We start from the raw sequence: 115,343 nt of genomic DNA on the forward strand, positions 1-115,343 counted from the left end.
TAGAAATCGAGGCCGATCACGGGAATATTTGCATATTTAAGAGCGTTCTCTAAATTAGTTGCTCGTTGGAGGTTCGCAGAAGTGATAACAATATCTGGTGAAAGCGCCACTATTGTCTCACTATCTGGAGAAGACCAAGTTCCAACAAGTGGTTTTTCGATCAACTCAGGATAGTAGTAATTCTTATCTGGAATATCCGATGAGATGCCTACAACTTTGTTCTCAGCATTCAGAATCTTCACAGCTTCGATTCTGTAGCTTCCCAGAGCAATTAGCTTATTTATAGGCAGCTTTATAGTTACATTTCTGCCAACTGAGTCAACAACTATCAAAAACTTTGCCTCGTCTTTTATGAGTGCGTTTATTTGATCAATATCTTCAAAATCGATTTTACCATCACAATTGGCATCAGATAGCATTGTAGGCTCCATTTTCCCGTCAATTATTCCCTGCACATAGGCAACATCCATTTCATCAATCTTGTCATCCATATTAGCATTCCCAAAGATGCTCAGCAGAGCTGCAGTACTGCCATCCCCAGATGCTACACCAATAAATAGTCCGATGTTCATCAGAATATAACAATAACATAGCCAACAGACGAATTTATTGTGAATATTATTTATTTTAGTCATAATTGATGTTATTATTACTCTAATTTATAAGACTTTTGGCCGATGCGAGGTGGCGGTATACCTGAGAGGTGCTGGTGGGCGCAAAACAATAACTGTAGACGATCATGCGAATCAGCTCCTTTAAAGTAGACCGCGAATTCCTCTCGAAACTATTTAAGCAACGATGCTGATCTGCATCGATCCTGCGCGGAAATACAATCCATATAAATCAATATGCCTGGGAATTTGGGATGACTTTCCGCCTTTTTACTAGGTCTTATCACCCGCGACACCGAGCCCGGCGCCTGCCACCACGCCCATCAGAATCCTGTGGAGCCTCAATCCCCACAATCGTATCCGCAAACCAGGTCGTCTCGAAATATCCTGGGAACGCCCTGGCGAGTATCGCGCTTTAGACCTCAAAAACAGAGAGGTTGGCGGATCCGAGCGTCGCAAAGACACCAGCGACTAACCACTATACATAAGGAGATCGCTGCCATGAACAGCAGCCTCCTCCCCACGAATCTGGCTACTCCTCCTTCAGGGCGATCCTCGATTCCATGCAGTCCATCTGCGCTCAGCTTCTCCCATTACACTTCAGGGTACACGAATATCCTGTCCTCAGGATAGTCCACGCCCAGGAACTGGAGGTACTCCCTGTAAACGCTCTCCGGATCCAGATTCACATCAGGATGCAGGATCTTCGCAAGATATGTCAGGCCGACAACATCATCCAAGCCAAACAGGATCTCCCAGTTGACAATGTAGACCCTGTCATTCTTCACAGCATTTATACTCGCAGCACCAGCTCTACCAAGTATCTCATTCAGAGTGTTCTCTAGTCTTGTAGAGTCGGAAGATGGTGGTTTATCCCATCCCTGTTCTGGAGCACTTGACAATATCTTTATAATGACGTCTGGATTTTGAGAGACAACCCACTCCCATCCCACTTTTGGATATGCTCCCTTTAAATCTTTAGCAATATTATCGCCTTTGGCTATTGATAACAGCTGTGAGGTACCGGACCCAGCTCCGTAGGTCGAGAGTTCTCCTCCCTTTGAGCCAGACTCAACATATACCCTCGGGGCGCTCTTTTCGGCAACAGGACGATTCACGGACTCTTTCCTTGTTTCGTACCATTCTACGTATCTCGTAGCTGCTTCTTCTTTTTCCAAGATCTTTCCGAGAAGCTCAACTTCTCGAGTCATGTTTTCTGGCTTATAAAAATCGAGACCTACGACAGTTATATTCTTAAAAGCCTCTAGCTTTTCAGCAACCTGCAATGCACCATAAGGTCTATCGGGATACGTATAGCTTATCACAATTATGTTGGGAACAATCTCATCACCGCTCCTTGCTATCTCCCCGATCATCTCGCAGTCTGGCTCGTTCCACTTCCCAATACTCTGCTTGTTTTTCAGAGCAGGGAAGTAGTATGCCTTATTCTTCACGCTATCTGATATCCCCACGATCTTATCTGCCGCTCCCAGGACTGTCACAGCCTCTGCAGCATCCGAGTTCAGAACTATGATCCTCTCCACAGGCATCTGTATGGTGACCTCACGTCCTGCTGAGTCGGTGATCGTCATCGGGTATTCAGCACACACGTAAGACACTGTGATAAGTGTTACTAAAAGTATATATACTGTCAATTTAATCGTACTACTGTCCTCCTGTATATATGGTTTATGTTGGTTCTGGATATACAAAGACACCCTGCTGATCTAAGTCATAATCCAGGTGCTGGAATCTTGTAAGGTACTCCTGATGGATATCCTTAGGGTCTATATCTCTAAAGAGGTCGGGATGAAACCATTTAGCCATATATATTATGCTCAAGAAATATCTTCCACCAAAAAATACATCAGATGATAAGATGTAAACATTTTTATTTTTAACTGCTGAAACGTTTGATAATTCAGGCCGGCTTAGGATCTCGTTCTGTTTCTCTTGCTGTGTTGGATAAGTAGCTTTATATTCATATATTCTCTCTTATTCTTTCAAGAATCTTCGTCATAATGTTATACGCTTAAAATTATAGTATAAAATGTGAACATCCTGCGTACTTCGCGAATCATGCCTTCCTTCGAAGTGGCCCTCACAGTCTCGCCAAATATCCTCTTAATTGCTGAGAATACACTTTCAGCCGCCCACCTTCTTCCATATCCATGCACAATTTTCCAACTGTGGTATCCATACTTCATAAACTCAAGAACTGGTTCGGCTCTGGACGAGCCTGCTTTGACGATAGCATTCTTCCTGATCTTGATTCCAGGCATATCTACGCCCTTCTCTTTCATGAAATCGAATACCCCCTCCTTATCATAAGCTCCATCCATCAGTGAATCTTCAAGCTTAACATCTTCCAGCAGCGGTTTTACCATCTCATGATCAGTGACGGTCTCATCGGTTATCTCGAAGGTTACGGGCTTCCTTGTTTCAACATCTACGGCGATATGCACTTTTATCCAGCCTCTGCGTTCAACACCATGACTTTCTCTCATCCAGTCGCCTCTATTCGTAACCTTCATTCCTGTTGAGTCAACTGCGACCACTAAATCGTTATCAGGTATTGGAATATTCAACTCCAAATTCGTAATCCTCTGCCATAATGTCGAATAATCGGCAGCCAACAGCCCAGGAACAAATCCGCTTAGCGCCTGAATAAATCCTTCGAGCTGCCTGTATGGTAAATGAAGAAAGGCGTATGCTAAACCACAAAATTGAATAAATGTCTCAGGATAGCGATAGGGTCTGCCATTCTTGTTCTTATTCATCTTCAGTAGCTCTTCATCCCAATTATTCACAAAGTCAGTGCTAAGGTAAAACCATCCTCGCCTAACCAATTTCTCATTGTATTCGCGCCAATTGCGGTTATCCTCATAGGCCATGAAATATATTATATATTTTCCTAGTTTAAATAGTTATCCAACACAGCAGTTTCTCTTGAAATTTTACGGTCTCGTTCTTATCTAGTGTGTAGCCTCCAATATTGCTAATCTTCCAAATGATAAACTCTGGGTTCCTTTCCACTACAGACTCTGGGTCTATAGTAATAGCCTCTCCAGAAAGATCGTCAAAAATATTCTTCCCACCCGCCATGACAATTACATTATGCGATTGAGACCCTAACCCACCGGTCTGATAGAAATCACTTCGTCCACCTTCATAAACTCTTGGTTTTGCGTCATCTGGAATTTGTTTAACTACGTTATTTATTGTATTTATTTTATCTTCATACCAGCTGGCGAATTCATAAGCCTCTGTAACGCGCCCAACGATATAACCCAGCTTGATAACATCTTCTATATAGGTATCTGGCTTGTAACAATCGAGACCAATTATTGATATTGTTGGATCCGTTTTGTTGAGAGTGTCTCTGATAATCTCGTAATCTGTAGTCCATTGGGTTCCATAATAAATTACTAAATCGGGATCGAGGTTCAAAATTTTCTCGATATCTGGTGTCTTTGCCGATCCAATGCTCTGGTCTTCCCGAAATTCAGGGAAATATGATTTGTCATTTAATGCAGAATCGCTAATTCCTATAATTCTATCTGAGGCTTTGAGTGTTCTTAATGTTTCAGCACCATTTCTATTTATCGCAACAATTCTCTTAATAGGCATTTTAATTGTTGCAACTCTGCCAGCAGAATCAAGTAACGTGAGCTCTTTCTCTTCATTGTGTATGATAGCCTCAATTTGATCGATGTCATTGGAGTCGATCTTTCCATCATAATTGGCATCAGCGAACTCTGTCACTTTATCCTCGTTGTTGAGTATTCCTTGGATATATGCCACATCCTCCTCATTAATTGCATCGTCCATGTTAGCATTACCAAATATCTCCAGCGTGAAGTCATATGCCGATATAGGCGGAACTGATAGAATCATTCCGATAGCTAAGAACGCCAACAAAAAGTATGCTCCTTTCATTTATCTACTTCCTCCATGCAGTGGATAAACAAAAACTCCATGATTCTTCAGGTCGTAATCGAATCCCTGAAGCTCTAGATATTCCTTATGTACAGTTTGTGGATCTAAATCTTCGAATAACTCTGGATAGAACCATTTTGCCATATAGGCAATTGCCACAGGAACTCCAGGGCTCGCTCCAAACTCATAGAGCAGCAGGTAGACGCGCCCTTCTTTTACAGCGGTAATATTGCCCCAGCCAGTTCTGGACAGTATCTCCCTCCTTTTAGCCTCAAATCCAGAAGGATCGTTCGTCGCATAGCCGCATGCGATCTCAGAGGGTTGTGTAAATCTTACAATAACATCCGGATTTTGTACTATCACCCACTCAGACTCCACGTCTGGGTAAAGACCTGTTAGATTAGAAGCGATATTCACACCACCGGCCATGGTACAGACCAAATCAGCCCCTCTCCCCTTGGTATATGTCTTAAGATCAGAGGCACCTTCTAGGTAGACACGTGTTCTTTTATTCTCTGGTATCTCTGAGATCTTCTCATCGACCGTATCTGTAACCCGATTAAACCATTCTAGATAGTTATCTGCCTCAGCCGTTCTATTAACTATATATCCGAGCATTTTCATCTCTGCTGGCAGATCATTGGCTCTGTAGAGATCAAGCGCCACAATGGAAATGCCTGTACCATTGAGCATTGGTTCAAGATACTTCGACGTAGCCGACTTGTAGCTTATAACCAGATCTGGTTCTAGTAAAAGGATCTTCTCGATATCTGGTTCGTTCCACTTTCCGACATTAGGCATCTGACTGAACTCAGGAAGGTAGGCTGTGTTCTCCAGCGTCTCAATCGATACACCCACTACCTTATCTATAGAATGTAAAATCCTAAGAGCCTCTGCAGAGTCATCAGTCAGAGCCACGATCCTGTTAATAGGCATCTCCAGAGTCACAGTTCTGTTAGCAGTATCGATAAGAGTTAAGATCGATTCATCACCTTGTATGATATGTTGTATCTGCTCTATATCCCTGGAATCCACCTTGCCATCGTAATTGGCATCGGCAAATTCGGTGTTTTTCTCTTTTCCGTCAATAATTCCCCGAGTATATGCAATATCGGACTCATCAATTGTGTCATCCATGTTGGCATTGCCAAAGACCTTCAGCGTGTAGCTGGATGCAGCTCCTGGCGTTGCAACAAGGATCATAAATAGTAACAGAACAGTTAGCCTCATTCATCTCCCCTCTACCGGAGGATAGACAAACACACCATGGTGCTCCAGATCAAAGCTTACATTCAGATAATCCTCTAGCAGCTCCTCGGCAGAGACTATCATGTCCCTGTCCAAGTCCCCAGGGGCGGCGCCCCACGCGGAGGTCATTATTGTCATCAAGATCATAAAAGCAGTCGCTGCTCTGATATCCGCCATCACTATCTCTCCTTAATACTACTAATTATAAGAATGTTGTTACAAAGTTCTACTAAATATAGTTATCTATTGAAACATCAAAAAAATATATATAGTATGTAAAAGATGTGGAAGTTAGGTCCCAATCAGCTTTGCCATCTTCTCCTTCCAGGCTGCCACCTCCTCTGCTGTCACCACGTCTATAGCCCCTCCCTGGAACGATCCTCCGACGTCACCCATCTTATCCTCAATCCAGCCCTCGATCTCCAGGTAGAGAGACTTCAGCGCATTAAGAACCTCAGGATCAGCCTTCCATAACCCTCTCTGTTCAGCCTCAAGCAGCCGCCTGCCCATTTCCTCCAATGCCCATGGGTTGTGCTCCTCGAAGAACCTGCGGTTCTCCTCGTCCATGATGAACGTCCGGGCGATTTCATCGAATATCCAGTCGTCGACCTCCTGTGTTGTGGCCTCCCAGCCGTATACACGTCCAACACGTTTGGATATGTCGCCAGCCCCCTTGTAGCCGTGCTGCTTCATGCCCTCTATCCATTTCGGGTTCAGAAGCTTCGTCCTAACCACACGGCGTATCTCGTCTGCCAGATCTCTCACTTCAACATGCTCCGGCTCTCTCGTATCTCCATAGTATGCCTTCACATCCTTACCGGATAAATGCCTAGCAGCAGCGGTCATCCCGCCATGAGTTCCAAAGTAGCAGCAACATCCGAATAGATCGTACTCATCGCTGACCACCTTGTTGTAGGTGATATCAACTGATTTGAGCGCGTTCACAAAGCTCTGATGCGCTTCTCTTCCAGATACGCCCTTGCCATAAGCGTAACCGTTCCAGTAAACGAAAATATCGGAGAGGTCCTTCTCGTCCTTCCATGCACTAGCGTACACCGCGAGGTTGGTACCTGATTGATATGTTCCAGGTTTGCTGGCGAATATGCGAAGCGTCGCCTCACGCCAGTCTCTGGCCGTGCCATTATCCAAACTGGCCAGTGCATGCTTACGAACGAAGTTCATTTCCAACGGCTCATCGAGCGCAGCCACTGCCTGGACGGCCTCGTCAATTATTTCTATGCAGTTGGGGAAATTGTCGCGGGTGATCCCGGACACGCGCACTGTCACATCTATTCTGGGGCGGCCGAGCGTATCCAGGGGTATTAACCTGAACCCCTTCAGTCTCCCATTGGGGAGCCAGACCGGCTCTGTGCCCAGAAGATACAGTATCTGGGACATGTCCTCTCCATCTGCCCACATGATATCGCTGCACATCCAGAAGAAGGCGACGTTCTCAGGATACCGGCCCTCCTCTTCTAGATGTTTGGCGATGACCGCATCCCCCAGTTTCTTGCCAACCCTCCATGCGGTCTTTGTGGGCACCCGATACGGGTCGAGGGAGTAGAAATTACGGCCGGTCGGAAGGACATCGTCTCTGCCGCGTGTGATGAGGCCACTTGGACCTGCCTCGACATATCCGCCATTCATGCCGTTCAGAAGCGCCTCGATCTCCCTAGATGCCTCCATCCTGGCCTGGAGATCCAAAACCCTCTCCCTGATTGTCTCAAGCTCACGCTCGTAACCTGCAACTGAGATGCCAAGCACATCGTCAACCTTTCCATCATGCAGATACATATCGATGAGTTTCCTGCACCGCTCATCGATCATTTCCAGAAGTTGGCCATGTGATTTGCCATAATGCTCGTTGATAGCCCCCTGATCGCTCAGAAGCGTATCTAGATCAAGACCCATCATCGAGGCGATGATCCTCCGTGGTGAAATCCCATTGCCCTCGAATCTCAACACAGCGTTTATGAACTCCACCCGTTTATATCCCTCGGGAATCTGTCCGAATATATGCATGCCAGAGTCGATCTGTGTGTTTCTGACCCGGCTCAGCTCGTTATGCGTGCGTCTCACGATCTCCTCTAGCGGCGTATCCTCGGTCAGTTTTATTCCTTTATCGAGGTTTGCCGCCTTGATCGCCTCTATCAGCAGATCTCTCAGCTCATGAGATCTGGCATGGTCATGCTTTGCGCTCTCGTACTCACCCAGAAGCCTATCGACCTCAAGCAGCTCGTCATAAAGCCCGGACTGTGTCATCACCGTCTGCATGTGGTCGATGAGGACCGCGTAGCTGCGGCGTTTCGCTATGGTCCCCTCAGGCGGGTTGTCAGCATTGTAGATATAAAGATGCGGGATGGTGCCGATGCAGATGTCCGGATAGCAGTCTCTTGAGAGCCCCACCCCCTTGCCGGGCAGAAACTCGAGGTTTCCGTGCGTGCCAACATGAATGATCACATCTGCACCGAAGCTCTCCTCTATATAACGGTATGTCGCCATGTACTGGTGCGTCGGTGGAACATCCGGGTCGTGGAGGATCTTACACACCTGGCCATCGCACCTCGCTCCAGCACATCCCCTCTTCGGTTGGACGCAGATGACAACGTTGCCGTACCGAACGCCGGTGATAACTATCTTCCCCTGATAGAGCATTGCAGCAGGTATGCCGTTCTTCTCCTCCCCAGGTGGGTTACCCCACGCCTCGCACACACGATCACGAACTGTGGGAGAGAGCGTGTTGAACCATCTCTCGTACTCCTCTTTTGTCTGGTACGCTAAAACACCTCCCTTGGCCACGATCTCCTCAATTGTGGTCCAGCGGAACTCGGAGATGGCCTTGCGGTTCATGATATTCTCTATCAACTCTCCACCTGTAGCAGGAACGTTCTCCAGAGAGTATCCTGCCTCAACCATCCTGTTCATGATGCGAGCAACGCTCTCGAGGGTGTCAAGATGTGCACCTCCACCAACTGCAGCCTCCACAGAGGCGCATGGATTGTTGTGCAGTATAAATGCAACACGCCGCTGTGAGACCGGCTTTCTCGCAAGCTCTATCCATCTTCTGACTCGCATCGCCAGCCTCTCACACCGCTCTCTGATGGGTGCGCGCTCAATATATTCGTCATGTCTGCCGCCTGCCCCGATGATTATGGGTTCTATCACTCCCTCGAACTCGGGCATGGCAACACTCCAGCCGATGTCATTGGACAGACCAATGGAACTCTCCCACTCCTCCAGTGTCATGTGGTATGATATGATCGGCTCGAACACAGGCACGTTAAGTCTTTTAAGAAGATCTATGCCTGTTCGGTTGCTCTTTGAATCTCCAACGCTCCTCGCATCCTGACCCAGGAAGAAGGGGATTGTCTTGACCAGAGCATCGATGCGTGGTCTGCCACCATCGAGGAAATAGTCTGATACAACATCAGCCATGCTCCTTGTGCCAAGCTCTTTATCTCTAACAGAATATGTGAATACAGGAATCACATTCAACCCCTGATTCTCCAGAGCTCTGATGAGCTCATCCTCAACAGCAAGAGAACCGTTGGCCCAATAAAACCTGGAGATGAGTACGCCAACAGTCGGGCCATCATCAGGCTCATACCATTCGAGGTAGGCATCAATATCGTCGAAACAATCAGCAGCATCTGGATGGTACAGACCCTCCCAGGGCAGCGGCTTTGGCGGATCGAAGTGCGTATCAACATCGAGCAGTTCTTTCTCCAAGTAAAGAAACATGTTGCAGATGTTCTCCTCTCCCCCGTAGGTCAAATAGGTATTTGCGGTTATCACAACATCTGGGGGTGCGGTCGATAACATCCAGTAAGATGAATCATATCCCAGGCAGACGATGGGAGTACGCTTTCCAATCTCGTTCATCTTCGGCTCGAGCTCATCCCAGAGCGCATCCCCTCCCCTGTGAATGAAGACGAGATCTGACTCAAAAGCCGAATGAATTGCCTCCTCCAGCATCTCTGGACTCTCAGATAGACGCTGGTTTGAGTACAGTCGCAGATTCAATCCCAACCGGCGGTTCGCCTTTGCGATTATGGGTATGTATGAGTTGCCCACAAGACACGTGACCCTCATGATAACCCCCTTAATATACTATATTACCACAAAACCATATAATTGCGGGTAGTTTGTTCTAGTAGATAATACTTTCTATGCTAAAGATCTTATTTTTCGTTTATACTTTCTTAAATAAAGTTTATATATTCATATCTTATCTCAACAACATATGCATCGAGAGCAATCGACCATACAAGATCTATCTCGTGCTCTTGCTCAACAGTTCGATCTAAAGGTGCGCCCTCTCTGCGTTTACGGGTCGCATTTCGCGCCAAAAGAGGGCATTCACGCATCTACTGTCACCAATTGCATTGCATCTGCTATGTTCAGGCTGGCAAAGGGTGCGATTCACGGCCAGCTGTACGTCGCGGATGTTAAGGGTCGACCTGTTTGCAGGTGTGTGGGCGGACGGACCTGGTTCGGTTTCAGCAGCCATTTTGATTCTTCTTTGTGCGAGCAGATGGTAAGTAAAGCGTTAAAGGCAGATATAGCAACAGCGGCAGAGACCTTCAGGAGTGTGGGCAAGATCAGTCCGATCGGAAGGTATGTTGTGATCAGCTGCTGCGAAGATCTCCATGAGGATCCGGGAGTGAGGTGCATTGCGTGCTTTGCAGAAGCGGCGAAGATCAGGGATATGTGTAACTCCGTTCACTTTCATGCCAGGGAGATACTTGGTCATATATCAGTCCCTTGGGGCCCATCATGTGCGACGCTCGTGACATATCCGGCAGGTATGGCTGAGAATGTTCCGCAGGACTGTATCTTTTTAGGACCTGTAGACCCATCTGCGAAGGAGTGGCTGCCAGACGGATATCTGGCGCTGGGTATACCGATAGATATCGCAAGAATGTTAATACTATGAGAATTCTAAAAACACACCGGCTCATCCGGAGGAGATATCTGACTTATAAGATGTGCATGAAGTTTCCCTCCTAAAATTAGGAGGTGACACCATTTACTTTGATCTCTGGCGTTCGATAACATTGATTTTGAATCCCACATTTCGCAGTAAGGCTATGCAAAATTGAAAATTTTTTTGGTTACAAAATACTCAAATTCTAGGATAACAAAATCACATAATGTGCATCAAATTTCGCATATTCTTTTAATAAGAAACATATGTAATAAAATAAAATTATTAATTGTGCAATTTTCTAAATTATAAAATTATAAATAAAAAATTTTGCATTGTCTGTAAGATTTTTAACAAAGCTTGCCGATTTGCATTTATCCTGCATTTCGCATTAACGTTGATTTTCCAAACAATTTCCTGGGATGGGGCGTGTGGCAAACGTTTTAAGCTGCACCAAGGGTTTTGTTCTGAGGAGCAGCTTAGATGGAGACAGACACGCGATCGCTGGATCATTTGGGGATAGTTGCGGCGGTTTTCGACCGGCTTGGCATAGCGGATGTTATAGATTCGCGTATGCCGAAGTTGAGGCAGCACAAGCTGGAACATTCGGTGATTGTTAAGGCGATGGTTCTGAACGGTCTTGGTTTTGTGGGTCAGAGGTTGTACCTGTTTCCGGAGTTCTACGAGAGGCTGCCTGTTGAGAGGCTTCTTGGGGATGGAGTTAACGCATCTGATTTGAACGATGATGCGATAGGCAGGACGCTGGATGCGATTTATGAGCAAGGTGCTACGGATCTTTTCAACGAGATAGCGTTGAAGGTGATGGGAGAGCTCGAGCTTGGAGTCCAGAGGTTGCACGCAGACACCACAAGCTTCAGCGTTCATGGCAGCTATGAGGGTTTCAATGGCGGTAGATCGATTGAGATAACGTTGGGCCATTCGAAGGACAGCCGGATGGATCTGAAACAGTTTGTTCTCAGTCTTGTGACGAACCAGGACGGTATACCGCTTTTTGCAAAAGCGCATTCAGGTAACGCATCCGACAGGAACACGATCATAGAGTCGTTTTTAAAGATCAAATCCGGACTCAACCTTGAAGACTGCGCGTATTACATAGCAGACAGTGCAGTCTACACCGAGCCCAACATCAGGATGCTCGGCAGGGAGATGAAATGGATAACACGTGTCCCGGCCACGATAAAGGAGTGTGAGATGCTTCTTGACAGCGATGTTGAGATGGTTGAGTGTCGCGACGCCAGGTACAGATGCTTCTCGACGACCTCTGATTACGGCGGAGTACAGCAGAAGTGGGTCCTTTACCAGTCAGAACCGATGCGAGATCTCAAGGCAGAGAGGTTCGAGAATCATCTTGAAAAGGACGGGACAAAAGCAAGACGGTCTCTGGCAAAACTGAAACGGCGTGAGTTCGCATGCGAAGCAGACGCACTGAAAGAAACTGAACTGTGGGCCAGAGACCATCCGCTCTACAGGTTCAGCCATATCTCTCTCAAAAAGGTCTGCAAACGAGCAGATAAAAAACGAGGACGACCTAAAAACGGCGAAAAACTCATCGAAATATATTTTATAGACGCGGATATCGAACTCGACCAGGAAAAAGTCGAAAAAACGAAATCCAGGCTCGGAAGGTTTATAATCGCAACTAACGACCTCAATATCGACCCTGATACACTACTCAGCTACTATAAAGGACAGCAAGAGGTAGAACGCGGATTCAGGTTCCTCAAAGACAAAAGCTTCCGAGTCGCAGAGGTCTACCTCAAAAAAGAAGAACGCATCGAAGCTCTCGCCATGATCATGGTCCTCTCACTCATGATCTATTCCGTGGCAGAGTGGCTGATCAGAAAAAGGTTGCAAGAATCAAATCAATCCATACCAAATCAGCTGAAGAAACCCACACAAAAACCAACTCTCAAGTGGATCGCGTTCATGTTCCTCGGTGTCACCGAAGTCAACATATGGCTGTGCGGCGAGAAACACCAGAAAATCGCTAACCTCAACGAGAATACTTTGAAAATAATAAAACTGTTTGGACCAGAATGCGAAAAATACTACGGAATGGAGCGTTAATGCGGAATGTGGGATTTATGTTCTCCTATTACTATTATCAACTGCGACTGAAAGTTATTCCGTTAATGCGGAATGTGGGTTGAATCCTATTGTGGTATCTTTTAAGCTTTGTTCTGGCGCTGCTGTGTTAAATAATATTTGGAAATCCAATAGCAGAGAGCTAATTCATATAACATGAGACTTTAGTAAGAATCGATAGCTATTGGCCACAAGGCATCGAATTATTCAACACAGCATCTGGCGCTATTTATGTCGATTCTCATATCGAGCAGTTGCGCAGGTTACGTTTCCCATTGTCAGATACCGGTTCTACTTGATTTCTACTCTCGTTGATGCCGAGCATTATTTGTGTCGTGCAAGCATTATGCTGAACGCTCTTCTCATTCGGTCGTCAGATCACACAGCCAAACCAATAGAGGGGGCTCCAAGAACCGCACTGTAAAATGAAAGACATAGAGCGGGTAGGGGAGTGGGGGTTATTAAAACAACAAGTATACCCGCTCATCGCTGCTCTCGCGCATTGATTGTATAAATAACTTTTCTCAATGCTGCCTGGATCCGGAATGTTTTCTCCTGGCGATCCTGTTTGCTATCCTGGCTGCAAATGCGCCCGCGACGAAGCCAGCATCTATGTTGACCACCACAAGCACAGAGCAGGACTGGAGCATCGAGAGGAGCGCTGCGATCCCGTTTCCGCCAGCACCGTAGCCCGTGGAGACGGGAAGGCCTATTACAGGAGCGTCTGTCAGTCCAGCAACAACAGCCGGAAGCGTCCCCTCACGGCCGGCAGCGACGACCATTGCATCCACTCCCGCCATCCTTTTCATCGCCGGAAAGAGGCGGTGGATGCCTGCGACGCCGACATCATATTCGGTCAGGACCTCGCAGCCCATCGCCTCTGCCGTGACCCTGGCCTCCTCCGCGACCGGTATGTCCGCGGTCCCGGCGCTGAGTATTCCTACTTTCCCACCCGTCCTCTCGATCTGGCCTGCTTTGAGAAGAACCGCTTTTGCATTCTCATACCACATCAGCTCAGCGTTCTCTGGGAGATCGATCGATCGCAGAGCGCTGAGATGCGCATCGGAGACCCTCGTCACTATGACCTTGCCTGTGGATTCGAGATGCTCCAGCGCAATCCTTGCAAGATCATCTGGCCTTTTTCCCTCTGCAAGAATCGCCTCGGGCACATCTATCCTGTCCTCACGCATGTGATCTATCTTTGCGATCGATCCGACCTCTCTGTAGCTTAGAAGCCTTATCCTGCTCAGCGCCTCCTCTAAATCAATCTCTCTCCTCGAGAACCTCTCGAGAATATCGCGCAGCCCGGTCACGTGTGAATGGTATGGATGAAGGAATAAAGAGGTTTCCGCATCGGAATGGTCTAAACGTTTTCGATCATGCGGCAGAAGATCTGCGGACTCAAAAGCTATTTGAGATCGAATCAAAGTTCAGCCTGCTGCCAGAACTTCAAAATAAAATAGAGGCCGGAAAGATCGGCCTTTTCATCTCACAGTGACCCTGATGGTCTTGTCGAGCTGGCTTCCATCGATCATCGCCGTTATTCTGAAGCTCTTTTCCCCTGGAGCGCCGAATGTCGAGCGCATCCTGTACATGCCTGTGGAGATTCTGGTGAGCGTGCTCCCCTGCTTAGCAGCATCCTGCGGGCTCCAGCTCATCTCCATTGACGTCGGGTCGATGAGCTCGCCATAGTTATTGAAGAACCGCAGAGTCATTGTGTATGCCCTGTTTGCCCTTCTAGAGCTGAAGCTCGCCCTGACATCGCATGGCGGCAGCGCGGCTGTTATCTTCAGAGGTGTAGCGTAGATGCTGTTGTCCTCTAGGTATGATAACCAGTAATGTCCTTTGCCATAAGCGATTGATGGCCAGCTTAGATCACCGCTCAGCACGAGGCTCTTATCGATGCTGCTCCAATCGCGCCTGTACCTCTCTAGCGCAATCCCTTCATCGCTCCTGTACACCAGCATGAACTCACCATTGCTCCACAGCAGGTACGGCTGATCCTCGTCTGTGGATCCTCCCGTCAGCCTTCTCGTATCCAGCATGTTGAGGTTCATGTCGAGCTTCTTGACAATCACATCGAGATTCCCGCGATCCTCTGACACATAAGAGACGTAGATGTAGCCGCTGGCCAGGACGATCGATGGGATGTCCTGGTAGTAGCTGTCGGCTGCGAGCCTTACACTCCTGATTGGATTCCAGGTGGAATCGAAGCGTGTCAGGTAGACATCACCGTTGCTGCTCCTCCCACCTTCCCATGACTGGTACGCCAGGAAGAAATCCTCACCCACCTTAAGCAGAGCAGGAGAGTCCTGATCGCTTGCAGATGTTGTGAGCTGTTTTGTCTCCAGCACGTTCAGGCTCTGGTCGAGCTTCTTCATGAAGATGTCCATGTTTCCCTTCTCGTTGGAGACGTAGACGACATAGTAGTTCTTCCCGTCGTAGATGACCGATGGCCTGTCCTGGTATGCGTCGTCGCTTGTCAGCAGCTTGCTGCTCAGCGGTTTCATCGATGCATCATAGGTCTGTATCTTGATGTCGCCGTTGCTGTTCCTGCCACGCTCCCATGACTGGCAGACAAGCGCAAATCCCCTGTCCGTGGAGATCAGCCTGGGTGAGTCCTTGATCTGATCCCTGACCTGGGCGCCGGTCACGATCTCCAGCCTCGGCTGGAGCAGCCTGTAGACCTGGCCCTTGGCGCTGTCGTAGGAGTTTGGTGTCGCATGCTTCCCGTCCCTAACGTAGACGAAGACTGTGTAATCACCAGCATCTCCAAGATCCGAGCTCCAGGTCCATGTGTTGGAGGTCGACCAGTCTCTAACTATCTGCCATGTGTTCCCGGTCGATGGGCCCTTCAGCCAGAACCTGTAGTAGATCGGATCTCTATCAGGATCTGTGGCCACTGCGGTCCATTTGATTTGGGTTCCACTGGCCTGCGGGCTTGGTTTGTCGGGCGTGAGCGATGTTATCACAGGCGGCAGGTTCGGCTTCACAACGATGCTGAACGCCGCGCTGGCCTGGTCGTCCCAGCCTGTCGGAGGCGCATGGAGGCCGTCTCTGACCTGGACTATCACCTGAGACCTGCCGATATCAATATCCGACGTCCTCCATGTCCACGTGTTCGAGAGCGACCAGTCCTGCACAACCTTCCATGTGTAGCCTGTGGACGGGCCGTTCAGCATGAACCTGTAGTAGACCTGGTAGCCCTCAGGATCGATCGCTGTAGCGCTCCACGTCACAGAGCTCCCTGCGTACTGCGGGCTCGGGAGGCTCGAGCCGAAGCTGGTTATCACAGGCGGCAGGTTCGGGCGCGGTATGTATCCCAGGATCATGTAGCCGCAGATCCTCTTATCATCATAATCCGGGGAGTGCTTTCCATCCTTCACGTATACCATTATCTCGTTGAAACCGATATCGAAGAACGATGTCTTCCATGTCCAGATGTTTCTGGACGTCCAGGAGGTCATCTCCCTCCAGGTGTAACCTGTGGAAGGTCCTCTCAGCAGGAACTTGTACTGCAGCGGATCTCTCTCAGGATCTGATGCGACTGCCCTGAAGCTGACCCAGGCGCCAGCGTACTGCGGGCTCGGCCTGTCGACCATTATCAGCCGCAGATCTGGAGGCCTGTTCGTCTCCTTGAGCGTGAAGCTCTTAGTGACCTGCACATCACCGGTCTCGCTGTGGTAGCTGTCTCTGATCCATACACGGATATCATAAGTGCCAGGCTCCAGTCCTCCTGTGTTCCAGGACCATGTGTTATCTGAGGACCAGCTTCTCTTCTCCTGCCAGAGTCCCGATGTCGACGGCCCCTTGAGCCAGAAGCTGTACTCCAGAGGCACCGTCGATGTTGCGCTTGCAGTCCACACTATCGTCGTGCCGACGTTCTGCGGGCTTGTTTTATCCGATGTCAGCGTCGCGCCCGTTGGCAGGGACTTGTAATTGCCGAAGTCGACGCCTGTCTTTGTCTCGCCTGCGTTGAGCGTTATCGTGTAAGATCCACCGCTCGGCTTCGTGACGCTCCAGCCTGGCTTCAGCGTCTCAGTGACTGTGTATGTTCCTGCATCAAGTCCTGTGAAGTTGTACCATCCGTCGCTGTCTGTGATCGCTGTCCTGGTGTAGGTGCTGTTGCTTATCCTTATCTCCCATCCAGCAAGGCCCTGCTCGCCTGCGTCCCTCACACCGTTGTTGTTCTTATCGTTGAACTTGGTTCCCCAGATAGACGACTTCGTCGAGACGTACCTGTTGCCGAAGTTCTTTCCCGATACGCTTGAGCTGGAGATCTCGACGGTATGTGAACCATCTCCTCCCGGATGTGTCTGGGTCCAGCCAGGTCTGGAGAGCTCGCTGATCTTGTACGTGCCCGGTGCTATATTACCGAAGGTGTACGATCCATCAGAGCCCGTGTACTGCGTCTCCGTTATGTGCACGCCCAGAGTCGTGGTGCCATCCAGGACTATGCCCCATCCCGAGATCCCAGGATCGCCAGCGTCGCTTCCATCCCCGTTAAGATCGTTGAACTTTCTTCCGGAGATGGTGTAAACGCCTGCTATACCGAAGCTCGCATCAAGGACTGTGTTTGTGGTAACTGTCACTGTGATGGTTGATGACGTCACGACCACATAGCCCTCAGGAAGCGGATCGCTGATGGTGTACGTTCCAGGCGCGACGTTATCGAATGTGTATGTGCCGTCCTCAGATGTCTTTGTGCTCCTCACGACCTTCCCGTTCTCTATCAGGTTAACATCGCTCCCCGGAATTCCGGGCTCGCCCTCGTCCCTGACCTTGTTCGCGTTCAGATCGTAGTACTTCATGCCTTTTATAGACAGACTTCCGGCAACACCGATATCGAAGCTCACGTCAGCCGTGCCTATCTGTATTTCCCTGCTCTCCGTCGTCGCCTTCCAGCCATCCTGCGGGATCAGCTCCACCCTGTAGGTGCCCGGGGACAGGCTCTCGAATCTGTATGTGCCATCCGCTCCCGTCTCGGTCATAGAGGTGGCGTTCTCGCCCTGGACAAGGGTTACGCTCCAGCCCCTGACCCCTGTCTCGCCCGCCTCTCTTACACCGTTGGCGTTGATGTCATTGAATACTACTCCTGATATCGATCTCAAACCTGCATATCCGAAATCGATACTGGGCACGCTTGTATCCTTTATCTCCACACTGTGTGATCCGGTCTTCGGCGCGGTCTGGCTCCAGCCGTCCTGCTTCACAGCCTCGATCTTGTAGGTGCCGGGGCTGAGACGATCGAACGAATAGAATCCATCATCAGCGGTGACAGCAGTCCTCTCGCCTCCATCTGGCATTGTCAGCTTCACAGTCCATCCTGAGAGCCCTGGCTCGCCATCGTTGACACCGTTAGCGTCAAGATCGCTGAATACCCTTCCGGATATCGTGAACCCGATCATCCGGGCTCCGAAGTCCACACTGCTCTGATCCGTGTCTGTGATGCTCACATCTTTAGAGGATATGCTCACGTTCCAGCCGGGCTGCAGAACCACTCTGAGCGTGTATACTCCAGGCGTAAGATCCTCGAATCTGTAAGAGCCATCGTCTCCTGTCGTTGCAACACTTTCAGTGGCATCCGGCTTCGTCAGACGTATCTCCCACCCCTTCACGCCCGGCTCGCCGTCATTGGCGCCATTGTTATTCACATCCTCGAACAGCGTGCCGCTTATCGAGTATGTTCTGGCTCTGTTGCCGAAGTTGATTCCTGTCACATCCGAATCGGTCAGGTTCACCTGTTGGCTCTCAGATGTTGTAGAATCCCAGCCAGCTTTCTGCAGCTCCCTAACAGTGTACAGTCCTGGAGCGAGGCCCTCAAACCTGTAGTACCCGTCGAATCCGGTCGTGGTCTGGACCTCTGTCTGGTCTGGCATCGTCAGAACGATAGTCCATCCATCCAGGCCAGCCTCGCCAGAGTCCATGGCGCCATTTCCATTCAGATCATTGAACTTGTATCCAGATATGCTCATCACCGGCAGAACAACATTCTCCTCTGAGATCGGCGGTGTTACATTGATCGGAACTGTCACGTTCACAGGAGCTGTCACGTTCTCTGTGACATTGGTAGGTGCGGTAACATTCTCTGGAGCCGCAGATCTCAGAATCTCATACTCCTCAGTGACTGTGTTGTCAGCTGTTCCATTTGTAGCATGCCTGTTGTCCCTGACGCCAGCCGTTACACTGTGCGATCCGACATCAGCATCTGTTGTCGACCATCTCCATGTATTATCGCCGGACCAGTCTTTCACGACATTCCCATCGAGCAGGAACTGGTACTCGAGCGCATCCCCGTCAGGGTCTGTTGCACTCGCGCTCCAGACGACAGGAGTACCCGCAACCTGAGGCGATTCAGGAGATGCAACCAGGCTCTCGATCACCGGCGGATCGTTCGGTACAACCCTCGCCTCTATGACATACTGAGATGATGCTGAAACAGGCTCGTTCTTTCCATCTCTAACAACAACCGTTACACTGTGCGATCCGACATCAGCATCTGTTGTCGACCATCTCCATGTATTATCGCCGGACCAGTCTTTCACGACATTCCCATCGAGCAGGAACTGGTACTCGAGCGCATCCCCGTCAGGGTCTGTTGCACTCGCGCTCCAGACGACAGGAGTACCCGCAACCTGAGGCGACTCAGGAGATGCAACCAGGCTCTCGATCACCGGCGGATCGTTCGGTACAACCCTCGCCTCTATGACATACTGAGATGATGCTGAAACAGGCTCGTTCTTTCCATCTCTAACAACAACCGTTACACTGTGCGATCCGACATCAGCATCTGTTGTCGACCATCTCCATGTATTATCGCCGGACCAGTCTTTCACGACATTCCCATCGAGCAGGAACTGGTACTCGAGCGCATCCCCGTCAGGGTCTGTTGCACTCGCGCTCCAGACGACAGGAGTACCCGCAACCTGAGGCGACTCAGGAGATGCAACCAGTCCTGTCACCTGAGGTGGACGGTTTGGCATGATGATTGTGTACTGAGATGATGCTGAAACAGGCTCGTTCTTTCCATCTCTAACAACAACCGTTACACTGTGCGATTCGACATCAGCATCTGTTGTCGACCATCTCCATGTATTATCACCGGACCAGTCTTTCACGACATTCCCATCGAGCAGGAACTGGTACTCGAGCGCATCCCCGTCAGGGTCTGTTGCACTCGCGCTCCAGACGACAGGAGTACCCGCAACCTGAGGCGATTCAGGAGATGCAACCAGGCTCTCGATCACCGGCGGATCGTTCGGTACAACCCTCGCCTCTATGACATACTGAGATGATGCTGAAACAGGCTCGTTCTTTCCATCTCTAACAACAACCGTTACACTGTGCGATCCGACATCAGCATCTGTTGTCGACCATCTCCATGTATTATCGCCGGACCAGTCTTTCACGACATTCCCATCGAGCAGGAACTGGTACTCGAGCGCATCCCCGTCAGGGTCTGTTGCACTCGCGCTCCAGACGACAGGAGTACCCGCAACCTGAGGCGACTCAGGAGATGCAACCAGTCCTGTCACCTGAGGTGGACGGTTTGGCATGATGATTGTGTACTGAGATGATGCTGAAACAGGCTCGTTCTTTCCATCTCTAACAACAACCGTTACACTGTGCGATCCGACATCAGCATCTGTTGTCGACCATCTCCATGTATTATCGCCGGACCAGTCTTTCACGACATTCCCATCGAGCAGGAACTGGTACTCGAGCGCATCCCCGTCAGGGTCTGTTGCACTCGCGCTCCAGACGACAGGAGTACCCGCAACCTGAGGCGACTCAGGAGATGCAACCAGGCTCTCGATCACCGGCGGATCGTTCGGTACAACCCTCGCCTCTATGACATACTGAGATGATGCTGAAACAGGCTCGTTCTTTCCATCTCTAACAACAACCGTTACACTGTGCGATCCGACATCAGCATCTGTTGTCGACCATCTCCATGTATTATCGCCGGACCAGTCTTTCACGACATTCCCATCGAGCAGGAACTGGTACTCGAGCGCATCCCCGTCAGGGTCTGTTGCACTCGCGCTCCAGACGACAGGAGTACCCGCAACCTGAGGCGACTCAGGAGATGCAACCAGTCCTGTCACCTGAGGTGGACGGTTTGGCATGATGATTGTGTACTGAGATGATGCTGAAACAGGCTCGTTCTTTCCATCTCTAACAACAACCGTTACACTGTGCGATCCGACATCAGCATCTGTTGTCGACCATCTCCATGTATTATCGCCGGACCAGTCTTTCACGACATTCCCATCGAGCAGGAACTGGTACTCGAGCGCATCCCCGTCAGGGTCTGTTGCACTCGCGCTCCAGACGACAGGAGTACCCGCAACCTGAGGCGACTCAGGAGATGCAACCAGTCCTGTCACCTGAGGTGGACGGTTTGGCATGATGATTGTGTACTGAGATGATGCTGAAACAGGCTCGTTCTTTCCATCTCTAACAACAACCGTTACACTGTGCGATCCGACATCAGCATCTGTTGTCGACCATCTCCATGTATTATCGCCGGACCAGTCTTTCACGACATTCCCATCGAGCAGGAACTGGTACTCGAGCGCATCCCCGTCAGGGTCTGTTGCACTCGCGCTCCAGACGACAGGAGTACCCGCAACCTGAGGCGACTCAGGAGATGCAACCAGTCCTGTCACCTGAGGTGGACGGTTTGGCATGATGATTGTGTACTGAGATGATGCTGAAACAGGCTCGTTCTTTCCATCTCTAACAACAACCGTTACACTGTGCGATCCGACATCAGCATCTGTTGTCGACCATCTCCATGTATTATCACCGGACCAGTCTTTCACGACATTCCCATCGAGCAGGAACTGGTACTCGAGCGCATCCCCGTCAGGGTCTGTTGCACTCGCGCTCCAGACGACAGGAGTACCCGCAACCTGAGGCGACTCAGGAGATGCAACCAGTCCTGTCACCTGAGGTGGACGGTTGGGTGGAACCGGACGATTGATGATGTAGCGTGCAGTCTCCTTCGCATCGTAACCATCATCCAGATCATCGTATCCATCTCTCACACGAACCTCGATCTCGTTGGTGCCGATATCATTATCAGATGTCCTCCACACCCATCTTGTCTCGTTTATCCAGCCGGTCATATCCTTCCAGCTATCTCCTGTCGCCGGACCTTTCAGCAGAAACATGTACTCCAGTACATCCCCATCGGGATCAAATGCGTTAACGGTCCATCTCACAACCACACCCGCATCCTGTGGCCCCTCTGGATCACTTACAAATGACGTTACAACTGGGGGCTGATTCTCACCAAGACCCGGCCCCATGGGGTCCAGTCCGGGTTCCTGCCCGGATGCAGATATGATCAGGAATATGCCAAAAATGACCGAGATTGTGACCATAAGAACTCGATCCGCATTCCTGTAACTGCAAATATTATCATACAACGAAATCATCTCTTTCATAATTCTCCTCCTGGACATCCAATCGATCACTCTCCTGCCCGCTTAGAGGTTTACACCTCAAGCAAGCATGGAGACCGACCAGCTTAAGTAGCTACTTTTCATGTAGGGCTTCCATTACCTGGTTTGGTGATATCTATGAGTGATATGAGTCATTTGTAGATCATATCTAGATCATGGAAGCCAGCATTACCCGCTATGCGGCTCATTTCATACCATCAGAGAAGCTAGGTTGTGTACTCATATCATTGATGTCCGCAGCGCTCAACCCTACCCAGATATATGTAATATCTCCTACGGGACTATCGATTCTAGCATAATCATCCACTGATACGAGCACACGCAATGCTGTCATCACAGAATCATATCATGCAAATGGGTGCTTTGCAGTATCTTTTTTGGACAGGATCTCATCAACCCCTGGCTCAGATCCAACCGCTCTCTTTATCGCCATCTTCGTTGCGAGGTAGTTGTTATCGTAGATCTTCTTCTTGTCTTTTGCATCCCACTCGATGAAGACAGAGACCACTATGAGGATATCCTCAACCCTCTCCCTAGGTATAATCCCTTCCGCGACGCAGTCCATCACCGCTTTTGCGACGGCTGCCTGGGCCGGCCCGAACATCAGAGCCGCCTGTCTTGCGTTCTTGATCGTCACTTTATTCACAATCAGAGTTGAGGGCTTCGCAGGCAGATTCGGTTCCAGAACCGCAAGAAGGGGGTATGACCTTTTCGCGGCGATGCCAGAGATGTTACAAATGCAGCATCAACTGCCCCTCCCTTTGGGCCTATGACTAGATCGATATGCGCTACCTCGGGGCCATCCCCAACCAGCGCTTCTCCGACAAGAGTTCTGCTGAAATCCTTATCCAACCAGACCACTCCCTTGGATCCCTTTACATTGATCTGGTACACTGATAGAATATTAACTTATGCTGCAAGTTCTCTGAAGACCTGATGTTATAACCACCGGGCGCCGATCCGGATGCAGATTCTGAACTGCGTTCCCAGACGTCTCAGTCCAAGATCCCCTTCGGGACCTCTATGCTGGCGATGGCGTGCTTGAAGAGCAGATACGTCCTGGGTCCAGTGTCGAGCACTATTTCGTACGCGTTGAATGAGACAAGCTTGCCGCTCAGCGGCCTGCCATCGTTCATCCTTATCATAACCTGCTGGCCTCGAAGCTTTGGCAGGAACTGCGGCATCTTGGCCTTCGATTCCTCTTGCTCCTGTGCTCCAGCCTGCGTGTTTGTCGTATGAACTCCCTCCTTTATCAGAGTTCTTTCGATGCACAGGCATATATATAGTTGTTCTCGAATAGTGAGTTGAAGCCGATGAAAGATGACATGCTTCTCTGGGATGAGACGCTTTTCAAGGACCCTGAGGTTTTCGAGCTGGATTACGTGCCGGAGCATTTCGATCACAGAGATGCCCAGATGAAGAGCCTGAGGTTCTGCGTGCGTCCAGCCCTTCGCGGAGCCAGGCCTGTGAACGCGCTCTGCCTGGGTCCACCAGGTACCGGCAAAACGACCGCGATAATTAAGCTGTTCGAGGAGATCGAGAAGCACACGAGAAGCGTGATACCTGTGCACATCAACTGCCAGATAGACGGGACACGCTACAGCATATTCTCCAGGATATACAAAAAGATCTTTGGTGTCACACCACCCTCAAGCGGCATCTCATTCAAGCGTCTCTTCGATAAAATAGCAAGCACGCTCGCATCAAGGGAGGCGGTCCTGATCGTTGCTTTGGATGATGTCAGCTACCTCTTCCCGGAGAAGGAGATCGATCACATCCTTTACACGTTTCTCAGATCCCATGAGTCGCTGCCCGGATTCAGAGCAGGCGTGATAGTCGCACACAGTGAGACCTCCCTGAGGTACATCCTGGATCACAGGGTGGAGTCGGTCTTCAGGCCGGAGGAGATCCAGTTCCCTCCGTACAAAAGAGATGAGATATTCGCGATACTATCTCGAAGGGCTCAGCTCGGATTCTATCCAGGCGTTCTGTCCCGGGACGTGCTCGATGTCGTGGTGGATCTCACCGCAGAATCCGGCGATCTCAGGGTGGGGATAGATCTCCTCAAGCGCTCCTGCCTCGAGGCGGAGAGACGGGCATCCAGAAGCATATCAGAGGATGATGTGAAAAAGGCGTTCGAGAGATCCAGGTTCCTACATCTCGAGCACGTGCTCAGATCGCTGAGCAGGGATGAGAGGACGCTGCTGAGGATCGTTGCAGAGCAGCCTGAAGGCAAGGCGCAGTCAGGAGAGCTCTACAGCATCTACCATGAGGTCGCACACTCGGGCTACACCAAGTTCTACGAGATCCTGAAGAGGCTGGAGGCCCTGAGGCTTATAGAGACGAGCTTCACCGGATCCGGCATGCGGGGAAGGAGCAGGATCATACGCCTGAGATATGATCCCACAGAGGTGCTCACCAGAACCGAAGGGTGATCTGCCCATTCGCCTGAAAGCCCCCCTTCGCTCATGCTCTCGCCAGTGTACGGCTCCTGGATACATGGTGTGTGTCTCTCTTACACCAGAGGTCTGGGCTGCTTCTGATCAGGCAGAACAGGGAGGGGCATTGTGTTTATGAGTATGGGCTGCTCCACATCCTTCGCACGCTCGACGAGAAGCTCCTTGCCCCACTGGGTCAGGCCGAAGAGGGGCACCGCGGTCCCGACCTGTACAAGCGGCTTCACGAGCACCCTTATGTGCTTGGATGCACACCCCGTCACTATATCAGCAGCAGAGAGAAGCCGTTCAGCATCATCTCTAGATATGCCGGTCAAATGCACTCCCACAATCAGTATCCTGCAGCCGGTCTCCTTCTCCAGCTCCCTCAGCTTAAAGGCAGTTTCTGCGTCTGTGACTGTGACAGCGAATCTCCTGTACTTCTGGGCTGCGATTCTCGCGCCCTCCAGCTGATCTATCCTCGCATCCCCTGGAGAGAGCACTATACCACCCTTCTTCTTGATGTACTCTATGACCTCTGGTATAGGCTCGGTCTCCAGGAGGCCTGAGATCCAGCCGCCCATCCCCTGGACGAGCGATGGGGAATCGGATATCACAGTCCCAGCACCATCACAGACTGTCACCGCTGCATCGATCAGACCGCGGGATATTCCTGTCATCATCGTCTCAGAGGCCCCGAAGCTCACGAACGTCTTCATCTCGAGCTTCCGCCTGGGGGTGAACATCCCGTGCTCTCTCATGCGAAACTCGGCATTCTTTGCTGCAGCTTCGGGCGTGATTCTTTTTATACCCCTCACTTTGTCAAAGAGAGGGCACCACTCTATGAGCGGCTCTGTGGTCTCAACGACCTTCTCGTCCTGTATCTTCACCCTGCATCTCCCTAGAAGCTCCATTATGTGCATCATCTCACCAGCTCGAAGTAGACCCTTCTGTTGCTCTTCCCCTTGTTCTCCGCCTTAACGAGTCTTATCTCTCCGATCTCTGAGGTGTTCCTGACATGCGTGCCTCCGCATGCCTGTAGATCAACACCCTCGATCTCAATCACCCTCACGCTCTCCCGCTCTGGAACGTTTTTTGCAAGCCTGACGAGATCCGGGATCTCCATCGCCTCGTCTCTGGTCATGAGCCTCACCCTGACAGGATGACCCTCTTTTATGAGATCGTTTGCCATTCTCACGTATGTCTCAATCATGGATCTGTCAAACGACTCGAGGCTGAAGTCGACTCTAGATCGATCAGTGTCGATCTGGTTCCCGGTTATCAGCGCTCCGGTCTCTCTGAATATCACCGCGCTCAGAACGTGGCATGCTGTGTGGCTCCGCATGATCCTGTATCGCCTCTCCCAGTCTATCTCGCCCTTGACCTTGTCTCCTGGAGAGAGTCCGTGGGCGCGGTGGCATATGCCATGCTCAGAAGGTTCCACGCCCTCAACTCTGAAGACCTGATCGCCTCTGATCAGGACCCCCAAATCCGATGGCTGACCTCCTGATCTGGGATAAAACGCAGTCCTGTCAAGATACACTCCTGTGTCATCAACATTGGTGACGACAGCATCAAAGCTGCGCATGTAGCTGTCATTCAGATAAAGAGCCTCAGTCATGAGAGTGAGATATCAGGAGGTTGAAGATATCAATTTCCCCTGGTGTGGTTATTGGTATGGTTATTATGCTGCGATCACAGTTCACTCAACCAAAAGATATCGGCAGTATCGAGATGCAGATGACGACCACGAGATCAGGAGTAAAACGCTCAGATCAGAACTGCATGATACGAGCAGAACCCGCTGAGATAACAACAGCTAAAGCTCACCGCTCCTGATCGCATCCCAGAGCGCGTGAAGATGCTCTCCGTATAGAATATAAATTAATATGAATACCCCGAGAATGACGTAGAGGTTGGAGATGTACACCAGCCACTGCAGCAACCTCATCTTCTTCTCGGGGGTCCCAAACCACTCCTTTGCCTTGCGCTCGGCCCATCCTGTCATGCTCACGTGGCAGAGGCTGCAGCCTCGGCAGCAGCCTTGGCCGCCTTTTCAGCCTCTTCAGCCTTGGCGCGCTTCTGAGCCTTCGCCTTGAGCTTCTTCAGTCTGACTATGTTGTCCCTGTCCATCTCCTCCAGCGCGAAGCCTATGAACCTGATTGTGTCCTTGATATCGGGTATGACCTTGAACTCGAGAGCGTTGACACGCCTCTTGGTCTTCTCGATATCATCTACGAGCTTCATCAGCGATGTCTCTACCTCAGCAGCTGTGATTATCTTGTCCACTAGGCTCTCGTAGGCGTCTGCAGCCTCGTCTATGGCAGCGCTTGTTCCTATAATACCATATCCTCGCTCGTACATCTTCTTGTGCACGGCCTCTGCGGATATCTTGGGAACAACAACGCCCATTATGTTCCTGGACTGCAGATCCACGGCTGGCTCCTGCTGCAGGGCAAAGGCCACGCTCTTTATGGCTATGGTGCCATCTGCAGCCTTCGCCATGTTGAGCCTTTGCTCCGCCCGGAGGTAATCCTGGACGAGCTCTTCCCGTATCGTCTTCGCCCTGTTCAGCACCTCAAAAAATTCGATCATGAGGCCGTCGCGCTTCATCTTGAGGAGCTCGTGACCGGTCTGTGCCACCTTAATCCTTCTTCGAAGGGCGATGAGCACGGCCCTGGTCGGCTTTGTCCCTCTTATTACGGCCATGATCTCACTCTTTCTTTGCGGTGCCTGCGTACTTCGGATGGTACTTCTTGATGAACTTGTCGTCGATCCTGGTGAGCATCGTCTCGGGCAGCATCGAGAGGAGCTCCCATCCGATGGTGAGGGTCTCTATGATGGACCTATCCTCATCCCTGCCCTGATTGACGAACCTGCGCTCGAACTGGTCGGCGAACTCCAGGATGAGCTTGTCGCGCTCGGAGAGCGCCTCCTTGCCGACGATCGCAGCAAGGCCCCTCAGATCGCAGCCCTCTGCGTAGTACGCGTAGAGCTGATCCGATACGGCCCTGTGGTCCTCTCTGGTGTGTCCGGCGCCGATTCCCGAATTCATCAGCCTGCTCAGGGACGGGCGGATGTCGATGGGTGGATAGATGCCCTTCCTGTGGAGCTCACGCGATACGATAAGCTGGCCCTCTGTGATGTATCCTGAGAGGTCTGGAATCGGATGTGTTATGTCGTCGCCTGGCATCGTGAGGATCGGGAACTGTGTAATCGATCCCTTCTTGCCCTTTATGATTCCGGCACGCTCGTAGTTCGTGGCAAGGTCTGTGTACATGTAACCCGGATAGCCGCGACGTCCTGGGACCTCCTCTCGGGCAGCTCCCATCTGTCTCAGAGACTCGCAGTAGTTGGTCATGTCTGTGTAGATGACCAGCACGTGCATGTCCAGATCGAACGCCAGGTACTCAGCTGTGGTCAGCCCCAGCTTTGGAGTCAGGAGCCTCTCGACAGCCGGGTCGTCTGCCAGGTTGAGGAAGATCACGGCCCTCTCGAGAGCACCTGTCCTCTCGAAGTCTGCCATGAAGTGCTGGGCCTCCTCGTTTGTGATGCCCATGGCGCAGAAGACCACCGCGAACTCCTCTGCCTCACCCAGGACCTTTGCCTGACGGGCGATCTGAAGGGCAACATCATTATGCGGGAGACCCGCACCCGAGAAGATGGGCAGCTTCTGCCCCCTCACAAGGGTGTTTGTCCCGTCTATGGTCGATATGCCCGTCTGGATGAAGGCTCTGGGCTTCTCCCTCGAGGCTGGGTTTATGGCAGCCCCGATGATCTCGCGCTCCACCTCTGGAACAATGGGTGGCCCACCATCCCTCGGCCTGCCGGAGCCGGAGAGAACCCTCCCTATGATGCTCGGAGAGAGCGGCATCTTGATGACGTCTCCGGTGAATCTCACGGAGCTATCCTTTGAGAGGCCACCGGTACCCTCGAAGACCTGGACGACGACGATCTCATCCGAGGTGTCCAGGACCTGGCCTCTCTTCACCTCACCGCTGGCCGTCCTGATCTCGACGAGCTCACCGTAGCCTACTGGCTCGGTCTTCTCGACGAACACCAGGGGTCCAGAGATCTCGGTTATAGTCTTGTATTCCTTGGTCATTGGCAACCCCCTTACTTCAGAGCCTCGAACTCGGCCTTCATCTGGTCCATGACCTTCTTGAGGTCGGGCTCGTAGTCCTCAACCATCCTGAGCTTGGCTAGTGCGTCTTTGGAGGGTACGCTCTTGATCTGATCGACCGCTACACCCCTGCGGAGGGCATCGAATGCGTAGTCCCTGTATGTCAGTATCGCCTTCAGGAGATCGTACTGCTTCTTGTACGGGCAGAATGTATCGACCGGATGGAACGCGCTCTGCGCCAGCCAGAAGTTGATGATCATCCTGGCAACCTCGAGTGTGAGCTGCTGATCCTCAGGCAGCGCATCCGAGCCGACCAGCATGACGATCTCCTCAAGCTCGGCGTTCTCCTGCAGTATCGCCATGGCTCTTCTCTTCAGCTGGTTCCAGTCAGGGGCGACATTCTCCGCATACCAGCTCTCCAGATCCTTCTCGTACAGCGAGTAGGAATCGAGCCAGTTGATCGAGGGGAAGTGCCTGCGCTGTGTCAGCCTGGAATCGAGCGCCCAGAAGACCTTGACGATACGGAGCGTGTTCTGAGTCACAGGCTCTGTGAAGTCTCCACCAGGCGGAGATACCGCGCCCACGACAGCCACAGATCCCTCACCGCCGGCTAGAACCTCAGCCCTTCCAGCGCGCTCGTAGAAGTCGGCAAGCCTCGCAGCCAGATACGCAGGATAGCCCTCCTCACCAGGCATCTCCTCAAGCCTCGAGGCGAGCTCTCTCATGGCCTCCGCCCATCTTGATGTCGAGTCCGCGGTCATCAGCACATCGTAGCCCATGTCTCTGTAGTACTCTGCTGTTGTCATCCCCGTGTAGATCGATGCCTCTCGAGCAGCGACCGGCATGTTGGATGTGTTGGCGTAGACGATCGACCTCTCGAGCAGCGGCCTGTTCGTCCTCGGATCCACCAGCTCGGGGAACTCGTGGAGCAGATCTGCCATCTCATTGCCACGCTCACCACATCCGACGTAGATGACTATATCGACGTCAGACCACTTTGAGAGCGTCTGCTGCATGACAGTCTTGCCCGTTCCGAATCCTCCCGGGATGGCTGCTGTCCCGCCCTTTGCCAGCGGGAAGAAACCATCGATGACCCTCTGGCCTGTTCTCAGCGGGATTGTCGGTGGCAGCTTCCTCACGACAGGCCGCGCCTGACGGACGGGCCACTTCTGGAGCATCGTGAGCTCAGAGCCATCCTCGAGCACACAGACTGTCTCCTCAACTGTAAAGTTCCCGCTGTATATCTCCTTGACGACCCCACCCTTGTGCTTCGGTGGGACCATGATCTTGTGTTTGATCAGGAGCTGCTCCTGGACCTCGCCTATGGGCTGCCCGGGCTTTACCGTATCGCCCTTCTTCACCAGGGGCTTGAACTCCCACTTCTTCTTGTGATCTACGCCATCGACGAAGAGGCCTCTGCTGATGAAGTCTCCAGACTTCTCGGCCAGCAAGGGAAGCGGTCTCTGAACGCCATCGTAGATCTGAGTGAGGATGCCGGGACCAAGCTGGGCCACCAGAGGCCCTCCGGTCTCCTTGACCGGCTCACCAGGCTTGATACCCGAGGTATCCTCGTATACCTGGATGATGTGCTTATCTCCGGAAATGCCGATGACCTCACTCATCAGGCCTTCCTCGCCGACCAGAACCAGGTCGTACATCGAAGCCTTCAGACCAACGGCCTGCACGACCGGCCCGGCGACTCTCTTTACTCTTCCTACTTCCATAAATCGACACCTATTGCCCTTTTAATCTTCTCTCTCATCTCTGTGCTTTGCTCGGTTCCGATAGCGATAACAGTAGGCCTAACGGAGTTAGATAAGGTCGACTGCAGCCTCTTGGGAAGCCTGTTGTAGTCATTCTGATGCAGAACCAGAATTCCTACATTCGGATCAGCCATTACCTCATTTATCTTGTTTATCAGCTCCTCTTCCGAGGTGGCCTCGTAGGCTTTCTTGATCCCTGCGAGGCTGAATCCGATAACCGCATCACTATTGCCTATAACTGCAATCTCCATTATGCCACCACCATCTGCTCCTCGATAAGCTCGTTAGGCAGTCCAGCCTCCTTCCCTCTGACGATCTTCCTGATGTTGGCAACCTCTGTCTCCTTTGTGACGATGTAGCCAAGCACAGGCAGGATCGACAGCGGATGGTAGTTGGACAGAGACCAGGCGTATCTTATGAGATATGCCTTCAGCCTTGCTTCTATTCTGCTCACGCTATCGAGGTCCGCGGTCGCCACATCCGAGATTGCGCTCCAGAACGGATAGCCTTCAAGCCCCCTGACGAAATCCGCATAGGGCTGTCCTGCCATCCTGCTCAGCTCCTCGCTGAGCTTGCCGCCAGGTATCAGATTCTCTTGAACGATGCTAGCCTCGATTCCAGCCTTGTTCATCCGGAAGAGGGTTATGAGGTTCCTGATATCGATCTCTCTCTTCACGTATTTGAGAAGGAGACCGCCGCCAACTGATAGCGTCCCGCCCACAGCGCGCTCCATTCTGAAGTAATAGAGCTTGTCAAGGGCGTTCTCCACAGAGGCGAGGGACTTCCCATCGTACTTGGAGAGAGCCTCAGCGAAGTCTGTGCCCTCGAATGCTGTTATGACATCGTTGATCGAGTCCTTCTTGGCAAGCCCTTCCAGAAACTCCTGGTCCAGCTCGCCCGCAGGCACTATGTACTTCATTATCTCCGAGTCGCTGGCGCCATAGAACTTTCCACGGAGGATCGTCTTTATGTTCCAGATGTCCCAGCGCCTCAGGTACTCCAGTATCAGGAACTGGGGCTCGTCTATCGAGACCTCAAGGAGCTTCCTGTAGGTCTTTGCCAGGTTTGCAAAGGTTGCATGCTCGATCAGCTCTGCACCGGAGTAGTCCTTGGCGAGAGCATCGATCTCCTCTTTGTACTGGGTCTCTTCGAGGTATCTTGCGATCTCTGGTATATCCATGTTCAGCATTCTGGCATACATCTCGTTGGGTATGAGCTTCGTTTTCATCGCCCTTACCCTGCCCGTGATGTATGCGTACTTCACCGGTTTTCCGAACTTCGGCAAACGTAGTACTGGCATCGCGCTCACCCGAACAAGAGCTTGGAGACCTCTTTGACCTTGGCGTTAAAGATATCCCGCGCTAGAGTCTCATATGAGTGATCAAACCTCACTGACCCGTCCTTGCTCTCGACCACCACGCCACCGATTATATCCAGCGTGCCTCCGTAGTTTGGGACAAGAGAGGATACGAAGGCCTGATCTCTCTTGCTGGAGTAGACCTTCATATCCTTGAGATCATAGGGCTCCAGGAGCTTCTTTATAAGAGCCTCGTTCTTGTCCTTTGGCAGGTTTGTGACCGCGTCGAGGAACTTAATCCTCACCTGCTCGAGGACCTCTTTATGAACGTTCAGCTCAGCCCTCTTGAGCTCCAGGTTTGCGCTGGACATCTCCCTGCGCACAAGAGCCTCTATGTCGTGCTTTGCCTCTGCCTCTTTCCTGGACTTTATCTCGGCGGCACGTTCTCTGGCCTCGCTAAGTATTCTGGCAACTTCCTGCTCAGTCTCCGCATTTATCTCGGCGACCTTGCTCTTGCTTGTTGCCAGAATATCCTCAACCACTGCATCTAGTGCCATTGCCTCTCACCCTTTTGGATGGGGGGTGCTCAGAGTAACGCGGCGAAGGGTGACCAGGCGAACATCAGGATCAGCGAGACGGCAAGCCCGAAGATGATCAGCGTCTCGGGCAGCAGCATCAGGAACAGGCCCTTGCCCAGGAATCCAGGCTCCTCTGCAACGACGCCGACGACGGCGGCTCCGATGCCCTGCTCACCGACACCCGCACCGATACCGGCAAGCCCAGTCGCAAGACCTGCACCAACTGCCAACAGACCGTACATTACTCCTGCATCCGTTATAGCCATATTCCTCAAACCTCCTTACTATTATTATAACCATCCTGTATTTTTGTTCGTCCCATTATACCTTCAGATACCTCCGGACATGTCCGAAGGGGCTGTACTCAACTCCACCACCATGCTGGCTGTAGAACTTGGTGAACATCTCGACGTAATGCAACCTCAGGGGGTGCATGAACGGAGATAATATACCAAGCAGCAGGTTGATGAAGTGTACCACAAGCAGCACGATGACTCCCACGATGTAAGCGACCATCGTGAGGTGCTCACCGCCGCTGAGCATCGGCATGATGACGCCAAAGGCCAGCTTGTTGGCTGCAAACGCAACACCAACTGACGCGAGGCCAATGGCCAGGAGCCTCAGGTAGGAGATCAGGTTGCTCACGTAGAACGGAAGATGCGTGGCACCCATTACACCCTCCGGGCCCATGACCATCATGACGATAGACACCACAACAAGGAGCCCCATGAGATACACCAGGGGCATGAAGCCCAGAACCAGGCCGAGAAGCAGCAGCGCAAAAGCCACCTGGAATATCAGCACCGGAAGCCGCTCGAAGTATGCGTGCTTCTTCTCACCATAATTGAGCTCTGTCTTGACGCCGAGAATAGAACCGATTCCACAATGGAGAACACCTATGAAGATACTGACACCGATCAACATCAGCACCGCATTAGTGGCCAGCCTGTACAGCGGGAACATCCCCATCGGACCAACCCTGCCAAGCGGACCGAAGACACCCTCGCCGAAGAACCTTCCGGATTCCTCCAGCGCAAGGATCTCCTCATGTGGCAGCTGCCCGAAGACCTTCCCCCACAGGCCCATTGGCCCGAAGATCTCGCCGAAGATCAGGCCGAATATTATGGACCAGACGCTTGCAATCATCACAATGTTGATCAGCTGTGTCCACCCTTCAGTTCTGAACTTCTTCTTCAGCATCACGAGTACGAGTAGTATCATGATGCCATATGCAACGTCTCCGAGGATCATCCCGAACATTATCGGGAAGAACACGAATATCAGAAGCGTTGGATCAAACTCTTTGTACTCAGGTATCGCGAAAAGCCTGGTTATGAGCTCGTAAGGCTTCACAATCCCGGGGTTCTCGATCTTTGTGGGTATGTCCTCGCCCTTCTTCTCGACCAGCTCCTCCATCTCATTCTCAGGGAGTTTCTCAACGTGTATTCTGCCGCCGGTTGTGCTCTCAAGCGCACTCTTGAGCTTATCATAGTCCGCTGATGGAACGTAGCCATCTATGACAAACGCGTTCTCGCTTGTTGCAAACCTGAGAGGCGCATCGGTCTTCTGGGTCTGGATGCTCAGATACTCATCTGCAGCAAGTATTATGTCCTCATACTGCTTCTTGAGATCCTTGAGCTTCTTCTGCAGTGGCTCCTTCTCCGACTCCAGCCGCTTGATCTCCGCCTCCAGCGTGGATATGGCCACATCTGGAGCTCCGGTAAGCTTTGGAACCGAGATCTCCGCAAACCCATGCTCGGCAAGAACCGCCTGAACCTCAGAGGCCTTCTCAACGGGCACGAACACCGCGACTACCGTGGTGTTCTTGAAGCTCCCTGTGAAGACCTCGCTCTTGGGAGCGACCTTTGCGACATCGGCATCAACTGCAGACTCAACCGTCCCTACGAAAACCGCCAGGGTCTCATAGCCCGAGTACAGCTCTATGGGCAGGTCAATCGCCGCCAGTGGCCGAAGCGCATTGATCTGATCCTGCTTTGATTTGACCTCGGCCTCGATTGCAGTTATGCGCTCGTAGGTGGAGGTCACCTCCTCCGCAAGCCTTCCCAGCAGATCGTCCATCTGGGATACTATCTGGGACTCCGCAAACCTGACATCGGGAGCCTTCGGCTTTATATCCAGATATCTCTCAATCGATCTGAGCTTTATGAGGTTCTCGGAGAACTCCTTGCCTTTGCCCATCGTCTTACCCTGCTCAAAATCGCCTTCCCCACCTGTGTAGTTGACGATGTGCATGAGGTTGAGCTCATGGAGCTTCTCCACCACAGACTCCATCACATTCTTCGACCCGGCGACGACTACACGACTCATCTCAACGGGTCTAAGCATGCAACAACCCCATAAACTCCTTTAGCAAGTATTCAACCGCTTTGTCCAGTTTTGCGTTTGCACTAGACCTCAAGGCATCTACCTTTCGCATGCCCTCGCTAATAACCGATTGCTTCTTGGCCTTAACTTCGCCCTCCGCCTTGGCGAGTTCCTTCTCGTAGAAGGCCTGTGCTTCGGATTCGGCTGTACGCACTATGTTCGCTGCTTCAGTAGTGGCATCGGCGATGCGTTTTTCCTTCTCCTGCAAGGCCTGCTGGACACTGGCCTTGGCATCCGCCTCTGCCTGCTTGATTCTCATCAAGATGTCATGTCTCGCCATCTGATCCCTCACTACATCCATGCTGTTTTTCAAACAGCGCGCGTCGCTTGACTCGTGACAGACTGTCAAACCATCCCCATCTACGAATATAAAACCTTCGGTTTCAGTCTCCCGAGATGAGCTCAAACACCCCATCGCTCAAGCGCACGTTTTAGCTCTTTATGCCTCTCTGCATACTCCATCACCGGTATGCCGCTCAGCCACGCCTCGACTGCCTGCACCATCGCCCTTGCCCCTGCAGTCGTCCCATCTGGATGCCCATGTACGCCACCGCCTGCCTGCACTATGCAGTCTATACCGTATCCATCCAGGTTGCCTGCGACCTTCCCGGGGTGTATGCCGCCTGAAGCCACCGGGAAAACTCTTTTCAGGCCATACCAATCCTCGCGCAAAGCATCTCTGCACTGGTCATTCTCCTCGATATCGCTGGCCATCTTGCCGACATAGCTGCCTGTGTGCAGGTTCGTGCCACCCGCCATTCTGACGAGCTTCGCTATGACGAGCATCGATATTCCATGCGCTCTGTCTCTCGTCATGGCTCCGTGCATTGTTCTATGCACATGTATCGGCAGATCCACCCCTCTTGCAAGCGCTTCGAGCGCGGAGAAACCAGCTGTCAGGACATCGACCATGAGCATGTTCGCGCCCCGGTCGATCGCCCTCTCCGCCCTTTCCAGGATCGTGTCGGCGCCAGTTGTGACGTTGACTGCGTAGAACGCCTTCTTCCCGGTCTCGCTCTCGACCCTGTCAAACTCCGCCATGACCTCCTCGACCCTTCTCTCCATCGGGCAGAACTTCTGATCTGTGAGCGTCTCATCGTCCTTGACGAGATCGAGGCCGCCTCTCACAGCAGCCCCTGCGACCTCAGCGGTCTGACTCGGGTTCAGCCCGACCTTGGGCTTGACTATCGTGCCAACAAGAGGACGATTGTATGCATCGATGATCCTCCTTGCCTCCTCTATCCCGAACTTCGGGCCGCTATGAGCTCTGACCAGTGACTCCGGAAAATCGACATCCACCAGTCGAACCTTCTTCAGAGCCTCCAGACCGAAGAGGTTCCCTGCGATAACAGACAGATACTGCGGTATGTTCCCAGGCTCGAAGAGCTCCACAGGGAACTCTATCTCCACGGTATTGCCATCTATCGAGAGGACACTCGCCGCGAGATCGCTCTCAGCTCCTCTCACCTCAGTCCATGTCCCGGTCGACTGCTCAGCAGCTATCGCCTCAGCAGCCTTTCTCATGGGAAGATCAGTCTCGACGCGGTAGCGCGCCACAACATCCCTCTGCATCATCTTCCACCCTTTTTGATGGTAATGAGATGCGTCGCAGGGAGATCCTCCTTCGAGCGTCCTCGACGTTCTCCCTAAGCTCCATAAAATCCTCAAAGCACCCCATACCCAGCTGTATTGTGATACGGATGCTCTTATAGTTGCCGATGAGGTCGACCAGTGATCAGATGAAAAATAAATAAGAACATTCACCAGTCCAAAGGAGCCAGGTAGTCGAAGACGCAGCATGACACGGCCACGGCTCTCATTTCGTCGCCGCTGCCGGTGGCATGATGGTAAAGTTCATGGAGAAGCGTGAGGGCGTCGGCACTTCCTGTATGACCATTGCAAGATACTCTGCCTATGCACACAGCAATCCAGTTGCAGTCGGGATGACCAGGCGAGTGGTAGGTCCTCCCATAAACACAATCACAGAGGGCGTGCCTCTCTGGCGGAAGCGTGCCCGCCCGGTACCCTCTCGGAAGTGTGTACGGCTTGATATATATCAAGACATTCTCCATGGCGCTTAGAATATCATCCGCCAGACTGCCAGTCCCAACACGGCCGCTCAGATAATCCATATCATCAAACTCGGGGAGCATGTAGTCTCTGGCACTCTCAGAAAGCTCCCCTCGCCCAATCCTCTCCTCTATCGTTCTGTTCCAATCATCGACAAACTCCGGCAGATCCTCAAGGGCATTCGATCTCAGGCGGGCATCGATATCCTCCAGAAAACCCCTGATGGTGTCCAGTTCGTCCGTATGTATTGTGCCACCAGCCGGACATCTGGCATTGTGGTAGCCCACTCTGGTTGTGTAATAGATGGTCTCATGCTCGTACACCTCACCATCTGCATTGCGCGCATGTAATGTCTGGATAATGGTAGGTCCTGCAGTGTAGATGTACGAGTTGCTGGAGGGCGTGACATGGCAGGAGCACTCCCACCCCCCTGCATCTGTAAATGTTCCAGGCTCCAGAACCTCTGCGCCTGGATAGAAGATGTAATCATGCATCTCATCAGCACCTCTGATCTCCCAGCTCAGCTCGACCTCCCCTGTGTTTTTCGGCACCGATGTCCTTGGCTTCACAGCGCTCATTGTGATCACAGGCGGACTGTTGCCCTTTCTGGCCCGCTGTTCCTGCTCTGTGGTTTCCATGCAGTGCAGCTCAGGAACAAAGATCGGGGACCGTGTCTCCACAACCATATTGGCAATCAATACCTTCTTTTTGCTCTTCGGGTCCCTGCTCCAAAGCCGGATCGCAGCTGTATGCCTACCACTGAGAGCTATGGGCCATCCGATATCCATTTTTCCGAATCTGTATGGGATTCTTGCATAGCCATTTGCTTTGATTCTGAGAGTTCTGTACTTCTCAGGTACGGATAATGCTTTACTGCCCGCCAGCTCGAGGACCACAGTGACATCTTTTTTGCCGGTGTTTTTTAAAAGCAATGCGTTCAAGCTCTTCGTGATTGCGAGAGCCTTCTCATGGGACGCTACTTCCACCATAAATTAACATTTACTTAAAAGCATAAGTACTTTTGGAATGTTGTCCGGGACCTGTCTGAATAAGGGCCGTGTGTTTGAATCGTGAGCCTTGAAGATATGCTCATCAAATAGACTCCCTTTTTATCCGGACACGTCCGTTGTCCGGGATGTATCTGAATAAGAGCTGAATTCAGAAACATATGGCTGACTGCTTTTGGATGGAGGAGATGCTCAAGCCTTATTTGGACAGGTCCGCTCACCCAACAGATAATCTTATGTAGCAGGAGCGTATCTTCGCATTGGATTTGCGTAAATCGCCCCACCGCACAGCCGGTGAGTGGGCGGCGCCGGATTCTGATCCGGGGCTGCTCCAGATCGGGCTCCTGGAGCCCAGGCGTTCTGGAGGAGTAATTGGAGATGGAGACGAAGGAGACTGAGAGCTCTGTTGAGCTGAGACATATAGTGCGCATTTACAACACCGATCTTGACGGGAAGAAGCAGGTTCAGATGGCTCTTACTGGCATCAAAGGCGTTGGCAGAAGGCTGGCCAGGGTGTTCGCAGTGAAGGCAGGCGTGGATCCCTGCGCGACTCTGGGGAAGCTGCCTGAGGAGCAGATAGAGGCTCTGAAGAATGTTATAGAGAGTGTCAGAGATAACATTCCAGCCTGGATGATGAACCGGAGGAAGGACATAATAACAGGCGTGGACAAACACGTCATGGGCGCCGAAGTCCTCACGACCCTCCGCGAGGATCTTGACATCATGAAGAAGACCAGAAGCTACAAGGGCATAAGGCATGAGCTCGGGTTGAGAGTGAGAGGGCAGAGGACCAGATCCACAGGCAGGAGCGGCGCGACCGTTGGTGTCACCAGGAAGAAGACGCAGGCGAAGAAATGATGTGCAGGTGATTATATGGGATATCCTGGCAAGAGCCACAAGACATATGATCGGCCTCGAAAGCCATGGGAAGCAGACAGGATGGCCAATGAGGTCGAGCTCATAAAGACCTACGGGCTGAGGAACAAGCGCGAGCTCTGGAAGGCTGAGAGCATTCTAAGAAAGTACAGGCGCGTTGGGAGGATGCTTCTCGCATCCAAGGCTCGTGGCGAGGCCAGAGCCGATATAGAGGCTGCTGCGGTTATCAATAGACTGTCACGCTTCGGCATCCTGAAGGATGGTGCAGATCTCGATGCCATACTCTCACTGAAGATCACAGATATCCTGGAGAGGCGGCTGCAGACACAGGTCTACAGACAGGGTCTCGCAAACACGATACGACAGGCGAGACAGTTCATAACCCACGGGCACATCCAGGTGGCAGGTCAGAGGGTGACCGTCCCGAGCTACCTGGTGAAGAGAGGGGACGAGATGACCATCGATTACTATGCAGGATCCCCGCTCGCCAGAGAGGGGCATCCGGAGAGGTCATCTAAGATCGTCGCCAGGACTGGAGGGTCGGCATGACAGAGGGCAAATGGGCCATAGCACACATATACTCATCATTCAACAACACACTGATAACGATAACAGATCTCACGGGCGCTGAGACGATAGCCAAGATCTCAGGTGGTATGGTTGTGAAGGCCGCCAGGGACGAGAGCTCCCCGTACACCGCGATGCAGATGGCGATGCAGGTCGCCGAGCAGGCCAAGGCCAAGGGGATAGTCGGGGTGCATGTAAAGGTGAGAGCACCAGGAGGGAACAAGCAGAGGTCCCCTGGGCCTGGAGCACAGGCTGCGATAAGGGCGCTGGCGCGCGCGGGTCTGAGGATTGGAAGGATTGAGGACGTCACCCCGATCCCACATGATGGCACAAAGCCGAAGGGCGGGAAGAGGGGCAGAAGGGTCTGACGGTGCATAAGCCTTGAATGTGGAGCTTATCGAACTGAGGGACGACCGGGTGAGGTTCCTCCTCACCGGTGTGACTCCTGCGTTCGCAAACGCTATCAGGCGGTCGTGCATAGCTGAAGTTCCGAAGCTTGCGATCGATGAGATCTCGATATACGAGAACACATCCGTGCTCTTCGATGAGCAGATCGCTCTCAGGCTCGGCCTTGTTCCGATAAGAGCTGATGATCTGAGCGTCTATTCGACCCCAGATGAGTGCCAGTGCGGTGGTATTGGCTGTCCGGGCTGCAGGATTGATTTTATGTTGACTGCAGAGGGTCCGGCGACCGTGCACTCACGGGATATAAAATTCAGCGACCCTAGCGTGAGAGCTGCATTCGATAACATACCTCTTGTGGTGCTCGGAGAGGGTGAGAAGCTCGTGATCGAGGGCTTCGCCACGCTCCGCACAGGCAAGGAGCACGCCAAATGGCAGGCTGGCACGCTCTGCGGCTACAAGAATCTTCCATCCATAGAGATCAGCGGATGCAACAACTGCGGAAGATGCGTAAAGGTATGTCCACGCGGCGTGCTGGTGCTCGATGAGAACGATAGCATCAAGGTGAGGGATATCACAGAGTGCTCGCTATGCAGGCTCTGCGTTGAGGAGTGCGACCAGCGAGCCATCTCAGTCGTGCCACTTGAGGACGCCTTCATTATGAGCATAGAGAGCGATGGGTCTATAAATGCGAAGGATCTGGTAAGGATGGCCGCGGAGGAGCTTAAGAAGAAGGCTCTGGCGCTCCAGGATACGCTCGCCTCAATCTCCTGAGGCGAGAGGTTTATATCCAATGTGGTATTCTCTGCCAGAAGCATGCGGGGGTTGCCAAGCATGGTCAAAGGCGCAGGATTGAGGGTCCTGTCACGTAGGTGTTCGCGGGTTCGAATCCCGTCCCCCGCACTCTTTTAGCCGTGGGCTGGAATGGCTGAGCATTCCTGTAAGAACAAATTCCGCATGCGAGGTGTCCCATAAGCCCTGTGGATTGTGCGCTGCGGGTTTGCCATGAAAGCACAACACAGAGGGAATTATCCTCCTGCATCGACACGTTTTGAAAGAGACAAACTATCATCACAGATGTTTTCATCCATCTGACACGCCTTTTTATTGCATGCAGCGTTTCAGTGAATCAAGTACACTACGGTTGTGTGCTTGGATCACTAAACGATTCCGCTCGAACCGACAGCCACAGACGACATAAATCTGTAGAATCTGTAGAGGGTTGAACGCTGAAGCGTTTAATGATCTCATGGCTTGTGCCAGCTCACCTGCGAGCTGGAATCGGACGACCGGAATCTATATTTGATCTCCGCTGCATGGATCGCAGCATGAGAAAACTGACAGTGTTACTCATGCTTCTCATGCTCTCTGATTTATCCATGGCTCAGAGCACGCCCCAGGATCTGGTTGAAGATGCAAAGGCTCTTTTTGATGCGAATGATTATAACCAGGCCCTGAATCTGACGGAGACAGCGCTCAGAATGGACAGCAGCCTCGAACAGGCCTGGCTTCTCAGGGGGAAGATACTCTACGCGATGGGTATGCTGAGAGATGCATACCAGAGCTTCGATAGGGCCACGCAACTCGATCCATCTGATGCAGAGGCATGGAACTACAAGGGAATCGTGCTGGCGGCGATGCAAAGATACAATAATTCGTTGCAGTGCTTCGAATCTGCGATCCAGGCAGACCCCATGAACTACGAGGCCTGGAGCAACAAGGGCAACACTCTCGTGAGCCTTGGGAGACTCGATGACGCCATCTCAGCATTCGATAGATCTATTATCCTCAATCAGACATACGTAGGCGCCTGGATCGGCAAGGGTCTGGCCTTCTACTACCAGAAGAGGTACCATGAGGCCCTGGCGATGTATGAGAGGGCTCTCCAGCTGGATCCTAACAACTCAATCGCCCTCTACAACAAGGGTCTAGCGCTGCAAAAGCTCGGCATGAACAAAGAGGCTGAGGAGGCGTTCAGAGCTGCAGAGCAGAACCAGAAGAGATGATATGGGGTGCTCCAGATGATCATTTACAACAGGCACATCCCTGTCATTCGGCGGATCGATAACCTTTCACAAAGAGGCAAAGTCGATTGTCGCTTGGTTACTGTCAGAGCGCGCCTCTCCGATGGTTCAACAACATGAGCCTTAAAATAATACAAATCATGTCCAACGATCTCAGACCAAGCGAGCAGGTCTACAGAGGTTTAAAAAGAGCTGGCATAGACCTCGTAGCATCCGTTCCCTGTGTGAACCTTCAGGAGCTTCTGTGCCTTCTCTCCTCAGATCCTGATATCATACACATACCTGTCACAAGAGAGGAGGAGGGCATCGGGGTGTGCGCTGGTGCATACATGGGCGGCATGAGCCCGGCGATCGCGATGCAGAACTCCGGACTCGGTAACAGCATAAACGCTCTGGCATCCCTGGATATGCTCTATGGAATACCGCTTCTGATGGTGATTAGCCATCGCGGGACTCAGGGGGAGCGGCTCGTGGGCCAGATTCCCATGGGGAGGCTGACAGAGCCTCTGCTGAAGACGATGGGAATCCCGTTCTTCCGGCCGCGACCGCATGAAGCCGAGAAGGCTGTAGAGGGTGCGTGGAGCCTTGCGCTGAATGAAATGCGGCCTGTCGCGGTTCTGCTGGATATAAAGTTCTGGGGGAGGTAAGCTACCAGTCCCCTAGAAAGGGAGGGGCCGCTTTTGGTGATTCGATATGAGAAGAATAGACGCAATAGCGATCATAGCAGAGGCTGCTGAGGCATTGAATGCTCTCATCGTCTGCAACCTGGGCTACCCCAGCAGGGAGCTTTTCTTCATCAGAGACAGGCCGGAGAACTTCTACATGCTCGGATCGATGGGCATGGCATCCTCCATAGCGTTGGGCCTATCGCTGGCGCTTCCGGAGAGAAGGGTGATCGCGATCGATGGTGATGGTTCTGTGCTGATGAACCTCGGCACGCTTGCGACAATTGCGAGCTTTGCGTCGTCCAATTACCTTCTCGTCATCCTCGATAACCGCGTGTACGGTTCCACAGGATGCCAGCCGACATGCACCTCGCGATGCACGGATCTCGCTGCCGTCGCCAGGGGGGCCGGTGTCAGGGACGTGAGGGTTGTTTCCGGTGAAGAGGAGCTCAGGAGGAGGCTCTCGGGGAGCGGCGTGGTTGTGGCCATTGTGGAGCCAGGAAATGCGGACGTCCCTGTGATCCCCCTCACACCTGAGAAGATCCTGAGCAGGTTCATGGAGAGAGCCTCTTCACGCATGCGGAGATCCTGAAGCTCCCATCGAGTATTCTCTCTTTGAGAATCTCCGCGAGCCTGATGGCGCGGAGACGGTCTGACTGTCTCAACGTTACTGGAACATGAATACCATCTGGAGATCTTACCGAGCCCAGGCGCGCGCGGAAGACCTCAGGGCAGAGCACTGAGCAGAGCCCGCAGTTGAAGCAAAGCCCTCTATCTATGCGCACGGGTCTTTTAATCGCGCCCATCGGACAGCTGATCTCTGCGATGCAATTTGTGCAGTCCTTGCATGAATCCGGTCGCACACGAACCGCGAGATCCACATCTCGCCAGACCTGTGCGTAATCCGCAGCCCATAAAGAGGATCTCGTGCCGACATCCATTACGGGCAGCGGGATCGCCCGCTCAGGGCGTGAAACCGCATTGAAAACCGACTGGCTCAGAACGGGAACCGGCACAGCCCATGAGGTAATGCACTCAGGGCCTGCAGACGTCACGAATCCGCCCATGAACTCAGGCATCATTTGGTGCATGTCAGCGAATCCGGACAGATTCGGCCTCTCCGGAGTGCTTCTTGTTCCCGTCCCGATCACGAAGCCCTCGGCACCGTTTATGAGAACGCGCGTTCCGACGCCTATCGTCTCCAGGAGCGGATCGTTCTCGAGAGGGTTCAGAATGCCGCATCCTGAGAACGACGCCCCGCTCATGCTTACAGGGAATGGAATCGCATGGAATATTGTGCTCATAGCCACTCCCCCTGTGTTCACGAACGCGGAGTAGTTCATGAATGCATTTCTTGTGCCGAAGATCCTGGCATGAGGTATCTCATCCAGGGTGAGCTCTCTCGATATGCAGCGCCCGTCTGATGTCTCCACATCCACACAAACGCTTCTCCTCGCAACCAGGTCTCTGAAGAGATGACCGCCGCCGTACCTTTCGTCCCTGTGCGCCGTCCCGAAGACGATGAGATCTATGTGCCCCAGCCGCTCATTGGGGCATGGCCCCACATGCGCCAGCACGCCGTTGATCCGCGCGCTAACAGAGCGGGCGAACGACCCCTTCTCCGCGAGTCCGAACGAGAGCACGGCATACGTCCCGCTCATCACAGCCCTCGTGGCTGTTGTGACAACATCGACATCCTGGAGCTCGCTGACCGCGCCCTGCTCCACGAGATCCCTCACCTCCTCAGCGGTGAGCACCGTCGCCTCACCCCTGCGTATCCGCTCGTTTATCTCTTCAATCGATTTCCTCATAGCACCCCTCATCAAGGTCGAGCCACATCTTTATGTGCTCTCTCGTGAAACAGGTTGCATTTAATATGTGCAGAAAAGCGCTCATGTCGCAAGGCCACCCCGTGTGGACGAAAATGGTCTGCAATCAACGCCATCTTTGTACCACATCCTGGAGCAGTCGATCTGAAAAATGATGGTTCTCCGCCCTTGACAGAGCGGAGCATTGCAGTATCCCAAGGGTCAGAGCTATCGGATCTCGAAGGTCGTGACCTCCTGGGTATCCCCCACCGTATTCAGAACTCCTGTGTACGTCTTCACGTCCCCTCCGGCCACCGTGCGCACAGTCCACCTTACCGCTCCGACGCCGCCGCAATCGCTGTAGTAGTTCACACTGACTTTATACACGCCGGGCGGCGCGCTGCCTGTCGGCCAGAAGATGTTCTCAGGCTTGCCCATCTCGAAGTTGGAACACATGTTGTCGCGATCCAGCTGCCCGCCCGACGGAACCTGGGGATTGCCATAGTAGACCAAATCCCCATTTGGATCCTCCACATAGAGGTCGATGTCCGCGTTCGCATACCACGTCAGGGTGACCTGTACATCGCCTGTGTGGACCGATGTTTTCGTTCCGGTCCTCGCAGTAGTAGCGAGAACCGACCTGCATGGATACCCACCCAGGAAGCACGGGGACCCCTGGAGTGAAGATTCATCAAGATGATCGAACCGCATAACATCTCCGGGGTTTATCTGGTAAACCTTCGTCTGCTTGGACTTTGCATGACGGCATGGGGAATACATGGGGTCTCCAGGATTCACCTCCGATACGAAGAGAAACTCGGTCAGAGTGTATGTGCCTGCAGGCACCCAGAAGCGCTCTCTGGTCTCGCTTCTTGTGCTTTCAGCCGGCACGTCAAATGCCAGTATCATCCAGTTGTTCGGGGGAGTCCAGAGGCCCGCCACGGATGCATCTCTGAAAACCGCATTCTGTATGCATATACCGTGCTCTGTGTGTGTCGGAAGAATACTGCAGCGATCCTCACCATTGCATGGGAGATAGGAAATGGTGTTGTAGCGGTGTTTGTTGACCACCTCGATCCAGCCGCCGTTTCTCCTCATCCATTCATCGGCTCCCCTGACCAGGGCGTATGGTGAGAAGTGATCCGTGAATATCGTGACAGTCCTCTCATCTGGATCGACTGTGCCTGGTATCAGCTCCCATCTCCCAGATGTGGCGTTGAAGGTCGTCACTCCCACGATTGTGTTCGGATCCACCCCCTCAGGTATCCTCAGTGTGATCTGCACCGGTCTCTCAAATACTGTGCCCTCAGGACCGAGCTGGTAGACCTCGCCAACAAGAGACAGACCCTCAGCCAGCTCTGGCCTCATATTCGTCTTCTCTATGCTGATGACCATTGTTCCTGGAGTTCCATCCTCGTTGGGCGGAATGGATCCTGAGGGTATATCAACAGCAGCACCACCAAGCGATACAGAGCCGGACTGGGTACCTGAAACGGTGGCGGATCTGCTTCCCTCCAAGGGCTCCTCTGGTGGGCGCTCCTCTATCACGCTGGGGCCGGGTGAAGGCGATGCAAGCGGGTATCTGTCAATGCAATCACCGCCTGGAATGCCATACGGAGAGTCGCAGATCCCGTCGCGGTTCGAGTCTGTGCAGAGGTTATCGCTGTAATAGTTGCCTTTCGATCCGTCATCCCATCTGTTGACGTCGCCGGTCCCAAGCTCTGTGGCGTTGTAATCATCGTATGCATCATCACCGATGTTATCTGCAATAATGTTGCTGAATATCATGTTCCGATTAGACTCGTAAACATGTATCCCATCGCCGCCGTTCCTCGATATCCTGTTGCCCCTTATCGTGTTCTCATCACATCCGCTCAGGAGGTATATCCCATTGTCATCGTTGTCCTCTATGATATTCGCCTCGATCAGGTTGCTGTCTGCCTCGTACAGCTCGATCCCCTTATCGCATAGCGTTATACTGTTGTTTCTTATGATATTGCTGCTGGAGTAGACCATTATTCCGGAGTATCCGAGAAATCCACCCCTCGCATTGATCACGCTCAGCCCCTCAAGAGCGACTCCATCCGCAGATATCGTGATGCCATCGCCGCGCCTGTCAGCATTTATTACAGGCGTACCGATGCCGCGTATCGTGAGTTTCCTGTCGACAAAGATGTTCTCCCTGTACGTGCCAGAATAGACCTCGATCGTGTCTCCGTCAGTGGAGGCATTGATGGCGTCCTGGATCCGCGAGTACTGCTTCCCTGTACCAACCGTCAGGATGTTTCTGCTTTCCGGTATCTGACCCTCTGATGCGCCCATGATGGACCATATCTTCAGGTAATCGAATGCGACGTGTGCTTGCGATGCATCCTGCGTCTCTCCTAAAATATCTATGACCCCAGAGCGTATGCTCCCGTCCTTGCAGCTTCCAACCCACCGGTCGTTTATGCAGATCGTGAAGTCCTCTCCGGATGCCACCACCTTTATTTTGTTCGCATCCAGCGCCACTGCATCTGACCTTGACCAGGGTATGAGATCCGCCCACTCTCCATTTTTATATTTAAAGAATGCGAACTTGTGATTGGTGTTCAGCACAAGCCTGTAAAAATCGTCATTCTCCACATCTTTTCTGAGATTCAGCCCGAACTCCCCATACTCCGGCACGTCCACCACATATACCATCGTCTCGAGCACGAAATCGCTGAAATCCATTCCTGCAGGCACTTTGGTATTTTTCACGGTGTGAGAGGTGTTGACAGAGATGTGGTACATCCCATTCATGTAGTCCCTCGTGTAGCTCTCTGTCGTCACCCGTGGCCATCCACTCGCTGGATTGGAGAAGTCGTCCGAATAGAGCAGGTCTCCTGTCAGCGAGTCCATGTAAGAGAGCTGAGCCGATGATTGTGTACAAAAGGCACACATCATCAGCAGATGAAGCACCAATAATGATTTCATATTCATCATACCATGTTTACATAGCATCTCATAGAGCTTTCAACCCTAACAAATTACTCAAATTGTATATTGAATATTATTCAATTAGTTAACCAGAAATAACTCTCAAAATCCTCCTGAATTTTTATAATCATTGATCTGAAGCTATATAGTCGTTTTGGCGGTGGGGATGGACGTGTCCGGATGAGAGCTGAAGCCAGAAATTCGGGTCTTACTGCTTTTGGATGTCTGAGACAGCAACCCTTATTCGAACAGGTCCGTGGGGATCGGATGGCGAGATGAATCTTCTGTGAGCCATGCACTAGTGGAATCCGCAGCACTCAATCTGTCACCGATACCTATCTGATAAAAGAGACACTCTCCTCCTATGCGTTCGTAGCGAATGAGTGCTTTCACCAACCACAGGTCGTGGCTAGCATCACCGAACAATCTGCCATGAAATCGATGTTCATCGACACAATACCTCACAACTCCTTGAAGCTATATACTAGCGTCTCAATGATACGAGTACACGACCTTGCACGACTTTGTTATAAAATCTGGATAGGAGCAGGCCGCTCCGGGGCAGCAGACAGAGAGTGCCTCGTTCGATGGAACGTGTCTCCCTTTCCTGAGGAGTTCGCGCCCTGCGACTCTCTGTTACGGATCTATGATCGTCGTGACAAACTCATGCCTTCCATCACGTCTGCCGTCATGTCGATCGTGTATTCCATCATGCCATGTGTGCCCTGTCGACCTCCACTCCCATGTGTACTTGTAGGTCCATCGTATCGGCTCATACACTACGGGCCTGTAGTAGTACCTGACCGGAAGCGTGTGGTAGTATGTTGTGAACGTGTAGCCTCCGTACCACCATGGCCAGTCCTCGCGGACGTAGTACCAGACGTAGTTGCTCCTGTAAACCCCATCAATCACATACCATACCTTGTAGACGCCGGGGAACGGCCCGTAGAACCACGTCCAGTATCTGTGGTACGGGAGGACACGGCCCAGATGCTGTGTGACTATCTGACCTGTCGGATACTCGTAGTATACGACAAGGTCGCCATCTACAGACGGCACAATCTCCTGGTTCGCCCAGCTCTTTGGCGGCACGTTCAGGCTGACTGTGTGCACATAGTTCACTCCATCAACTATCCACAGCCCGTTTCCCTCAGGCACGCTGCTCAGGACAGATGGATCATCCACCGCGCCCTGATCAACCAGGCTCCCGGCATCTGCCGGCTCCTCATTTGTGAAATACGCACTCTCAGGCGGAGGCTGGTAATAGTCCACCGGCTGATCCGGGTACTCTGTCGGGTAGAGGGCATCATAATCCTCTGGATTCATCGCGGCAGAGAGGCCTGCGACGATAACCAATCCGATGATCAATTTGAGCATCATATATTCCGAGAGGGGGAGCCGAGAATAAAAGGTTGGTTTTTATATGTGACTCAGATAAGATCTAGAAGCGACCTCCAGATGATCTAGGTGACGAGCAGCATTCGTGCATGTGAAGAGCAGGGGCGTGTCGAAATTGCTGTAAATTTACCTCATGCTGGTGCGATGCATACCGATCACTTTTGAATTTACAGCGAACTCGATACACTGCCAGAGCAGGCTATCGAATTCGTTGCGAGACTATTTGAGCAACGATGCTGATCTGCATCGATTCTGCGCGGAAATACAATCCACATAAATCAATATGCTTGGGAATTTTGAGGCGACTTCATCAGCATGCCCACTGTACGCAGATCTGTGGGACCAGGATCTCCTGAGGAGATGCACCCGCTCGATCTGCTCGCCATCACTCCAGAGCGTGATCTCCTGCTTGGATGTGTTTCTTATCTCCCAAGAGCTGAGGTTCACCGATCAGATCAAACATATCGAGAGTGAAATGGTGGCAGCTCAGAGTGTGTCACTTATTGAACTTCCGGTAGTGCTGTCAGCGCCAACGTGATCATCCCCATTGTTATACAGAACCATGAGAAGCTGACATTCCTCGAGAATCTCATCAGCACATCCATCGTCGCATACCCTGTGATGAACGACGATGCGAGCATCACTGCTCCAGGCAGCGATCGAATCGACAGTGGAGATCCGGCGAGACAGTCGAGCGCAATCGCGCCGAGCACAGCAGGCACGCTTATTATGAATGATACCATCAGAGCATCATCCTGTTTCACTCCCCGCATCAGCAGGACTGTAAGGGTGGTACCGGATCTCGAGACACCAGGAAGTATCGAGAACCCCTGCGCCAGTCCAAGGAGAACCATATCCTTTGTGCTGATTTCCTCCATGTCTTTGGTGGATGAGCTGCGCAGCCTGAGCATCAGTCCTGTGGCTATAAGGAGAGAGCCTATGAGCAGCGTCGCCTGCTCGCCGCCGGTGAATCTATCCCTGAAGAGCATGTAAAGAGGGACGCCTGTTATACCTGTGAAGAGCGTGGCGACGATTACGGTTCTCATGAGCTTTGATTCCGTGTTCAGCATTCCCAGGAGCCGACTTCTGAACCTCACAAGCACTGCCAGCATGGTCCCTGTGTGCAGGAATATCGAGCATGAGAGGGCGTCAGTCGGTCTCATTCCCAGCCAGCTGATCATCGCCAGCATTGTCTGGCCCTCGCTGCTCACGGGCAGCCATTCGGTTATCCCCTGGAGCGCGCCCAGAACTAGTGCCTGAAGTGCATCCATCCCAGCACCGCTCTGCTGCAGGGTATATCACATTTTTGGGGGAATGTTTTTAATCAATCCCTCTCTCTCACCACTGGTGATGCTCTGATCTCCGATCTGCTCCTCGCAGCGTTTGCAGTTGCCCTCACCATCACGTGCGGCCTGCCTTTCCTGCGTAGCTGCAAAGCGCGCTCTCTGACTGTGTTCTCGCTGTCATTCGCACTGGGATGCGCGCTTCTCACCATTTCAGGAATCGCAGGGAGCTATCTCGGAGTCGATCCCTTGATTCCACAAGCGGCTCTGGCAATCGTATGCGTCAGCGTGTCTGCCTACTGGTCTGCACATCGTACCATTGGCATCGGAGAGCTCGATCGAGACGATCGCATCGTAATTGGTCTTGCGTCTCTATATCTGATCATCGGCTTGCTTTTCTTCAATCGCATCGTGATGTGGATGAGCGGGGATGCGGTGGCACATGCTGAGCTGATTCGAACGCTGCTCGATGGAGGAAGGCTTCCGGTTGGTCTCCCGCGGGTCGGTAGCTACTTTGAGTACTATCCGAAGGGGTTTCACCACTACGCCTATCCCTTTGCCAGGATCTTTCCACTCCTGGATGTGATGCAGGTGCTTCCAGTGGTCATCACATCTATCACGCCGCTTCTGCTCTACTCTATTGTCAGAGAGATGAGAGCTGAGGTATCGACGTATGCAGCAGCGCTCGCGACGTTCATCTTTCCTGCGCACTACAGCCACCTCATCTGGAGTGGTTATCCTACAGCGACCGCGGAGATGTTCCTCGTCGCGTCCGTTCTCTCGTGCATCATTGATATTCGAGCTCTACCTGTCATGCTTCTTGGCACATTCCTCGCACACGCGCGGATGCTCGCGATCGCGATTGCAGTTCTGTCATCGTGGGTTGCTGCAGCAGGCCTTCGGCGGTTCAGGGTGTTGCATCAACAGCTCCTGATCGCCACTGCGGTGGCAGCAGTGGCTCTTTACCTCATACTGCACCCCCCGGATTACCTGATATCCATCTTCAGCGATAGAATCCAGGCGAGCGATTTCGTCGCCCGCTGGTACCCCTCGATCATCGCGCTGTTCGGAGGCGTCATTGCATTCATGAGGGATGATCGTCTGGATCGAATGATGCTCGCGTGGTCTGGGGCTGTTATCGGAATGGTTCTGCTTGCGGATTCCGGCCTGCTCAGCTTCGTTGGCACCCCCGACAGGCTTCTCCTGGAGCTCTACCTGCCGCTGAGCGTTCTGGGCGCGCTGGCTCTTGCGAGGATGGATGGCGGCGATCTCAGGCTCAGGCGTGCATTTGTTCTTGTTCTTCTCCTGGTCGGGGTGGTCTCAATGGTTGTGGTACTGGAGAGCTATGCAGGATCCTGGGGGATGCCGCGCGAGGATTACGATGCGATCATGTGGATAAAGGCGCAGAACCTGAGCGATGCTGTTTGTGTGAACCTGGATGAGACAGGGGCATGGATATATCCCCTCACAGGAATTCGGGTCGCGAGGGGGAGGTTCACAGGTAGTCTCAACTACGCTCTGCCGGGAATGGTGATAAGGGATCCGAATGATCCTGCAGTTATAGAATCTCTTGAAAGGCTCGGACGCAGGAACGTCCTCGTGTACGTCTCGAGCGTTTCCATCCGCAGGCCCGGGCATGTGCCACCCTTTGCGGAGCATCACGGAGCGTATCCGAGAGTGAACATGAGCTTCTCGCCGGAGCACTACGAACTTGTCTATGACATGGGCGCCAGGATCTACAGGTTTCGCTGAAGCCCGGATCGGATGTGGCATCTCAATCAATGGGGCGAGTGCACAACCACCTTCGTCGGACCTGTTTGTCATGCGGAATGAAGTTTGGAGCCAGAAATACGCGTCTTACGGCTCTTGTTTGTCATAAACACCCTGACTCAGAAAACTTCTGTTTGTGGATCTGTTCGAATAAGAGCCGAATTCAGAAATCAGCGGCTTCTTTTGGATGGCGGAGATTCTCAATCCTTATCCAGACAGGCCCTGTCTGTCCATCGCAAGACTGATAAATTAATAAATGCAATTTATTTATGGTGATTCGATGGCTGTTATTACACCAGAGGACATAAGATGGTTTCAGAAGAGAATAAACCGTATGCTTGAGGAGATGGGTATCGATTCGAAGGAGATGCGGAGGTTCCAGGAGCGTCTGACCGGCCTGATGGAGGAGATGGGCGAGGTCCCGCCGGTCGACATCGAGGAGAGGGATGATGATTTTGTGATAACCGTCGACCTTCCTGGCGTTGACAAGAATGATGTGGAAGTCACGATCACAGAGGATGGTCTGAGGCTGAAGGCCAGAAGGGAGCTGAAGGAGGGCAGCTACTTCCTAAGAGAGAGACGAGGGAGCTTTGAGAGGATCGTAACACTGCCGGTCGAGGTCAGAGTTGAGGAGGCGAAGGCAAAGCTCAAGGACGGTGTTCTGGAGATTGTGGTACCAAAGATCGTATCAGCGAAGAAGAGGATCGCAATAGAGTGAAGGTATCTCCTGTGTAAGGAGAACAGCGGTGATGAGGGGGTTGGGTGGAGTGCCTCTCCCCTGTGGCCCCCTATCTGGGATCAGAGAGATGAAGCATGTGATGCAGCTACGACAGTGTAAACGATAGAATAATACCAGTATACCAGTGGCTATCTGGGATCGGAGAGATGAAGCATGTGATGCAGCTTGTCCCGCTTCGTCTCGAGGTAATGCCTGTTGATCTCATTCGGCTCGATCTCGAGGGGAACTCTCTCCACTATCTCCAGCCCGTATCCCTGCAGGCCCACTATCTTTCTGGGGTTGTTTGTCAGTAGCCGTATCTTCCTTATACCGAGATCCAGGAGTATCTGGGCGCCTATCCCGTAGTCCCTCAGATCCGCAGGATATCCAAGCTTGTGGTTCGCCTCGACCGTATCGCTGCCGTCGTCCTGGAGCTCGTAGGCTCTCAGCTTGTTCGCAAGCCCTATCCCGCGCCCCTCCTGGTTCATGTACACCAGAACGCCGTTACCGTTCCTGCTGATCATCTGCAGCGCCCTGCTGAGCTGCTCGCCGCAGTCGCATCTCTTCGACCTGAATGTATCTCCTGTGAGACACTGCGAGTGCACCCTGACAAGAGCATCATCTGCTGCTGGGTCACCTGCCACAAGTGCAACGTGACACTGGCCATCCAGCATGCTCTCGTATCCTATTGCCTTGAAATCACCGTATTCTGTGGGCATCTCGACCTCCGCGATTCTTCTCACGAGCCGTTCCCTTCTGATCCTGTATCTTATGAGATCCTCGATTGTCAACATCCTGATCCCATGCTTCTCTGCGAACCTCTCGAGCTCGGGGAGCCGTGCCATTGTGCCATCCTCAGCCATGATCTCGCATATCACACCAGCTGGATACAGTCCTGCGAGGCGCGCCAAGTCCACTGCGGCCTCTGTATGCCCAGCGCGCCTCAGAACCCCGCCGTCGAGGGCCTGGAGGGGAAATGTGTGTCCGGGGGTTACGAGATCTGCACGTGTTGTGGATGGATCTATCAACGTCCGGATCGTCGTCGCGCGATCGAATGCTGAAATCCCTGTGGTGATGCCGTGCCTGGCATCCACCGATACTGTGAACGCGGTGCCCATGCTCTCTGTGTTCTGCTGTGTCATCATCGGGAGCTCGAGCTGGCGGATTCTCTCAGCTGTGAGAGGAACGCAGATCAGGCCACGTGCATGTTTCGCCATGAAGTTGATAGCCTCTGGTGTGACCTTCTCAGCGGCAATCACCAGATCTCCCTCATTCTCCCTGGATTCATCATCCAGTACTATCACGAACTTCCCATCGCGAATGTCCTTTATCGCCTCATCCACTGTAGAGAAAGGCATGATACTGCCGAGGTGGTGAAATATACTTAAACTCTTGGATTCGCTGCCGAGATGTGTCCGAATAATGATCAACTGTTTATGACGTGCAGAAGCGGTAAGGTCTGAATTTCTGGCTACAGCTCTTAGCCGGACAGGCCTCATGAATTATCCCAAAAGTAGAAATACGCAGCGATCTTATCCTATGTTATGTCTCACGCCGACAGGATCATCAGGGCTGCATTCCAGTCGGACGAGGCTCTGAGAGATGCGATACGATCGGTCATTTCAGAGATGGGAATGAGCGCGAGGGAGTTCAGCAGAATCTCATCCATACCACAGAGCACTCTTTACAAAATACTCTCAGGGCACCGGGAGCCGAACATAACGACGCTCCGGCAGATTGTGAGGACCATTCGTGATCTTGAGGGCGGAGGCGAGAGGTTCATAGCGATAATAGCTGCTAGGCCTGTTCTTGACAAGATCGAGGAGACCAGGATGCGCATCGGGGATAAGGTCTTCACGCTCCGCGAGTACTCTGCGACAAATATCGAAGAGGCGATCATCGCAGCGGTGAGGGCGGAATCTGATGGCGCAGCTGCAGTGGTATGTGCGCCGATTGTAAGCCCGACGGTTGAAAAGCTTCTCACGATACCTGTCGCCACGATAATACCGAGGGAGAGCGTCAGGAGAGCGATAGAGGTCGCAGCAAAGAAGATAGAGGTATGAGCACATGGGCGTCGATCTCGGAGATATTCTCAGCAAAAAGAAGATCTCCCTTGAGAATCTGTCTGGATGCTGGATAGCAGTCGATGGATTCAACACGCTGTACCAGTTCCTGTCGATCATAAGACAGCCTGACGGCACACCTCTCATGGACGCCTCCGGAAGGGTCACATCGCACCTCTCGGGATTGCTCTACCGCATGACGAACCTCATAGAGGTCGGGATCAGGGTTGCGTTTGTCTTCGATGGCACGCCTCCTGAGCTCAAGGCCGGGACGCTCGCTGCCAGGGCTCAGATGAAGGAGGCAGCGGAGATCCAGCTGCAGGAGGCGATAGCCACAGGCGTCGATAGCTTCAGGTATGCACAGGCCACCGCCAGGATAAACAGCGAGATACTTCATGACTCCATAAGGCTCCTGGATGCCATGGGCATCCCATATGTGCAGGCGCCCTCAGAGGGCGAGGCGCAGGCAGCATTCATGGCGATTCGGGGGGATGTTGATTATGTAGCATCTCAGGACTACGACTCCCTGCTCTTCGGCGCGCCGAGGGTTGTGAGGAATCTTGCAATCACAGGCAGGAGGAAGATGCCCAGGAAGAACATTTACATCGATGTTCCTCCTGAGGTCATCATCCTGGAGGAGGAGCTCACGAGGCTCGGGATAAGCAGGGAGCAGCTCATAGATATCGGAATAATGTGCGGTACCGATTACAACAGAGGACTTCCAAAGGTGGGTCCTAAGAGGGCGCTCAAGCTGATACGAGAGCACGGATGCCTGGAGGCTGTGCTCGATGCGCTTGGAGAGAGCATTGAAAATTTTCGGGAAATAAGAGAACTATTCCTGCATCCTGCGGTCACGGAGAGCTACGAGCTGAGGATGAGAAAGCCCATGGTCGATGAGATCGTCGGGTTTTTGTGCAACGAGCGCAACTTCTCAGAGGATAGGGTCAGAAAGGCCGCTGAGAGGTTGAATGCGTCGTACCGTTCCGGCCAGAGCACACTGGAGAGGTGGCTCTGATGTTCATCTCCGGGTACGAGATCGATCTTGAGAGAGCTGTGAGCATCATAAAAAGAGCAGAAATCAGGAGAGTCGGCGTTCAGCTTCCAGATGGCCTGAAGAGATCTGCCTCAGAGATATCGAGAATTTTGGAGGAGACTGGCGCAGAGGTTATCATCTCGGGAGATCCCTGCTACGGAGCATGCGATATAGATCTTCAGCTATGCAGCATGGTCGATCTGCTTGTGCACATAGGCCACTCCGAGATGTGTGAGAGGCTGAGCGACAGGATCGTTTACTTAGAAGCGAGAATGCCGGATGATGTCAAGGATGTTGTGGAGAGGTCTCTTGAATTCTTTACGAAAGGCAGGGTGGCAGTCTGCACAACCGTTCAGCATGCCCATACGATCGATAGTGTGATTGGCATAATGCGATCGCATGGCATCGAGGCCATCGCAGGCGCCCCCTCTTCAAGAACCAGGTATCGTGGACAGGTTCTCGGCTGCTGTTACTCGGCTGCAAGAGTCGGGGCAGAGGAGGCTCTCTTCATAGGTACTGGCATGTTCCATCCAGTAGGTCTATCGATAGCAACAGGCATGCGGGTGATAGCCGCGGATCCTGTCACAGGCAATGTGGATGAAATCGATGCACATGATTTCCTCCGGTGGAGGTACGGGATCATCGCCAGAGCAGCGGACGCGAAAAGCATCGGGATCCTGATATCGAAGAAGCCCGGCCAGCGGAGATGTGTGACGGCGAGGCGGCTCTGCACGCTCGGCAGATCGAAGGGAAAGCGCATGCTTGAGGTATACATAGACAGAATTGAGCCTGAGAGGGTTCTCGACCTAGGCCTGGACGCGGTTGTATCCACAGCATGCCCGCGCATCGCTCTGGATGACGCACGAATGTACAGCGTTCCCATTCTCACACCACCTGAGTTTGAGATCGCTCTGGGGCTGAGGAATGATTACATCTTCGACGAGATCCTGGAGGCCTGCGGGGAGCCCGTGACAGGCAGATCTTGATGAGACCGGCGGGGAGATGCTGCTAGCCGCCCCTCCTCAACGAGATGAGCACGTCCTCGAGATCGCTCAGGAAGAGATCGAGGTTCTCATCGGTCATGTGCGGCATCAGTATCAGCCTCAGTGCCTTTGGCTCTCTGGTCATCGAGACATGCCAGCCCCTCTCAAGCAGCGCTCTCCTGACCCCTGGCGGATCATCCACCCTCAGCGCGACCACGTTCATCACAGGCTCGATGACAGGCTCGATTCCCATGGCACGTGCCTCTGAGACAAGGTGTTCCGTCATATCCATGCATCTCCTGACAACTTTTCTGTAACCATCAATGCCGAGATGCATGATGACAGCGTATGTGGCCGCAGCCGCAGCCCCGCTCCTGGTGCCTGTCAGTGATGCCTGTCTTGAGACTGTGAGATAGTACGTCTCCGTCTCGAGCCGCCTGAGAGGATCTGAACTCCTGAAGATCAACCCGCCAGCTGGAATCGGGCTCATTCCCATCTTGTGCGGATCGATGGTTATCGATTGCACACCCTCAGCCCTGAAATCCCACATGCAATCCTTCTCGAGAAAAGGCAGCACGAACCCGCCAAATGCAGCATCCACATGGAGGGGAATGCCGTTTTCAATTGCAAGCTCTGAGAGATCCCCTATCGGATCCACCTGGCCGAACTCGGTTGTTCCGGCAATGCCCACGAGACATACAGTCCTGTCGTCGATGAGCCTCTCTACATCCCCTACATCCACCCGGAGCGACTCATCGAGCTCTGCCTTTCTCACCTCGAGGTTGAGGAGATCGGCGATCTTGTCGAAGGAGAAGTGGGCTGATCTTGGGACGACTATGTTCCCATCGCGCCTGCCGGAGGAGTTCCTGGCGGCGCGCACCGCCTGGATGTTGGACTCAGTGCCGCCTGTTGATACATAGCCTGTTGCATCAGAGCATCCCAGTAAAGAGCCGAGGATCCCAACAACCCTGCGCTCGATCTCTGCAGTTCCTGGAAAGAGCCCCGGATCACCCAGGTTCGTCTCCAGGAACATGCTGTACGCCCTCACCGCCACCGGATGTGGCCGGGTGCACATTGTGGAGAGAAGACGGTCGTAGGGGCAGTCCCTGCTGCGCATCTCCTTCAGGAGATCCGTGACCATATCCTCTGAGAGTCCTTTCTCCGGGAATGTGTACATCATCGATTCCTTGCAGCCTCTAGGAGTATCGAGAGCTCTGCCCTTGCCACCGTCTCCCTCACAGTGGCCACCGCATCGATGTTCGCTGATATGCTGTCGATTCCGATCTGGACCAGCCGCCTGGCCATTTCCGGATATGAACCTGCCTGGCCGCATATCGATGTCTTGACTCCTGCCTTCTTGCACCGCTCCACTACATACTCTATGAGCTTTATGACCGCTGGATGCATCTCCGAGTAGAGGTTAGCGACGTTCTCGTTGTTCCTGTCCACGGCAAGCGTGTACTGCGTGAGATCGTTTGTGCCGAATGAAATGAAGTCCAGGCCCTCCTCGATGAAATCCTCGATTGTGAGCGCAGCAGCCGGTGTCTCGACCATTATACCCACATCTATCTTGTTCAGATCCAGACCTTCCTCGCGCATGATCTCCTTTGCCCGCTTGAGCTCGCTCACGTGCTGGACCATTGGAAGCATTATCCCCACGTTCGTTAGGCCGAGCTCGTGGAGTTTCTTGAACGCCCTTACCTCCAGCCTGAAATGATCCACCTCTGTGAGATCCCTGCGTATCCCGCGCCAGCCGAGCATGGGATTGTGCTCAACAGGCTCGTTCTCGCCACCCTCCATCGCCCTGAACTCGTCTGTGGGCGCGTCCAGGGTTCTCACCCACACAGGCTTCGGATAAAACGCATCGGCCACTATCTTGATGTTCTTGACGAGCTCGTCGACGTACTCCTCGCTCCGTCCTGATCTTATGTAATAGCCTGGCGTTTTCCCCAGCCCGAGGATCATGTGCTCTATTCTCAGAAGACCCACACCATCTGCCATCGTTGCAGCAGCTGCCTGTGCTCTCGTTGGTTCGCTGATATTGACCTTGACCTCTGTCGCCGTCACCGGCTTGTATGCCACAGCCACAGGCTGGACCTTCTTCTCCTCAGCCACAGCCACCTTTCCCTCGTAGACTTGGCCCTTTGTGCCATCGACTGTGACGACCATCCCGTCCCTGAGTACTTTTGTTGCGTTCTTTGTTCCCACAACTGCGGGACAGCCGAGCTCGCGGCTCACTATTGCAGCATGGCACGCCATGCCGCCCTCATCCGTAACTATGGCTCCGGCACGCCTCATCGCAGGGACCATATCAGGCATGGTCATGCGGGTGACCATTATGTCCCCGTCCTTTACCTTCTCTAAGTCCTTGGCACCTGAGATGATTCTGACAGTGCCTGTGGCAGTGCCTGGCGATGCCCCAAGACCAGTGACCAGCACCTTAGTCGCGCCGGAAGCCTCTGCAGTGGTCTTCGCAGCGCCCTTGGCTATGGTGGTTATCGGCCTAGACTGGAGGATGTATATCTTGTTCTTCTCTATGCCCCACTCGATATCCTGGGGTATGCCATAGTGTTTCTCCAGAATCTCCGCGTACTTCGCGAGATCGAGTATCTCGCTCTCAGTCAGAACCTGCGCATCCCTCTTCTCAGGTGGAACCGGAACTGTCACAGTCTTGGACGTCGCCGGATCCCTGACGATCATGATCTCCTTCGTGGCGATCATCTTGTGGACTATCTTCTTAGAGGATCTATCGACCACGTAGTTGTCTGGAGAGACGCTGCCGCTGACCACCGCCTCTCCAAGGCCCCATGCAGCCTCGATCACAACAAGCGGCTCGCCTGTGCTCGGCTGGGAGCTGAACATGACCCCTGACTTCTCGGAGTCCACCATCTTCTGGACTATCGCGGAGAGGTTGACCTTCTCATGCTCGAAGCCCTGCTCGACCCTGTAGAATATCGCTCTGGCGCCGTAAAGGGATGCCCAGCACTTTTTCACGGCCTCGAATACAGCATCAGCGCCCCTCACATTCAGGTACGTCTCCTGCTGGCCGGCGAAGCTCGCCTCCGGGAGGTCTTCTGCGGTCGCACTGGATCTGACTGCGACGAAAACCTCCTCTCCCTCCCGCTCGCAGAGCTCTCTGTACCTCTCCTTTATCGCGTTCTCTATATCCTCTGGAACCTTCGCGTCCATCACGATCTTCTTGGCCCTGGCCTCTGCCTTGAGGAGCTCCTCTGGATTGTTCACATCCACATTTAGAGAGTCGAAGAGCTCTTTCGCAATGCCTGCCCGCTCCAGGAACTGCCGGAAGGCCTGTGCTGTGACCGCAAACCCGCCAGGTACAGGAATGCCTATGTTTATCATCTCGCCCAGGCTCGCGCCTTTTCCTCCGACTACAGGTATGTCTTCCCTTCCAACTTCTTCAAGCCAAACAACGATCGCCATTAAAGTCAGCCTCTTACCGTTATGAGAGATGATGGTGCTTCCATTCGCGACCGTATATTACTCTTTCCTTTCGGATCCGCGAGGTGGATGAGAGCCATGCGAAGAGGTTATGCGTTTTCTCCAGACCATCCGAGAACGCATAAATATCCCATACTCCAACCAGACTCTGATGAATATACTGGAGATGCTTGTCGTCGCGTTTGCCATCGGGCTCACAGGCGCTCTCGCGCCAGGGCCAACTCTTGTTGCAACCGTGAACAGCTCCCTGAAGAACGGCTGGACCTCAGGGCCAAAGGTATCAATCGGCCATGCATTTGTTGAGATGCTGATTTTCATACTGATACTCCTGGGTCTCAGCGGTGCTGCAGATACATACAGAGTCCCGATAGCGGTGATCGGAGGTACAGCGCTAATGGTCTTCGGAGCGCTGACTCTGCGAGGGGCGAGCAATGCATCCATATCAGAGGGCTCCGAGATCTCCTCGAACCCATACATCGCCGGAGCCCTGACGAGCGCGGCCAATCCATACTTCTGGATATGGTGGCTCTCCGTCGGCTCTGCCATGCTCCTCGACGGACTGAGAGGAGGATTTCTGCTGGCTGCAGCATTCATGATAGGCCACTGGGGTGCTGACTTCGGCTGGTACACGCTCGTATCTGCGAGCATAGACAGAGGCAAGAGCATTCTCTCAGAGAGAGGGTACAGGTACGTCCTCACAGCATGTGGCATCTTCCTGATCCTCTTCGGCCTGTACTATCTCAGCGGTGTGATCCACTGGATGGTGGTAGATTGAAAGGAACAATCGAATACCTGAGATCCATCAGAGGCTATATCCTGATATCAGTAATTCTCTTCTTCGCGTCCGCTGCATCTGGATTCACAGCGGCTGAACAGAATCCAGAGATCGCGGAGGAGTGGCTGAAGGAGCTGGAGATGCTGAAGTGGATCACGGATCTGCCTCCGCTCATGATACTGATCCTGATATTTGCAAAGAACCTTCTGGCATGCGCGATGGCCGTGCTTCTCGGAATGGGCGCAGGCGTGGTGCCTGTTCTTGTCGCCATATCCAATGGCATTCTTGTGGGCATGGTGGCATACCAGGTCGTTCATAAAGAGGGGATTCTTTATCTGCTGGCGGGAATCCTGCCTCACGGAATAGTGGAGCTCCCAACGGTGCTGGTGAGCATAGCGATCGGCATGCGGCTTGGCCACCTCTTTCTCATGACCATAATTGATGGAGATGGTGATCTGGGAGAGGAGGCGCGCGCTGCTGTCAGCTTCCTGATTTACAGAGTTGCTCCACTGCTGTTCGTCGCGGCAGTGATTGAAACATTTATCACACCCCTCGCAATATCCCTTGCATCCCGGTAGTGATGAAGATGAATGATGCTCAGGAGACGCAGATGACAAAAAAAGAGGAGAGAGATGCGAAGCTCCCCCCAAAATCGAACTTCAGCGAATGGTATCATGAGCTTTTGAGGAGCGCGGAGATAGTCGATGTCAGGTATCCTGTGAAGGGGATGAGCGTCTGGTACCCGTTTGGCTTTGCTCTCAGGAGCCATGTCTACCAGATAATAAAAGAACTTCTTGATGTCGATCATTACGAGACGCAGTTCCCTCTGCTCATCCCAGAGACCGAGTTCATGAAGGAGGCAGAGCACATAAAGGGCTTTGAGGATGAAGTCTACTGGGTGACACATGGAGGCAGGGATCCCCTGGACATCAAGCTGGCGCTGCGTCCGACTAGCGAGACCGCGATATATCCGATGCTCAAGCTCTGGATACGATCGCATGCAGATCTCCCCCTCAGAATATACCAGATAGTCAACACATTCCGCTACGAGACGAAGCACACGCGCCCCCTCATCCGCCTCAGGGAGATAACGTCGTTCAAGGAGGCTCACACCGCGCACGCCACCTGGGAGGAGGCGGCGATGCAGGTTGAGATTGCTATCCAGAGGTACATCGAGTTCTACAGGCGCCTTGCAATTCCATGCCTGGTGAGCAAGCGGCCGTCGTGGGACAAGTTCCCGGGAGCGGATTACTCGATAGCACTGGATGTGATAATGCCCGACGGGAGAACCCTCCAGGTCGGTACGGCGCATCTTCTCGGAACAAACTTCGCAAAGACGTACGAGATAACATACGAGGATGAGCATGGAGAGCAGAGGTACGTCAATCAGACATGTTATGGAATTTCTGAGAGATGCATAGCGGCTCTCATAGCGGTTCATGGCGATGATAAGGGTCTGGTTTTGCCCTGGAGGGTTGCGCCCGTGCAGGTTGTCATTGTGCCGATCATATTCGGGGAGAGGGAGCCGATAATAGAGGTATGCAGGTCGATCGCTTCAACTCTGGCAGGCAGGAACATAAGGGTCAGGCTGGACGATGGAGATGAGCGTCCTGGTGCGAAGTTCTACAAGTGGGAGATGCGCGGCGTTCCGGTGAGGATAGAGATAGGCCCCAGGGACATCAAAAACGGCGTTGTGACCATCGTCAGAAGGGATGGTGTGAGAAAGACCCTGCCCATGGATGAGAGGCTCGTGGATGCGATTCTCATAGAGGCTGAGGAGTTACAAACCGTTCTCTACAACCGCGCGAAGGAGTTCATGGACTCGAAGATAAAACTCGTATCCTCCCTGGATGAGGCGAGGTCGCAGGTGCAGTCCGGTGTCGCCAGGGTTCCGTGGTGTGGATCTGTGGAGTGTGGGCATGCTCTTGAGGACCAGATCGGCGCGAATCTGCTCGGTGAGCCAAGAGGGGATGAGCTACCGCCCATGCGCTGTCTCGTATGCGGCAGGGAGTCCACAGGGTCGACGTACATGGCCAGGCAGTACTGATACCCAATCTGCGGAAATGCTATGTCTCTGAATATCACCGGATCCGCATGCCGGGTGAGAATGCTCGGGTCAAAAACCCAGATCTCCGTGCCGGAGAGTCTGTCGCATGAAGATATTGATAGCTGAGTATGCGGTCGCCACAGGCCTTGGTGGAACATACAAGACCGAGGGCAGGGCGATGCTCTCGACGATAGCCCGGAGCTTTGTGAGGTGCGGTCACAGGGTGGTTTACCCCACATCCGGGCCAGTGGTAGATGCCGGCGTTCCGGTGCTTCTTGAGGGTGGCGACCTTAAGGGATTTTTAAGCTCAGTCGATGCAGATGCGGGATTGATCGTGGCACCCGATCCCCTTGCTCCAGATCTGATTGAGGCTGTGGAGAGCAGGATGGTCAATCTGGGATCAGGTAGGGAGGTTGCGCGGCTCTGCGCTGACAAGCTCGAGTGCACGCTGACCCTGAAGAGGGCTGGTGTGCCCGTGGCAGATATTGTTGAAACTCCTGAATGTGAATGCAACGTGTATGTCGTGAAGCCCAGATTCGGGTGTGGCTCAGAGGGAGTGGTCATATCCTCGTTCCCCAACGCGCCAGAGGGCTGCATCGCGACCAGGTACGTTGAGGGCGTGCACCTCAGCGCCAGCTTCATAAGAGGAAGAGATCGGTTCCTGCCGCTCACAATAAACGGGCAGATAATAGAGATGAAAGGTAGCAGGTTCGGCTATGCCGGGAGCCAGGTGCCGTACAGATCTCCGAGGGCAAGGGAGATATGGGATGTGGTGAGGAGGGCTGCAGAGGCGCTTGGATTGAAGGGGTACGCGGGAATCGATCTGATCGTGGGAGATCTTCCCAGAATCGTGGATGTGAATGCGCGACTGACAACATCGATCGTCGGTTGCGCTAGGGTTGTCAGATGGGAGCTGGCTGACCTCATACTCAGGGCGAGCTTTGGCGGACTGCCGGAGAGCGTGGAAGTGGATGGAGAGATAACCTTCAGGCTGGATGAGCTCTAGGGCCAGAGCCCGAAGGTTATGTTTAATGCCATTATCGCGACCCCGGATGCTATACCAGCGCCAATGACCATCTTCGGGTCGAGCTTTATCGAGGTCTCCTCAGACTCGAAGTACCGCATCAGGCCGGCCGACGACATGAGGCCAGGCCCCTCGCCTTTCTTCTTCGCCATGTGCGCTCCTCTTACATATCGGTTAAAGTAAATTTCGGTCAGCTTCTGGGATCTGTCCGAAAAGAAGGAGGGATCCAAAAATATGCACCATACATCTCTCGATTATCACAATTACATTTCGCTTATTCGAACTGGTTCAGTTTCTGTTCTTGGGTGGTTCACTCTGGCAGTGTGACGAATTTGCTGTAAATCCAAAACTGGTCGCTATGTAGTACCATCATGACGTCAATTTACAGCAAATTCGGCGCACCATCCAAATATCTCCGCAGGCAAGTTATCAGATGGATAAAAGCGAATTCTGTGATGCATGTGTTGGCTACGAAGTGGGAAGCCCTGCCCTTCAGGTAGGGTAGTTCACGAAAGCCACAAGGTGTTCAGATCTTCTAAATTGACACAGGCCTCAAAATGAGGTATCTGCTGTCCTGATAACAGGACAGCTGCTCTCCTCAATCAAGTATCCTGTGCAGATGGAACTGATGCGGCCCCAGCTTCCCACCGAAGTTCCCCGCGGATATCCTGAGCACGCCCGGCACGGTGCATGCAGCTCTGATCCCGACGCGCATCGCTTCCTCGATCGCCTCCCTGCTTATCCCGTTGATCACGATCTCGTACCCTGCGGTGACGTTCTCAGGAAGCGCGCAGACACCCTGCTCCTTCAGGCTGGGACAGAACGCCACATTCGTAGAGGCCTTCAGGAATTTGTACCTGCTCCCGACCTTGGAGCCGCTCGCTACCACGCCTCCGGGGAACGGCGTTATCGTCCCTCTGAGCTTGCTTATCGCATCGACCGCGGCCTCAGCGGCCATGAGCGCAGCAGGCTGGTTCTGCCCGAGAATGTAGAAGTTGCCACCGGCTATCCCATCCACAGCCCCGATCGTTTCTTCCACCAGAAAATCTCCCTCCATGATGGGGATCTTGCAGAAATTCCTGTTGCAGTACTTGATCTCGCACTGGTATCCATCTCCGAAGTAGCCGAGCTTCTTTCCCGTGTCGAACTGCTTCTCTGCCTCTGGCAGACCGTTGAATACTGCTGTCGTGGGAGCTGTGAGGACACACTGGCCTATGCGTGCCAGGAGCGACGTCTCCAGGCTCTTCCAGCTCATGTTACATATCTGTATGTACACTCCCGGCCTCCCGTCGGGCGTCTCGGTGCTCGGAACGATGCATTCGATACCAGCCTCGGCGGGGCACATTATCACAGAGGTCCCGAAGCCCGTGGCCTCACGCGCCGCCTCAAGCGCCCAGCGCTCACTTATCGCGGTTATAAGCACCCTCCCTATCTTTATCGGGAATGCCTCCGCGAACGTATCATCTATCTCCACACCATTAATCTCCATTCACATCACCTTGGATTGTACACAGCAAGCTCAAAGCCATCATCCCTCCTGAACGCAGCAGCAGAGCACACCGGGCGCTCGAATGGAAGGCCGAAGAGGGATCTCGCTATGCTCGACGCGCTCGCCCCTTCCATGGATACCGGCTCAAACCCGGTCTTCTCATATGTAGCCACCATCCAGGCATCTCCATCCTGAAGCTCGATCTTCCTGACGCGGATCTCATCATGTGCCGCAATCCCCAGAACTGCGCTTCGCCCGGAGACGACGCCGGCAATTCTCGGCGTCCGGAGATCGTCCCTCTCGTAACCGTAGGCCACGAGGCTCAGGGCCACCGCGTCCAGAGGTCCTGACCCGTCCTCGATCCGGTCGAATATCATGTCCGTGTGATCTCCGTTAGATACGACCGCGAAATCATTCGAGGCTCTTATGCATGGATATGTTATGTATGGATTCTTCAGGACATCAGATGGGTCTACAGGATGGACGAATACCGAGGATCCGGATGCTGTTGCCCTGCGGTTTGGGAAGGATCTGGATGAGACCCTGTATCCCACCCAGACCGCATCGCCGGAGCAGCCGACTGCGACTATTCTCCCGACGTACACGTGACATCTCCCTCATACAGAAGTCCGAACTTCCGGGCATTCTCGTCAGCCAGCCGCTGGAGGACCCTGATCATCTCATCTCCACCCTTCATGCGGAAGAGGTGCCTGTACCTTCCCTGCGCCTTGAGGTAATCCTCAACGGGCCTCTTGACGTGAATCTTCTTGACGCCGGCCAGCTCTCCGTTGACGTACTCGTAGAGCGGCCAGAGGCATGTCTCAACCGCAAGCCGTGCTATTTCCACAGTGGTCCCGGCCTCGAACGACCAACCTGTGATGCATGGCGCGTTTACCTGTATGTATGCAGGCCCTGGAATCGATATGGCCCTCTTCACCTTCCGCCTAAGGTCCACAGGATATGCGACAGAGGCTGTTGCGACATAAGGCACCCTGTGTGCGACAGCTATGGCTGGCATGTCCTTCTTCGGCCTTGGATTTCCGAAGCTGACCTTTCCTGATGGCGTGGTCGTCGTTGATGTGCAGGGGGGCGTTGAGCTGCTTCTCTGCACACCTGTGTTCATGTACGCCTCGTTATCATAACACACGTACTTCACATTGTGCCCGCGATCGAACATGCCGGATATGCAGCCCATGCCTATGTCCAGTGTGCTGCCGTCGCCGGCTATGACGAAGACATTATGATTCTTACCGAAGTGATTGAGAGCGGCCTCTATTCCAGAGGCGACAGCCGCTGCATTCTCGAAGAGCGAGTGTATCCACGGAACCCTCCAGGCGCTCTCAGGATAGGGTGTCGTCGTCACCTCGATGCATCCTGTTGGCGTTGCAACTATCGTGTTGGGTCCGGCAGCATCAAGGACCAGATTGATCACAGTTGGCATTGAGCATCCTGCGCATGCCCTGTGCCCGGGTGCAAGTAGCTTCTCCATAAAGATCCTCCTAAAGCAGATCCTCTCTCAGACTGAGGAACTCCATCTCCGCCTCAATTCCCCTGTCGCGCGCTGCGATCGCCCTATCGACAACCCTGCGGATGTCCCTGACTGTTATATCCCTTCCACCGAGACCTGCGGGGAACCCTATCACAGGAACCCTTGTCGGGGTGTTATAAAGCGCGGCCTTCAGGTCTGTGAGAAGCGCGCCCTCGTTTCCGACAGTGACATCCTTCTCTATGACGGCAACAACCTCTGCATCCTTCAGCGCCCTTCTCACAGCCTCGGTCGGGAAGGGCCTGTAGCTCCTGATCTTCACAAGACCAACCTTCAGACCCTCGCTGCGTATATCATCTATGCAGTCCTTGATCGTTCCGATGACAGAGCCCATCGTTACGATTATCACCTCTGCATCATCCGCGTGGTATGTATCTATCAGCCCCCCATACCACCGCCCGAACTGCTCTGCGAACTCCCTTGCGACGGTCTCTATCTTACTGAGAGCACGCCTGTGGGCATCCCACTGCATGTATCTGAGCTCTGTGAAGTAAGACGGATCCGCGAACGCTCCGAACGTCTTCGGGTTCTCCGGGTCTAAAATGTGCTCTGGCCTGTACGGCGGCAGGAACCTCTCCACATCCTTCACACTGAGAAGCTCCACAGGCTCGTAAACATGGGTGAGTATGAAGCCATCCATGCAGACCATCACCGGCGTCAAAATCTCAGGATCCTCCGCTATCTTGTACGCCTGGGGTATAGCATCAGCCGCCTCCTGCACATCCTCAGCGTAAAGCTGAATCCATCCCGAGTCCCGGGCGCCGACGCTGTCCTGCTGATCGTTCCATATGTTCAGAGGCGCGCTGAGCGCCCTGTTCGCCACGGTCATCACTATCGGCAGCCTCATACCGGCTGCATTGTAAAGCACCTCCCACATGAGGGCAAGCCCCTGGCTCGTCGTCGATGAGTAGCATCTCGCTCCAGCGGCGCTCGCCCCGACGAGTGATGACATCGCCGAGAACTCAGAATCGACGGTGAGAAACTCTGAGTCCAGCTCGCCGTCTGCGACGAACTGCGAGAGGTGCTCGACTATGTGGGTCTGAGGTGTTATTGGGTATGCGGATATGACATCGGGAGCGCAGCACTTCACTGCATGTGCAACTGCATATGAGCCCTCAACGACCTTCATCCTGGCCATTCTCTCCTTCAGGCTCATCTCTTCCTTGGCGATCATCTTCATTTCTCCTCCAGGACCATATCTATCGCCTTTCTGGGGCACTCATGAGCGCAGACCCCGCATCCCTTGCAGTAATCCAGATCTGGAACGAACAGTCCGTCGATCTGATGTATACACCCCTCAGGGCAGTAAATCTCGCAGAGGCTGCACTTTATGCATCTCTTGTGATTCACAACCGGAACGAATGTGCGCCACGCTCCGGTCTTGTTTACAATAGTGCTGCCTGGCTCCGTCAGAGCTGCAACTGTTATCTTCATCTGACAACCCTCTCATAGGCTGTTCTTACGGCTTGAATGTTCTTCTCACCCAAACTGCCCGAGAATCTGGTGAGGATCGACTTCTCCAGGCTCTCCAGTTTCACCTCTTTAGTCGCCCCGCAGAATGCGCCGAGCATTGTTGTGTTGACTATCGGCCTCCCAAGAGTATCGATGGCGATTCGAGTCGCGTCTATCGTCACCACCTCAGCCTCTGTATTCAGTTTGAGCGCAGAGGCATCTCTGTCAGTATTTATTATTATTTTTCCATCCGACTTCAAACCGCCGGTCACATCGACGACATCGAGCAGCGTGACGTCCTGCACGATGACGTAATCCGGCTCGTACACCTGGCTTCTCATGCGTATTGGCTTGTCATTAATCCTGGCGAAAGCCATCACAGGGGCGCCTCTGCGCTCCACCCCGAAGGCGGGAAACGCCTGGGAGAACCTGCCGTCCTCGAAGGCCGCGATGGCGATCATCTCAGCAGCGGTGACCGCTCCCTGCCCTCCTCGCCCGTGGAACCTTATCTCCTTCACCTGCAGACCTCCTCTCAAGCCGAGAGGCATCAACCAAATAAAGCATTTTCGCGCAGAATGAGCCGGAGGCTGAAGTGAGCGGTCAGCAGATAAATATCTATAAAAAACTTGATCGACCTTCAGGTGCGATTTATCGACCCGATCTCATCTCTCCTAGTATCTGAAGAACCAGCCTTCTGCGTCTCGGTCTGTTATCCATATCAAGAAAGACTATCTGCTGCCATCTGCCAAGGGCGAGCTCGCCGTTCACCAGAGGCACTGTGATGCTCGGGCCGAGGAGCGATGCGCGGATGTGAGAGTGGCCGTTGTTATCCCCCCATCGCCGGTTATGCTCGTACTCCTCATACTCAGGGGCGATTCTATTGAGTGCTCTGCGCATGTCTGCGACCAGCCCGGGCTCATACTCGATCGTCGTCACAGCGCCCGTGGCGCCAGGCACGAAGACCACCACAATGCCATCAGTCATTCCGCTCTTCCGGACGGCGCTGACGACCATCTGGGTGATGTCCACCATGTCAGCATCACCCTTTGTGTCGAACTCGATGTATCGCGTTTCGATCATAATGATCTTCAAACAAAGCGGTTTCAGCGCTTCAGCAAGATGTTCATGCGACATATTGCCACTGGACCGCCGGAAACACCCCCAAAAATGCGTCAGGAGCAGAGCGCAGCACTCAGTTCCTTTATCCGCTCCTCTATCACCTCTACAATTGTGCTGTTCTCCATGTACTCCAGGCTGCCCTGGCAGAACGGGCATGTGAAGTTGTTCTCGCTTGCTTCCTCGAACACAAATCGGGCGCATCCGTTCACGCATGCATAGAACACATGATCCTTCTCGTAGCGGAGCCTGGCGTTGAGCTTGTTTATCAGCTTCCTGACCTCTGCCTCAAGCGCGCTGTCAAGGCTCTCAGGGCAGATCTTCCAGAGATACGTCAGCCATCCACTCTCCGGATCTCTCTTTCTCCTGTAGATAGCCAGCCTGTGCTCGTAGAGCAGATAAAGCGATTTTCTCACCGTATTGAGGCTGATCCCTGTGATCTCGGCGAGATGCTCATCAGTTACCTCCTCCTCTGGCATGGCCTCGACGATCCTCAGACCCTCCTCGCCAACGATCTTTAGCAGATACGCCCTGTGGATTGGATTCTCCACTGCTACCACTGGACCACCACTTGCAGTCTCTCCAAATCACAAAACAAACATCACATTATATACTCCTGATTACTTATAAAGCTTCGCAGACTCTATCGGAATATATCTCATGTTTTGAAGCAGACGTGTGAGCTATTGGAGATCGCATCAGGATCGTTTGAAATACCATTGAGACTAGCGCATGTGGAAGAGGAGATATCAGAGGATGCGGATTTCTCATTAGCTCGTTCATTGATTGGATCCGCCATCTGCTCTGGGCGTGTCCAAATAAGGATTAGGTGTTCGCTCTTGTGTGTTCAGCAACTTAGAGGACATGTAGTCCGGTTGCTGGAAGCACTCATTCTCCAAAAACGCATGCCAGGGACATTGTCTTTCCAGGAAAGTCATTGTATGGATAAGAGCGTAGGTGTTTATGATATGCAGAAGAGGAGAAGATTCAGATCTCTGGCCACATCTCTTACCCGGACAGGTCCTCTGCTCTTGACAAAATCTTTTTATCATATCATCGCAGCTACGAGATCTCCCATTAAGCCTGGAGGAGAATGTCACCGGAACAGAACAGTTCCATAATGGATGCGCTGAGGGATATTGTTGGACCCAGAGTCTCGAACTCGCTAGCCGAGCTCTGCTGCTACTCCTGCGATGCATCTCAGGTATACGGCCTTCCTGAGTGCGTCGTTCGACCTCTGACGAGAGAAGAGGTATCCAGGATTCTCAAGCTCGCATACGAATACGAAATTCCCGTGACAGCCAGAGGCGCCGGCACCGGACTCGCTGGAGGCGCTGTGCCTGTAAGAGGTGGCGTAGTTCTGGACATGTCCGGAATGAATAAAATCCTGGAGATTGATGTGGAGAACCTGCAGGTTCACGTAGAGCCTGGGGTTGTTGTTGAGCAGCTCAACAGAGCTCTCAGACCACACGGCTTCTTCTTCCCACCGAACCCGGGAAGCTCCAGCGTCTGCACGATAGGGGGGCTGATATCTAACAATGGAAGTGGCATGAGGTGCGTGAAGTATGGCACCACGAAGAGCTATGTTCTGGATCTTGAGGTCGTGCTGGCCGACGGTACCGTTATTCGGACAGGCTCTAAGGTCCTGAAGTCATCCGCTGGTTATGATCTGACGCGACTCATGGTCGGGGCAGAGGGTACGCTCGGAGTCATAACAGCTGCCAGGCTCAGGATCGCGCCTATGCCGAAGAGGCGGAGGCTGGTCATGGCCTCCTTTGAGAGCGCTGAGCTCGCAGGCATGGCCGTCGTGAAGGCATTCTCCGCGGGCATCGTGCCGTCTGCATGCGAGATACTGGACAGCACGACTGTAAAGGTTCTCAGGCGATGCGATCCGAACATAGTGCTTCCAGACGGTGATATCTTGCTCTTCGAGGTCGATGGAACAGATCTATCGACATCAGAGGATGCGAAAAGGGTATCTGAGGTCTGCGCTGGCCTGGCACAGAGCATCAGAGTCGCATCCGATCAGAGGGAGATGTCTGAGATATGGGCTGCCCGGGAGCTGGTCGGCGCCGCGATCTCCAGGCTCGATCCATCGAAGAGTCGCATCTATGTTGGAGAGGATGTGGGGGTTCCGATGAAGGAGATTCCCAATCTCATGAGAAAGGTCCAGGAGATATCGGACAGTACCGGCATCCCGGCGATGAAGTACGGCCATATCGGCGATGGCAACCTTCACGTCGCATGGTTCATAGATGTGAGCAGTGAAGAGGAATGGAGCAGGCTCAGGAGAGCAGCGGACATGATCCACAGAGCTGCCATAGAGCTCGGTGGGACCGTGAGCTCTGAGCACGGAATCGGCGGGGCGAGAGCTGGATACATGGAGATGCAGTGGGGGCCAGCTCTGGAGATCATGCGCGCGATCAAACGCGCTCTGGATCCGAAGGGGATACTGAACCCGGGCAAGCTGGGTCTGTGAGGGACTAGGATGGTCGACGTCGATCAGATCCGGCGATGCGTTCGATGCGGTGCGTGCAGAGCGGTATGTCCCAGCTTCGAGGTTTTGGGGTGGGAGTCGTTCAACACCCGCGGGAGAATGATTCTCATCGGGAAAATCCTCGACGATTCGGACGGCTCCTGGGCGCTGGAGAGCCTCGGGACGTGCACCACCTGCGCCCTCTGCTCGCAGATGTGCCCTGCTGGAGTCACCCCCTCGAAGGTCGTGGAGGATGCGAGGAGGGTGCTTGCGTCCAGGAATATCACTGGAGCCTGGCAGATCGAGCTCCGCGACAGGATATCATCCACAGGAAACAGTCTTGGGGAGGCGGGGCGGAGGCATGGGTGGCTGAGCATGCTTGGTACGGATGCATCCTCAGATGTAAAGGCCTTAGATGTAAAGGCGGATCAGGTATACTTCGCGGGATGCATGGCATCATACAGATATCCGGAGACTGCAGCGAAGACGTTCGGGATTCTGAGAAAATTTGGTGTATCACTCCTCCCATCGGAGCGGTGCTGTGGCTCTCCGCTTCTCAGAACCGGTTTGGATGCTTCGGAATGCATGGAGGAGAACCTGCGTCAGATAGATGAGATGGACGTGGATGTTGTGATAACAGGGTGTGCCGGCTGCTATACCACGCTCAAAAACGATTACGGTCTCAAGGTCATGAGCGTGGCAGAGTTTCTTGCAGCCCGCATATCCGAGCTGGAGATCGGGCCTCTGGATTTCACTGTCACGTACCATGATCCATGCCACCTCGGCAGGGTGAACGGCATCTTCGATCAGCCCAGGAAGGTCATAAGGGAGATCTGCGAGCTCGAGGAGATGAGGAGCAGCAGAGAGCTCGCGAGATGCTGTGGCGGGGGAGGGGGTGTCAGGGCTGGATACAGGGAGATCTCGCTTGAGATAGCGAGAAGGAGGCTCGCTGATGCCCCTCCAGAGGCGAGGTACATCGTAACAGCGTGCCCGATGTGCGTCAGAAATCTGAACGAGGCGGGAGGCCACGGCAGGGTCATCGATCTCGTGGACCTCGTGGCGATGGCGTGCAGGAAATGAGAGCACCCCGCAAGCGGCTCTTGTGTGATGGGCACGGACGTCATCGGGTTTCGTGGATGCTGGTTCAGGCTCTCTCCCTCTCAGTCCGGACAAGCGCTATAGTCCTCCTTGATGTAATGCAATCCCGTAACAGATGGCTTGACCTCTACGAGCATCAGATTGATTAGAGCGTGCACAATCTCTGCCCTCAGACCGAATTCTTTTAATATGGATTACGTTAATCAACGATGGGGGATTGATTATGGATTTGAAATCTGTTGCTGTACTGATGTTGGTCTGCCTCTCTGCTGCATCGATCGCATCTGCAGCGGACGTCCCCACGATAACAGTTGTCGGGGAGGGCAGTGTGACAGTGCCCGCGGATGTCGTGTACGTTTCCGTATCGGCATCAAGCGATAATGAGAATGTGACAGAGGCGTATGCGGAGAGCTCTGAGAAGCTGAACGATACTCTGGATGCGATAAAGAATGCATGCACCGAGAACTGTGAGATACTTCAGGGATACTCCACTGGGATCCAGAGCACGAAGGTATGCAGCAGGGGCGCCTCGAATGAGAGCATCTGCGTGAATCAGACCATTGTGACCGTATCCGCGTCGATACGCCTGCAGAACCCTGATCAGAGGACAATAGAGAGCATCAAGCAGACCGCAGAGAGCACAGGGGCTTACGCAGCTGTGACAGGCTATGCGCTGAGCGATGCCACGGCTGCAAAGAACGAGGCGAGGAAGAAGGCCGTTGAAAACGCCAGGGCGACAGCAGAGGCGATGGTCAGCGCAGCAGGCGGAAGGCTTGGAAAGATCGTGGACATCACAGAGAGCCCGCTTTATCTGTGGGACATACCGTTTGGCATCTTCGGACCATCTGTCGAGCCGAGCACGACAGAGCCTGGGATGGTCGAGGTGAAGACGACGGTGCTGGTGACATATGAGATCGTGAGCTGAGTGGAGTTTTCCTGGGGAATGGAGAGCGGCCATGGTGCGGCAGCGCGGACTGTGGCCGGGCCACATCACACCTCCACACGCATATCCTCTGACTGTTGCAGGAAAGCAGGCAGAAGACCCTCCCCCCTTCAGGGATAGGGAGGAAGTCACTTTTCATACCATTTTGTTTCTTGGATGCGACCACACCGGCCAGACCTCCATCTCCTCCAGCGCCTCCGATATCATGATATCAGTCATGGCGACGGCGGGAAAGATAATTCTCGCATTCTCGATTGGGCCGTATAGAACTAGGCTTGCGCAGAACGATGCTGCAAGGGCTGAGGCGGATGCGTCACATGATCTTCTCATGTCTTTATCCCTCGATCTCAGCCACTCCCATGAGCTCGCAGCGTTGTGCATGCCAGAGCATATCGGCAGGCCGAGCTTCGCCTTCGCAACAATTGCGAACCTCAACGCGGCGCCTGCCCCACTCCCGAGTGGCGCCACGCCCGGGTCCAGGAGCATGTTGTTGATCCCAGCATTACTGGCGATTGCCAGGAGACCACCATCACGTCTCAGCAGATCCATCCTGGATTCAACGCTCGATGCATTCGGACTGAAAGCTAGCAGTATCGCCGAGTCTATATCAGATTCTCTCAGCAAACCCATCTCTTTCTCAGTGGACGCCAGACCAATGCTGTTGTAGATCGTGCGATCCGCGTATCCAACCTCGGTCACGTGTATTGCCATCTCTCCCCTTGTCTTCGGATCGGACGAGTCTATTATCAACGGGCCGTTCCAGATGGGATCGATGAAATCGAGATATCGTTCAAAAGCGCGCCGTGTGCTCGCGAATATGTGCAGCACTCCTGGATTTCCGGTCACCTCTGAGATCTCAACCTGCCTGTTTATGAGCTCCTCAGCCCTCTTAGCATCAAATATGCCCCTCTCCTCGTCGGAGACTATGCTGTGGCCGTGGTAGAAGATGGTCCCGGCCAAAGCTGTGGGAAGCTCACCCGGCTGGCCTCCGATGCGAAGCCCGGCGATGTTGATCACCGACTGATCCCTGGCAAATCTGAACAAGTGCCATCACCTCTTCCGTCACTTACTGAAGGCAAGTGCTGTTTCTGCGTTAGTGGAAACACCACCCATGTATCCACATCCAGATACACGTCTGGTCCGAGGCTGACATCGATATCGCTAGGTTGGGACATTGACCTATGCGTTTTTTTGACAACCCCAAAAGGTGGCTCTGGGAACGGCTCGGCGATCTCTCTGTAATGATCAACGACCCTCTCGATCTCAGCTACGTCCTCGACCCCTCTCATATCCACAACATCGATCTGCCTGCGGAACCTCTCGACCGCCTCGGGCTGGAGGTTCTGGATGAACGGTATCGCCCCGGCAGCGCCTATGATTCTGCCGCTGCTGTCTATGCCGTTTCTGTGCAGGGATATTATCGCATCGCCAGGCAGATGACCCCGCGACTCGGCGCCGCACACAATCAAATATCTTATACTCGGGTTGGAGATGAGATTCACCACGATCTTCTCCACCCCAAGATTCTCGGTCTTGCATGTTCCGACTATTGCAGCTCCTCTGATCTCCAGGCTGCTGGCAAGTGTGACGACTGCGACGCCCCGTCTCCTGTCGCCAACCCTGTAATCACCGCGAACTGGCGGCCAGTCATCATCCATCTACTCACGCCCTCACGTGTGGAATACGAGAGGACCTCTCTGCACGCATCCAAGCGCGGTCCGTGCACTTTCATCCTCATCGATCAAAGCACTGAGAGACAGCTGCTCCTGCTGAAGATCGAAGTCCCGCCGTCCCACGCTGAAGATCTGTGAAAATAATACGATATAACATCTCCGTCACGCCTTAGGGGCCACCACAGCCTATATATCTCATGAGTTCCATCCTCAATGGCGGTGTCCTATCATCCCGGCCATGGATGCTCTGTCTGGGGGCGACCAGTGAGGACAGGCTCCTGGCCAAGTGATAGTGCCTATTCGCCGGATCAGCGGATTGGTCAGGCATCAGATGCTTGGCTATGATACCATCAAACACTGTGAAGTTAGTTCCAAGGTGGTGACCAACCATGGCAGAAGATGATGTGGTGTTCGTCGGCAATAAACCAGTGATGAACTATGTACTGGCTGTAGTGACCCAGTTCAACAGCGGTGCGAAGGAAGTCAGGATAATGGCAAGAGGGCGTGCGATCTCCAGAGCTGTCGATGTCGCTGAGGTCTCACGCAGCAGGTTCCTGGGCGATGTTGTGGTAAAGGACATAAAGATATCGACCGAGACGTTGAACACGGATAGAGGGGAGACCAACGTCTCCGCGATAGAGATCGTACTTGGAAAGTGATACCTTTACCGGCTCGACGCCTCTTCCGCGCATTGGTGTTGTATCCTCAGGGCGTGGAGAGAATCTCAGGTACATAATAAAGGCCACCAGGTCTGGTTATCTTAGGGCAGAGGTGGCTATTGTCCTGACTAACCAGCCGGACGCTGGAGCTCTCAGAATAGCCAGGGAGTTCGGTGTCCCGGCTGAGTTCATCGATCCGGCAGGCCTGTCCAGGGAGGAGTACGACAGGCTGCTCATAGAGAGGCTTGATGCTGCAAGGGTCGATCTGGTGGTTCTGACAGGCTACATGCGCATCCTGTCGCCTGAGTTTGTGCGGCACTACAGGAACAGGATCCTGAACATACATCCTGCTCTTCTTCCCTCCTTCAGAGGAGTGGATGCGTTCCAGCAGGCTCTTGACTACGGGGTGAGATGGACCGGAACGACGATACATATCGTTGATGAGGAGGTCGATCACGGCCCCATCGTGTACCAGGTGCCGGTTCCGGTGAAACCGGGTGATACGCATGAGAGCCTCAAGGCTAGGATCCAGAGGGCGGAGTACAAGGCATATCCAAAGGCCATCAAAATGTTTCTCGAAGGGAATCCGAGGATAGAGGGGCGGAGGGTGGTGTTTGAGAGGGAGGCATCTGACCGCAAGAACGCACGATCTTGAAAATATTCTGAGCGCGGGATGCAGCATTTAGGCTGCATAGGAGCCGGCGTAAAGGGAGGCGACGGATGGACGTTCTTTGGGCGCCTTGGCGCATCGATTACATATTGAGTGAGAAGGGAAAGGGCTGTATCTTCTGCGAGAAGCCCAAGGAGAACAAGGACCGCGAGAACCTGATACTCTACCGGGGAAAGAGTCACTTCGTAATAATGAACGCTTTTCCGTACAACAACGGTCATATGATGGTTGTCCCTTACCGTCACACATCGACGCTATCGGGATGGAGCGGGGATGAGCTTCAGGAGTTCATGGAGCTTGCTGATCTTTGTGTATCCGTGCTCCAGAGGACAATGCGGCCTGATGGCTTCAATTTGGGTATAAACATGGGTGAGGTGGCAGGTGCGGGCATCGCGGAGCACATACACCTTCACATCGTTCCAAGATGGAAGGGTGATACGAACTTCATGCCTGTTCTGGCCGACACAAGGGTGATACCAGAGCACATCAGGGCAACATACGAGAAGCTCCTCCAAAACCTGAAACTAATGATGCAGGAGAAGTAGAGGGTGTCATCTCAGCAAACCGCCTGGTTACTGCTCATGTCTGTTGAGCAAATAAGAGGTCTTGCTGTTGTTTGAATCCAGGGGCACACAAAAATCCTCAAAGCACGCTGAATCAGGAGACCCCCAGCAGGTCGTATCCGCTGATCCAGGCTGTAGATCATGAAGCAGTCAATACCATGTAGCCTGGCTTTTATAAATTGTGAGCTGCCCCCATCCTGGGGCGCTCATCTCACATCCCGAAGAGCGTGATTATGCTCTGAGTGATTATCTGCCCCTGCGACTCCTGTAAGGTGTTGTTTCCTGATGAGGCTGCCCTGAAGCTGGTGGGCACTGCTTCAGATACTGCAGCAGGGGACTTGCTCTGACTGAACTTGTATATGATCTCCCTCTCGAGCATGTTGCTGGTCAGAACAGACGGGCTTACATTCCTTACGCTCACCATGCCCGCTGTGAATGTCGTATCCCCGAGCTTGATGGGGTTCTCGAACCTGCTCGGGAATGTGTTCAGCCATATTCCCATTGCATTGCTCGTCGCGGTGCTGCCTGTACCCCCCTCAACATAGGTGTTCCAGTAATTCTGAACATCCTGCTGGAAGCTGCCCTCATCCGGACCGTTGAGAAACATCTGCTGGTTCCTGCTGTACTGGGCCTGGGCTACTGCATCAGCAGCTGCCCCTCCAACCAGACAGAGCAGTAATAACAATACCATACATCTCATATTTTGATGTACCCCCATAATATTGGCTTTGTATCGCCATCGGTCCCAACCTATTTATGTCTATCCGTGGAGCCGATTGCACATGCAGGGCTGCTTTGAGATCCTACACAAAGACCTGGCCGGCAGGATAGGGAGGCTTCACACGCCTCATGGCATTGTGGAGACGCCGGCGCTCATGCCTGTGGTGAATCCACACGTTCTTCTGCTCAGCCCACAGGAGCTGGCAGATCTCGGCGCTGAGATGATCATAACAAACAGCTACATAATCCATCAGGACCCGGTGCTCAGGGATACGGCGCTCGAGCGCGGGGTCCACGGGCTTCTGAATTTCGATGGACCTGTTATGACAGACTCGGGCGCGTTTCAGCTCTCCGTTTACGGAAGTGTGGACATAGAGCCGTTGGAGATACTTAAGTTCCAGCAAAAGATCCGCTCAGACGTCTCCGTGCCGCTGGACATACCAACCGCTCCTGATGCTCCGAGAGAGCAGGCTGAGAGGGAGCTCGCTGAGACGGAGAGGAGGCTCAGGGAGGCTGTGGATCACAGAAGTGAAAGTCTTCTTCTAGCAGGGCCGGTCCAGGGCGGCATTTACCCTGATTTAAGAGAGTCTTCGGCGCGCAGGTTGAGGGATTTGGGATTTGATCTGTACCCGATCGGCGCCGTCGTCCCCCTCATGGAGAGCTACAGGTTCAGAGAGCTCGTCGATGTTGTCGTCGCATCGAAGACCGGCCTGGGTCCTGGGGTGCCCGTTCACCTCTTCGGCGCCGGCCATCCGATGGTCTTTGCACTTGCAGCAGCCCTGGGATGCGATCTCTTCGATTCCGCAGCTTACGCACTGTACGCTCGTGATGGCAGATATCTCACGCCAAGGGGCACTTACAGGCTCTCAGAGATGAAGTACCTGCCGTGCTCATGTGATGTGTGCAGGAAACACACGCCAGAATCCCTCAACGAGGATCCGAAAAGGGTGGAGCTTCTCGCCCGCCACAACCTGGCAGTCTCCTTCCAGGAGATCAGAGCTGTGAGGCAGAGCATCCACGAGGGATCACTCTGGGAGCATCTCGAGAGGAGATGCAGATCCCATCCGAGGATGTATCAGGCGTTCAAACATCTCTCGAGATACGTGGAATATTTCGAGAGGCTCGACCGTGTGTCGAAATCGACCCTGTTCTATTTGAGCACTGAGTCTGCAAGGAGGCCCGAGGTCCTCAGATACAGAAAGCGGATCTGCAGGCTGGAGCTGAGGGGCAGGGTCCTGGTCACAGATAGGCGTCCTGCAGAGGAGGATCGCTCGAAATACGACCACATCCTGGGATTTCTGCCTCCTTTCGGGCCGTATCCGCTGGGGCTGGAGGAGATGTACCCACTGAACGCTGAGCTGCCTGATGAGATGGATGAGAATGCGATGAAAGAGGCGCTTGATACTCTGAGATTGCTGATCAGAGAGAACCCAGATGCAGAGTTTCATTTTGAGATACGTTGCCTGGAGGGGCACAGGGATGCGGTTCTTTGAGGTCCTCAGAAGGGACGGGCCGGCGCGACTTGGTAGGCTAATGCTCGACAGGAACATCACAACGCCCTGCATAATATCACCAGAGGACTATGTGAGCGCGGGAAGCATCTTCAGGCACAGGAACCTGGAGGAGGCGAGGGAGGCCAAGGTCTCCCTGACGGAGTCCCTCCCGGCAGGGAGGAGGCTGGTCGTTCTTCCTTATCCGTATGATTTGGTTAACATCGATATTGATATCGACGCGCCCAGGGCTCTTGTTGTGGACCCTGGTTCTCCCCTGCCACTGAAGGACGCGGACGTTTATGTTCTCAGGGCAGCGGGGGCCATTTCAGGCGCAAGGGATCTCGTCAATACGCTGATTGAGATAAGGGAGTCGATACCTCCGGACGCAGCTCTCTACACCCCCGCGCTCGCAACTCCATCAAATCTCTCGCTGCTCGTCTACCTCGGCGTGGACATCGTTGACTCTGTCAGGGTGGAGATGGACGGTTATTACAGCAGGTATCACACAAGGGACGGTCTCTTCCAGAGAGATGAGCTTTCGGAGCTCCCCTGCAGGTGCGAGCACTGCTCCTCCGGAGACACACCGGCGCACAACATCCTGAAGCTAGAGGAAGAGCTGGTGTGGGTCAGAGAGTGCATAAGGTCCGGCACTCTGAGAGAGTATGTGGAGCGGCAGGTCAGATGTGTGCCCTGGATGACAGCAGCGCTCAGGCTTTTAGATACACAGGAGCGGTACATGGAGCGCAGGACGCCGACGCACAGGGGAAGCGTGATGTACGCGAACACATCGGAGTCGCTGCGCAGGGTGGAGGTCAGGCGGTTCGTGAGCAGGGTGCTCACCAGGTACAGACCGCCTGAGAGCGATGTTCTCCTGCTCTTACCATGCTCTGCCCGGAAGCCGTACTCGGAGTCGAGGAGCCACAGGCTCTTCCGCTCTGCCATGGGAGGAATGCGAAGATTCGTTCACGAGCTCATACTTACCTCGCCGCTTGCGATAGTGCCGAGGGAGCTGGAGGATGTATACCCTGCGGCACACTACGACACACCCGTGACAGGTGTGTGGGATCTGGAGGAGAGGGCGTGGGTCATCAACTCCCTCAAGTCGTACCTGAAGAAGAACAGGTACACACGCATCGTTGCGCATCTTGAAGGAGAGCTGTGCGATGCGCTTCGTGATGGCGGGATAGATGCGATATACACAGGCGGGGGAACAGGGCCGGAGGAGCTTGAGAGGCTCAGGGAGGCGCTGGAGTTTGCATGCGCCAGTGCCAGGCCGATCGGAAACTTCAGGCTACAGGAGTTCAGGGCGAAGGCCGATTTTTACTTCGGAGCCGGCGCTGGAGATATCCTCACTCAAGGCGCAAGAGTGAAAGGAAACAGGCTGTTTGATTCTGCAGGAAGAACACTCGCCTCAATCAACAGCGGCAGGATCGCGCTCACGCTGGATGGCGCTCGGAGGCTGCTGCCGCTCGGAGTTTACATCGTCCGCATAGGCGATTTCATTCCAAGAGGAACCGTTCTGGCGCCAGGGGTGGTCGACGCGGACGAGCAGATCCGGCCTGGGGATGAGGTGATCGTTGTTAGTGATTATTTCCTCGGTACGGGAAGGGCGAGGATGAGCGGATGGGAGATGGTCGCATCAAGGCGCGGCGTTGCCGTGGAGCTGCGGGAGGGGGCTGAGGTTTGAGTTGATGGGTTCAATCAAAACGGTCTATGAGAGCCGGCAACGCTCAAAGATGTGTAAAATGAAAAGATAGGATCTTCCACCAGGGTCCGCCTTCAGGATAGCAGAGATGCGCAGTCGTGAGATCACATCACCGGTCTTGGATAGATGGTCTCATCCCTCGAGTAATGTATATCGAAGAACCTGCTTTTTGCTGGCGTGGTCGTGGTTGGCGCAGCTTTCGATTCGGTCGCAACCTCATTTTTCTCTCCAACAGATGTTACGTTTCCTAGGAACCGGGGATCCGGGTTTGTGAGAGTGGCTATGAAGCTCCCCCTCCATGCCCTGCCATCGGATGACGCTGCGACGAAGCTACCTCTGAGCAGCCCGGAATCCTGGCTGCTGCCTCTGAGGGAGATTATGAGAATATACCTCCTGTACATTGTCGCTGAGATCTGGAATCCCTCTGGAGCATAGGTGCCTGTGATCCTCCCCTCCATCTGCTCCGGCTCCTCGATGTATGCATCTCCTGTTATGACGCTCCCGTTCTGAATGATGGAGATGATCGTGCTCCCGAGCATCTCAGATGTCGTCGACCAGGCGACATCGTACCTGAAGTCCCAGAGCCCGGTGATTTCCGCTGCATGGACAGGGACGGATAAGATCAGGATCGCTGCAATCAGGGCAGCGCATATCTTCACATTCATCACATGATGATGAGATGCCATTATTTATATGCTGCTCCATTGATGAGCACATGGTGGAGATCAGGGATCCTGTTCATGGATATGTGAAGATAGATGGTCTGTGTCTATCGCTGCTGGACACCCCGCAGTTTCAGAGGCTCCGCTGGATCAGGCAGCTCGGCCTTGCGTCTCTGGTGTATCCAGGGGCATCCCACTCCAGGTTCGAGCACAGCCTGGGCTCATATCATCTTGCAGTCATCCTAAGCGACCGGCTCGGGCTCAGCGATGATGATGCGATGAGGATAAGAGCCGCTGCGCTTCTTCATGACATAGGCCACGGTCCTTTATCACATGTGACAGAGCCTATGCTGTCCAAATACCTCCGCCGCAGGCACGAGAGCATCCTGGATCTTCTCAGATCAGAGGATATCCGCACGCGTTTGGAGCATTACGGAATAACACCTGAGGAGATTCAGAAGTTGATAAAGGGCAGAACAGAGCTCGGAAAGATAGTCTCGGGCGAGATAGATGTGGACAGGATGGATTATCTGATAAGAGATGCGCACTACACAGGCGTTGCGTATGGTGTGTTCGATCACCTCAGGCTGATCGAGAGGATGCATCTCTCTTCAGGTAGACTCATGATCGACTCTGGCGGAGTTCATGCTGCAGAGTCCCTTCTGCTCTCAAGACTTCTCATGCAGCCCACAGTCTATCAGCATCACGTCTGCAGAATCTCTGAGTGCATGGTTGCAGGTGCACTGAGATACATGATCGATGATCTCGGATTCGATCCATCATCGATCCTGAGAATGGACGACTTTGAGCTCTTCGGAGCCATGGGATCCGCGGGAGGATACGCCTCTGAGATCGCAGAACGGATCAAGACCAGGAGGCTTTTCAAGAGGGCGCTGTATGTTGGCGCTGAATCGCTGGAGTTCATTCCAAAGCCTGGAAGTGAAAGGATGCTCGCTGAGGAGATATCGTCAGATTCCGGCGTCGATCAGAGATATGTCCTTGTGGACAGCCCGCCGGCCCCTGAGGTCCCGGAGGGGAGCTTCCCCGTGATGATCAACACTGAGGTCATGCAGCTGCGCGAGGTCTCTCCTGTGGCAAGAATACTTGAGGACGCGCACAGGGCGACATGGCGGCTCGGCGTTTACACGCTGCCGGAGCACAGAGAAAGGGTTGCAAGGGCAGCGGAGCGCTGTCTTGGGGTGAGAAAGCCCCCCAGACAGCACACACTGGACTCGCTGTGAATTCTAGATCGACATGATGCAGGAACACATTGCCTTCACGAAACGCATATCAAACGTCCGATGATCGTTGATTGTCGGCCTGGTTGGAACCTCCACGCGTGGACCGCTTCACGAAACACATATCAAACATCCGATGATCTTTTGGCCACGATGTCCAGATAAAAGTGGGTTGCGGGCATGATTTTTCAAATCACCCTAGAAACCAGTAACCATTGGCATCATGGCAACATGAGTTCTGTGCATGTCAATTACGTAAGCAAACAACAGAGATGGTAGCTGAGGTTAAGGCAGGATTGCTATCACTCCTCTTCCTCAGACATCATGCTCTTCATGCTCTCTGCGAGCTCAGCGATGAGCGGCTCCATCGCCTCCCTGATCTCCGGCCTGTACTTCACAAGCATGTCTGTGATCAGCGGTATCCCTATGAACTTCAGTAAGGCGTTGAGCTCGGCCATCTCATCCGAGATCTCCGCGAGTAGAGAAGCGATCTCCTCCAGGCTCTCCTTTATGCTTTCCAGGCCCTCATCCTTCGATTGCTTTGCCATGTATTCACCTTCGCCCATGCTTTCGAAATATAGTATATGTAGCTGACGAGCTGCAGATCTCGTGACGTAATGGTGGTGACAGAGCTGTCCTCGAGAGAGCTGCAGGCCCAAACCACAAACCGTGACCTACTCTCCCGAAGATTGGAGTTTGTACCCTGCTGCTCTCTATCATGCCAGCCTGGAGAAGCACTCCTCGCAGACGATCTTACCGTTCACAACCTTGCCCCTGATCTCCATGAAGCTCTCGCCGCACTCCTGGCATTTTATCGACGGGTATATCCTCGCCCTCGGCGGCTCTGGAATATTCACATTTCTTACGGAAAGAATCACCTCATCAGGGGCACTCAGTATCGCCTCTGTGGCCTTCGATCTGGCCTCCTCTCCTCTGCCATCTCTGAATATCTCCTGCAGGATATCGTCTCTGAAGTAGATCCTGATCGCGTTTCCATCTCCTCTATGATAGAATGTGAAGACCTGCTTGCCATTGTCGACGAATATCAGGTTGCCCTTGCCGAAGGTGCATCCGAGCATCTCTTGTATCGCATCGACACTGCACGAGTTGTTCTCGACCACCGCAACAAGCTCCTCGTCCTCGGATCTGCGGTAGTGGTTCATCACGTATTTCGCCACCCTGTAGCCGATCGCCAAACCCGGGCACATATGGCCGTGAAACTCGATTGCTCTTTTTAAATCATCTTCCATGATTGGCATGTGATCGCAACCATGACTTCAATCTAGCGATCGCCCTTCAGGGCTGAACGAGCCTGTTTGATTCGGCGGGGGAAAAGCAGTGGGCTCACATCGCCAGAATGGAAATCGACATGCCAAACTCATCACGAGGAGGCTGCGAACATACAGAGATAAAATTTTTGTCGCTCTTGTCAATTTAATGACTTGCCCGAAGGAGCAGTGGTCATGCTATGCGTTCGTGGTGAATGAATGAGGCCATCACCAACCACATCGCATGTCCTACAAGTTGCTACCCACACATGAGCGATTTTTGTATATGTTAAAGCCGAAGGATCTGGCCGAGTGCGCTCCTTTTCGCCCTCAGTGACTCCACAACACCCCTCCTCCCTGAGCCGGCTGAGATGATTGATAGCACAGGATCTCCCATCTCGATCACCGATCCGGGGGCCGGGACGTCCATGATGCCCAAGACAAGCCTCCTGAGGTCTGAATCTATTCGGATGCGCTCGCTGGAGTAAAGGATCGCCCTGCCTGCGAAGTACCTCGCCCTCCTCGCCGCAGGTAAACGCCCATCGAAGGCGTCGAGGTGTGCCTGGAAGACAGATATCCCCGTCGAGAGCTCCACAGTGTCAAGGCTGCCCTGGAAGCGCGGGTTCACCTCGATGACCACGGGTTTATTTCGTGCAAGAATGAAGTCGACGCCGTTCGAGCCGACGAGCCCGAGCCCTGCGACGATCTCCTCTGCGATGTGTGCGATGCGCTCTCTCACATCAGCATCTGCATCGAGCGGCGTTATGTTCCCGCAGTACCTGAATCCATCCGCGTTCAGCCATCGCATTCCAGAGAGCTGTTCGTTGACCGCGATAGTTCTGGCATCCGAGCCGTCGCATATCACAGACGCGCTTGCAGGAACCCCCTCAACGAACTCCTGGACGATGTGTCCAGGGGGGACTGCTCCGCCTTCAAAGATCCGGCATCCATAACCGCCAGCGCCGATCCTAGGCTTCAGTATCATCTTCCGATCGCACGGCGGATCACTCTCCCAGGTGGTGGCGTGTGGATACTCCCTCTCCTCCAGCCATCTGGATAGCCAAAGCTTGTCCGAGACCCTGAGAATTCGGTCAGGGCTGTTGTTCATCACGCTGTAGCCGTTTATGCGTACTGTCTCAACACCCGGCCCTAAGACCACTGCATCAGGGTCGACGCTCTCGACGATCGCATTTATCTTGTCAGCATTGAAGAGATCCTCAATGCGGAGCCTGTGGACCTCCACCACCTCAACGAGATCGAGATCGCAGTAGCAGTCTGCAGCGGCCACAGAGTGGCCTGCCCTGAACGCGGAGATCGCGATGTTCCGAACGCTCTGACCGATCACCAGGATGCGCATTTTATCCTCACCGTCTCATTCTTCACATCGTTGGGCAATTAGGCGGAAGCCTCAGCATTCCGTAACGCAAACTGGAAGTGAAGACCAGAATTAACGACCACCCGTTCAGGATCTTCACAACCCTCTGTCTAGAACAACCTTCCCCCTGGCAGCCGGTATTACCTTCAGCCTACCTCCAAAGTCTTTCTCCAGCTCCTCTCCCATGAAGAGACGATCCAGGAATACCGCGAGAGCTGCGACCTCGGAGTGCGGCTGGTTTCCCACCGCCACATTCCAGTCCGCGATGTCGTAAACATCAGGCGGAACCTTCTCAGCGCCGACCACGACCATTATTCTTTCACAGGATCTTATCTCTCCGATCACCTCATCGATCCTTCTGCCGTACATCGTCAGGTGCACTATCTTCCCGCCGGAATCCCTGAACCTTCTCAACTCGTCCCTCCAGGCGATGCCATCTGTGACACTGAATGATCCTCCCCACCGGTTCACAACGTCTCTGAGGCTCTCAACAACGCTCTCATCTCTTCCCTCTATGAGGATCTCATCGGCGCCGAACGCCCTCGCCACCAGCCCCACGTGTGTCGTGATCCTCTTGTCCCTCTCGGGGCGGTGGCCCAGACGGAGGACGGTGATTCGCATGATCTCACATCCTAGGATGGGGTTTATAGAGATTGGGGTATGGCAAAGCCCTTCTTCGGAGCATTCACTTGTGCACTGATACCGGATTAGCGACGGTTTCCATGCGCTCGACAGCTTTAAATGGTGTTTCAGACAAGTAAACAAAAGATGTACGAAGATCTTGATGAGGATTTGCCCGAGATCTACCTGGCCATTCTCGAGGACGAACGGAGGCGCAGGTATCTCAGGGAGATCAGCGAGTGGCTTGTTGAGGAGTATTACACCCCTGATCAGGCGTCGTGATATGGGATATGGAGATCTTTGGAATATGTGCCGGATGCGGCAGGGCTGCGAAGCTCTACACATGCCAGCTTTGCGGCGGTCTCTTCTGTATTGATTGCTTCGTCCCTGAGCGTGGCGTGTGTAAGAGCTGTGCCAGGGGCAGAAAAACTGGAAAAAACTATTTTTATAGACATTTCTCAGTGTAGGGGCTGCGCTTTGGGCAAGCTGCAGCATTTAACATCCATTCGAGTGAATCCACATATCTGTCGCGAACCCTTCGTGGGGTGAATGTTCGCGAAAGTACATGGATTTCACAGCTGTCGATTCACATCACGCTGGGAGTGAATGGATGAATCTACATGGGATTGAGTTTGTGAATACTATTATGACTACTAACAGGAATTTTAGGGCCATTAATACAAAAAATACCCGTTTAAAACTGTTTTTATCAAGCATATACAGATTAGCACTCTCGTAAACTTTATATACCATCGAGCCATGATGTTTGTGTGTTAAGAAGGGACTAAAATACAGCCCATGCGCGTGATTGCATTCGTTCTGAATGCCATCACAGGGCATAAACGGGGTAGCAAGCCTGAGGAGGTGCAGGGTTAATTATTGTAGACTGAACTTTCGGGAAGAAGGGATCCTGAAGGTCTGCTTTATACGCGGAAGGGAGTAGCAATGAATGTCTGCTTTGAAGGGGGCAGACAGCAGGAAAGCGACCTCGTGCTGCAGTATGCACTGCAGCATTTATTCCGAATGTTGATGGCATCCGTGAAGTACTTCAGGTATCTGAGATCAGTATCTGAAATAAGGTAGAATACTTCGTATGTATATTTGAAATATTGAGTTGCAAAGGGGCTTGGTCCAGATGAGAGGCCATATCAAGCTGTTCACAATACCAGTCGATCTTGAGAATGCAGCGAAGTATAATATACATGTTAGTGCGTATCATGCTGTGAATTGCCGAGGTGCATGTAGCAGGGACAAGCCCCGTCAGATACATGCACTCCAGATTCACATGTGAGGTCTGCCTGTGAGGATCGCAATAGAGATAGATGATGATGGTCTCAAGGCCAGCATGTCTTTTGAGTTCGATAAGAGATGTATGGATCCTGCAGCATTACGTGAGATGATAGCGGACAAGATTGTGGATTTTCTCAACATTCCAGGTACGATCTCAGAGAGCGCTCAGCATATAGTTGGAGATCAGCAGCCAAAGACGCTTATGGACAGCCTTGCCGAGTTTATAAAATATGAGTTCCGCGATCAGTGGTTTACGTCCCAGCAGCTCAGAGAGAGGTATGAGACTGTCCGTGATGACATCAAGCTGAGCACGGTCTCGACCTATCTCTCCAGGATGCATAATGATGGTATTCTCCAGAGGAGGGGAAACAGAAACAACAGAGAGTACCGCCTTGTCTCTCCAACATCTCTGGAGAGCGTTCCATGCAGCAGAGAGAATCGATCCGAGACGAAGCTCTAGTATGACGCCCAGTCTAGTGTGAAGCATGTGAAGCCCAGGCATGTCTTTTATCATACACGGCGCATGCGATGAAAAGGCGTGCTGAAGGCAGAATGAGGAGAGCCTTTGATATTCTGTTAATTCCTCCCGAAACGACTCGACACATGGATTTATCTCTCCATGTCATTCATTTGTGGTCCTCTGTGGTAACCCAGTCCTCTCGATAACATCTCTCATGCCACCTCTCTGTGCATAACAAGGATGGCAGCTGCAAATGACAGAGCGAAGAAAACTACAAGTGCCGTGATGTCAGGATATATAACATCTCCCAGAGTGCTGCCCTTCAGCATGACCGCCCTCAGCGCATTGGTGGCGTATGTCAATGGCAGGATATACGATACCGGCCTGACGAAATCCGGTATCGACTGAATCGGCCACCAAACGCCCGAAAGTATGATCTGGGGTATCACGACCATCGGAATGAACTGGACCACCTGGAACTCACTCCTGGCGAAGTTCGAGAAGAACGTTCCAAGCGCCAGCGCCCCCGCGCCCAGAAGTATGACGATCGAGAGCAGCAGCATCGGGCTGCCCTTCAGTGGGACGCCGAAGACGAAGATCACCACAAGCAGCGTGGTTGTTGATTGAAGGAGCGTGAATAGCGAGAATCCCAGGATGTATCCGGAGACGATCTCCATGCTGCTCAGCGGAGATACCATGAACTTCTCCAGCGTCCCCTGGGATCGCTCTCTTACGAACGCCACGGCTGCATTGATGAATGTGAAGAAGAACACCACCAGGCCGAGTATGGCCGGCCCGATCGTGTCAGTCATCTCCATATCATATCCGTACACGTATCTCTCGACGATTGGTGCGTTAATTTGTGGAACCTCACTCCTGGCCCCTGCAAGAACAGCGCTTCTTACTGCGTTAGCTATCTGTGGGCTGGTGGCATCCAGTAGCAGTTGTATCTCAGCGGGAGATATCACCACTGCGCCGTTGAGTCTTCCTTCAGAGACGAGCCTCTCAGCATCAGACTCCGATCCCAGATAAAGTATTGTGAAATCCTTCATGCCCTCCAGATGCGATCTGAGCGCAGGATGCCCTCCCAGATCCACTATCCCAAGCTGGATCCCACTCATCTCTCCTGAGAGGGCGTAGCCGAATAGCATCATCAGAACTATGGGCGCGAAGGTGATCAGGCCTATAGTTCGCCTGTCCCTCTTGAGCTGGCGCACCACTCGGAGCGCGACCACGCAAACACGCCTTATATTCATGCCACTCCAGAGAGAGTGAGAAACGCCTCCTCCAGGCTCGGCTCCCTGAGCCTCATATCAAGGGGCGAGATGATCTCAAGGATCTCCTTTATCTGCGCATGTTTGTCGATCCTGATCCTCACCACCCCTCCTGATACCTCCACCTCGTATCCCTCAGATCTCAGGAGGGATGCATCGCGCTCCGGATCTTCGAGCAGGAGCTCAAGATGCGGCTTCAGACCAGCAAGCTGCATGATCTCATCAGGGCTGCCCTCCGCGGCCATTCTCCCTGAGCGCATGTAGCCCACAATCCTGCATTTCTCCGCTTCGTCCATCAGATGGGTGGAGATGATCACAGTCTTTCCCTCAGATGCAAGCTGATCGAAGTACATCCAGAAGCTCTGACGGAGCGCCGGATCCACCCCGACGGTCGGCTCATCGAGCAACAATAACTCTGGCTCGTGTATGAGCGTACATGCGAGAGAGAGACGCTGGTACATCCCGCCGCTCAGCGCCCCTGCCAGTCGATCCCTATGATCGGAGAGCTCTACCATCTCAAGAAGCTCTGCGATCCTTCTCTTTCTCCTCTGCCCGTCAATGCCGTAGAGGCCGGCGAAGAACTCCATGTTCTCCTGCACCGTCAGATCCGGGTAGAGCGCGCGGTGCTGCGTCATGTAGCCGATTCTGGGATAAAGAGACCTGACGCTAGAGACATGCTCCCCAAGGACATGCAGATCACCGCCATCGAGGCGAATAAGTCCCACAATTGCGCGTATGAACGTGGTCTTGCCGGAGCCATTCGGGCCGAGCAGGCAGTACGTCGCACCACGCGGTATTCTGACTGTCAGGCCATCAAGGGCTCTCAGACCTCGAAACATCTTGACAAGATCTCGGGCATCTACAGCATCTATGCGCCACCCCTCCTCTTTCTGATGATGAAAATGATCGATGCAATGGCAGCGATCAGAAGCGCACCAGCCCAGAGCGAGGTAGGTCTCTGCTGATCGATCATGATGTAGACATTCTCAGAGTCGCTCAGGTTGTCCCTGTACGTGTCGGAGAACTCGAAGGTTACCCTGAGCAGATACACTTTTCCCGGAACAGCATCCTTCGAGACGTCCAGCTTGTAGACGAACTCTGCGCTCTCACCTGGCTCCAGGCGGGGCACTGGCGACTCATCCACGCTCACGTAGATCCCGCTCTCGGGTTTCAGCCTGGCGACCAGATCCCTGGCTGTATCTGTGCCCACGTTCTTTACGGAAATCCTCACCACGTTATCGCTGGAGCCGGCAGGAAGCCTCTCCGGATTCACTCCCAGAACTTCGAACTCCACATCGCTCTTTCGCTCAACCCTGAGCTCCAGCGGCACCACCTGGCTGATTCTCTCGTACCAGTAATAGACATCCGGCGTATCTGGATGATCCTCGTCGCTCTTAACAGCGACATCTCTTTGATACGTGCAGTTGATCAGCGCATACATCCTGTACATCCCTGGATGTGTGTTTTTGTAAACCTCAATCGGGAACTCAAGCGGCGCTGAGGTCTGACCCTCGCGAAGGTTTCCGGGGAATGCAACAGCGCGTTTGACATCTATTGCGCTCTTGTTCTCAACGACCAGCTCCACAGAGACATCCTGGGCGGTGGTCCTCTGTCTCTCAAGCTCAAGCTCCCGCTGCGCTGCCAGTATCTCATCCCTCCTGTCCGGCGCAGGCTCGCTGTTGACCTTTATGGCGGTGACCCTTCCGCGGTTGGTCAGGGTCAGAAAAATGGATGTTATCTCTCCTTGATACACTGAGGATCGTTCCAGTGAGACTGTGAGATCGGGCGTGCCGTAGACTTTGTAGTAGTCATCCCCGAACATCTCCGGGGGCACCGGAGCGCCTATCTCAAGGGCGATGGAGATTGAAGAGCATGTGAGCAGAACACAGATGATGCAGACCGGAAACAGCAATCCGGGATGGTCCGATGCAGTTGCTGCCTGGCGCCTGAAGATCCAGCGAGAGGGGAGTGACAGACCGAGGGATGGCATCTGAAAACCGATACCCAGGGCGCAGCACCCGATTCGCGATCGCTCAGATGTTCTCAGATCTCGCAGAAAACTCCCCCCATTCCCTCAGCTTATCTCTTATCAGAAGCCTGCACCTCTCAGGATCTGCCAGCACCATCTCCCTCTGAACCCACTCTGGGAGATACATCCTGACGCCTCCCAGACCCATGGACGCAAACCTGCTGTCGCAGAGGAGTATGACTCCCCTCTCGCTCTCCGCCCTTATGACCCTCCCGGCTGCCTGGAGCCCGCGGTTGATCGCAGGGAGGGTATACGCTATCAGCGTACCCCGTTTCTTGCCGTACTTATGAGTGTAATAAGAGATGACCTCCTTCTGGATCTCATCGAAGACCGAAAGTGGAAGACCGACAACAGCCACCCCATTGAGGGCCTCGCCCTTGTAGTCTATGCCCTCAGCGAGCTTTCCTCCTGAGACCCCGAGCAGCACAGCTCCCGCGCTCCTGCCAGCCCTGAAGAACTCCTCAAGGATCTGAGGGACATCCTCTGCAGATCGCGGCTCTGTGAAGACTTTTTTGCCAGCGCCGCGCGCGAATCTGGCACACGCATCCCTGTACGATGCCATCATGGGGTATGATGTGAAGAATACCGCTACATTCCCCGGCACCTCCTCTATCAGGGCGCTTATGTAGCCGGATATCAGGTTCCTGTTATCCGGGTTCTCCCTCGCGCTGAGCTGTGTCGTCGCTCTCTCCGCTGCTATGATCAAACGGTTGCTCTGAGGGAATGGGTTTGGGAGGGAAATCTTTCTGGCTCTGCCCTGCTCGCCGAGGCAGTACAGCTCGTATGCATCAATAGGCGAGAGGGTGCCGCTGAGCATCAGGGTTGCATTGACGTTATCGACGACTCTTCTTATCACGGGAGCGGGATCGATCTTCGTCACCTCCAGGCGAGTCCATCTCCTCTCCCCTGATGATGCTGTCACGATCTTTCTCTGGTACGATGAATCGTGCTCGGCCTCCTCAACCTCTCTCAGGAACATGACCATCGTGGCGAGGCTGGGCTGTATGTCCCCGTAGAGGGTTTCATGATCGCTCTCTGCAAGCTTCATCTCCGCGATCGCAACAGCCACATCGCTCAGATATGAGAGAGCGAGGTCTATATCGTCGATCCCATCGTACACATACTGCCTGAAGAGCTCGCCGTCGAGAAGCATCTCCCCGTCCTTCGATCTGGCCTCCTTCGCGGCTATGAATCTCCTGATTCTTGGTATTAGCAGCCTGGCTGTACTGAGCCCCTCCCTGCGCCAGTCGTGATGCTCCTCACCGAGTTTCGCCTGGCCCAGCGCCTTCTCGAACCTGTTTATCTCCCGCTCCGCAAGCTCCAAGATCCTGGGCGTGAGCACCCTGGTGTTCATCTCCCTGACAGAGTCGCCAAGGTTGTGGGCCTCGTCAACGATCACTGTCATGCGGTCTGCCTCAAGGCCGAGCCACTGGATTATAGCGTCCTGAAAATCCGGGCTGAAGAGGTGATGGTAATTCAAAATGATGACATCACTGCTCTTCGCGTGCAGCGACATAACCTCATACGGGCAGACACCTCCGCAGATCTTCTCAAGGGCATCGACAGGCACTATCCTCCTGCTCATCCTCTCTGCAGCATCCACAGCTGCTGATGAGGACCTGAAGTAGACCTTCCCGTTGATCTCGAAGGCCTCTTTGCTCCTCAGGTAATGGGGACAGACGGTCCTCTCTCCGGGAGGCTCATCCGGTATCTCGTCCCTGGACGGATCGTAGATATCGTTATGCCCTCTCTCCAGCCTGGAGGCCATGTAGTTCTTCGAGCCTTCTCTCAGCCTCATGCACGCGTAGTAGATGCTCTCCCCCCAGATCTCAGATGCGAGCAGGCATGCCTTCTGCTTTCCTATGAGGTATGAGACTGTGGGCCTGTGCCTGGTGTTAGACCAGATCCTGTTTATCTCATCCAGATACACTCCTATCTGGCTCACGGTTCTGACCGCAACCACGATCTTTCCTGGCGCGGCTGCAAGTGCCGCTGATATGCAGCTCGTCTTTCCTGAGCCTGTGGGCGCATCTATCATCAGAACCCCATGGCCGCCTGTGGAGACGACATCGTAGACGGCGTCGAGCATCTCATCCTGGTGTGGGCGCAGCGATGGATAGGGGATGTAGTCGAGATACACAGCCTCACTGTGAATCTTCTTGGAGATAAAAGCTTGGCTGCATGATTCTGCTGCGCATGCTCGAGATCGGGAATGGCCGCACACGCCCCAAGGAGCACCGTATTGGAAAGCTTAATAAATATTGATGAGAATGATGATAATTGGTGGAAAAATGACCCATCACGAGAAGAAGGAAGAGGAGAAGGAGGAAGAGGCTGCCAAGGTTGAGCCCGTCAAGCCTGGCGAGAAGCGTGGCGGCAAGAAGAAGGGTCTTCTGGATACATGCGTGTGAAGCAGAGCCCTACCCCTCGAGGGTAGGGGCTGATTGTTTCTTTGAGTTCTCATCCCGTGGATGAGGGGGTTTGTCTACCAGCCTGTCAAGGGCTTCAGGGATCCGGGTTTTCTGCGATTTTTGTGGCTGCTTCGAACCAGCTGCAGGATTGTCTCTCCCGCTGCTGTCCGGTTATTTACGGCATATTATATAGGATAAATCACATCATTATCAATATCAAATTACACAATATATATTATTGCTCCGTTATGCAGATGCAAGCTGATAGGAAGGGTAATAACTGAGCAGCTCGATCTGAGGAAGGAATGTATGCCAGAGTTGGGTGCGTCTCCAGGAGGAGTGCGGGAAGAGAAGCGTATGAGCGATTCTGTACAGGAGATTTCCATAATCATGATTATATTCTGGTTTTGAGATCCACAGCAGACAACCATCGTCGCTTCACATCACATAATCAATGGAAGATCTGCAGAGCATGAGCGAATACAGGCTTCTCGCGCAGCGGATAGGTCTGATAGGCCTCGCGAATGTGCTGGTGAACCTCAGCGGCATATTTCTCCTTCCAATTCTGACAAAGAGCCTGCCGGTCGAGGATTACGGCGTCTGGGCGCAGGTTAATGTCACGATCAGCCTCGCCTCAGTCGTAATCTGCCTGGGGCTCTCTGCCTCCATGGTCAGATTCATGGCCGCGGCGAGCAGCAGGGAGGAGATTCAGGAGTGCTTCTACTCGATACTCGCAGTGGTGATGCTGACCGGCATATCCGCGATGCTTCTCATCTTCTGCCTCGCTGAGCCCATTGCCAGAGCCCTCTTCAACGGGAATGTGGCGGTGACAAGGGCGCTGTCGGTGATCGTTTTTGTGGAGGCGATGAATGGGCTTCTGTTCAGCTATTACAGGGCTACGCAGAGAATGAAGCTATACGCGATATTCAGCGTAGCTGTGGTATATATCACGATCGTGCTGGCGTACTGTTTTGTCAAATTGGGTTATGGCGTCTATGGTGCTGTTCTCGGATTGGGTATCGCGAAACTGATTGGTTTTGTGTTTATGCTCACCATGTTACTACAACAAATTGGTTTTCGTATACCAAGCTTTTTACATCTCCTAGAATATGTGTCCTTTGGAATACCTCTTTTTTCCTCGTATCTATTTGATTGGATCGTCAATTCCAGCGATCGGTATATAATAGGCATGCTTTTAGGCACTGTATGGGTGGGTTATTATAACCCTGGTTATCTGCTGGGTAGCCTAATTACAGTATTTATAAGTCCGATTGGTACAGTGTTACCTATAACACTGTACAGATATTATGACTGTGGAGATATTAAATCAGTTGAGAAACTACTGGGCTTCACAATTAAATACTTCCTTGCCCTAGCCATACCATCTGTATTTGGTTTGACACTTTTATCAAAACCGATGCTGTTTATGTTATCGACCCCCGATATTGCAGAGCACAGCTATCTAATTACGCCTTTTATTGCACTCAGCATGGTTCTCGTAGGTATTGCCAGTATATTATCCAACGCGATATATATTGCTAAGAAAACTGCAATATCTATGAAGATCTCTTTAATAGCAGCGATAATAAACTTGACACTTACATTGCTTCTTGTTAGTATGGCTGGTGTGGTTGGTGCTGCTGTAGCAACTTTTTTCACATTCTTTTTTATATTCATAGCTACCAATTACTTTGCAAATATGTTTATCCAAATCAAATTTGATTACGAATTTATGTTAAAAAGTTTCGTTGCTTCGCTTGTGATGTCCATTCCACTAATTCTCTGGCCTCCCTCAGGATTCATCGAGATTTTAAGAATCATTGCAGTATCGATAATTATATATTTGCAAGCGATATGGTTGCTTAGAGGGATCAATAAAGAAGAAATTAGGTTTATTAAATCCTTGCTCAATCTTTAGCGTGTCAATGGAGGTTACGAATTGAAGCCAATTGACTATATCGTACCTACATGGAATTCAGGAACTACTTTAGGTATTACGCTAGAATCCATTAAAAAATATGGTAATCCTAATAATATAATAATCGTTGATAGGAACTCCGAAGATAACACACTTGAGATAGCTCGTCGATATGGTTGCAAAATACTGACATCCGAATCGAATTTAGGAACCGCAAGGATCGAAGGCGCTAAAGCCGCAGAGACAGAATTGATTGGATTTGTTGATTCTGATGTCGAACTAACCGATGGCTGGAGAGAGCTTTTGAGGCATGCTTGGAGCGGCCGAGAGAGATACAAAGATGTTGGGGTTTTTGGTGCATATTGTGAAGGACCTATTATTAAAGATTCGCCTTTGGTTTTATATGGAAGAAATGGTGTGTTCGGCTGCATTATCACATACAGGTCGCTTATATTAGACTGCCCTGAAATGACGAAATATTCCAGCGATGAAGATTTCGCTTATGGGCAGTGTATTTTTAAAAAAGGACTTAAATGGTACATATTTCCATTTTTAATGCAGCATCACCATGATCTTACTGGCATATCGGAGTATATTCGAATGAGGTGGTACGGCGCGGGCTTACGTATTCGTGATGGATTCAAATTGGTAAATGTTCGCCGGATAATTGGTGGAGCAGTTGTTGGCATCCCCATGCACAATCCAAATGCTAGCTACATGGAAAATTGGCGCATTAGGCTGAATTACTTTTTGGGATACATTATGTATAAAAAATATTATGAACTCAATCGTAGTAAAAATAAATAATATAAATGCATTTTAATTATGAAAATCTTTTGAATATAACTTTAATATATTATTAACTGCAGCGCTCCACGAAAACCGATCTCTTGCAGTTTTTTTAGCGTTTAGACCAATCTCTTCCGCTATCTCTTTATTTCTAAGCAGGCAAATCACTTTTTCGGCAATCTTAGCTTCATCTGGTTCCACAAGAAGGCCATTTTTCCCGTCCTCTATAGCTTCTGGTATTCCTCCCACTGGAGTAGCTATTATCGGTTTTCCCATGGACATTGCCTCTAATAATGCTATTGGCAACCCTTCCCCCAATGAGATATGAGTATAAATATCACTTAGCAACAATGGAACATACGGATTATCCACATCACCTGTGAATATAACAGCGTGTTCAAGACCTTCTTTTTTTGCAAATTCCCTTAGCTCGGCAGTATATTTGCCTTCACGTGTGACTAAAAGAATAGCGTTTGGGTATACGCATTTAATTTTTTTAAGAGATTTTATTAGATACTTAAGGCCATCTGCTTTATATTTTAATGCAGTCAGGCCGAGCGCCAGAAGAATAGGATATTGATTCTTGATGTCAAATTTGCTATTAAATGTAGCTATCTCTTCCTCTGATGCATCTCTTACATCTATACCTGCGTAAGTTATTACTGTGTTCTTGAACTTTAGACCCCATACGTCCCCAACAGTGGTTTCTAGCTTTTTTGAAACAAATGTAACATAGTCACATTTTTCTAAAAGCTTCTGAAGAGCGATTCTTTTTAAAACCGGCAATTTATTATCTTTTTCGGGTTCTGTATGAAATGTATAGATCAGCTTACATCTAAAAAGTTTTTTATAAAAATATCCTGCCAGAAGATAATAGTATAATCCGCCATGCGAGTGGATTACATTTGGCTTAAATTTCAATAATAAGTAAAATGCTGATAATAACTTAGTGAGAATAAAGTTTCGATTTTTGATTTTATAATTCTCTGGATCCTGTCCCTCCTTAAATGCAACTTTTACATCGATGTCTCTTTTCTTGAGCTCCTCCACTAAGCCTTCCACATAGCTTCGTATTCCGCCCGCGCATCCTTTCCAATAAGTAGTAGTTATAAGAACTCTCATAGTGCCCATCTCAAATTGCTATGCAAGTCGATTTATCATTACTATTTGTTTATGATCTCCGTATATTTTTATTGATTTTATCGCGAGCTCCAGAGTAGCTCCGGAGTTCCATGTTGGTATTATATAATCGATTCTATCCATATGATCACCGCCCCTTCTCCGGCAGTTCCTTTAACAGCGTGACTAGTCTGCGTTCCCTTTGATCAATCCTGAAACTCCTCTCAATCCGATCTCTGGGGGATTTCTCAGAGACCATTGCCATCCGTATCGCTTCAGCCGTTGCCTTTTCATCGCCATATGGAACATAGAAACCTGTATCCCCCACAACCTCAGGAAGCGCCCCTCGATCTGTGACCACGGGAACACATCCGCATGCCATCGCCTCTGCAAGAGCCATACCAAACGACTCGACATAGGAGAGCTGACAGTACACCTTTGCTCTTTGATAGCATTCCACGAGCTCATCCCGTGAAACACGTCCTAAGATCTTCACGTTCTCAGGGCTTTTTGATCTCAGAATATTTAATACATCTCCACGAACTCCAATTATCAAAAATTTAACATTCGGAAGCAAATATGCAGCCTCAACAAAGGTATCCAATCCCTTCAGCTTGATGACATTTGTTGAACCTGAGGCGACTGTAAGTACCAGATCATCTTTTTCTCCCTTCGGATGGAACTTCTCTGTATCTACGCCGTTGTAGACGACCTCTAAACGTCTTGGTTTCGTCCTTTTGAGGACTTCCTCTCTGGTGAATTGCGAAACCGCCAGAACCGCATCAGCATTCTCCAATGCCAGATCTGTGTATTTCCGTTTAATCCATCCCTGCGTATACTGACCATATCCAATATCAGGAAGGAATGCAACATCGTAGCCACCCGCCACCACCACAGACCTTTTCCCAAATATCCTGGAAAGCATTACACTCAGAAAAGAATGGCCAGCGGCAAACCAGCTGAATACAATATCAGAGCGCGATATGGAAGACGCCATCTCAAAGATATCGCCCGGCTTACTGTACTGCACCCTCTCCACATCGAAATGCCTGGAGAGGATCTCATAATCCTGCTCGACAAATGATGAATAATCGTAATATACGAATGCTACTCTCATAGATGACGCCTTTTAGATCACGAATAGCTGTCAGATGCCTGCCTTCATCCCCACACCCTCTCGTACACCTCTTTCACCCGCTCCGTATTCTCCTCCCAGAACCTGTAGTCGCTCTCTTTCATTTTCTCAGGCTCCCTCTCCATGCTCTCCTCCACTGCTCTTCTCAGCTCTGTGCTCCTCACAACCCACAGGTTCTTCCTCCTCTCCTCCAGGGTGATTCCGGAGGCGACAACCTGCCTGCCCAGGTTCAGGTACTCGTTCAGCTTCCATATGCTCTTGTCTGTGGAGTACGGCGTAAGCGCGTTCTCCCTTCTCGGGATTATGCAGATTCTGGCTCTTCTGACAAGCGCTGCGACCCTGCTGTGAGGCTGCCAGCCGAGCGCTTTAACATTTTCTGTTTTTCTCCGGAGATACCACCACGCGAACGGCCCGCCTCCAACGATCCAGAACTCCTGATCCGGGAGATCCCGCGCGACTCTTAAAAGAGAATCGATGCCCTCCTGCTCGCACACTCTTCCGACGAAGATCACCACGTTCTCCGGCTCGATATCGTCTCCAGGCTCCGCGAAGCTCCTCTGCGGGTAATTTGGAATCACGCGAATCTCCTTCCCTGGAGCATACGACATCGCCTTCTCCTTCAAGGGTGTGTTCACAGTGGTTATCACATCAGCCGCCTCAGCCAGCTGCCGCTCGAAGCGCTCGCATGCACTCTTTGCGATGGAGCCGAAGCGCAGCTGCGTCTCCACGCCCCATGGAGATCTGTAATCGTATATCAGGCGTCTGTATCCCGATCCTCTAAGAGAGGGAATCCAGTGGTAAATCACATCAGGAACGTTGAAGAGATGAACGATATCAGGCCTCTCCTTAAGAACGATCCCCCTGGCCTTCCTTGCGATGGAGATCCAGTTGACTGTATCAAACCTCGGCACGATCGTCTCGTACCCCAGCTCCTTCAGCGTCGCCTCAAAGAGCCTGAGCCTCGTCGTCTTCTCCGGCTGGTTCGCGAGAAGCAGCACCTTCATCTGCACCCATCTCCAACATCGAGCAACTTTGGTTGCGCTTCATCCTCCATCATCAATCTTCTGCAGCCCTCCTCAGAACGCTCTCGTACCTGGCTGCCAGAGCGCGCCAGTCATACCTCTCAGCGATCTCCCTGTATCTTCTCTGATCCTGCGGGCTCTCCAGGATACGCTTCACCTGCGATATGAAGCTCTCCCTGTCATCATAGTAGTACAGGCTGTCCCCGAGAAGCCGCTCGAGCGAGAGCATTCTTGTGGTGAGAACAGGCCTGCCGCATGCGAGGTAGTTGAAGATCTTCCCTCCAGCAGCATACTCGTTCTTCTTCATCATTCTCAGGGGGTTGAGGCCTATGTCCATCGCAGATATGTACCTGCCGAGCTCCGCGTACGGCACAGCTCCCGTGAAGATCACCCTCTCTCCAACGCCGAGCCGCTCAGCCATATCCTTTATGCGCTCGCCGTAATCCGTGAACAGGCTCGGGCCCACAACGAGGAGTGTGACATCGAGATCTGGCAGAGCGCTCACAACGGTCTCGAGATCGACCCAGTACTCCAGCGATCCGACGTAACCGATCACATCCCCCTCAAGACCGAGAGCGATCTTTGCCTCTCCAGCATCAATAGGTTTCAGAAGGCTCGTGTCCACGCCGTTCGGAATGATCTCCACATCACGAACGCCGATGTTTCTGAGGTACTCTTTGAGCTCCTGGGTCACGGTTATCACAGCCCTGGCGTGCCTGAGGTTGTACCTGGTGATCGCCCTGACGCCGAGCTTGACAGCCCTGCCGAAGAGCGAGCCCGGGTAGTATATGGATGCGGATTCCTCCAGATGGTCGAGATAGTCGAAGACCACGGGCGTATCTGTGAGGTTCGCCATGAAGGACGGGAGGATGTTCGCTGATAGAATCACATCAGAGTCCCTGGCAGCATCGCGGATCACGCGGAGATGGGATAAAGCGCTTGTGATGTAGTAGACAGACGGATCCTCAGCTTTGGACGATCCTGCCTTCAAAAGAGAGCATCTCGTCCATCTCGGGCTGTTATCTCTGAACTTCGAGAGCTCGAAGTGCAAAACCTGCACCTCATGCCTCTCCGCTATTATATCGAATATGAAGTTCAACCTGTTCGGAAACGGATGTCTTATCCAGTCAGTTGTCGGTATGACCAGTATCTTCATTGGCGATTCTGAGGAGAATCATTAAAATATATAAACTAGCTGCATATCTGGTCTCTGTTCAGGGCGTGAGAATCTGAAGGCTGTCATACTTGCTGCCGGAGAGGGGCACAGGTGCAGGCCCCTGACCCAGACCAGGCCGAAGGTCATGCTGCCACTGGCGAACATGCCGTTCATGGAGCATGTCGTCCGAGCCCTTGTGGACAACGGGATAGATGAGATCGTGGCTGTCGTCGGGTATCAGAAGGAGCGGGTGATGGACTACTTCGAGGATGGCGTGAAGTTCGGCGCCCGCATAACATACGTCTTCCAGGAGGAGCGTCTTGGCACAGCACACGCGCTCCGCAGGGCCCAGGAGCACATCGATGATCAGTTTCTGGTCGTGAATGGCGACAACATCCTGGACAGCAGAGCGGTCGGGGATCTTTTAAGCGCGGATGGCGATTACGTCATCCTCGGCGCGCTCAGGGAGCATGCTGGAGATTATGGAGTTCTTGTGGTTGATGGGGATGTGGTAAAGCAGATCCATGAGAAGCCTGGGAGGGCCTGTGCGGGCATCGTGAACACAGGTGCGTACAAGATGATGCCCGATATCTTCGAGGAGATACCGAGGACGCCGATATCAGAGCGTGGAGGATATGATATCACCCAGACCCTCTGCCAGATGATGGAGAGAGGGGTGAAGATCAGGACAGTCGTGACGAAGGCCATCTGGGGCGATGCGGCCTTCGCATGGGATCTGCTCGCTGCGAACAGCATCGCAGCCGGCTTGATGAAGAGCGAGATTCATGGGGAGATCGAGGATGGCGTGGTAATCCGTGGGCAGGTCTCGCTCGGGGAGGGCAGCCTGATCAGATCCGGCTCATACATAATAGGGCCTGTGCTCATAGGAGAGGGATGCGACATAGGCCCGAATGTCACGATCCTCCCCTCAACGACCATCGGGGACTCGGTACGTGTGGGTTCGTTCACAGAGATCAGGAACAGCATCCTGATGAGAGGCTCAAGGATAGGATCGATGTCTGTCATATCAGACTCAGTCATCGGAGAGGACTGCTGCCTCGGAGATATGTGTTTGATAGAAGCAGGCAGCTCACTGGCAGAGGTCGAGGGAGAGTTCTACAGAGCTGAGTTTGGTGCTGTGATGGGCGATTCTGTGGTGGCGGGAAGCAGGGTTCTGATGATGCCGTGCAGCGTCGTGGGATCCTCTGCTAAAATCGGATCCGGTGTCACGATCCGCGGCAGCGTGGAGCGGGGGAGCAGGGTGGTTTAGATGTGCGGGATTGTTGCGTACATAGGCGCCGAAAAGGCCGGCCCAGTACTCCTCGACACGCTGAAGAGGCTCGAGTACAGGGGCTACGACTCCGCAGGGATAGCGCTAGCCTCCAATGGCAGCATGGAGGTTTTGAAGGCTGCAGGCAGAATCTCGGATCTAGAGATCATCTACAGATCCAGAGGAGAGCCGGAGGGATCGATAGGGATAGGGCACACCCGCTGGGCCACGCATGGGCGGCCCAGCGATGAGAACGCGCATCCGCACACCTCTGGAAGCATAGCGGTTGTGCATAATGGAATTATCGAGAACTATCTCGAGCTCAGGGAGCAGCTCAGGGATAAAGGCTATGTCTTCACATCGGAGACAGACAGCGAGGTTCTCGCACACCTCATCAATTACCACTACAGCGGCGAGACGAATGGGGATCTTGCTGTATCCGTCTCGAGAGCCCTGAAGGATGTCAGAGGATCCTACGCAATAGTTGTCATGGCCTCTGGTATTCCGTACCTCGTATGCGCGAGAAAGGACAGCCCGCTGGTGATAGGGATCGGCGGATCCTCGAACTACATCGCCTCTGATGTCCCTGCGTTACTGCCGTACACGCGCGACGTAATAAGGCTCAGGGATGGGGAGATAGCGGTAGTTCACAGGGATAAGATCGAGATAATGGATATCTCGGGAGCGGTGCGTGAGCCAGCGGTTGAGCGCATCACATGGGATGCGGATGCTGCGGAGCGCGGCGGCTACCCTCACTTCATGCTCAAGGAGATCCACGAGCAGCCAAGGGCGGTTCAGGAGACGCTTGCCGGCAGGATCTCAGAGATGGAAGGAGATGTCAGGCTCGACCTCGGACTTAACCAGTGGGAGATACAGACGCTCCAGAGGGTATCGATACTGGCGTGCGGCACATCATACCACGCAGGCCTTCTGGCACGCTACTTCTTCCCGCGCACTGCTGGCCTGCCCGTCGATGTTGAGGTCGCGTCTGAGTTCCAGCACATGCAGCTCCGGCCGGGAACGCTCCTTGTGGCGATATCTCAGTCAGGAGAGACCGCGGACACGCTCATGGCGCTCAAGAAGGCGAAGACATGTGGCGTCAAGAGCCTGGCGATAACCAATGTCGTCGGGAGCTCCATAACAGAGATCGTCGATGCCACGATATACACAAGATGCGGCCCTGAGATCGGGGTCGCGGCCACGAAGACTTTTGTCGGGCAGCTCGTTGCGCTGTTCCTTCTGGGCATCAGGCTCGGCCGGGCCAGAAACCATCTGCTTCCGGAGCAGGGGAGGAGGCTTCTCGGAGAGCTCTCGCGCCTGCCAGGGCTCATACAGGCCGTTCTTGAGAGGAGGGATCAGATAAGAGAGATAGCTCAGAGGTTCTCTGGCGCGGACATATACTTCTTCATAGGCAGGGATATCCTCTATCCGATAGCTCTCGAGGGCGCCCTGAAGATGAAGGAGATCGCGTACATACCAGCGGAGGGATACCCTGCGGGCGAGCTGAAGCACGGGCCTCTTGCACTGATCACCGAAGGCACCCCTGTCGTGGCGTTTGCGACCTGCGGGGAGAAGATATACTCCAACATGAAGGAGGTCAGGGCACGTGGCGGAGAGGTGATAGCGTTCGCGGCGGAGGGCGACCGGGAGGCAGCAGAGATAACCGACACGGTCGTCGAACTCCCCAATACACTTCCCGTATTCTCCGCGGTCCTCTGCACCGTGGGGGCACAGCTCCTCGCGTATTACACCGCACAGATCCTTGGAAGGGATATCGACAAGCCCAGAAACCTGGCGAAGAGCGTTACGGTGGAGTGAAAAGCAGCCGGCTCAGCCTGAACCGCCAGCGTATGCAGGGTTGGAGTATGCTCTCGGCACCGACCTCCACAATCATTTTATTACCAGGGTGTGTCTAATATGCTAATATTAGAATATGCTGTATTCCAAAGTTAAGCTAAGATAAATTTTAATATACCATAAAACAAGCAAATAACATGCTTAAGAGATGGGATACAAGATTATACGATATTAAGTTAATATTAGAAGTATTTGATTCGTTATCGTTAGATTTGCGATCAATAAATGCTCCAAAACCAAAAGTTTATGATTTGGAGACCATAATTAAGGCACTTTTGATAAAAGAGTTTGAGGGGCATTCTTTAAGATCAGCAGAAGTTAGGATTAAAGAAGTGCTTGGAATAAGAATTGATCATTCAGTTTTGCATTTCTGGGAAAAGAATTTATCTTCAAATATTGAAGAGATATTAAATAAAGTTCTTGAAAGGTTACAATCAATAGATTATACAGATAGTTTCATTGATTCCACTAAATTCGCAAATAAAAAAAGGATATCATAAAGATACAAGCAATAACCAGGAAAAATGAAACGATATTCCCTGTGGAAACGAGGATAAAATCGGAACTAACAGTGCCTGAGGGATCAGGCTATTTATTTGGTGACGGTGAATATGATTCCAGGAAATTTTTGAATGATGTTGTAGATAAAGGTTACATGCCTGTTATTAAACCGAGAAAAATAAGTGCCGGTGGTTTTGGATCCAGAATCAGAGATCGGATCTTTAATAGAGAAATATACAAACACAGATCAGTTTGTGAAGGATTCTTTGGTGCTTTGACCAATTGGTTTGGAGATAGAATACCATGTTTCCTCGAAGAGACAACTATTACAAGGATGCTTCTGAGAGTACTGGCTTATGCATTGAGAATTCTATCAAGATTTAGTATAAAATAAATTTGAATGATAGACACACCCTTTATTACCATAATCCTTAAATATAGAACTTATTAAACATTATTTTGTGATTAGTATGAAGAAAGCGATATTGCTCCTGATTTTATCGCTGATCGCTGTTCACTCAGCATATGCTGAGCCGATCAAGATAGTGGCCACGACCTCCACCCTGGAAGATCTCATAAAGGGCGTGGGCGGGGATAATGTCGATGTCACCTACATAGTCTCTTCCGGTGTGTGTCCAGATCACTGGGACCTGAAGCCATCGCAGGTTGCCGCTCTGAACGAGGCGAGCATAATATTCCAGCATGGCATGGAGGGGTGGCTGAAGAACATCACAAGGCCAGATCAGAAGGTGATAGTCCTCTCCGGTCCCTGGAACACGCCGCAGATGGCGATAAACAAGACGATGCAGATCGCGGCCGCTCTCAAGGAGGCCGATCCGGAGCATGCAGAGGAGTATGATCGGAGAGCAGAAGTGCTGGTCGAACGCTTCCAGAACGTCTCGGAGGTTCTGAGCGAGAGGGCCAGGGAGGCGGGCACTGGGAACGTGAAGGTCCTGTGCATGGAATGGCAGTCCGGATTCGTATCGTGGATGGGATTTGATATAGTGAAGACATACGCCTCTGAGGAGAAGCTCTCGCTGAAGGATGTCAATGATTTGATAAATGTGGGCAGGGAGAACAGCGTCTCCATAGTTGTGGATAACCTCCAGAGCGGTGTCAATGTTGGCGAGCAGATCGCAAAGGAGATAAACGCCACGCATGTAGTCCTGACCAACTTCCCCGGAGCGGTCGAGGGGACAGAGACGCTCGATAAGATGATTCTCCACAACGGCGAGGCACTGCTTGCAGCAGTCGGCTCAGCCGCATGAGGGGCACGCTGCGGAGTAGATGCTCCGAAATTTTTTGGCCGCATCTTGATTCGGCGGACTGGTAGTGGAGACGGAGTCGATTGTTTCTGGTTCTGGCACCAGAGCGCCTCTCCATGAGTTTTTGTGCCGAGGACGTCTCAAATTGCTTCATAAGAGCGTATCGGATAACTGATACGTAAACTGATGCACCAAAATCCCTTCAGAGCAGGCTTTTTCTGTCAGCGAGCCCCAGAAGGTTCAGCAGCCCCAGAAGATTCTCCCTGGATATCGATCCGTCGGAGACCTTCTTCAGAACATCCTTTGCATTGAATGCCACTCCCAGTCCTGCATTCTGTATCATAATACAATCATTTGCTCCATCCCCGACAGCAACGATATTGTCAGGGCTTATACCCTCCATCTCAGCGAGCCGCTTGACTATCTCTCCCTTCGCCTTGGCATCAATGATCTCGCCCTTTATCTCTCCTGTCAAACGCCCATCCTGTATCTCGAGCTCATTGGCGAATGTGTAGTCGAAACCCAAACGCTCCTTAAGGACATCGGTGAAGTACGTGAAACCCCCACTTATGAGCGCTATCTTGTAGCCCATCTGCTTAAGGTGGTGGATGAGCTCCTCAGACCCAGGTGTGAGAGAAAGCTGATCCGCGATCTCCTTCAGTGCCGATACCGGCATCCCTTTAAGGAGCCTCACGCGACGCCTGAGCGACTCCTCGAAATCGATCTCGCCGTTCATCGCCCTGTCTGTTATCCTCCTCACCTCCTCATCGACGCCTGCGAAGCTTGCGAGCCTGTTTATTATCTCGAAGTCCACGATCGTCATGTCCATGTCGAAGACGATCAGACGCTTCTCCTTTCTGGCCTTGTCCAGACTCTGGACCACGACATCTAGACCCAGACGCTCGCATTCCGATCTGATCCACTCCCTGCACTCATCAGGATTCGCATCCCCGAAGTCCATCACGAACTCTATTGAGATGAGATCGCCACGAGCGGTCACCGCAGCCCTCTCGATGTTTATGTCTCTGGCGGATGCCACTGATGCAACATCTCTTATTATCCCCACCCTGTCCCTTGCGAGGATTGTGACGACGTAGAGGTTCTTCATGCTCCTTCTAATTCCCCGGTATCTCTCCAGCGGCAGGAACATGCACTGCACTCCAAGGGAATTGGACCGTCTATGCATCTCCATCTCAAGCTCTTTTGGGGAGATCTCCGCTCTGGAGAAATCCGCGACCACAGACATGACGAACAGCCCCTGGAGAACCCTCTGGTCCATGTCTACTATATTCACATTCCTCTCTGCTGGGAGCTGGAGTATGTCGTGTATGAGGCCGGGCCGGTCCCTGCCCACGAATGATATCACCCACAGGTCTTTAAAATGGGATTCAGGATCGGCGCTCATAAACAAGATGCTCCTTTCTCCATCCCGGTGAATCTGCTGTCTGGCTCCGCAGTGGTGCGCAAACCGCGGATGCAGCTTGTGAAGTACCGCCTATCGGTTCTCGATCCCATATCCATGCACACCTTAGCGCGCCGAGAGCAGCTTTCAGAGGGCTTCTTCGAGCCTGGGGTCTGATCTGACCTGTGCTCATCTCTGCGCAAATGAATCTGCAGATGGGCGACATCTGGCGTGATGGATGCATTTCTAGTATTTAGATTTGAAGCCGTCAGTGTTCTGATCCATTCGGGGCGCATCGGTCGCTGTATTGACAGACGCCCTCCACAATGCCTCTCCGAGGTCCCTGTACACCCTGGAGAGAGCATCTCCTGTTGTTATCGCCATGACGGCCTGCTCACCTGAGACGACCAGGAGCACATAGCCTTTGTCCGGTATCAACGCGCAGATCCCCTTCTCGCTCCACGGGTAGATCCTCCGCTCAATGCCAGGGATATCCCAGGAAGGTGTATCTTCAGGAGATACAGATCTGATCGATACGCCACGATCCAGCGCGCTTCTGATGGCATTATTCACATGCGAGAATATGTTGTACAGACCTCTCAGGTTCTCGAGCAGAGATGGGTTGATTATGAGGATGTCCCTTTCAGCTCCTGATAGCACCTCCATGACCTTCTCGTAGACCCTGCCTGCTCCCTGATGCACCCAGATCCCCATCTCCTCCTCGCGCCTGTCACCCTCAGCAGAGTACACCTCCTCCAGGGCGTGAAGCGCGACTTCTGCATCGGTCATGAAGCTGCTCTTCAGCCGCTCGAGCGCTGCAGCAGGATCCGTGACCCTGTACCTCATGGGCTTTGAGGGCTGGACTTCCACTATCCCCCTCATCACAAGCCTCTTCAGAGCGCCATAAACCGCAGGTCTTGGTATTCCGGAGATCTGGTGGATCTCAGAGGCTATTCCTGCCTTGAGCCTGGTGAGTGCTGTATAAACCCTGGCCTCATATTCAGTGAGCCCGAGGTCGCGCAGAGCTTTGATCGCGTTCTTCTCAGACATCCTGTGTATATCTCTCATAGAAGGTTTTATATGTCTTTCTGTAGAGTAACAGTATGGTCGTTATGGCATTAAATACAATAGACAGGGATGTGGCTTCCGTCTGTCCTGTGTGTCTAAAGATCGTAAATGCACATATATTCCAGCAGGGTCAGGCGGTCATGATTCGGAAGACATGCCCGGAGCATGGGGAGTTCGAGGATGTCTATTGGTCAGATGCCGAGCTTTACAGAAGGTTTGTCAGATACATTGAGACCGGCAGGGGCATAGAGAACTTCATCACAAAGGGGGACTGCCCGTTCAGCTGCGGTCTCTGTGATAACCATAAAACTACAACGCTTCTCGCAAACATAGACGTGACGACGAGGTGCAACCTCTCATGCCCGATATGCTTCGCGGATGCATCTCCAAAAAAAGTCTATGAGCCCACCATGGAGCAGATCGAGCGCATGCTGAAGATCCTGCGGGAGGAGCGCCCGGTCCCGTGCTATGCGGTGCAGTTCTCGGGTGGAGAGCCCACTGTGCGTGATGACCTTCCTGAGATGGTGGCTCTCGCGAGGTCCATGGGCTTCACGCAGATTCAGATCGCTACAAATGGGCTGAGGCTTGCGGCATCACCTGAGCTGGCGAGCCGTCTCAGCGAGGCTGGACTGAGCACGGTCTATCTCCAGTTCGATGGGGTGGATGCAGGGCCGTATATCACAATGAGGGGCAGGAATCTTCTCGACGTGAAGCTACGCGCGATAGAGTCCTGCAGGAGCGGCGGGCTGAAGAGCGTAGTTCTGGTCCCGACGGTGGCGAAAGGCGTTAACGACTTTCAGTTAGGCGGGATCATCCGATTCGCGAGCCGCAATGTGGATATCATCCGCGGGGTCAACATGCAGCCCATATCTTTTGCGGGAAGGGTTGAGGAGGCGGAGCGAAAGTCAAACAGGATCACGATACCCGACCTCATAAAGTCGATCGAGGAGCAGACCGAAGGGGAGGTGTCGAGAGAGGACTTCTATCCGGTTCCGTTCGTCGCTCCGATCTCCAGGATCGTGGAGGTGCTGACCGAGAGACCCAGGCTGGTCTTCACGGTGCATCCCTGCTGTGGTGCAGCCACCTATGTCTACTGTGAGGGCGAGAGGCTGATACCCATAACGAGGTTTGTGGATGTGGAGGGCCTGATGGAGAGGCTCACGGAGATCCTCCAGGATTACAACGGATCGAAGATATCGAAACTCAGGATTCAGGGGTCTCTGCTGAAGGACCTGCCCGGGTTTATAGATGAGAGCAGAGCCCCAGGGGATCTGAATATCACAAAGCTCCTGATGAACGTGCTGAGAACAGGCACGTTCGACTCCCTGAGGGAGTTCCATTCCAGGAATCTGTTCATAGGTGCCATGCACTTCCAGGATCTATACAACCTGGATCTTGAACGGGTGAGCAGATGCGGTATACATTACGCCACTCCGGATGGTAGGATAATACCGTTCTGCACATACAATACAATCCACAGGAGCGAGGTGGAGAATCAGTATTCCATCGCGGAGACATGCGCACCAGCGCAGGAGGTGGGAGTGCCTCCTGCCATGTAATTGCCGGCGCATCTTGTAATCTGGCCTGCAGACAGAACTGCCTCGCCAGGTCGGGGGATGCCGCAGGCCTCAGATCTTCTCGGGTTCGTCAGGGCACTGGACAAATGCCGGTAAACGCTCATATGTTGGTAGCAACTTGTAGGGCATGCGATGTGGTTGGCGAAAGCACTCATTCATTCGCCACGAACGCATAGCATGACCACTGTTCCTTCGGGCAAGCCATCAAATGGATAAGAGCGCCGGTAAAATACTCTCAGGACAGGAGGAAGGCAGCGTGAGATACTCTGTTGAGTTGATATCCCCGGAGAGAAAGATCGAGTTTGCTGAGAAGTATGCGGATCAGGTTCTGTATGAGGTCAAATCCGAGATATACGGATGCTGCATAAAGCTTCTCACAGGAATCCGCGATGTGAAGAGCAGGTGGGAGGAGAGCTTCTACTTCATGTCCCAGAGCGTCCGCTCTCACGGGCGGATGTATGTTGTGAATGACGATGGCGGGAAGAACCGTGTTCTGTACGATCCCCAGTCGAAGACCGCGTTCCTTGTGAACTTCGACTACTATGGATGGATAAAGTCGCTTGCTTTATCACTGGCCGGAGACATCCTGGAGGATGAGCACGGGATACACTCGGTGCATGGCGCATGCCTCGATCTCGATGGGAGGGGCATATGCATCATAGGAGGCTCAGGCACGGGAAAGACGACACACACCTACGGTCTTCTGAGAGATCAGAGGGTGCGGGTGGTATCGGACGACTGGTTCTTCGGGAGGATCTACGGCAGAGACGTCCTGGGCTATGGATCAGAGAAGAACTTTTACATAAGAGCAGAGCTCTCAACAATCTGGAAGGAGTTTGCCTGGCTTGTGGAGAGGGCTGAGCTCGACTCCATGGGGAGAGGGGTGGTCGACCTCAGATGGGCGATAGGCAAGGGCAGAATACTGCCTCTCACCACGATACGGCATGTGTTCATTCTCAAGAGAGATTCTTCGGACGACCGGATTGTGCGTCTCTCTCCGGAGGATGCCCTCCAGATGGTCGAAAAAAACGGTTACTTCAACCCCCATCTGCTCGTCGATGGGGATCTCAAGAGAAGGATCCGGAGCGGGTTCTTCAGGGCGATGCTCTCGAGCGCATCTGTATGGGTGGTCAACACCATAGGGACGCCTGAGGAGACCCAGTCCATGATAAGGGATGCGATTAACGTTTAGTTAATGCCGCCTTGTGACATTCACCTGATGTCCATCTTGACCTTCCCCATCGAGGAGAGGTAGGCCACCTCCTTTCCGGGCTCGAGCTTCGGCTTCATGTCCTCCGTTATCGGCACGTCTATCGTTGTGTAATCCTTCAGATCCATGAGCTGAACGCTGGTCTCACCCACAGATAACACCTGTCCCGTCTTCCGCTCTACTATCGGCGCGTAAACCTTCGTGGTGACCGGCGCGACGATGGATCGCTTCTGGTTGTCGAATATGCCGATCGCGTCTATTCTCGCCTTGGCAGCTCCGTGCTTGCCGGGTTTCGAATGCGCTATGCTCTTGATTATGCATGGCTCGTCATCGATTATTATATATCTTCCTTCCTTGAGCGTCCTTATCTCTACTTGCTCCTTCATTTGAGATCAACCCTGGTCTTTCGTCTTCCGGTGGAATGATCAGATCATATATTTAAAGGTGAGGAAGATGCTCCATCCTGCATCACCATGAGTCTGCATGGCCATCAGATGCAGGTTCGGTGATGAGCTCATAAAATAGTGGGAAGATCTCAGTTTTGTGAGATCTCTGCATACGCAGGCTGTTTTGGGTCAGAGAATTAGAGCGGCCATGAGCATAGTAGTGGGTCTTGACATCTCCACGAGATCGTTAACTCTGACGAATCTCATTCCCCTCTCAGATGCATCACCGACGAACCTATCAAGTGCGTCCGGAGCGGATATCTTCTTTGAGGAATCCGAGAAAGCCGCTGATCGTGAGCAGCGGGGCTCTCATATCATGAGATATCGTGTACAGGCGCCACTCCATCTCCTCGTTTTTCAATTTGAGCTCTGAGGTCCTGTCAGAGACGAGCTTCTCCATAGTCTTGTGGGAGCTCCTGAGCATCGCCTCTTTCTCTTTTTCTTCGGTGATGTTGCTACTTATGATCTGTGCGCGTATGCTGCTCGATCTGAGCGGATGCACCCATGTTCTCAGATGCAGTTTCTTACCATCCGGACTGTTGTAGATGTGCTCGAAGCTCTTTTCATAACCGGTGTCGAGAATATCGAGAATGCGCGAGCGCGCCTCGCGATCTCCGAATGGCGGATGGTCCATTCTGTTGATCCCCTCTATGTCCAGTCCAGTTATCGATGTGAACGCCGGGTTTGCAAGCACAACCCTGCATTCTTGATCCAGATACGCCACGCCCAGCGGCAGGCTCTCGAAGAGATGTTTGTAAATAACACACTGGTCGATGTCATGCTCTTCCACATGCGCTCCCTCCAAAAGACTCTTCAGTGAATGACACAATTCAAAATATTAAAAATGTTGTCCCTCTGCGGTGTGGCGAGGGCTAAGAACTTTTGTCACCTGTTAAGGCAGTATTAGAGATTCTCTTTCAGCAGCTGGTACACCACATAAACCGCAATCACGAAGACCACAAGCTTTGCCAGCCACATCAGCGGTCCCCACAGCACTATCACGAGTATCACTGCTAGTATCAGGAGTATCAGGTTTCTGTCCCTTTTCTTGAATCTGCTCATGAGAGATACAATGTGTTGATGGGTTATATAGATGATTGGCTGGAGATCATCAAGATCCGGCTCTGGCATCCCCGCCTTTCATGGTGGGGAGGAAGTCACCACATGAAATTGCAGACCGCACTGGACAAAGCCTATATCCAGGCAGGTTGCAGGAACAGCAGGAGCGTGGTTCAGATACGGACTGTCGTGTGGTGTTCGCTGCTGTTATGCCTGCTGATGGCCTCCATGGCCTCCGGCCAGGATGTCGGCTGCAACGTTAGCGACGGCGTTTGCAGGATCGTATCTGCGGCTGAGATCATGGGGAAGATCCGCGCTGGAGAGCCAGTGATGTATGAGAACGTCTTCGTCTCGGGAGATATCAACCTCAGCAGGATCGGAAAGCCCGTGGTCTCTCCGATAAAGATAGTAAACTCTACGATCAACGGCTCGCTGAATATCAACGGTGTTGAGTTCATGGGCCCCCTGAACCTCAGCGGCACGGTGTTCTCAGGGGATGTGGCCGCGAGGGGTGCGAGTTTCGGCTCTGACGTCTCTTTCGCGGGCGCGCATCTGCTCAGGGTTGCTGAGTTTACCCTGACAAAATTCGGAGGGGTTGCAAACTTCGTCGGGACGAATTTTCACGGGCCGGTGAGCATGGGCTACGCCCAATTCTCCAAGGTGGGGAGTTTCGAGGGGGCAGCGTTCTGGAATTGTGCGGATTTCTCGAACGCGCAGTTCATGGATGACACAAGCTTCGAAAGGGTTCATTTTCTCAGGAGTACGAGCTTCGAGTTCGCGCGGTTCTATCAGCTTATCTCCTTCTGGCGCTCTGTGTTTCATGAAGAGGTGAGCTTTGCGAACAGCGAGTTCTCCGGAACGGCCAACTTCATAAGCGTGAGTTTCGATGAGAACGCGATATTCATGGGCTCCAGGTTCTCCCATGATGTAACGTTCAGTGCGGCACAGTTTTCGAAATCCGCTGTATTTGGCCTTGCAGCTTTCCAGGGATTCTCCGACTTTTCCAGCGCTCTCTTCAAATCAGTCGCATTCTTCGGGCTCGCAAAGCTCGAGGACAATACGAGGTTTGCGAACACGACATTTGATGGGGATCTCGTGCTCACGAGCTCGCGCATATACTCTATGCAGCTCGAGAACGCGAGCTTCTCAGATTCATCTAAGATATACCTGAACGAGGCCGACTTCACGAGAATGCTCGCCCGCTGGTCTCTGATAAAAGATCATCTCGTCTACGACAGCGCCGCTTATCTAGCACTCGTGAAGAACTACAAGAACATGGAGTGGAGGGACGACGCGAACGACTGTTACTACCAGTACAGGAGGATAAGCCAGTCCTCTGAGCCGTGGGGATTGGAGAAGATGATCGATGTGATCTCATGGCTCTCCTGCGGTTACGGCGTGAAGCCGAGCTACACCATATTCTGGTCGATGTTCATGATCCTCCTCTTCGGTTTGGTGTACTGGATCGGCAACGGGATAAGGGAGATCGCCTGGGAGAACCTATCGGATGAGGAGGTGGATGGAGAGCAGGAGAAGAATCCAGAGGCCCACGAGGGTGATTCTGATAGCGTCTCTGAGAGCAGGCCTGTGCGATCGACGGAGAGGCGCATACCGTTCTCAGACTCGATATTCTTCAGCGCGATGTCGTTCACCGCCCAGTCACCAGCCTCGCTCTATCCTGTCGGCATATACAAGCACGTCAGCATGATCGAGGGGATACTCGGATGGTTCCTGCTGGGGCTGTTCGTGGTTGTTCTCAGCGGGATGCTGATACGATAAGTATTTATTGCGATGTTTGTGATACATCTATAGATCTGGTGGGGCAGGCAAATTGACACCAAAAAATTTGCGGCAGTGTGTCAGAAGATATGTGGTTCTGTATAGCTTGTGATTAAAGGGGGAATAAAATACATAATTTCGGGCAACCAGAGGGAGGAACATGATTTACAACAGAGTGGGATTTGTGCGCACTGCAATAACAAAAATATTTTTGATGCTTTTGATCATAGTGATCGTAGCTGCAAATAATGTTTCAGCACTTACGTTAGACAGTTCCTCTGGTGTATGGACCAGTGTCACTGGCGGAAGTGGTATAACAGGAGTGAATACAAATGAGGTGAGGTGGGGAACACCTGCAGAAAAGTATAAAAGCGGGCTACGTTTTGATGGAGTCACATCAAGTCAGAATATAGAAACTGGCAAGGACTTTTGTTTAGGTAAGCTCACGCACTTCAATTACCCTGTTTATTCTGGAACTGCGGCATCGGGAGCTAAATTAAAGATAACACTTCATTTTTCCAATCCGTCCATCACAGCTGATTTTTATTACGATCTGACAATTGATGAGACGCCCAACAGCGGCACATGTGAAAGATGTGCGTATAAACCATGCGAAACACCATGCCCTGACAAAGTGTCCTGGTCAAATACACTCTCATCCCAGTCATTTTTCATCAATGGTGAGGAGTATATCGTTCAGATAGCGGGATTTGTAAATCAA

The 115,343-nt window shown here is 52.7% G+C and carries 105 protein-coding genes, 1 tRNA gene and 1 pseudogene (2 of these 107 only partly in view); 44 read left to right on the forward strand and 63 right to left on the reverse strand.

Going from position 1 to position 115,343, the window contains the following annotated elements:
- The 7 genes from MTHE_RS08335 to cobN form a co-directional block, all read right to left on the reverse strand.
- Positions 1-572 carry the 5' end (the start) of an ABC transporter substrate-binding protein gene (locus MTHE_RS08335; RefSeq protein WP_175265940.1) on the reverse strand. It extends 643 nt beyond the left edge of the window, so only the first 572 of its 1,215 coding nucleotides appear in the window; its start codon is at positions 570-572; its stop codon lies off the left edge, out of view.
- Between the two features lie 632 nt (positions 573-1,204).
- Positions 1,205-2,266, reverse strand: coding sequence for an ABC transporter substrate-binding protein (locus MTHE_RS08340; protein ID WP_232840855.1), 1,062 nt, complete (start codon positions 2,264-2,266; stop codon positions 1,205-1,207).
- 369 nt (positions 2,267-2,635) lie between these two features.
- Entirely contained in the window at positions 2,636-3,505 is an 870-nt protein-coding gene (locus tag MTHE_RS08345; protein ID WP_011695394.1) for an IS5-like element ISMth3 family transposase, read from the reverse strand.
- 25 nt (positions 3,506-3,530) lie between these two features.
- Positions 3,531-4,550 carry an ABC transporter substrate-binding protein gene (locus tag MTHE_RS08350; RefSeq protein WP_011696742.1) on the reverse strand — a complete coding sequence of 340 codons (1,020 nt, stop codon included), beginning with the start codon at positions 4,548-4,550 and terminating at the stop codon, positions 3,531-3,533.
- Entirely contained in the window at positions 4,551-5,780 is a 1,230-nt protein-coding gene (locus MTHE_RS08355; RefSeq protein WP_011696743.1) for an ABC transporter substrate-binding protein, read from the reverse strand. It lies immediately after the preceding gene.
- Positions 5,781-5,975, reverse strand: a complete 195-nt coding sequence (locus MTHE_RS08360) for a hypothetical protein (RefSeq protein ID WP_175265941.1) — start codon at positions 5,973-5,975, stop codon at positions 5,781-5,783.
- A gap of 114 nt (positions 5,976-6,089) precedes the next feature.
- Positions 6,090-9,890: a cobaltochelatase subunit CobN gene (gene cobN, locus MTHE_RS08365; protein WP_011696744.1), complete on the reverse strand. Its 3,801-nt coding sequence runs from the start codon at positions 9,888-9,890 to the stop codon at positions 6,090-6,092.
- Between the two features lie 151 nt (positions 9,891-10,041).
- Here cobN and MTHE_RS08370 point away from each other — a divergent pair, with 151 nt between their 5' ends.
- Together MTHE_RS08370 and MTHE_RS08375 are read left to right on the forward strand one after the other, a co-directional pair.
- Positions 10,042-10,734, forward strand: a complete 693-nt coding sequence (locus MTHE_RS08370; protein WP_011696745.1) for a DUF169 domain-containing protein — start codon at positions 10,042-10,044, stop codon at positions 10,732-10,734.
- 474 nt (positions 10,735-11,208) lie between these two features.
- Positions 11,209-12,813 carry an IS1634-like element ISMth2 family transposase gene (locus MTHE_RS08375; RefSeq protein ID WP_011696746.1) on the forward strand — a complete coding sequence of 535 codons (1,605 nt, stop codon included), beginning with the start codon at positions 11,209-11,211 and terminating at the stop codon, positions 12,811-12,813.
- A gap of 542 nt (positions 12,814-13,355) precedes the next feature.
- On the opposite strand, the gene larB is transcribed toward MTHE_RS08375, so the two are convergent.
- Complete coding sequence (gene larB / locus MTHE_RS08380) at positions 13,356-14,144, reverse strand: nickel pincer cofactor biosynthesis protein LarB (RefSeq protein WP_011696747.1); 789 nt, start codon at positions 14,142-14,144, stop codon at positions 13,356-13,358.
- Between the two features lie 11 nt (positions 14,145-14,155).
- Between larB and MTHE_RS08385 the strand changes: the two genes are divergently transcribed.
- On the forward strand, positions 14,156-14,329 hold the full coding sequence (locus MTHE_RS08385) for a hypothetical protein (protein ID WP_175265942.1): 174 nt from the start codon (positions 14,156-14,158) through the stop codon (positions 14,327-14,329).
- Here the strand turns inward: MTHE_RS08385 and MTHE_RS08390 are convergent.
- The 3 genes and pseudogenes from MTHE_RS08390 to MTHE_RS09305 all read right to left on the reverse strand — a co-directional run bounded on the left by MTHE_RS08390 (position 14,316) and on the right by MTHE_RS09305 (position 23,698).
- Complete coding sequence (locus MTHE_RS08390) at positions 14,316-22,286, reverse strand: SdrD B-like domain-containing protein (RefSeq protein ID WP_011696748.1); 7,971 nt, start codon at positions 22,284-22,286, stop codon at positions 14,316-14,318. The genes MTHE_RS08385 and MTHE_RS08390 overlap by 14 nt on opposite strands.
- Positions 22,287-22,650: 364 nt before the next feature.
- Positions 22,651-23,156, reverse strand: a pseudogene (fae, locus tag MTHE_RS08395) (formaldehyde-activating enzyme).
- 143 nt (positions 23,157-23,299) lie between these two features.
- Entirely contained in the window at positions 23,300-23,698 is a 399-nt protein-coding gene (locus MTHE_RS09305) for an RNA chaperone Hfq (protein ID WP_327036610.1), read from the reverse strand.
- Between MTHE_RS09305 and MTHE_RS08405 the strand changes: the two genes are divergently transcribed.
- Positions 23,618-24,739: an ORC1-type DNA replication protein gene (locus tag MTHE_RS08405; RefSeq protein ID WP_011696749.1), complete on the forward strand. Its 1,122-nt coding sequence runs from the start codon at positions 23,618-23,620 to the stop codon at positions 24,737-24,739. The genes MTHE_RS09305 and MTHE_RS08405 overlap by 81 nt on opposite strands.
- An 80-nt stretch (positions 24,740-24,819) precedes the next feature.
- Here the strand turns inward: MTHE_RS08405 and MTHE_RS08410 are convergent, their stop codons facing one another.
- The 14 genes from MTHE_RS08410 to MTHE_RS08475 form a co-directional block, all read right to left on the reverse strand.
- Positions 24,820-25,665 (reverse strand): methanogenesis marker 8 protein, encoded by an 846-nt coding sequence (locus MTHE_RS08410; protein ID WP_175265944.1) that lies wholly within the window; start codon positions 25,663-25,665, stop codon positions 24,820-24,822.
- On the reverse strand, positions 25,662-26,360 hold the full coding sequence (gene alaXM / locus MTHE_RS08415) for an alanyl-tRNA editing protein AlaXM (protein ID WP_011696751.1): 699 nt from the start codon (positions 26,358-26,360) through the stop codon (positions 25,662-25,664). The genes MTHE_RS08410 and alaXM overlap by 4 nt, the downstream gene beginning before the upstream one ends.
- A 198-nt stretch (positions 26,361-26,558) precedes the next feature.
- Positions 26,559-26,747 (reverse strand): hypothetical protein, encoded by a 189-nt coding sequence (locus tag MTHE_RS08420; RefSeq protein ID WP_175265945.1) that lies wholly within the window; start codon positions 26,745-26,747, stop codon positions 26,559-26,561.
- A gap of 2 nt (positions 26,748-26,749) precedes the next feature.
- Positions 26,750-27,448: a V-type ATP synthase subunit D gene (locus tag MTHE_RS08425; RefSeq protein ID WP_011696752.1), complete on the reverse strand. Its 699-nt coding sequence runs from the start codon at positions 27,446-27,448 to the stop codon at positions 26,750-26,752.
- 4 nt (positions 27,449-27,452) lie between these two features.
- Entirely contained in the window at positions 27,453-28,844 is a 1,392-nt protein-coding gene (locus MTHE_RS08430) for a V-type ATP synthase subunit B (RefSeq protein ID WP_011696753.1), read from the reverse strand.
- Between the two features lie 11 nt (positions 28,845-28,855).
- A complete protein-coding gene (locus tag MTHE_RS08435) occupies positions 28,856-30,586 on the reverse strand; it encodes a V-type ATP synthase subunit A (RefSeq protein WP_011696754.1) in 1,731 nt (576 codons plus the stop codon).
- Positions 30,577-30,876 carry a V-type ATP synthase subunit F gene (locus MTHE_RS08440; protein ID WP_011696755.1) on the reverse strand — a complete coding sequence of 100 codons (300 nt, stop codon included), beginning with the start codon at positions 30,874-30,876 and terminating at the stop codon, positions 30,577-30,579. The genes MTHE_RS08435 and MTHE_RS08440 overlap by 10 nt, the downstream gene beginning before the upstream one ends.
- Positions 30,876-31,925, reverse strand: a complete 1,050-nt coding sequence (locus MTHE_RS08445; RefSeq protein ID WP_011696756.1) for a V-type ATP synthase subunit C — start codon at positions 31,923-31,925, stop codon at positions 30,876-30,878. The genes MTHE_RS08440 and MTHE_RS08445 overlap by 1 nt, the downstream gene beginning before the upstream one ends.
- A gap of 5 nt (positions 31,926-31,930) precedes the next feature.
- Positions 31,931-32,479 carry a V-type ATP synthase subunit E gene (locus MTHE_RS08450; protein ID WP_011696757.1) on the reverse strand — a complete coding sequence of 183 codons (549 nt, stop codon included), beginning with the start codon at positions 32,477-32,479 and terminating at the stop codon, positions 31,931-31,933.
- Positions 32,480-32,508: 29 nt separating this feature from the next.
- Positions 32,509-32,766 (reverse strand): H+-transporting two-sector ATPase C subunit, encoded by a 258-nt coding sequence (locus MTHE_RS08455; protein ID WP_011696758.1) that lies wholly within the window; start codon positions 32,764-32,766, stop codon positions 32,509-32,511.
- Between the two features lie 55 nt (positions 32,767-32,821).
- On the reverse strand, positions 32,822-34,846 hold the full coding sequence (locus MTHE_RS08460; RefSeq protein WP_011696759.1) for a V-type ATP synthase subunit I: 2,025 nt from the start codon (positions 34,844-34,846) through the stop codon (positions 32,822-32,824).
- Positions 34,839-35,186 (reverse strand): V-type ATPase subunit subunit G family protein, encoded by a 348-nt coding sequence (locus tag MTHE_RS08465; protein WP_232840856.1) that lies wholly within the window; start codon positions 35,184-35,186, stop codon positions 34,839-34,841. Before MTHE_RS08465 ends, MTHE_RS08460 begins: the two co-directional genes overlap by 8 nt.
- A gap of 101 nt (positions 35,187-35,287) precedes the next feature.
- Positions 35,288-36,685, reverse strand: a complete 1,398-nt coding sequence (locus MTHE_RS08470; protein ID WP_175265946.1) for a RuBisCO large subunit C-terminal-like domain-containing protein — start codon at positions 36,683-36,685, stop codon at positions 35,288-35,290.
- A complete protein-coding gene (locus tag MTHE_RS08475) occupies positions 36,646-37,944 on the reverse strand; it encodes a hypothetical protein (RefSeq protein WP_011696762.1) in 1,299 nt (432 codons plus the stop codon). The genes MTHE_RS08470 and MTHE_RS08475 overlap by 40 nt, the downstream gene beginning before the upstream one ends.
- 396 nt (positions 37,945-38,340) lie before the next feature.
- Between MTHE_RS08475 and MTHE_RS08480 the strand changes: the two genes are divergently transcribed.
- From MTHE_RS08480 to comE, 8 genes are all read left to right on the forward strand, one after another.
- A complete protein-coding gene (locus MTHE_RS08480) occupies positions 38,341-38,820 on the forward strand; it encodes a 30S ribosomal protein S13 (protein WP_011696763.1) in 480 nt (159 codons plus the stop codon).
- Positions 38,821-38,835: 15 nt separating this feature from the next.
- Positions 38,836-39,387 carry a 30S ribosomal protein S4 gene (locus tag MTHE_RS08485; RefSeq protein WP_011696764.1) on the forward strand — a complete coding sequence of 184 codons (552 nt, stop codon included), beginning with the start codon at positions 38,836-38,838 and terminating at the stop codon, positions 39,385-39,387.
- Positions 39,384-39,773, forward strand: coding sequence for a 30S ribosomal protein S11 (locus tag MTHE_RS08490; RefSeq protein WP_011696765.1), 390 nt, complete (start codon positions 39,384-39,386; stop codon positions 39,771-39,773). Before MTHE_RS08485 ends, MTHE_RS08490 begins: the two co-directional genes overlap by 4 nt.
- Positions 39,774-39,792: 19 nt before the next feature.
- Positions 39,793-40,581 (forward strand): DNA-directed RNA polymerase subunit D, encoded by a 789-nt coding sequence (locus MTHE_RS08495; protein ID WP_232840934.1) that lies wholly within the window; start codon positions 39,793-39,795, stop codon positions 40,579-40,581.
- Between the two features lie 44 nt (positions 40,582-40,625).
- A tRNA-Leu gene (locus tag MTHE_RS08500) sits at positions 40,626-40,710 on the forward strand.
- Between the two features lie 425 nt (positions 40,711-41,135).
- On the forward strand, positions 41,136-41,813 hold the full coding sequence (locus tag MTHE_RS08505) for a tetratricopeptide repeat protein (protein ID WP_175265947.1): 678 nt from the start codon (positions 41,136-41,138) through the stop codon (positions 41,811-41,813).
- Between the two features lie 134 nt (positions 41,814-41,947).
- Positions 41,948-42,478, forward strand: coding sequence for a sulfopyruvate decarboxylase subunit alpha (comD, locus tag MTHE_RS08510; RefSeq protein ID WP_232840858.1), 531 nt, complete (start codon positions 41,948-41,950; stop codon positions 42,476-42,478).
- Between the two features lie 46 nt (positions 42,479-42,524).
- Positions 42,525-43,088, forward strand: a complete 564-nt coding sequence (comE, locus tag MTHE_RS08515; RefSeq protein ID WP_011696769.1) for a sulfopyruvate decarboxylase subunit beta — start codon at positions 42,525-42,527, stop codon at positions 43,086-43,088.
- On the opposite strand, the gene MTHE_RS08520 is transcribed toward comE, so the two are convergent.
- The 4 genes from MTHE_RS08520 to MTHE_RS08535 form a co-directional block, all read right to left on the reverse strand.
- Positions 43,051-44,307 carry a methanogenesis marker 16 metalloprotein gene (locus MTHE_RS08520; protein ID WP_011696770.1) on the reverse strand — a complete coding sequence of 419 codons (1,257 nt, stop codon included), beginning with the start codon at positions 44,305-44,307 and terminating at the stop codon, positions 43,051-43,053. The two genes, comE and MTHE_RS08520, sit on opposite strands and share 38 nt — an antisense overlap.
- A gap of 225 nt (positions 44,308-44,532) precedes the next feature.
- Positions 44,533-47,187, reverse strand: coding sequence for a right-handed parallel beta-helix repeat-containing protein (locus tag MTHE_RS08525; protein ID WP_175265948.1), 2,655 nt, complete (start codon positions 47,185-47,187; stop codon positions 44,533-44,535).
- A 714-nt stretch (positions 47,188-47,901) separates the two neighbouring features.
- Positions 47,902-48,645: a hypothetical protein gene (locus MTHE_RS08530; protein WP_011696772.1), complete on the reverse strand. Its 744-nt coding sequence runs from the start codon at positions 48,643-48,645 to the stop codon at positions 47,902-47,904.
- A 518-nt stretch (positions 48,646-49,163) separates the two neighbouring features.
- Positions 49,164-49,934: an undecaprenyl-diphosphate phosphatase gene (locus MTHE_RS08535; RefSeq protein ID WP_011696774.1), complete on the reverse strand. Its 771-nt coding sequence runs from the start codon at positions 49,932-49,934 to the stop codon at positions 49,164-49,166.
- A 432-nt stretch (positions 49,935-50,366) separates the two neighbouring features.
- Here MTHE_RS08535 and MTHE_RS08540 point away from each other — a divergent pair, with 432 nt between their 5' ends.
- Together MTHE_RS08540 and MTHE_RS08545 are read left to right on the forward strand one after the other, a co-directional pair.
- Positions 50,367-51,698 (forward strand): hypothetical protein, encoded by a 1,332-nt coding sequence (locus MTHE_RS08540; protein WP_175265949.1) that lies wholly within the window; start codon positions 50,367-50,369, stop codon positions 51,696-51,698.
- 298 nt (positions 51,699-51,996) lie between these two features.
- A complete protein-coding gene (locus MTHE_RS08545; RefSeq protein WP_011696776.1) occupies positions 51,997-52,434 on the forward strand; it encodes an Hsp20/alpha crystallin family protein in 438 nt (145 codons plus the stop codon).
- 149 nt (positions 52,435-52,583) lie between these two features.
- Here MTHE_RS08545 and MTHE_RS08550 read toward each other — a convergent pair whose 3' ends face one another.
- Positions 52,584-53,792 (reverse strand): bifunctional 3,4-dihydroxy-2-butanone-4-phosphate synthase/GTP cyclohydrolase II, encoded by a 1,209-nt coding sequence (locus tag MTHE_RS08550; RefSeq protein ID WP_011696777.1) that lies wholly within the window; start codon positions 53,790-53,792, stop codon positions 52,584-52,586.
- A 186-nt stretch (positions 53,793-53,978) separates the two neighbouring features.
- Here MTHE_RS08550 and MTHE_RS08555 point away from each other — a divergent pair, with 186 nt between their 5' ends.
- Genes MTHE_RS08555 through dph2 form a run of 3 tightly spaced genes read left to right on the forward strand, consistent with a single transcriptional unit; the run spans position 53,979 to position 56,516 of the window.
- Positions 53,979-54,497 (forward strand): helix-turn-helix domain-containing protein, encoded by a 519-nt coding sequence (locus tag MTHE_RS08555; RefSeq protein WP_011696778.1) that lies wholly within the window; start codon positions 53,979-53,981, stop codon positions 54,495-54,497.
- A 4-nt stretch (positions 54,498-54,501) separates the two neighbouring features.
- On the forward strand, positions 54,502-55,512 hold the full coding sequence (fen, locus tag MTHE_RS08560; RefSeq protein ID WP_011696779.1) for a flap endonuclease-1: 1,011 nt from the start codon (positions 54,502-54,504) through the stop codon (positions 55,510-55,512).
- Complete coding sequence (dph2, locus tag MTHE_RS08565) at positions 55,512-56,516, forward strand: diphthamide biosynthesis enzyme Dph2 (protein WP_011696780.1); 1,005 nt, start codon at positions 55,512-55,514, stop codon at positions 56,514-56,516. The genes fen and dph2 overlap by 1 nt, the downstream gene beginning before the upstream one ends.
- 22 nt (positions 56,517-56,538) lie before the next feature.
- On the opposite strand, the gene mfnA is transcribed toward dph2, so the two are convergent.
- Complete coding sequence (gene mfnA / locus MTHE_RS08570) at positions 56,539-57,693, reverse strand: tyrosine decarboxylase MfnA (protein ID WP_011696781.1); 1,155 nt, start codon at positions 57,691-57,693, stop codon at positions 56,539-56,541.
- Entirely contained in the window at positions 57,690-59,954 is a 2,265-nt protein-coding gene (ppsA, locus tag MTHE_RS08575; protein WP_011696782.1) for a phosphoenolpyruvate synthase, read from the reverse strand. Before ppsA ends, mfnA begins: the two co-directional genes overlap by 4 nt.
- Before the next feature lie 169 nt (positions 59,955-60,123).
- Between ppsA and MTHE_RS08580 the strand changes: the two genes are divergently transcribed.
- From MTHE_RS08580 to MTHE_RS08595, 4 genes are all read left to right on the forward strand, one after another.
- Positions 60,124-60,747 (forward strand): LysE family transporter, encoded by a 624-nt coding sequence (locus tag MTHE_RS08580; protein ID WP_175265950.1) that lies wholly within the window; start codon positions 60,124-60,126, stop codon positions 60,745-60,747.
- The gene (locus MTHE_RS08585) at positions 60,744-61,325 is read left to right on the forward strand and encodes a stage II sporulation protein M (RefSeq protein WP_011696784.1); all 582 of its coding nucleotides are present in this window, start codon (positions 60,744-60,746) and stop codon (positions 61,323-61,325) included. The genes MTHE_RS08580 and MTHE_RS08585 overlap by 4 nt, the downstream gene beginning before the upstream one ends.
- A 32-nt stretch (positions 61,326-61,357) precedes the next feature.
- Positions 61,358-62,794 (forward strand): proline--tRNA ligase, encoded by a 1,437-nt coding sequence (proS, locus tag MTHE_RS08590; protein WP_011696785.1) that lies wholly within the window; start codon positions 61,358-61,360, stop codon positions 62,792-62,794.
- 106 nt (positions 62,795-62,900) lie between these two features.
- The gene (locus tag MTHE_RS08595) at positions 62,901-63,800 is read left to right on the forward strand and encodes an ATP-grasp domain-containing protein (protein ID WP_011696786.1); all 900 of its coding nucleotides are present in this window, start codon (positions 62,901-62,903) and stop codon (positions 63,798-63,800) included.
- Here the strand turns inward: MTHE_RS08595 and MTHE_RS08600 are convergent.
- From MTHE_RS08600 to tfe, 9 genes are all read right to left on the reverse strand, one after another.
- Positions 63,797-63,970 carry a preprotein translocase subunit Sec61beta gene (locus tag MTHE_RS08600; protein ID WP_011696787.1) on the reverse strand — a complete coding sequence of 58 codons (174 nt, stop codon included), beginning with the start codon at positions 63,968-63,970 and terminating at the stop codon, positions 63,797-63,799. The genes MTHE_RS08595 and MTHE_RS08600 overlap by 4 nt on opposite strands.
- A gap of 446 nt (positions 63,971-64,416) precedes the next feature.
- Positions 64,417-65,307: a formylmethanofuran--tetrahydromethanopterin N-formyltransferase gene (gene fhcD / locus MTHE_RS08605; RefSeq protein ID WP_011696788.1), complete on the reverse strand. Its 891-nt coding sequence runs from the start codon at positions 65,305-65,307 to the stop codon at positions 64,417-64,419.
- A 5-nt stretch (positions 65,308-65,312) separates the two neighbouring features.
- The gene (locus MTHE_RS08610; RefSeq protein WP_011696789.1) at positions 65,313-65,912 is read right to left on the reverse strand and encodes an IMP cyclohydrolase; all 600 of its coding nucleotides are present in this window, start codon (positions 65,910-65,912) and stop codon (positions 65,313-65,315) included.
- On the reverse strand, positions 65,894-66,796 hold the full coding sequence (locus tag MTHE_RS08615) for a thiamine pyrophosphate-dependent enzyme (protein ID WP_011696790.1): 903 nt from the start codon (positions 66,794-66,796) through the stop codon (positions 65,894-65,896). The genes MTHE_RS08610 and MTHE_RS08615 overlap by 19 nt, the downstream gene beginning before the upstream one ends.
- Positions 66,797-66,806: 10 nt before the next feature.
- Positions 66,807-68,033: a pyruvate synthase subunit PorA gene (gene porA / locus MTHE_RS08620; protein ID WP_011696791.1), complete on the reverse strand. Its 1,227-nt coding sequence runs from the start codon at positions 68,031-68,033 to the stop codon at positions 66,807-66,809.
- The gene (locus MTHE_RS08625) at positions 68,030-68,287 is read right to left on the reverse strand and encodes a 4Fe-4S binding protein (RefSeq protein ID WP_011696792.1); all 258 of its coding nucleotides are present in this window, start codon (positions 68,285-68,287) and stop codon (positions 68,030-68,032) included. Before MTHE_RS08625 ends, porA begins: the two co-directional genes overlap by 4 nt.
- On the reverse strand, positions 68,284-68,823 hold the full coding sequence (locus tag MTHE_RS08630; RefSeq protein ID WP_011696793.1) for a pyruvate ferredoxin oxidoreductase subunit gamma: 540 nt from the start codon (positions 68,821-68,823) through the stop codon (positions 68,284-68,286). Before MTHE_RS08630 ends, MTHE_RS08625 begins: the two co-directional genes overlap by 4 nt.
- A 130-nt stretch (positions 68,824-68,953) precedes the next feature.
- Positions 68,954-69,385, reverse strand: coding sequence for a secondary thiamine-phosphate synthase enzyme YjbQ (locus tag MTHE_RS08635; protein ID WP_217417057.1), 432 nt, complete (start codon positions 69,383-69,385; stop codon positions 68,954-68,956).
- A 92-nt stretch (positions 69,386-69,477) separates the two neighbouring features.
- Positions 69,478-69,981, reverse strand: a complete 504-nt coding sequence (tfe, locus tag MTHE_RS08640; protein WP_011696795.1) for a transcription factor E — start codon at positions 69,979-69,981, stop codon at positions 69,478-69,480.
- A gap of 533 nt (positions 69,982-70,514) precedes the next feature.
- On the opposite strand from tfe, the gene MTHE_RS08645 reads away from it, so the two are divergent.
- The 3 genes from MTHE_RS08645 to MTHE_RS08655 all read left to right on the forward strand — a co-directional run bounded on the left by MTHE_RS08645 (position 70,515) and on the right by MTHE_RS08655 (position 73,920).
- Positions 70,515-71,900, forward strand: a complete 1,386-nt coding sequence (locus MTHE_RS08645; protein WP_011696796.1) for an FAD-binding oxidoreductase — start codon at positions 70,515-70,517, stop codon at positions 71,898-71,900.
- Positions 71,901-71,909: 9 nt separating this feature from the next.
- The gene (locus MTHE_RS08650; RefSeq protein WP_011696797.1) at positions 71,910-72,977 is read left to right on the forward strand and encodes a (Fe-S)-binding protein; all 1,068 of its coding nucleotides are present in this window, start codon (positions 71,910-71,912) and stop codon (positions 72,975-72,977) included.
- A gap of 241 nt (positions 72,978-73,218) precedes the next feature.
- Entirely contained in the window at positions 73,219-73,920 is a 702-nt protein-coding gene (locus MTHE_RS08655) for an SIMPL domain-containing protein (protein ID WP_011696798.1), read from the forward strand.
- 153 nt (positions 73,921-74,073) lie between these two features.
- On the opposite strand, the gene mtrH is transcribed toward MTHE_RS08655, so the two are convergent.
- Together mtrH and MTHE_RS08665 are read right to left on the reverse strand one after the other, a co-directional pair.
- A complete protein-coding gene (mtrH, locus tag MTHE_RS08660; RefSeq protein WP_011696799.1) occupies positions 74,074-74,982 on the reverse strand; it encodes a tetrahydromethanopterin S-methyltransferase subunit H in 909 nt (302 codons plus the stop codon).
- The gene (locus tag MTHE_RS08665; protein ID WP_175265952.1) at positions 74,952-75,596 is read right to left on the reverse strand and encodes a tetrahydromethanopterin S-methyltransferase subunit A; all 645 of its coding nucleotides are present in this window, start codon (positions 75,594-75,596) and stop codon (positions 74,952-74,954) included. The genes mtrH and MTHE_RS08665 overlap by 31 nt, the downstream gene beginning before the upstream one ends.
- Positions 75,597-76,000: 404 nt before the next feature.
- Between MTHE_RS08665 and albA the strand changes: the two genes are divergently transcribed.
- The 3 genes from albA (at position 76,001) to MTHE_RS08680 (ending at position 77,485) form a co-directional block, all read left to right on the forward strand.
- The gene (gene albA / locus MTHE_RS08670; protein ID WP_011696800.1) at positions 76,001-76,270 is read left to right on the forward strand and encodes a DNA-binding protein Alba; all 270 of its coding nucleotides are present in this window, start codon (positions 76,001-76,003) and stop codon (positions 76,268-76,270) included.
- Positions 76,260-76,925 carry a phosphoribosylglycinamide formyltransferase gene (purN, locus tag MTHE_RS08675; RefSeq protein ID WP_011696801.1) on the forward strand — a complete coding sequence of 222 codons (666 nt, stop codon included), beginning with the start codon at positions 76,260-76,262 and terminating at the stop codon, positions 76,923-76,925. The genes albA and purN overlap by 11 nt, the downstream gene beginning before the upstream one ends.
- A 65-nt stretch (positions 76,926-76,990) precedes the next feature.
- Positions 76,991-77,485, forward strand: a complete 495-nt coding sequence (locus MTHE_RS08680) for an HIT family protein (RefSeq protein WP_011696802.1) — start codon at positions 76,991-76,993, stop codon at positions 77,483-77,485.
- A gap of 229 nt (positions 77,486-77,714) precedes the next feature.
- Here MTHE_RS08680 and MTHE_RS08685 read toward each other — a convergent pair whose 3' ends face one another.
- The gene (locus tag MTHE_RS08685) at positions 77,715-78,194 is read right to left on the reverse strand and encodes a hypothetical protein (RefSeq protein WP_175265953.1); all 480 of its coding nucleotides are present in this window, start codon (positions 78,192-78,194) and stop codon (positions 77,715-77,717) included.
- A 91-nt stretch (positions 78,195-78,285) separates the two neighbouring features.
- Here MTHE_RS08685 and tgtA point away from each other — a divergent pair, with 91 nt between their 5' ends.
- Together tgtA and arcS are read left to right on the forward strand one after the other, a co-directional pair.
- Positions 78,286-79,716, forward strand: coding sequence for a tRNA guanosine(15) transglycosylase TgtA (tgtA, locus tag MTHE_RS08690; RefSeq protein WP_011696804.1), 1,431 nt, complete (start codon positions 78,286-78,288; stop codon positions 79,714-79,716).
- Positions 79,703-81,403 (forward strand): archaeosine synthase subunit alpha, encoded by a 1,701-nt coding sequence (gene arcS / locus MTHE_RS08695; protein ID WP_011696805.1) that lies wholly within the window; start codon positions 79,703-79,705, stop codon positions 81,401-81,403. The genes tgtA and arcS overlap by 14 nt, the downstream gene beginning before the upstream one ends.
- Positions 81,404-81,525: 122 nt before the next feature.
- Here arcS and MTHE_RS08700 read toward each other — a convergent pair whose 3' ends face one another.
- Complete coding sequence (locus MTHE_RS08700; protein ID WP_175265954.1) at positions 81,526-82,086, reverse strand: hypothetical protein; 561 nt, start codon at positions 82,084-82,086, stop codon at positions 81,526-81,528.
- 50 nt (positions 82,087-82,136) lie between these two features.
- Here MTHE_RS08700 and MTHE_RS08705 point away from each other — a divergent pair, with 50 nt between their 5' ends.
- Complete coding sequence (locus MTHE_RS08705) at positions 82,137-83,324, forward strand: HD domain-containing protein (protein WP_011696807.1); 1,188 nt, start codon at positions 82,137-82,139, stop codon at positions 83,322-83,324.
- Between the two features lie 299 nt (positions 83,325-83,623).
- Here MTHE_RS08705 and MTHE_RS08710 read toward each other — a convergent pair whose 3' ends face one another.
- The 4 genes from MTHE_RS08710 to MTHE_RS08725 form a co-directional block, all read right to left on the reverse strand.
- Positions 83,624-83,869: a hypothetical protein gene (locus MTHE_RS08710; protein WP_011696808.1), complete on the reverse strand. Its 246-nt coding sequence runs from the start codon at positions 83,867-83,869 to the stop codon at positions 83,624-83,626.
- Between the two features lie 168 nt (positions 83,870-84,037).
- Complete coding sequence (locus MTHE_RS08715; protein ID WP_175265955.1) at positions 84,038-84,571, reverse strand: FmdE family protein; 534 nt, start codon at positions 84,569-84,571, stop codon at positions 84,038-84,040.
- Positions 84,572-84,878: 307 nt separating this feature from the next.
- Entirely contained in the window at positions 84,879-85,946 is a 1,068-nt protein-coding gene (locus MTHE_RS08720; protein WP_011696810.1) for an ATP-grasp domain-containing protein, read from the reverse strand.
- A 114-nt stretch (positions 85,947-86,060) separates the two neighbouring features.
- On the reverse strand, positions 86,061-86,585 hold the full coding sequence (locus MTHE_RS08725; protein ID WP_011696811.1) for a tRNA (cytidine(56)-2'-O)-methyltransferase: 525 nt from the start codon (positions 86,583-86,585) through the stop codon (positions 86,061-86,063).
- A 147-nt stretch (positions 86,586-86,732) separates the two neighbouring features.
- Here MTHE_RS08725 and MTHE_RS09275 point away from each other — a divergent pair, with 147 nt between their 5' ends.
- Together MTHE_RS09275 and MTHE_RS08730 are read left to right on the forward strand one after the other, a co-directional pair.
- Positions 86,733-86,867: a hypothetical protein gene (locus MTHE_RS09275; RefSeq protein WP_268741191.1), complete on the forward strand. Its 135-nt coding sequence runs from the start codon at positions 86,733-86,735 to the stop codon at positions 86,865-86,867.
- Positions 86,868-87,885: 1,018 nt separating this feature from the next.
- The gene (locus MTHE_RS08730; protein WP_011696812.1) at positions 87,886-88,335 is read left to right on the forward strand and encodes a hypothetical protein; all 450 of its coding nucleotides are present in this window, start codon (positions 87,886-87,888) and stop codon (positions 88,333-88,335) included.
- A gap of 212 nt (positions 88,336-88,547) precedes the next feature.
- Here MTHE_RS08730 and MTHE_RS08735 read toward each other — a convergent pair whose 3' ends face one another.
- The 4 genes from MTHE_RS08735 to MTHE_RS08750 are packed head-to-tail and all read right to left on the reverse strand — an operon-like array spanning position 88,548 to position 93,778.
- Positions 88,548-89,591: an ABC transporter permease gene (locus MTHE_RS08735; RefSeq protein WP_011696813.1), complete on the reverse strand. Its 1,044-nt coding sequence runs from the start codon at positions 89,589-89,591 to the stop codon at positions 88,548-88,550.
- Positions 89,588-90,448, reverse strand: coding sequence for an ABC transporter ATP-binding protein (locus MTHE_RS08740; protein ID WP_011696814.1), 861 nt, complete (start codon positions 90,446-90,448; stop codon positions 89,588-89,590). Before MTHE_RS08740 ends, MTHE_RS08735 begins: the two co-directional genes overlap by 4 nt.
- Before the next feature lie 29 nt (positions 90,449-90,477).
- The gene (locus tag MTHE_RS08745; protein WP_011696815.1) at positions 90,478-91,599 is read right to left on the reverse strand and encodes a COG1361 S-layer family protein; all 1,122 of its coding nucleotides are present in this window, start codon (positions 91,597-91,599) and stop codon (positions 90,478-90,480) included.
- 43 nt (positions 91,600-91,642) lie between these two features.
- A complete protein-coding gene (locus MTHE_RS08750) occupies positions 91,643-93,778 on the reverse strand; it encodes an ATP-dependent DNA helicase (protein WP_175265956.1) in 2,136 nt (711 codons plus the stop codon).
- A gap of 124 nt (positions 93,779-93,902) precedes the next feature.
- Between MTHE_RS08750 and MTHE_RS08755 the strand changes: the two genes are divergently transcribed.
- The 3 genes from MTHE_RS08755 (at position 93,903) to MTHE_RS08765 (ending at position 96,774) form a co-directional block, all read left to right on the forward strand.
- Positions 93,903-94,049 carry a hypothetical protein gene (locus MTHE_RS08755; protein WP_175265957.1) on the forward strand — a complete coding sequence of 49 codons (147 nt, stop codon included), beginning with the start codon at positions 93,903-93,905 and terminating at the stop codon, positions 94,047-94,049.
- A 472-nt stretch (positions 94,050-94,521) separates the two neighbouring features.
- A complete protein-coding gene (locus MTHE_RS08760; protein ID WP_175265958.1) occupies positions 94,522-95,967 on the forward strand; it encodes an oligosaccharide flippase family protein in 1,446 nt (481 codons plus the stop codon).
- A gap of 21 nt (positions 95,968-95,988) precedes the next feature.
- Positions 95,989-96,774: a glycosyltransferase family 2 protein gene (locus MTHE_RS08765; RefSeq protein ID WP_011696818.1), complete on the forward strand. Its 786-nt coding sequence runs from the start codon at positions 95,989-95,991 to the stop codon at positions 96,772-96,774.
- 12 nt (positions 96,775-96,786) lie between these two features.
- Here the strand turns inward: MTHE_RS08765 and MTHE_RS08770 are convergent, their stop codons facing one another.
- From MTHE_RS08770 to MTHE_RS08785, 5 genes are read right to left on the reverse strand one after another with little or no spacing between them, the layout of a single operon-like run.
- A complete protein-coding gene (locus MTHE_RS08770; RefSeq protein ID WP_175265959.1) occupies positions 96,787-97,878 on the reverse strand; it encodes a glycosyltransferase family 4 protein in 1,092 nt (363 codons plus the stop codon).
- A gap of 18 nt (positions 97,879-97,896) precedes the next feature.
- Positions 97,897-98,019, reverse strand: a complete 123-nt coding sequence (locus tag MTHE_RS09280; RefSeq protein WP_268741192.1) for a hypothetical protein — start codon at positions 98,017-98,019, stop codon at positions 97,897-97,899.
- Between the two features lie 4 nt (positions 98,020-98,023).
- Positions 98,024-98,992, reverse strand: a complete 969-nt coding sequence (locus tag MTHE_RS08775; RefSeq protein ID WP_011696820.1) for a glycosyltransferase family 4 protein — start codon at positions 98,990-98,992, stop codon at positions 98,024-98,026.
- A 44-nt stretch (positions 98,993-99,036) separates the two neighbouring features.
- Positions 99,037-100,014: a glycosyltransferase gene (locus MTHE_RS08780; RefSeq protein ID WP_011696821.1), complete on the reverse strand. Its 978-nt coding sequence runs from the start codon at positions 100,012-100,014 to the stop codon at positions 99,037-99,039.
- Positions 100,015-100,066: 52 nt separating this feature from the next.
- Positions 100,067-101,188 (reverse strand): glycosyltransferase, encoded by a 1,122-nt coding sequence (locus MTHE_RS08785; protein WP_011696822.1) that lies wholly within the window; start codon positions 101,186-101,188, stop codon positions 100,067-100,069.
- 85 nt (positions 101,189-101,273) lie between these two features.
- On the opposite strand from MTHE_RS08785, the gene glmU reads away from it, so the two are divergent.
- The 5 genes from glmU (at position 101,274) to MTHE_RS08810 (ending at position 106,084) form a co-directional block, all read left to right on the forward strand.
- Positions 101,274-102,458 (forward strand): bifunctional sugar-1-phosphate nucleotidylyltransferase/acetyltransferase, encoded by a 1,185-nt coding sequence (glmU, locus tag MTHE_RS08790; protein WP_268741210.1) that lies wholly within the window; start codon positions 101,274-101,276, stop codon positions 102,456-102,458.
- Complete coding sequence (gene glmS / locus MTHE_RS08795; protein ID WP_011696824.1) at positions 102,459-104,276, forward strand: glutamine--fructose-6-phosphate transaminase (isomerizing); 1,818 nt, start codon at positions 102,459-102,461, stop codon at positions 104,274-104,276. It abuts the gene before it with no gap.
- Between the two features lie 176 nt (positions 104,277-104,452).
- Positions 104,453-104,815 carry a hypothetical protein gene (locus MTHE_RS08800; RefSeq protein WP_175265683.1) on the forward strand — a complete coding sequence of 121 codons (363 nt, stop codon included), beginning with the start codon at positions 104,453-104,455 and terminating at the stop codon, positions 104,813-104,815.
- Between the two features lie 41 nt (positions 104,816-104,856).
- Positions 104,857-105,210: a transposase gene (locus MTHE_RS08805; RefSeq protein WP_175265684.1), complete on the forward strand. Its 354-nt coding sequence runs from the start codon at positions 104,857-104,859 to the stop codon at positions 105,208-105,210.
- A gap of 76 nt (positions 105,211-105,286) precedes the next feature.
- On the forward strand, positions 105,287-106,084 hold the full coding sequence (locus MTHE_RS08810) for a metal ABC transporter substrate-binding protein (RefSeq protein WP_011696825.1): 798 nt from the start codon (positions 105,287-105,289) through the stop codon (positions 106,082-106,084).
- 199 nt (positions 106,085-106,283) lie between these two features.
- Here the strand turns inward: MTHE_RS08810 and serB are convergent, their stop codons facing one another.
- Entirely contained in the window at positions 106,284-107,486 is a 1,203-nt protein-coding gene (serB, locus tag MTHE_RS08815; protein ID WP_011696826.1) for a phosphoserine phosphatase SerB, read from the reverse strand.
- 243 nt (positions 107,487-107,729) lie between these two features.
- Positions 107,730-108,551 (reverse strand): TrmB family transcriptional regulator, encoded by an 822-nt coding sequence (locus tag MTHE_RS08820; protein ID WP_011696827.1) that lies wholly within the window; start codon positions 108,549-108,551, stop codon positions 107,730-107,732.
- Between the two features lie 35 nt (positions 108,552-108,586).
- On the opposite strand from MTHE_RS08820, the gene tes reads away from it, so the two are divergent.
- Both tes and MTHE_RS08830 read left to right on the forward strand, forming a co-directional pair.
- The gene (gene tes, locus MTHE_RS08825; protein ID WP_232840859.1) at positions 108,587-110,110 is read left to right on the forward strand and encodes a tetraether lipid synthase Tes; all 1,524 of its coding nucleotides are present in this window, start codon (positions 108,587-108,589) and stop codon (positions 110,108-110,110) included.
- Between the two features lie 274 nt (positions 110,111-110,384).
- A complete protein-coding gene (locus tag MTHE_RS08830; protein ID WP_011696829.1) occupies positions 110,385-111,320 on the forward strand; it encodes an HPr kinase/phosphorylase in 936 nt (311 codons plus the stop codon).
- Between the two features lie 20 nt (positions 111,321-111,340).
- On the opposite strand, the gene MTHE_RS08835 is transcribed toward MTHE_RS08830, so the two are convergent.
- From MTHE_RS08835 to MTHE_RS08845, 3 genes are all read right to left on the reverse strand, one after another.
- A complete protein-coding gene (locus tag MTHE_RS08835) occupies positions 111,341-111,724 on the reverse strand; it encodes a translation initiation factor IF-5A (RefSeq protein WP_011696830.1) in 384 nt (127 codons plus the stop codon).
- A 298-nt stretch (positions 111,725-112,022) separates the two neighbouring features.
- On the reverse strand, positions 112,023-112,574 hold the full coding sequence (locus MTHE_RS08840; protein WP_011696831.1) for a PAS domain S-box protein: 552 nt from the start codon (positions 112,572-112,574) through the stop codon (positions 112,023-112,025).
- Between the two features lie 113 nt (positions 112,575-112,687).
- Entirely contained in the window at positions 112,688-112,846 is a 159-nt protein-coding gene (locus MTHE_RS08845) for a hypothetical protein (RefSeq protein ID WP_175265960.1), read from the reverse strand.
- 216 nt (positions 112,847-113,062) lie between these two features.
- On the opposite strand from MTHE_RS08845, the gene MTHE_RS08850 reads away from it, so the two are divergent.
- Both MTHE_RS08850 and MTHE_RS08855 read left to right on the forward strand, forming a co-directional pair.
- Positions 113,063-114,622 carry a pentapeptide repeat-containing protein gene (locus tag MTHE_RS08850; protein WP_175265961.1) on the forward strand — a complete coding sequence of 520 codons (1,560 nt, stop codon included), beginning with the start codon at positions 113,063-113,065 and terminating at the stop codon, positions 114,620-114,622.
- A 214-nt stretch (positions 114,623-114,836) separates the two neighbouring features.
- Positions 114,837-115,343: the beginning of a THxN family PEP-CTERM protein gene (locus MTHE_RS08855; RefSeq protein ID WP_217417059.1), read on the forward strand. It continues 7,581 nt past the right edge of the window; the window shows 507 of its 8,088 coding nt (coding positions 1-507); the start codon lies at positions 114,837-114,839; the stop codon falls past the right edge of the window.

Source organism: Methanothrix thermoacetophila PT, assembly GCF_000014945.1.
Taxonomy (GTDB): domain Archaea; phylum Halobacteriota; class Methanosarcinia; order Methanotrichales; family Methanotrichaceae; genus Methanothrix_B; species Methanothrix_B thermoacetophila.

What these genes read in the sequence shown, in the direction of transcription:
- MTHE_RS08525 (WP_175265948.1), bottom strand. Translation starts at nt 47,187, where the DNA reads ATGGACTCGCTGACAGGAGACCTGCTCTATTCGGACGACTTCTCCAAT.
- MTHE_RS08775 (WP_011696820.1), bottom strand. Translation starts at nt 98,992, where the DNA reads ATGAGAGTAGCATTCGTATATTACGATTATTCATCATTTGTCGAGCAG.
- MTHE_RS08755 (WP_175265957.1), top strand. Translation starts at nt 93,903, where the DNA reads ATGAGAATGATGATAATTGGTGGAAAAATGACCCATCACGAGAAGAAG.
- cobN (WP_011696744.1), bottom strand. Translation starts at nt 9,890, where the DNA reads ATGAGGGTCACGTGTCTTGTGGGCAACTCATACATACCCATAATCGCA.
- porA (WP_011696791.1), bottom strand. Translation starts at nt 68,033, where the DNA reads ATGAAGATGATCGCCAAGGAAGAGATGAGCCTGAAGGAGAGAATGGCC.
- MTHE_RS08540 (WP_175265949.1), top strand. Translation starts at nt 50,367, where the DNA reads ATGAGCGGGGATGCGGTGGCACATGCTGAGCTGATTCGAACGCTGCTC.
- MTHE_RS08465 (WP_232840856.1), bottom strand. Translation starts at nt 35,186, where the DNA reads ATGGATGTAGTGAGGGATCAGATGGCGAGACATGACATCTTGATGAGA.
- MTHE_RS08655 (WP_011696798.1), top strand. Translation starts at nt 73,219, where the DNA reads ATGGATTTGAAATCTGTTGCTGTACTGATGTTGGTCTGCCTCTCTGCT.
- MTHE_RS08760 (WP_175265958.1), top strand. Translation starts at nt 94,522, where the DNA reads ATGAGCGAATACAGGCTTCTCGCGCAGCGGATAGGTCTGATAGGCCTC.
- tgtA (WP_011696804.1), top strand. Translation starts at nt 78,286, where the DNA reads ATGCAGGGCTGCTTTGAGATCCTACACAAAGACCTGGCCGGCAGGATA.
- MTHE_RS08650 (WP_011696797.1), top strand. Translation starts at nt 71,910, where the DNA reads ATGGTCGACGTCGATCAGATCCGGCGATGCGTTCGATGCGGTGCGTGC.
- MTHE_RS08680 (WP_011696802.1), top strand. Translation starts at nt 76,991, where the DNA reads ATGGACGTTCTTTGGGCGCCTTGGCGCATCGATTACATATTGAGTGAG.
- MTHE_RS08685 (WP_175265953.1), bottom strand. Translation starts at nt 78,194, where the DNA reads ATGGTATTGTTATTACTGCTCTGTCTGGTTGGAGGGGCAGCTGCTGAT.
- comD (WP_232840858.1), top strand. Translation starts at nt 41,948, where the DNA reads ATGAGCCTTAAAATAATACAAATCATGTCCAACGATCTCAGACCAAGC.
- MTHE_RS08735 (WP_011696813.1), bottom strand. Translation starts at nt 89,591, where the DNA reads ATGAATATAAGGCGTGTTTGCGTGGTCGCGCTCCGAGTGGTGCGCCAG.
- fhcD (WP_011696788.1), bottom strand. Translation starts at nt 65,307, where the DNA reads ATGGAGATTAATGGTGTGGAGATAGATGATACGTTCGCGGAGGCATTC.
- MTHE_RS08595 (WP_011696786.1), top strand. Translation starts at nt 62,901, where the DNA reads ATGAAGATATTGATAGCTGAGTATGCGGTCGCCACAGGCCTTGGTGGA.
- MTHE_RS08390 (WP_011696748.1), bottom strand. Translation starts at nt 22,286, where the DNA reads ATGAAAGAGATGATTTCGTTGTATGATAATATTTGCAGTTACAGGAAT.
- mfnA (WP_011696781.1), bottom strand. Translation starts at nt 57,693, where the DNA reads ATGATGTACACATTCCCGGAGAAAGGACTCTCAGAGGATATGGTCACG.
- comE (WP_011696769.1), top strand. Translation starts at nt 42,525, where the DNA reads ATGAGAAGAATAGACGCAATAGCGATCATAGCAGAGGCTGCTGAGGCA.
- MTHE_RS08430 (WP_011696753.1), bottom strand. Translation starts at nt 28,844, where the DNA reads ATGACCAAGGAATACAAGACTATAACCGAGATCTCTGGACCCCTGGTG.
- MTHE_RS08490 (WP_011696765.1), top strand. Translation starts at nt 39,384, where the DNA reads ATGACAGAGGGCAAATGGGCCATAGCACACATATACTCATCATTCAAC.
- MTHE_RS08665 (WP_175265952.1), bottom strand. Translation starts at nt 75,596, where the DNA reads ATGGATGATGACTGGCCGCCAGTTCGCGGTGATTACAGGGTTGGCGAC.
- MTHE_RS08420 (WP_175265945.1), bottom strand. Translation starts at nt 26,747, where the DNA reads ATGACAGGATGGGCCGAGCGCAAGGCAAAGGAGTGGTTTGGGACCCCC.
- MTHE_RS08635 (WP_217417057.1), bottom strand. Translation starts at nt 69,385, where the DNA reads ATGATCGAAACGCGATACATCGAGTTCGACACAAAGGGTGATGCTGAC.
- MTHE_RS08360 (WP_175265941.1), bottom strand. Translation starts at nt 5,975, where the DNA reads ATGGCGGATATCAGAGCAGCGACTGCTTTTATGATCTTGATGACAATA.
- MTHE_RS08600 (WP_011696787.1), bottom strand. Translation starts at nt 63,970, where the DNA reads ATGGCGAAGAAGAAAGGCGAGGGGCCTGGCCTCATGTCGTCGGCCGGC.
- MTHE_RS08700 (WP_175265954.1), bottom strand. Translation starts at nt 82,086, where the DNA reads ATGAATGTGAAGATATGCGCTGCCCTGATTGCAGCGATCCTGATCTTA.
- MTHE_RS08450 (WP_011696757.1), bottom strand. Translation starts at nt 32,479, where the DNA reads ATGGCACTAGATGCAGTGGTTGAGGATATTCTGGCAACAAGCAAGAGC.
- MTHE_RS08800 (WP_175265683.1), top strand. Translation starts at nt 104,453, where the DNA reads ATGCTTAAGAGATGGGATACAAGATTATACGATATTAAGTTAATATTA.
- MTHE_RS08460 (WP_011696759.1), bottom strand. Translation starts at nt 34,846, where the DNA reads ATGCTTAGACCCGTTGAGATGAGTCGTGTAGTCGTCGCCGGGTCGAAG.
- MTHE_RS08405 (WP_011696749.1), top strand. Translation starts at nt 23,618, where the DNA reads ATGAAAGATGACATGCTTCTCTGGGATGAGACGCTTTTCAAGGACCCT.
- MTHE_RS08740 (WP_011696814.1), bottom strand. Translation starts at nt 90,448, where the DNA reads ATGTTTCGAGGTCTGAGAGCCCTTGATGGCCTGACAGTCAGAATACCG.
- MTHE_RS08455 (WP_011696758.1), bottom strand. Translation starts at nt 32,766, where the DNA reads ATGGCTATAACGGATGCAGGAGTAATGTACGGTCTGTTGGCAGTTGGT.
- MTHE_RS08410 (WP_175265944.1), bottom strand. Translation starts at nt 25,665, where the DNA reads ATGATGCACATAATGGAGCTTCTAGGGAGATGCAGGGTGAAGATACAG.
- MTHE_RS08435 (WP_011696754.1), bottom strand. Translation starts at nt 30,586, where the DNA reads ATGGAAGTAGGAAGAGTAAAGAGAGTCGCCGGGCCGGTCGTGCAGGCC.
- MTHE_RS08785 (WP_011696822.1), bottom strand. Translation starts at nt 101,188, where the DNA reads ATGAAGATACTGGTCATACCGACAACTGACTGGATAAGACATCCGTTT.
- arcS (WP_011696805.1), top strand. Translation starts at nt 79,703, where the DNA reads ATGCGGTTCTTTGAGGTCCTCAGAAGGGACGGGCCGGCGCGACTTGGT.
- MTHE_RS08505 (WP_175265947.1), top strand. Translation starts at nt 41,136, where the DNA reads ATGAGAAAACTGACAGTGTTACTCATGCTTCTCATGCTCTCTGATTTA.
- MTHE_RS08745 (WP_011696815.1), bottom strand. Translation starts at nt 91,599, where the DNA reads ATGCCATCCCTCGGTCTGTCACTCCCCTCTCGCTGGATCTTCAGGCGC.
- MTHE_RS08475 (WP_011696762.1), bottom strand. Translation starts at nt 37,944, where the DNA reads ATGGTGGAAGTAGCGTCCCATGAGAAGGCTCTCGCAATCACGAAGAGC.
- MTHE_RS08535 (WP_011696774.1), bottom strand. Translation starts at nt 49,934, where the DNA reads ATGGATGCACTTCAGGCACTAGTTCTGGGCGCGCTCCAGGGGATAACC.
- alaXM (WP_011696751.1), bottom strand. Translation starts at nt 26,360, where the DNA reads ATGACTGAGGCTCTTTATCTGAATGACAGCTACATGCGCAGCTTTGAT.
- MTHE_RS08385 (WP_175265942.1), top strand. Translation starts at nt 14,156, where the DNA reads ATGGATGAAGGAATAAAGAGGTTTCCGCATCGGAATGGTCTAAACGTT.
- MTHE_RS08485 (WP_011696764.1), top strand. Translation starts at nt 38,836, where the DNA reads ATGGGATATCCTGGCAAGAGCCACAAGACATATGATCGGCCTCGAAAG.
- MTHE_RS08530 (WP_011696772.1), bottom strand. Translation starts at nt 48,645, where the DNA reads ATGATGCTCAAATTGATCATCGGATTGGTTATCGTCGCAGGCCTCTCT.
- MTHE_RS08440 (WP_011696755.1), bottom strand. Translation starts at nt 30,876, where the DNA reads ATGGAGATTGCAGTTATAGGCAATAGTGATGCGGTTATCGGATTCAGC.
- MTHE_RS08470 (WP_175265946.1), bottom strand. Translation starts at nt 36,685, where the DNA reads ATGCTGCGTCTTCGACTACCTGGCTCCTTTGGACTGGTGAATGTTCTT.
- proS (WP_011696785.1), top strand. Translation starts at nt 61,358, where the DNA reads ATGACAAAAAAAGAGGAGAGAGATGCGAAGCTCCCCCCAAAATCGAAC.
- MTHE_RS08845 (WP_175265960.1), bottom strand. Translation starts at nt 112,846, where the DNA reads ATGAGCAGATTCAAGAAAAGGGACAGAAACCTGATACTCCTGATACTA.
- MTHE_RS08710 (WP_011696808.1), bottom strand. Translation starts at nt 83,869, where the DNA reads ATGGCAAAGCAATCGAAGGATGAGGGCCTGGAAAGCATAAAGGAGAGC.
- MTHE_RS08780 (WP_011696821.1), bottom strand. Translation starts at nt 100,014, where the DNA reads ATGAAGGTGCTGCTTCTCGCGAACCAGCCGGAGAAGACGACGAGGCTC.
- MTHE_RS08370 (WP_011696745.1), top strand. Translation starts at nt 10,042, where the DNA reads ATGCATCGAGAGCAATCGACCATACAAGATCTATCTCGTGCTCTTGCT.
- ppsA (WP_011696782.1), bottom strand. Translation starts at nt 59,954, where the DNA reads ATGGCGATCGTTGTTTGGCTTGAAGAAGTTGGAAGGGAAGACATACCT.
- MTHE_RS08425 (WP_011696752.1), bottom strand. Translation starts at nt 27,448, where the DNA reads ATGGCCGTAATAAGAGGGACAAAGCCGACCAGGGCCGTGCTCATCGCC.
- MTHE_RS08480 (WP_011696763.1), top strand. Translation starts at nt 38,341, where the DNA reads ATGGAGACGAAGGAGACTGAGAGCTCTGTTGAGCTGAGACATATAGTG.
- MTHE_RS08820 (WP_011696827.1), bottom strand. Translation starts at nt 108,551, where the DNA reads ATGAGAGATATACACAGGATGTCTGAGAAGAACGCGATCAAAGCTCTG.
- MTHE_RS08555 (WP_011696778.1), top strand. Translation starts at nt 53,979, where the DNA reads ATGTCTCACGCCGACAGGATCATCAGGGCTGCATTCCAGTCGGACGAG.
- MTHE_RS08720 (WP_011696810.1), bottom strand. Translation starts at nt 85,946, where the DNA reads ATGCGCATCCTGGTGATCGGTCAGAGCGTTCGGAACATCGCGATCTCC.
- MTHE_RS08375 (WP_011696746.1), top strand. Translation starts at nt 11,209, where the DNA reads ATGGAGACAGACACGCGATCGCTGGATCATTTGGGGATAGTTGCGGCG.
- MTHE_RS08770 (WP_175265959.1), bottom strand. Translation starts at nt 97,878, where the DNA reads ATGAGAGTTCTTATAACTACTACTTATTGGAAAGGATGCGCGGGCGGA.
- MTHE_RS09280 (WP_268741192.1), bottom strand. Translation starts at nt 98,019, where the DNA reads ATGGATAGAATCGATTATATAATACCAACATGGAACTCCGGAGCTACT.
- MTHE_RS09305 (WP_327036610.1), bottom strand. Translation starts at nt 23,698, where the DNA reads ATGCTCCGGCACGTAATCCAGCTCGAAAACCTCAGGGTCCTTGAAAAG.
- MTHE_RS08345 (WP_011695394.1), bottom strand. Translation starts at nt 3,505, where the DNA reads ATGGCCTATGAGGATAACCGCAATTGGCGCGAATACAATGAGAAATTG.
- MTHE_RS08835 (WP_011696830.1), bottom strand. Translation starts at nt 111,724, where the DNA reads ATGAAGGAGCAAGTAGAGATAAGGACGCTCAAGGAAGGAAGATATATA.
- glmS (WP_011696824.1), top strand. Translation starts at nt 102,459, where the DNA reads ATGTGCGGGATTGTTGCGTACATAGGCGCCGAAAAGGCCGGCCCAGTA.
- MTHE_RS08645 (WP_011696796.1), top strand. Translation starts at nt 70,515, where the DNA reads ATGTCACCGGAACAGAACAGTTCCATAATGGATGCGCTGAGGGATATT.
- MTHE_RS09275 (WP_268741191.1), top strand. Translation starts at nt 86,733, where the DNA reads ATGTACGAAGATCTTGATGAGGATTTGCCCGAGATCTACCTGGCCATT.
- MTHE_RS08850 (WP_175265961.1), top strand. Translation starts at nt 113,063, where the DNA reads ATGGCCTCCATGGCCTCCGGCCAGGATGTCGGCTGCAACGTTAGCGAC.
- fen (WP_011696779.1), top strand. Translation starts at nt 54,502, where the DNA reads ATGGGCGTCGATCTCGGAGATATTCTCAGCAAAAAGAAGATCTCCCTT.
- MTHE_RS08705 (WP_011696807.1), top strand. Translation starts at nt 82,137, where the DNA reads ATGGTGGAGATCAGGGATCCTGTTCATGGATATGTGAAGATAGATGGT.
- MTHE_RS08725 (WP_011696811.1), bottom strand. Translation starts at nt 86,585, where the DNA reads ATGCGAATCACCGTCCTCCGTCTGGGCCACCGCCCCGAGAGGGACAAG.
- dph2 (WP_011696780.1), top strand. Translation starts at nt 55,512, where the DNA reads ATGTTCATCTCCGGGTACGAGATCGATCTTGAGAGAGCTGTGAGCATC.
- albA (WP_011696800.1), top strand. Translation starts at nt 76,001, where the DNA reads ATGGCAGAAGATGATGTGGTGTTCGTCGGCAATAAACCAGTGATGAAC.
- MTHE_RS08355 (WP_011696743.1), bottom strand. Translation starts at nt 5,780, where the DNA reads ATGAGGCTAACTGTTCTGTTACTATTTATGATCCTTGTTGCAACGCCA.
- serB (WP_011696826.1), bottom strand. Translation starts at nt 107,486, where the DNA reads ATGAGCGCCGATCCTGAATCCCATTTTAAAGACCTGTGGGTGATATCA.
- tes (WP_232840859.1), top strand. Translation starts at nt 108,587, where the DNA reads ATGGTCGTTATGGCATTAAATACAATAGACAGGGATGTGGCTTCCGTC.
- MTHE_RS08615 (WP_011696790.1), bottom strand. Translation starts at nt 66,796, where the DNA reads ATGGAGAAGCTACTTGCACCCGGGCACAGGGCATGCGCAGGATGCTCA.
- MTHE_RS08715 (WP_175265955.1), bottom strand. Translation starts at nt 84,571, where the DNA reads ATGGAAGATGATTTAAAAAGAGCAATCGAGTTTCACGGCCATATGTGC.
- MTHE_RS08545 (WP_011696776.1), top strand. Translation starts at nt 51,997, where the DNA reads ATGGCTGTTATTACACCAGAGGACATAAGATGGTTTCAGAAGAGAATA.
- MTHE_RS08550 (WP_011696777.1), bottom strand. Translation starts at nt 53,792, where the DNA reads ATGCCTTTCTCTACAGTGGATGAGGCGATAAAGGACATTCGCGATGGG.
- MTHE_RS08350 (WP_011696742.1), bottom strand. Translation starts at nt 4,550, where the DNA reads ATGAAAGGAGCATACTTTTTGTTGGCGTTCTTAGCTATCGGAATGATT.
- MTHE_RS08580 (WP_175265950.1), top strand. Translation starts at nt 60,124, where the DNA reads ATGAATATACTGGAGATGCTTGTCGTCGCGTTTGCCATCGGGCTCACA.
- MTHE_RS08810 (WP_011696825.1), top strand. Translation starts at nt 105,287, where the DNA reads ATGAAGAAAGCGATATTGCTCCTGATTTTATCGCTGATCGCTGTTCAC.
- MTHE_RS08625 (WP_011696792.1), bottom strand. Translation starts at nt 68,287, where the DNA reads ATGAAGATAACAGTTGCAGCTCTGACGGAGCCAGGCAGCACTATTGTA.
- MTHE_RS08445 (WP_011696756.1), bottom strand. Translation starts at nt 31,925, where the DNA reads ATGCCAGTACTACGTTTGCCGAAGTTCGGAAAACCGGTGAAGTACGCA.
- MTHE_RS08520 (WP_011696770.1), bottom strand. Translation starts at nt 44,307, where the DNA reads ATGAGGAAATCGATTGAAGAGATAAACGAGCGGATACGCAGGGGTGAG.